At 71.8% G+C, this 115,343-nt stretch carries 95 protein-coding genes and 3 pseudogenes (2 of these 98 only partly in view); 60 read left to right on the top strand and 38 right to left on the bottom strand.

What is annotated here, in order from left to right; genetic code table 11:
* On the bottom strand, positions 1 to 722 hold the 5' portion of the coding sequence (locus NQZ70_RS14365; protein WP_237245303.1) for a sigma 54-interacting transcriptional regulator. Its footprint begins 724 nt before the window's first position; the window shows 722 of its 1,446 coding nt (coding positions 1-722); it begins with the start codon at positions 720 to 722; its stop codon lies beyond the left edge, outside the window.
* 10 nt (positions 723 to 732) lie between these two features.
* On the opposite strand from NQZ70_RS14365, the gene NQZ70_RS14360 reads away from it, so the two are divergent.
* The 13 genes and pseudogenes from NQZ70_RS14360 (at position 733) to NQZ70_RS14300 (ending at position 17,643) form a co-directional block, all read left to right on the top strand.
* Complete coding sequence (locus NQZ70_RS14360) at positions 733 to 987, top strand: hypothetical protein (RefSeq protein WP_207217846.1); 255 nt, start codon at positions 733 to 735, stop codon at positions 985 to 987.
* A 44-nt stretch (positions 988 to 1,031) separates the two neighbouring features.
* Positions 1,032 to 1,589, top strand: a complete 558-nt coding sequence (locus NQZ70_RS14355) for an RNA polymerase sigma factor (protein WP_237245302.1) — start codon at positions 1,032 to 1,034, stop codon at positions 1,587 to 1,589.
* A 276-nt stretch (positions 1,590 to 1,865) separates the two neighbouring features.
* Positions 1,866 to 2,486 carry a hypothetical protein gene (locus NQZ70_RS14350; RefSeq protein WP_272828362.1) on the top strand — a complete coding sequence of 207 codons (621 nt, stop codon included), beginning with the start codon at positions 1,866 to 1,868 and terminating at the stop codon, positions 2,484 to 2,486.
* Between the two features lie 375 nt (positions 2,487 to 2,861).
* Positions 2,862 to 4,379 carry a cellulose-binding protein gene (locus NQZ70_RS14345; protein ID WP_165373959.1) on the top strand — a complete coding sequence of 506 codons (1,518 nt, stop codon included), beginning with the start codon at positions 2,862 to 2,864 and terminating at the stop codon, positions 4,377 to 4,379.
* A 243-nt stretch (positions 4,380 to 4,622) separates the two neighbouring features.
* Positions 4,623 to 5,558, top strand: a complete 936-nt coding sequence (gene rarD, locus NQZ70_RS14340) for an EamA family transporter RarD (RefSeq protein ID WP_129574705.1) — start codon at positions 4,623 to 4,625, stop codon at positions 5,556 to 5,558.
* 6 nt (positions 5,559 to 5,564) lie between these two features.
* Entirely contained in the window at positions 5,565 to 6,665 is a 1,101-nt protein-coding gene (locus NQZ70_RS14335; RefSeq protein ID WP_207217845.1) for a TauD/TfdA family dioxygenase, read from the top strand.
* 284 nt (positions 6,666 to 6,949) lie between these two features.
* Complete coding sequence (locus NQZ70_RS14330) at positions 6,950 to 8,017, top strand: lysylphosphatidylglycerol synthase domain-containing protein (protein WP_237245301.1); 1,068 nt, start codon at positions 6,950 to 6,952, stop codon at positions 8,015 to 8,017.
* An 864-nt stretch (positions 8,018 to 8,881) separates the two neighbouring features.
* Positions 8,882 to 11,494 (top strand): aminopeptidase N, encoded by a 2,613-nt coding sequence (gene pepN, locus NQZ70_RS14325; protein ID WP_129574704.1) that lies wholly within the window; start codon positions 8,882 to 8,884, stop codon positions 11,492 to 11,494.
* Between the two features lie 33 nt (positions 11,495 to 11,527).
* On the top strand, positions 11,528 to 12,199 hold the full coding sequence (locus tag NQZ70_RS14320) for a class I SAM-dependent methyltransferase (protein WP_129574703.1): 672 nt from the start codon (positions 11,528 to 11,530) through the stop codon (positions 12,197 to 12,199).
* A 698-nt stretch (positions 12,200 to 12,897) separates the two neighbouring features.
* A pseudogene (locus NQZ70_RS53350) lies at positions 12,898 to 13,671 on the top strand (serine/threonine-protein kinase); the annotation flags it as partial.
* 887 nt (positions 13,672 to 14,558) lie between these two features.
* The gene (locus NQZ70_RS14310) at positions 14,559 to 15,506 is read left to right on the top strand and encodes a hypothetical protein (protein ID WP_129574701.1); all 948 of its coding nucleotides are present in this window, start codon (positions 14,559 to 14,561) and stop codon (positions 15,504 to 15,506) included.
* Complete coding sequence (locus tag NQZ70_RS14305; RefSeq protein WP_129574700.1) at positions 15,503 to 16,138, top strand: hypothetical protein; 636 nt, start codon at positions 15,503 to 15,505, stop codon at positions 16,136 to 16,138. Before NQZ70_RS14310 ends, NQZ70_RS14305 begins: the two co-directional genes overlap by 4 nt.
* A 395-nt stretch (positions 16,139 to 16,533) precedes the next feature.
* Positions 16,534 to 17,643, top strand: a complete 1,110-nt coding sequence (locus NQZ70_RS14300) for a trypsin-like serine protease (protein WP_129574699.1) — start codon at positions 16,534 to 16,536, stop codon at positions 17,641 to 17,643.
* A gap of 168 nt (positions 17,644 to 17,811) precedes the next feature.
* On the opposite strand, the gene NQZ70_RS14295 is transcribed toward NQZ70_RS14300, so the two are convergent.
* The gene (locus NQZ70_RS14295) at positions 17,812 to 20,082 is read right to left on the bottom strand and encodes a molybdopterin oxidoreductase family protein (RefSeq protein WP_129574698.1); all 2,271 of its coding nucleotides are present in this window, start codon (positions 20,080 to 20,082) and stop codon (positions 17,812 to 17,814) included.
* 344 nt (positions 20,083 to 20,426) lie between these two features.
* On the opposite strand from NQZ70_RS14295, the gene aroE reads away from it, so the two are divergent.
* On the top strand, positions 20,427 to 21,251 hold the full coding sequence (gene aroE, locus NQZ70_RS14290; RefSeq protein ID WP_129574697.1) for a shikimate dehydrogenase: 825 nt from the start codon (positions 20,427 to 20,429) through the stop codon (positions 21,249 to 21,251).
* A 545-nt stretch (positions 21,252 to 21,796) separates the two neighbouring features.
* Positions 21,797 to 22,975, top strand: coding sequence for a vWA domain-containing protein (locus NQZ70_RS14285; protein ID WP_129574696.1), 1,179 nt, complete (start codon positions 21,797 to 21,799; stop codon positions 22,973 to 22,975).
* A gap of 72 nt (positions 22,976 to 23,047) precedes the next feature.
* Here the strand turns inward: NQZ70_RS14285 and NQZ70_RS14280 are convergent, their stop codons facing one another.
* Together NQZ70_RS14280 and NQZ70_RS14275 are read right to left on the bottom strand one after the other, a co-directional pair.
* Positions 23,048 to 23,536, bottom strand: coding sequence for a GNAT family N-acetyltransferase (locus tag NQZ70_RS14280; RefSeq protein WP_129574695.1), 489 nt, complete (start codon positions 23,534 to 23,536; stop codon positions 23,048 to 23,050).
* Positions 23,537 to 23,605: 69 nt separating this feature from the next.
* A complete protein-coding gene (locus NQZ70_RS14275) occupies positions 23,606 to 24,592 on the bottom strand; it encodes a hypothetical protein (protein WP_129574694.1) in 987 nt (328 codons plus the stop codon).
* Positions 24,593 to 24,788: 196 nt separating this feature from the next.
* Between NQZ70_RS14275 and NQZ70_RS14270 the strand changes: the two genes are divergently transcribed.
* The 3 genes from NQZ70_RS14270 to NQZ70_RS14260 all read left to right on the top strand — a co-directional run bounded on the left by NQZ70_RS14270 (position 24,789) and on the right by NQZ70_RS14260 (position 27,966).
* Complete coding sequence (locus tag NQZ70_RS14270) at positions 24,789 to 26,906, top strand: hypothetical protein (RefSeq protein WP_129574693.1); 2,118 nt, start codon at positions 24,789 to 24,791, stop codon at positions 26,904 to 26,906.
* Positions 26,903 to 27,508: a hypothetical protein gene (locus tag NQZ70_RS14265; protein ID WP_129574692.1), complete on the top strand. Its 606-nt coding sequence runs from the start codon at positions 26,903 to 26,905 to the stop codon at positions 27,506 to 27,508. The genes NQZ70_RS14270 and NQZ70_RS14265 overlap by 4 nt, the downstream gene beginning before the upstream one ends.
* A gap of 77 nt (positions 27,509 to 27,585) precedes the next feature.
* Complete coding sequence (locus tag NQZ70_RS14260) at positions 27,586 to 27,966, top strand: hypothetical protein (RefSeq protein ID WP_129574691.1); 381 nt, start codon at positions 27,586 to 27,588, stop codon at positions 27,964 to 27,966.
* 119 nt (positions 27,967 to 28,085) lie between these two features.
* Here NQZ70_RS14260 and NQZ70_RS14255 read toward each other — a convergent pair whose 3' ends face one another.
* A complete protein-coding gene (locus NQZ70_RS14255) occupies positions 28,086 to 28,523 on the bottom strand; it encodes a CBS domain-containing protein (protein ID WP_129574690.1) in 438 nt (145 codons plus the stop codon).
* A gap of 210 nt (positions 28,524 to 28,733) precedes the next feature.
* On the opposite strand from NQZ70_RS14255, the gene NQZ70_RS14250 reads away from it, so the two are divergent.
* Positions 28,734 to 29,270: a GNAT family N-acetyltransferase gene (locus NQZ70_RS14250; RefSeq protein WP_129574689.1), complete on the top strand. Its 537-nt coding sequence runs from the start codon at positions 28,734 to 28,736 to the stop codon at positions 29,268 to 29,270.
* Positions 29,271 to 29,352: 82 nt separating this feature from the next.
* On the opposite strand, the gene NQZ70_RS14245 is transcribed toward NQZ70_RS14250, so the two are convergent.
* Entirely contained in the window at positions 29,353 to 29,772 is a 420-nt protein-coding gene (locus NQZ70_RS14245) for a hypothetical protein (protein WP_129574688.1), read from the bottom strand.
* Positions 29,773 to 30,171: 399 nt separating this feature from the next.
* On the opposite strand from NQZ70_RS14245, the gene NQZ70_RS14240 reads away from it, so the two are divergent.
* On the top strand, positions 30,172 to 34,218 hold the full coding sequence (locus NQZ70_RS14240; protein WP_129574687.1) for a serine/threonine-protein kinase PknK: 4,047 nt from the start codon (positions 30,172 to 30,174) through the stop codon (positions 34,216 to 34,218).
* A 9-nt stretch (positions 34,219 to 34,227) separates the two neighbouring features.
* Here NQZ70_RS14240 and NQZ70_RS14235 read toward each other — a convergent pair whose 3' ends face one another.
* A complete protein-coding gene (locus NQZ70_RS14235; RefSeq protein WP_237245300.1) occupies positions 34,228 to 37,551 on the bottom strand; it encodes a PQQ-dependent sugar dehydrogenase in 3,324 nt (1,107 codons plus the stop codon).
* 317 nt (positions 37,552 to 37,868) lie between these two features.
* Between NQZ70_RS14235 and NQZ70_RS14230 the strand changes: the two genes are divergently transcribed.
* The 4 genes from NQZ70_RS14230 (at position 37,869) to NQZ70_RS14215 (ending at position 43,145) form a co-directional block, all read left to right on the top strand.
* On the top strand, positions 37,869 to 38,393 hold the full coding sequence (locus NQZ70_RS14230; RefSeq protein ID WP_129574686.1) for a hypothetical protein: 525 nt from the start codon (positions 37,869 to 37,871) through the stop codon (positions 38,391 to 38,393).
* A complete protein-coding gene (locus NQZ70_RS14225; RefSeq protein WP_129574685.1) occupies positions 38,374 to 38,751 on the top strand; it encodes a hypothetical protein in 378 nt (125 codons plus the stop codon). Before NQZ70_RS14230 ends, NQZ70_RS14225 begins: the two co-directional genes overlap by 20 nt.
* A gap of 17 nt (positions 38,752 to 38,768) precedes the next feature.
* On the top strand, positions 38,769 to 41,243 hold the full coding sequence (locus NQZ70_RS14220) for a SpoIIE family protein phosphatase (RefSeq protein WP_129581346.1): 2,475 nt from the start codon (positions 38,769 to 38,771) through the stop codon (positions 41,241 to 41,243).
* A 336-nt stretch (positions 41,244 to 41,579) separates the two neighbouring features.
* The gene (locus NQZ70_RS14215) at positions 41,580 to 43,145 is read left to right on the top strand and encodes a 4-hydroxyphenylacetate 3-hydroxylase N-terminal domain-containing protein (protein WP_129574684.1); all 1,566 of its coding nucleotides are present in this window, start codon (positions 41,580 to 41,582) and stop codon (positions 43,143 to 43,145) included.
* Here NQZ70_RS14215 and NQZ70_RS14210 read toward each other — a convergent pair whose 3' ends face one another.
* Both NQZ70_RS14210 and NQZ70_RS14205 read right to left on the bottom strand, forming a co-directional pair.
* Positions 43,146 to 43,793, bottom strand: a complete 648-nt coding sequence (locus NQZ70_RS14210) for a hypothetical protein (protein WP_129574683.1) — start codon at positions 43,791 to 43,793, stop codon at positions 43,146 to 43,148. It lies immediately after the preceding gene.
* A 30-nt stretch (positions 43,794 to 43,823) separates the two neighbouring features.
* On the bottom strand, positions 43,824 to 46,022 hold the full coding sequence (locus tag NQZ70_RS14205) for a protein kinase domain-containing protein (protein ID WP_165373958.1): 2,199 nt from the start codon (positions 46,020 to 46,022) through the stop codon (positions 43,824 to 43,826).
* Between the two features lie 146 nt (positions 46,023 to 46,168).
* On the opposite strand from NQZ70_RS14205, the gene NQZ70_RS14200 reads away from it, so the two are divergent.
* The 4 genes and pseudogenes from NQZ70_RS14200 to NQZ70_RS14185 form a co-directional block, all read left to right on the top strand.
* Complete coding sequence (locus NQZ70_RS14200; protein ID WP_129574681.1) at positions 46,169 to 47,104, top strand: SIMPL domain-containing protein; 936 nt, start codon at positions 46,169 to 46,171, stop codon at positions 47,102 to 47,104.
* Between the two features lie 369 nt (positions 47,105 to 47,473).
* A complete protein-coding gene (locus NQZ70_RS14195; protein WP_237245299.1) occupies positions 47,474 to 48,028 on the top strand; it encodes a hypothetical protein in 555 nt (184 codons plus the stop codon).
* Between the two features lie 58 nt (positions 48,029 to 48,086).
* Entirely contained in the window at positions 48,087 to 48,992 is a 906-nt protein-coding gene (locus tag NQZ70_RS14190; protein WP_237245298.1) for a tRNA1(Val) (adenine(37)-N6)-methyltransferase, read from the top strand.
* Between the two features lie 83 nt (positions 48,993 to 49,075).
* Positions 49,076 to 49,351: pseudogene (locus NQZ70_RS14185) on the top strand (PhzF family phenazine biosynthesis protein); the annotation flags it as partial.
* Positions 49,352 to 49,367: 16 nt separating this feature from the next.
* Here the strand turns inward: NQZ70_RS14185 and NQZ70_RS14180 are convergent.
* Positions 49,368 to 50,051 carry a hypothetical protein gene (locus NQZ70_RS14180; protein ID WP_129574678.1) on the bottom strand — a complete coding sequence of 228 codons (684 nt, stop codon included), beginning with the start codon at positions 50,049 to 50,051 and terminating at the stop codon, positions 49,368 to 49,370.
* A 242-nt stretch (positions 50,052 to 50,293) separates the two neighbouring features.
* Between NQZ70_RS14180 and NQZ70_RS14175 the strand changes: the two genes are divergently transcribed.
* Positions 50,294 to 50,731 carry an NUDIX hydrolase gene (locus tag NQZ70_RS14175; protein WP_129574677.1) on the top strand — a complete coding sequence of 146 codons (438 nt, stop codon included), beginning with the start codon at positions 50,294 to 50,296 and terminating at the stop codon, positions 50,729 to 50,731.
* 329 nt (positions 50,732 to 51,060) lie between these two features.
* Here NQZ70_RS14175 and NQZ70_RS14170 read toward each other — a convergent pair whose 3' ends face one another.
* From NQZ70_RS14170 to NQZ70_RS14130, 9 genes are all read right to left on the bottom strand, one after another.
* Positions 51,061 to 51,336 carry a type VI immunity family protein gene (locus tag NQZ70_RS14170; RefSeq protein WP_020734672.1) on the bottom strand — a complete coding sequence of 92 codons (276 nt, stop codon included), beginning with the start codon at positions 51,334 to 51,336 and terminating at the stop codon, positions 51,061 to 51,063.
* Position 51,337: 1 nt separating this feature from the next.
* A complete protein-coding gene (locus NQZ70_RS14165) occupies positions 51,338 to 52,114 on the bottom strand; it encodes a PP2C family serine/threonine-protein phosphatase (protein WP_129574676.1) in 777 nt (258 codons plus the stop codon).
* 150 nt (positions 52,115 to 52,264) lie between these two features.
* On the bottom strand, positions 52,265 to 52,546 hold the full coding sequence (locus NQZ70_RS14160; protein ID WP_129574675.1) for a hypothetical protein: 282 nt from the start codon (positions 52,544 to 52,546) through the stop codon (positions 52,265 to 52,267).
* A 4-nt stretch (positions 52,547 to 52,550) separates the two neighbouring features.
* Positions 52,551 to 54,170, bottom strand: coding sequence for a hypothetical protein (locus NQZ70_RS14155; RefSeq protein WP_257792776.1), 1,620 nt, complete (start codon positions 54,168 to 54,170; stop codon positions 52,551 to 52,553).
* A 32-nt stretch (positions 54,171 to 54,202) separates the two neighbouring features.
* Entirely contained in the window at positions 54,203 to 55,351 is a 1,149-nt protein-coding gene (locus tag NQZ70_RS14150) for a PEGA domain-containing protein (RefSeq protein ID WP_129574674.1), read from the bottom strand.
* A gap of 1 nt (position 55,352) precedes the next feature.
* Complete coding sequence (locus NQZ70_RS14145) at positions 55,353 to 56,165, bottom strand: hypothetical protein (RefSeq protein WP_129574673.1); 813 nt, start codon at positions 56,163 to 56,165, stop codon at positions 55,353 to 55,355.
* 19 nt (positions 56,166 to 56,184) lie between these two features.
* Positions 56,185 to 56,883: a sigma-70 family RNA polymerase sigma factor gene (locus tag NQZ70_RS14140; RefSeq protein WP_129574672.1), complete on the bottom strand. Its 699-nt coding sequence runs from the start codon at positions 56,881 to 56,883 to the stop codon at positions 56,185 to 56,187.
* Complete coding sequence (locus NQZ70_RS14135; RefSeq protein ID WP_061621355.1) at positions 56,880 to 57,167, bottom strand: hypothetical protein; 288 nt, start codon at positions 57,165 to 57,167, stop codon at positions 56,880 to 56,882. The genes NQZ70_RS14140 and NQZ70_RS14135 overlap by 4 nt, the downstream gene beginning before the upstream one ends.
* Before the next feature lie 171 nt (positions 57,168 to 57,338).
* Positions 57,339 to 59,300 (bottom strand): serine/threonine-protein kinase, encoded by a 1,962-nt coding sequence (locus NQZ70_RS14130; protein WP_165373957.1) that lies wholly within the window; start codon positions 59,298 to 59,300, stop codon positions 57,339 to 57,341.
* Positions 59,301 to 60,054: 754 nt separating this feature from the next.
* Here NQZ70_RS14130 and NQZ70_RS14125 point away from each other — a divergent pair.
* The 7 genes from NQZ70_RS14125 (at position 60,055) to NQZ70_RS14095 (ending at position 69,850) form a co-directional block, all read left to right on the top strand.
* The gene (locus NQZ70_RS14125) at positions 60,055 to 60,954 is read left to right on the top strand and encodes a hypothetical protein (protein ID WP_129574669.1); all 900 of its coding nucleotides are present in this window, start codon (positions 60,055 to 60,057) and stop codon (positions 60,952 to 60,954) included.
* 153 nt (positions 60,955 to 61,107) lie between these two features.
* Entirely contained in the window at positions 61,108 to 63,189 is a 2,082-nt protein-coding gene (locus NQZ70_RS14120; protein ID WP_207217844.1) for a DUF6531 domain-containing protein, read from the top strand.
* Positions 63,180 to 64,871 carry an RHS repeat domain-containing protein gene (locus NQZ70_RS14115; protein ID WP_129574667.1) on the top strand — a complete coding sequence of 564 codons (1,692 nt, stop codon included), beginning with the start codon at positions 63,180 to 63,182 and terminating at the stop codon, positions 64,869 to 64,871. Before NQZ70_RS14120 ends, NQZ70_RS14115 begins: the two co-directional genes overlap by 10 nt.
* Positions 64,872 to 64,886: 15 nt before the next feature.
* Positions 64,887 to 65,294: a hypothetical protein gene (locus NQZ70_RS14110; protein ID WP_129574666.1), complete on the top strand. Its 408-nt coding sequence runs from the start codon at positions 64,887 to 64,889 to the stop codon at positions 65,292 to 65,294.
* A 449-nt stretch (positions 65,295 to 65,743) separates the two neighbouring features.
* Complete coding sequence (locus NQZ70_RS14105) at positions 65,744 to 66,571, top strand: metal-dependent hydrolase (protein ID WP_129574665.1); 828 nt, start codon at positions 65,744 to 65,746, stop codon at positions 66,569 to 66,571.
* A 416-nt stretch (positions 66,572 to 66,987) separates the two neighbouring features.
* A complete protein-coding gene (locus tag NQZ70_RS14100; RefSeq protein ID WP_165373956.1) occupies positions 66,988 to 68,490 on the top strand; it encodes a serine/threonine-protein kinase in 1,503 nt (500 codons plus the stop codon).
* 118 nt (positions 68,491 to 68,608) lie between these two features.
* The gene (locus tag NQZ70_RS14095; RefSeq protein WP_129574663.1) at positions 68,609 to 69,850 is read left to right on the top strand and encodes a hybrid sensor histidine kinase/response regulator; all 1,242 of its coding nucleotides are present in this window, start codon (positions 68,609 to 68,611) and stop codon (positions 69,848 to 69,850) included.
* Positions 69,851 to 70,007: 157 nt separating this feature from the next.
* Here NQZ70_RS14095 and NQZ70_RS14090 read toward each other — a convergent pair whose 3' ends face one another.
* Positions 70,008 to 71,609 carry a glycoside hydrolase family 43 protein gene (locus tag NQZ70_RS14090; protein ID WP_129574662.1) on the bottom strand — a complete coding sequence of 534 codons (1,602 nt, stop codon included), beginning with the start codon at positions 71,607 to 71,609 and terminating at the stop codon, positions 70,008 to 70,010.
* Between the two features lie 730 nt (positions 71,610 to 72,339).
* Here NQZ70_RS14090 and NQZ70_RS14085 point away from each other — a divergent pair.
* Entirely contained in the window at positions 72,340 to 73,542 is a 1,203-nt protein-coding gene (locus NQZ70_RS14085) for a C1 family peptidase (RefSeq protein ID WP_129574661.1), read from the top strand.
* A 324-nt stretch (positions 73,543 to 73,866) separates the two neighbouring features.
* Here the strand turns inward: NQZ70_RS14085 and NQZ70_RS14080 are convergent, their stop codons facing one another.
* A complete protein-coding gene (locus tag NQZ70_RS14080; protein WP_129574660.1) occupies positions 73,867 to 74,442 on the bottom strand; it encodes a hypothetical protein in 576 nt (191 codons plus the stop codon).
* Positions 74,443 to 75,024: 582 nt separating this feature from the next.
* Here NQZ70_RS14080 and NQZ70_RS14075 point away from each other — a divergent pair.
* The gene (locus NQZ70_RS14075; RefSeq protein ID WP_237245297.1) at positions 75,025 to 78,369 is read left to right on the top strand and encodes a beta-propeller domain-containing protein; all 3,345 of its coding nucleotides are present in this window, start codon (positions 75,025 to 75,027) and stop codon (positions 78,367 to 78,369) included.
* A gap of 45 nt (positions 78,370 to 78,414) precedes the next feature.
* On the opposite strand, the gene NQZ70_RS14070 is transcribed toward NQZ70_RS14075, so the two are convergent.
* Together NQZ70_RS14070 and NQZ70_RS14065 are read right to left on the bottom strand one after the other, a co-directional pair.
* Positions 78,415 to 79,338 (bottom strand): hypothetical protein, encoded by a 924-nt coding sequence (locus NQZ70_RS14070; protein WP_129574659.1) that lies wholly within the window; start codon positions 79,336 to 79,338, stop codon positions 78,415 to 78,417.
* Positions 79,338 to 80,129 (bottom strand): hypothetical protein, encoded by a 792-nt coding sequence (locus NQZ70_RS14065; protein ID WP_129574658.1) that lies wholly within the window; start codon positions 80,127 to 80,129, stop codon positions 79,338 to 79,340. Before NQZ70_RS14065 ends, NQZ70_RS14070 begins: the two co-directional genes overlap by 1 nt.
* A gap of 1,073 nt (positions 80,130 to 81,202) precedes the next feature.
* Between NQZ70_RS14065 and NQZ70_RS14060 the strand changes: the two genes are divergently transcribed.
* From NQZ70_RS14060 to NQZ70_RS14035, 6 genes are all read left to right on the top strand, one after another.
* Positions 81,203 to 81,637: a hypothetical protein gene (locus NQZ70_RS14060; protein ID WP_237245296.1), complete on the top strand. Its 435-nt coding sequence runs from the start codon at positions 81,203 to 81,205 to the stop codon at positions 81,635 to 81,637.
* A 436-nt stretch (positions 81,638 to 82,073) separates the two neighbouring features.
* Positions 82,074 to 82,292 carry a hypothetical protein gene (locus NQZ70_RS14055; RefSeq protein ID WP_207218060.1) on the top strand — a complete coding sequence of 73 codons (219 nt, stop codon included), beginning with the start codon at positions 82,074 to 82,076 and terminating at the stop codon, positions 82,290 to 82,292.
* Between the two features lie 157 nt (positions 82,293 to 82,449).
* Positions 82,450 to 82,998, top strand: coding sequence for a TetR/AcrR family transcriptional regulator (locus tag NQZ70_RS14050; protein ID WP_020742022.1), 549 nt, complete (start codon positions 82,450 to 82,452; stop codon positions 82,996 to 82,998).
* An 84-nt stretch (positions 82,999 to 83,082) separates the two neighbouring features.
* Positions 83,083 to 84,102 carry an NAD-dependent epimerase/dehydratase family protein gene (locus NQZ70_RS14045; protein WP_129574656.1) on the top strand — a complete coding sequence of 340 codons (1,020 nt, stop codon included), beginning with the start codon at positions 83,083 to 83,085 and terminating at the stop codon, positions 84,100 to 84,102.
* A gap of 223 nt (positions 84,103 to 84,325) precedes the next feature.
* Positions 84,326 to 84,928, top strand: coding sequence for a hypothetical protein (locus NQZ70_RS14040; RefSeq protein ID WP_020742020.1), 603 nt, complete (start codon positions 84,326 to 84,328; stop codon positions 84,926 to 84,928).
* Between the two features lie 34 nt (positions 84,929 to 84,962).
* A complete protein-coding gene (locus tag NQZ70_RS14035; RefSeq protein WP_237245295.1) occupies positions 84,963 to 85,874 on the top strand; it encodes an MBL fold metallo-hydrolase in 912 nt (303 codons plus the stop codon).
* Between the two features lie 138 nt (positions 85,875 to 86,012).
* Here NQZ70_RS14035 and NQZ70_RS14030 read toward each other — a convergent pair whose 3' ends face one another.
* The 3 genes from NQZ70_RS14030 to NQZ70_RS53345 all read right to left on the bottom strand — a co-directional run bounded on the left by NQZ70_RS14030 (position 86,013) and on the right by NQZ70_RS53345 (position 88,124).
* Complete coding sequence (locus NQZ70_RS14030) at positions 86,013 to 86,582, bottom strand: transposase (RefSeq protein ID WP_207217842.1); 570 nt, start codon at positions 86,580 to 86,582, stop codon at positions 86,013 to 86,015.
* A gap of 196 nt (positions 86,583 to 86,778) precedes the next feature.
* A complete protein-coding gene (locus NQZ70_RS14025) occupies positions 86,779 to 87,198 on the bottom strand; it encodes a PQQ-binding-like beta-propeller repeat protein (RefSeq protein ID WP_129574653.1) in 420 nt (139 codons plus the stop codon).
* Between the two features lie 290 nt (positions 87,199 to 87,488).
* A complete protein-coding gene (locus tag NQZ70_RS53345) occupies positions 87,489 to 88,124 on the bottom strand; it encodes a DUF5906 domain-containing protein (protein WP_408022429.1) in 636 nt (211 codons plus the stop codon).
* 373 nt (positions 88,125 to 88,497) lie between these two features.
* Here NQZ70_RS53345 and NQZ70_RS14020 point away from each other — a divergent pair, with 373 nt between their 5' ends.
* Positions 88,498 to 89,247, top strand: a complete 750-nt coding sequence (locus NQZ70_RS14020) for an SDR family NAD(P)-dependent oxidoreductase (RefSeq protein ID WP_207217840.1) — start codon at positions 88,498 to 88,500, stop codon at positions 89,245 to 89,247.
* Here the strand turns inward: NQZ70_RS14020 and NQZ70_RS14015 are convergent.
* From NQZ70_RS14015 to NQZ70_RS14005, 3 genes are all read right to left on the bottom strand, one after another.
* A complete protein-coding gene (locus NQZ70_RS14015) occupies positions 89,232 to 89,630 on the bottom strand; it encodes a nuclear transport factor 2 family protein (RefSeq protein WP_129574650.1) in 399 nt (132 codons plus the stop codon). The genes NQZ70_RS14020 and NQZ70_RS14015 overlap by 16 nt on opposite strands.
* 641 nt (positions 89,631 to 90,271) lie before the next feature.
* Positions 90,272 to 91,468 carry an IS110 family transposase gene (locus NQZ70_RS14010; RefSeq protein ID WP_129572584.1) on the bottom strand — a complete coding sequence of 399 codons (1,197 nt, stop codon included), beginning with the start codon at positions 91,466 to 91,468 and terminating at the stop codon, positions 90,272 to 90,274.
* Between the two features lie 718 nt (positions 91,469 to 92,186).
* Positions 92,187 to 93,355 (bottom strand): IS3 family transposase gene (locus NQZ70_RS14005; RefSeq protein ID WP_129572590.1). Its coding sequence is split into 2 segments (ribosomal slippage): positions 92,187 to 93,103 and positions 93,103 to 93,355, totalling 1,170 coding nucleotides; the frame shifts between segments, so codons are not numbered across the junction.
* A 112-nt stretch (positions 93,356 to 93,467) separates the two neighbouring features.
* Here NQZ70_RS14005 and NQZ70_RS14000 point away from each other — a divergent pair.
* On the top strand, positions 93,468 to 94,289 hold the full coding sequence (locus NQZ70_RS14000; protein ID WP_165373953.1) for a transposase: 822 nt from the start codon (positions 93,468 to 93,470) through the stop codon (positions 94,287 to 94,289).
* Here NQZ70_RS14000 and NQZ70_RS13995 read toward each other — a convergent pair.
* Entirely contained in the window at positions 94,209 to 96,296 is a 2,088-nt protein-coding gene (locus NQZ70_RS13995) for a recombinase family protein (RefSeq protein WP_129574647.1), read from the bottom strand. The two genes, NQZ70_RS14000 and NQZ70_RS13995, sit on opposite strands and share 81 nt — an antisense overlap.
* Entirely contained in the window at positions 96,283 to 96,459 is a 177-nt protein-coding gene (locus NQZ70_RS13990; RefSeq protein WP_165373952.1) for a hypothetical protein, read from the bottom strand. The genes NQZ70_RS13995 and NQZ70_RS13990 overlap by 14 nt, the downstream gene beginning before the upstream one ends.
* A gap of 345 nt (positions 96,460 to 96,804) precedes the next feature.
* Between NQZ70_RS13990 and NQZ70_RS13985 the strand changes: the two genes are divergently transcribed.
* Together NQZ70_RS13985 and NQZ70_RS13980 are read left to right on the top strand one after the other, a co-directional pair.
* Positions 96,805 to 97,026 (top strand): transposase domain-containing protein, encoded by a 222-nt coding sequence (locus NQZ70_RS13985; RefSeq protein WP_237245294.1) that lies wholly within the window; start codon positions 96,805 to 96,807, stop codon positions 97,024 to 97,026.
* A gap of 330 nt (positions 97,027 to 97,356) precedes the next feature.
* On the top strand, positions 97,357 to 98,361 hold the full coding sequence (locus tag NQZ70_RS13980; RefSeq protein WP_165373951.1) for an SGNH/GDSL hydrolase family protein: 1,005 nt from the start codon (positions 97,357 to 97,359) through the stop codon (positions 98,359 to 98,361).
* A gap of 324 nt (positions 98,362 to 98,685) precedes the next feature.
* On the opposite strand, the gene NQZ70_RS13975 is transcribed toward NQZ70_RS13980, so the two are convergent.
* Positions 98,686 to 98,838 (bottom strand): transposase domain-containing protein, encoded by a 153-nt coding sequence (locus tag NQZ70_RS13975; protein WP_237245293.1) that lies wholly within the window; start codon positions 98,836 to 98,838, stop codon positions 98,686 to 98,688.
* Positions 98,839 to 99,011: 173 nt separating this feature from the next.
* On the opposite strand from NQZ70_RS13975, the gene NQZ70_RS13970 reads away from it, so the two are divergent.
* Positions 99,012 to 99,248, top strand: a complete 237-nt coding sequence (locus NQZ70_RS13970) for a hypothetical protein (protein ID WP_129574645.1) — start codon at positions 99,012 to 99,014, stop codon at positions 99,246 to 99,248.
* A 71-nt stretch (positions 99,249 to 99,319) separates the two neighbouring features.
* Entirely contained in the window at positions 99,320 to 99,637 is a 318-nt protein-coding gene (locus NQZ70_RS13965) for a hypothetical protein (RefSeq protein ID WP_129574644.1), read from the top strand.
* Positions 99,638 to 99,647: 10 nt separating this feature from the next.
* Here the strand turns inward: NQZ70_RS13965 and NQZ70_RS13960 are convergent, their stop codons facing one another.
* The 3 genes from NQZ70_RS13960 to NQZ70_RS13950 form a co-directional block, all read right to left on the bottom strand.
* Positions 99,648 to 100,523, bottom strand: a complete 876-nt coding sequence (locus NQZ70_RS13960; protein ID WP_129574643.1) for a hypothetical protein — start codon at positions 100,521 to 100,523, stop codon at positions 99,648 to 99,650.
* 160 nt (positions 100,524 to 100,683) lie between these two features.
* The gene (locus NQZ70_RS13955) at positions 100,684 to 101,064 is read right to left on the bottom strand and encodes a hypothetical protein (RefSeq protein WP_165373701.1); all 381 of its coding nucleotides are present in this window, start codon (positions 101,062 to 101,064) and stop codon (positions 100,684 to 100,686) included.
* Positions 100,986 to 101,177 carry a transposase zinc-binding domain-containing protein gene (locus tag NQZ70_RS13950; protein WP_408022418.1) on the bottom strand — a complete coding sequence of 64 codons (192 nt, stop codon included), beginning with the start codon at positions 101,175 to 101,177 and terminating at the stop codon, positions 100,986 to 100,988. Before NQZ70_RS13950 ends, NQZ70_RS13955 begins: the two co-directional genes overlap by 79 nt.
* Before the next feature lie 446 nt (positions 101,178 to 101,623).
* Here NQZ70_RS13950 and NQZ70_RS53340 point away from each other — a divergent pair.
* A pseudogene (locus NQZ70_RS53340) lies at positions 101,624 to 101,926 on the top strand (hypothetical protein); the annotation flags it as partial.
* Between the two features lie 98 nt (positions 101,927 to 102,024).
* Here the strand turns inward: NQZ70_RS53340 and NQZ70_RS13945 are convergent.
* Positions 102,025 to 103,566 carry a substrate-binding domain-containing protein gene (locus NQZ70_RS13945; RefSeq protein ID WP_237245292.1) on the bottom strand — a complete coding sequence of 514 codons (1,542 nt, stop codon included), beginning with the start codon at positions 103,564 to 103,566 and terminating at the stop codon, positions 102,025 to 102,027.
* Positions 103,567 to 104,105: 539 nt separating this feature from the next.
* The gene (locus NQZ70_RS13940) at positions 104,106 to 104,333 is read right to left on the bottom strand and encodes a hypothetical protein (RefSeq protein WP_129574639.1); all 228 of its coding nucleotides are present in this window, start codon (positions 104,331 to 104,333) and stop codon (positions 104,106 to 104,108) included.
* Positions 104,334 to 104,613: 280 nt separating this feature from the next.
* On the opposite strand from NQZ70_RS13940, the gene NQZ70_RS13935 reads away from it, so the two are divergent.
* From NQZ70_RS13935 to NQZ70_RS13920, 4 genes are all read left to right on the top strand, one after another.
* Positions 104,614 to 104,766: a hypothetical protein gene (locus tag NQZ70_RS13935; RefSeq protein ID WP_207217839.1), complete on the top strand. Its 153-nt coding sequence runs from the start codon at positions 104,614 to 104,616 to the stop codon at positions 104,764 to 104,766.
* A 42-nt stretch (positions 104,767 to 104,808) separates the two neighbouring features.
* A complete protein-coding gene (locus tag NQZ70_RS13930) occupies positions 104,809 to 105,168 on the top strand; it encodes a hypothetical protein (RefSeq protein WP_207217838.1) in 360 nt (119 codons plus the stop codon).
* A 144-nt stretch (positions 105,169 to 105,312) separates the two neighbouring features.
* A complete protein-coding gene (locus NQZ70_RS13925; RefSeq protein ID WP_129574638.1) occupies positions 105,313 to 105,738 on the top strand; it encodes an STAS/SEC14 domain-containing protein in 426 nt (141 codons plus the stop codon).
* An 85-nt stretch (positions 105,739 to 105,823) separates the two neighbouring features.
* Entirely contained in the window at positions 105,824 to 106,249 is a 426-nt protein-coding gene (locus NQZ70_RS13920) for an STAS/SEC14 domain-containing protein (protein WP_129574637.1), read from the top strand.
* A gap of 1,050 nt (positions 106,250 to 107,299) precedes the next feature.
* On the opposite strand, the gene NQZ70_RS13915 is transcribed toward NQZ70_RS13920, so the two are convergent.
* Complete coding sequence (locus NQZ70_RS13915; RefSeq protein ID WP_165373950.1) at positions 107,300 to 107,449, bottom strand: hypothetical protein; 150 nt, start codon at positions 107,447 to 107,449, stop codon at positions 107,300 to 107,302.
* Between the two features lie 2,297 nt (positions 107,450 to 109,746).
* On the opposite strand from NQZ70_RS13915, the gene NQZ70_RS13910 reads away from it, so the two are divergent.
* The 5 genes from NQZ70_RS13910 to NQZ70_RS13890 form a co-directional block, all read left to right on the top strand.
* A complete protein-coding gene (locus tag NQZ70_RS13910) occupies positions 109,747 to 110,409 on the top strand; it encodes a fused MFS/spermidine synthase (protein ID WP_129574636.1) in 663 nt (220 codons plus the stop codon).
* Positions 110,406 to 111,947 (top strand): methyltransferase domain-containing protein, encoded by a 1,542-nt coding sequence (locus tag NQZ70_RS13905; protein WP_129574635.1) that lies wholly within the window; start codon positions 110,406 to 110,408, stop codon positions 111,945 to 111,947. Before NQZ70_RS13910 ends, NQZ70_RS13905 begins: the two co-directional genes overlap by 4 nt.
* 100 nt (positions 111,948 to 112,047) lie before the next feature.
* Complete coding sequence (locus tag NQZ70_RS13900; protein WP_129572542.1) at positions 112,048 to 113,637, top strand: IS1182 family transposase; 1,590 nt, start codon at positions 112,048 to 112,050, stop codon at positions 113,635 to 113,637.
* 26 nt (positions 113,638 to 113,663) lie between these two features.
* Positions 113,664 to 113,819 carry a hypothetical protein gene (locus NQZ70_RS13895; protein ID WP_165373949.1) on the top strand — a complete coding sequence of 52 codons (156 nt, stop codon included), beginning with the start codon at positions 113,664 to 113,666 and terminating at the stop codon, positions 113,817 to 113,819.
* A gap of 136 nt (positions 113,820 to 113,955) precedes the next feature.
* Positions 113,956 to 115,343 carry the 5' portion of a sorbosone dehydrogenase family protein gene (locus NQZ70_RS13890; RefSeq protein ID WP_129581341.1) on the top strand. It continues 40 nt past the right edge of the window, so 1,388 of the gene's 1,428 nt are visible here — the first part of the coding sequence; its start codon is at positions 113,956 to 113,958; the stop codon falls past the right edge of the window.

Here is a 115,343-nt window from a genome sequence, read left to right as displayed (position 1 = left end):
TCGAGCAGGAGCGTGCCCTGGTGGGCCGCGCGGAGGATGCCCACCCGGTCGCGGTCGGCGCCCGAGAAGGCGCCGCGCTGGTGTCCGAAGAGCTCCCCCTCGATGAGCGCGGCGGGGATCGCCGCGCAGTTGACGGCCTGGAGCGGCCCGCGCCTGCCGCTCCAGTCGTGGAGCTGCTCGGCGAAGATCTCCTTTCCGGTCCCGCTCTCGCCGAGGATCAGCACCGACAGCTCGCTGCGCGCGATCTCGCGCAGGCTCCCGGCGAGGCGCTGGCTCTGGTAGCCGCCGACGATCCGGCTCGTCGAGGTGCGCGGCCGGGCCCCCGCCGGCGCGTCCGGATCGTCGAAGTAGGCGCCGTCGATGCGGTAGTGCGCGTAGCTCTCGGCGTCGCTCTCGACGAACTTGAAGATGGCGTCGCCGATCCGGAGCTCGTCGAGGTGCGCGAGGACGGCCTCCGTGACGAACTCGCCGTTGTGCAGCGTGCCGTTGCGGCCGCCGAGATCGAAGAGCCGCCACACGCCCCCGCGCCGCTCGATGCGGGCGTGGTGGCGCGACGCGGTTCGCGTCGGTATGTAGATGTCCGCGCTCGGGTCGCGGCCGAGGACCGAGCCCGACTCGGGCAGGGCGTACGCGGGGCGAAACTGCTCGTAATTGGGCGCATAGAGCAGCACGATGCCCGCCCCCGAGCTCACGCGCCCGGCGGTCGGCGCGCCAAGTCGCATCGACGCCGTTGTGCTCAAGGTCGTCGTCGATGCGCTTCTGTCGCCGGACATTGTGTGGGCGATGCTACCAAACCTCCTCCGCGCGGCGCGTGATTTGTTCTGGGCACACCCGCTCTCGTCGCGTCGGATCCGTGCGTTCCGCGCGACACCGCTCGTGCGGGACACTTTTTACCACATCGACGCACAGAGCCAGGGCCGCCAGGTCTTCCGGGCGGCCCCGCTGGCGGGGGCGGCCGACGTCGTTCTCGGCATTCACTTTCCTTGATAAAGGCTCGCCCCCCGGGCCATCCAGGAGGGCCGTGGGCGTCCATGCCTCGGCCCCTCCGGATGACCCTCCAGCAGATTTTCGAAGAGAACGCGGCCTACGTCTGGCGCGTGCTGCGAAGGCTCGGCGTTCGCGACGCCGACGTCGAGGACGTCTGCCAAGAGGTGTTCCTCGTGGTCCACCGGAAGCTCGCCACCTTCGATGGCAGCTCGACGCTGCGCACATGGCTCTACGGCATCTGCCTGCGGCTCGCGTCGGAGTACCGGCGGCGGCCGCACCGGAGGCGCGAGGAGGTGGCGGGCACCGTCCCCGAGCAGATCATGGCGGCGCCGCAGGACGAGACGCTCGACCGCCGCCGCGCGCTCGATCGGCTCGACGCGGCGCTCGATCAGCTCGACGACGACAAGCGCGCGGTGTTCGTCCTGTACGAGATCGAGCAGCTGCCGATGGCGGAGATCGCGCAGGCGGCGGGGTGTCCGCTGCAGACGGCGTACTCGCGGCTGCGCGCGGCGCGGGCGCAGATCGAGGCGGCGATGCGCCGGCAGGAGCTCGTCGCGGCGCCGGCCGGGGCCGCGCGGATGACCGCGAGGAGCAGCGCATGAGCGACGAGCTTCCCAGGTTGATCGACGCGGACGACAGCCCGGACGCGCTCCGGATCGGCCTCGAGGCCGCGCGGCGCGACGGGCCGGACGACGCCCGGCTGGCGCGGCTCGCGGCGCGGCTCCCGCTCGGGGGCCAGGCCCGTCGGGCGGCTCGGCCGCGCCCGCCGGCGGCTCGGCCGCGCCGCCGGCGGCTCGGCCGCGCCCGCGGGCGGCTCGGCCGCGCCCGCGGGCGCGCCGTCGGGCGGCTCGGCCGCGCCCGCGGGCCTCGCTCCAACCGTGGCCGCCGCGCCGCCGACGGCCCTCTCCGGCCTGGCGATCGGCGCGGCCGTCGGCGCCGTGCTCGTCGGGGCCGTGTGGCTCATGCCGTCGCGCTCGCAGCCGCCGCCCGGGCCGCCCCGCGCCGCGGCGGTCGCGACCGCGCCGAAAGCGGCGCCCACCGCCGCCCCCGTCGCGGAAGCGCCGGCGGTCCCCGCGGGCGCCCCCCCTGCGGCGGCGCCGGCGCGCGAGCCGGATCCGGCCCCGCCGCGCCCTCCGGCGAACGCGCCGGCGCCCACGCGCGCGCCCGCCCCGGCGACCGACGCGAAGGTGGCGGTGGATCCGGCGCAGGCGGCGCTCCCCGACGCCGAGACGGAGACCGGCCTGTTGCAGCGCGCGCAGGACGCGCTCGGCGCGCGCCCCGCCGAGGCGCTCGCGCTCACCGACGTCCACCGCGCGCGCTTCCCGCGCGGCGCGCTCTCCCAGGAGCGCGAGGTGATCGCGATCGGCGCCCTGAAGGCGCTCGGCCGCGGCGGCGAGGCGCGCGCCCGCGCGGATCGCTTCGTCGCGGAGCACCCGAGCTCGGCCTACCGCCGCCGGATCGAGGTCCTCGTGCCGGAGCTGAGGAGCGACCCGCGATGACGGGAAGGCATGGGAGCGAGACAGACGGCGTGATTCACCCCCCATCGACCTCCGAAGATCGGTTGATCCGTCCCCCTCCCTCGCTCCATGCAAGCCGCCTTCCGCGCATGCGCTGGCTGGCGTTCATCGCACCGGCGGCCCCCCCCGCTCGTCGCTGAACGGCGCTCTGACTACCTCCATCGCACTGTAAAGACGCAGCGCCAGCAAACTCCCTCGCTATTGCGCTCTCCCGGAATTCTTTCGCCCGTCAAATCAATTCCGCCGCGGGTGGGAATGGTCATCGGCGCGAGTCGACGCGCTGCCCGGGTCATCTGCGCCGAGCCGACAGAGCCTTACGTCGAATTTATTTCACGCAACATAAAGGTGAGAACGCACATGACACTCCAGCGAGTCCTCTTGACTTCAACCCTCGTGCCAGCATGCGTCGCGCTCGCGGCGTGCAGCGTCGACCTCTCAGACGGCCCCGGCGTAGATAACGGCGGATCGACGAGCACGAGCGGAGCGGCCACCAGCGGAAGCGCCAGCGGAGGAACCAGCACCGTCAGCTCGACCACAGGAACCGGCGTTGGCGTCACGAGCGGCACGGGCGGCGGGGGCGCGGGCGCCGGCGGCGATGGAGTCGGGGGCACGGGCGCCGGCAACGGCGGGGGGGCCACGACGGGCACCGGCGGCGAGGGCGGCTCCGGCACGGGCGCCGGCGGCGAGGGCGGCTCCGGCGGCGAGGGCGGCTCCGGCACGGTCTTCGCGGAGGATGAAGGGACCGACTGCGTGGTTCCCAGCCTGCCGGACTCAGGCGCTCTCCCCACCGTCGCCAAGCTGCCAGACCCCTTCATGAAGCTCGACGGATCGCGCATGTCGACCAAGGCCGAATGGCGCTGCCGGAGGCAAGAGATCAAGAAGCAGGCCGAGAAGTACATTTACGGCACGAAGCCGCCGAAGCCTGACAGCGTCTCCGGGACCGTCACCAACACTCGCATCACGGTCAACGTATCTCACGGCGGCAAGAGCACCAGCTTCAATGTCAGCGTCGAGCTGCCCACCGGCGGCACAGGGCCTTACCCGGCGATCATCGGCCTCGGGGGAGGCTTCCTTGGATTCCCGTTGAACGCCAGCCTCGTCAAGGGCGAGGGCGTCGCCGTCATCACCTACGATCCCTACGCGGTCGGGGCCGAGTCCGGGGCGTCGCGCACCAACAAGCGAGGGGCGTTCTACGACATCTACGGCTCGAACAGCACCACGGGCCTCCTGGCCGCGTGGTCCTGGGGCGTCAGCCGGATCATCGACGTCATCGAGGCGTCGGGCGGCGAGATCCTCGCGGCGGACGCCATCGGGGTCTCGGGGTGCTCTCGCTTCGGCAAGGGCGCGTTCACGATCGGCGCCTTCGATCAGCGCGTCGCGCTGACCCTGCCGATCGAGTCTGGCAGCGGCGGCGTCCCGATCTGGCGCGGGATCCCCGGAGAAGGTGCCCAGAGCCCGAGCAGCGCCTATGGCGAGACCTACTGGCTCGGCGACGCGTTCAGCGCGTTCACCAGCAGGGTGACGTCGCTGCCCGTGGACACGCACGAAGTGGTGGCCATGGTCGCGCCGCGCGGGCTCTTCATCATGGACAACCCGCACATCGCGAACCTCGGCCCCAAGTCCGCGCACGTGGCCGTCTTGGCCGGCGCAGAGGTGTACAGCGCGCTCGGCGCGGGGAGCAACATCTCCTACGTCTCCGCCGTGGCGGACGGCAACCACTGCGCGCAGCGCTCCGAGTGGAACGAGCCCTTGCGGAAGAGCATTCGCAAGTTCCTGACGAAGACCGAGGACAGCCCCCGCGTCATCTCGGCGGCGAGCCAGGCGACCGGCAACCTGTCGGAGTGGAGGGATTGGGCCACTCCGACCCTGGATTGAGCTCCATCGGGCGAAAGCGACCAGCGCGAGCACCAAACGCTCCCAGACGCTCTCTCTATCAGAACACGCTTCCGGTTGTGCGCCTTCGCGCGACGGCACGCATTGGCCACCTTCGCGTCGCTCTCACATGACGCTTGAAATTCAGGAGCCGCGCCGGCATGTTGCCACGCCGGTCGAGCGCGGGCCGTCGTCTTGCGTCGGTTCACGTCGAACCGCGACCCCCCCCGCGATCCCTGGCCGCCGATGCCCACGCCCGACAACCCCCGCGACAGCCGCCGAGAGGCCGCCCTCGGCGTCGTCTACGGCGTCGCGGCGTACAGCGCCTGGGGCGTCGTCCCCGTCTTCTGGAAGCAGCTCCGCCACGTCGGCGCGGTCGAGATCCTGGCCCACCGCACCGTCTGGAGCCTGCTCGCGTTCGCGGCGCTCACGCTGGTCACGGGGCAGCTCCGCGCGCTCGGCGCGGCGCTCCGCGACCGGCGCGTCGTCGGGGCCATGGCGGCCACCGGCGCGCTCGTCTCCGCGAACTGGGTCCTCTTCATCTACGCCGTCTCGGTGGGGCGCGTGCTCGACGCGAGCCTCGGCTACTTCATCAACCCGCTGCTCAGCGTGCTGCTCGGCATGGTGTTCCTGCGCGAGCGGCTGCGCCCGGCGCAGTGGATCGCGCTCGGCCTCGCCGCCGCGGGCGTCGTGCACCTCGCCGTGCGCGCGGGCGCGGTCCCCTGGATCGCGCTGGCCCTGGCCGGGACGTTCGGCGTCTATGGTCTCCTGCGGAAGGTCGTCGCCGTCAACTCGCTCCCTGGCTCCACCCTCGAGACGCTGTTCATCGCCCCGCTCGGCGCGGCCTACCTGGCCAGCCTCCACGCCCGGGGCGCCGGCGCCATGGGCCGCGTCGACCTCCGCACCGATCTCCTCCTCGCCGCGACAGGCATCGTCACCGCGCTGCCGCTCGTCTGGTTCACGAACGCGGCGCGACGGCTGTCGCTGACCACCCTCGGCTTTCTCCAGTACCTCGCGCCGAGCGGCCAGTTCCTGCTGGCCGTCCTCGTCTACGGCGAGCCGTTCACGGCCACGCAGGCCGTGAGCTTCGCCTGCATCTGGACCGGGCTCGCCGTGTTCAGCGCCGACGCCGCGCTGCGCGCGCGGGCCTCCTCCGTCGCGCGCACCTCGCTCGGCATGTAGAGACCCATGAGCTTCGAACCGACCGCACCGCTCGCCGACCTCTCGCAGATCCCGGCGCACATCGCCGGCCCCGCGGCCTGGCACGGCCCCGAGATGGCGCGGGACGACGGCTGGATCGAGCACCTCACGCCCGCGGAGATCGAGGAGGTCGAGGCCGCCGTCCGCCGCTTCGGCGAGACGGGCGCCGATCCGGCGCGGATCCGCGGCGAGGACTTCCCGCTGCCGACGCTCGCCGCGCGCCTCCGCCGCGTGCTCGCCGAGGTGCTCGACGGCCGCGGCTTCGCCCTGCTCCGCGGGCTGCGCGGCGGCTGGCTCGACCGCGGCGGCCGCGGCGACCTCCGCGCGGCCGCGATCGCGTTCCTCGGGATCGGCAGCCACCTCGGGAGCGCGCGCTCGCAGAACGCGCGCGGGCACGTCCTCGGTCACGTGAAGGACCTCGGCCTGTCGAGCCAGGACCCGAGCGTGCGCGTCTACCAGACGCGCGAGCGGCAGACGTTCCACACCGACTCGTGCGACGTCGTGGCGCTGCTCTGCCTCCGGACCGCGCGGGCGGGCGGGCTCTCGGCGCTGGTCAGCTCGGTCACGCTGTACAACGAGATGCGGCGCGCGCGCCTGGACCTCGCGGAGGCGCTGTTCGCGCCGATCGAGACCGACCGCCGCGGCGAGGTGCCGGCGGGCGAGAGGCCGTATTTCCGCATCCCCGTGCTCAACTGGCACGCTGGGCTCCTGTCCGCGATCTACCAGCGCCAGTACATCGAGTCGGCGCGCCGCTTTCCCGACGTCCCGCCGCTCACGGCGCGTCAGGTCGAGGCGCTCGACCTGTTCGACGCGCTCGCCAACGACCCTGCGCTCCACATGACCATGGAGCTCCGCCCGGGCGACATCCAGCTCGTGCACAACCACACGCTGCTGCACGATCGCACGGCGTTCGAGGACTGGCCGGAGCCGGATCGCAAGCGGCACCTGCTCCGCCTCTGGCTCGCTCCGCCCGGGGCGCGGCCGCTGCCGCCCGTGTTCCGCGAGCGCTTCGGCTCGCTCACCCCCGGCGACCGCGGGGGCATCGTCGTGCCGGGCGCGCGCCTCCACGCCCCGCTCGATCCGGCGTGAGCGCCGGGGTGACGGGCGCGGGCGCCAGCGAGCCCTCACGGCGGCCTGTCCGGATCGGGAGCTGCTGACGCGCCTCGCCTCTCGGCTCGCCGGCGCTCGGCGGGGCGTCCCGCCGCCGCGAGCGCGCGCTGCTCGCTCAGGGCGCCTGCGCCCCGCAAGACAGCTCACGCCGCGTGCGCGCGTTGCCTGCTCAGGGCGCCTGCGCTCCGCAAGGCAGCTCACCGCCGCGTGCGCACGCCGCGCCCACATGGCGCCGGCATGCGCCTCGCAGCCCCCCCTTCCCCATGGCTCCCTTGCCTCCGGCCCGAGCGGCAGAGGAATGCTCCGGCGGCGATCCCGGGCCCGCGCCGGTCGGCGGGGCGCTCGTCCCGGCCGCTCCGCCCGCCGCCCTGAACGCGCCCGCCGCCCGCCGCGCGCGGTGGAGGGCCCTGCTCCACGCGGGGCTCGCGGCGTTCGGCCTGGCCGCCCTGGCCGCGCTCATCCGCCACGTCGGCGCGGCGGAGATGCTCGCTGCGGTGGTCCGCGCCGCGCCGTTTTTGCCGTTCCTGGTCGCCTTGGAAGCGGCGCGCGTCGGCTGCGAGACGCTCGCGACCGGCCTGCTCTGCGCCCCGCGGCGTGTCCGGGTCGCCGAGCTCGTTCGCATCCACGCGGTCACCTACCCGGTCATGGCGCTGATGCCGGCCGGCCGCGCCGCGGGCGAGGCGGTCAAGGCCGCGCTGCTGTCCCCGTACGTCGGCGCCCCGCACGCGGCGGCGATCGCCACCGCGAACCAGTCGCTCGCGCTCCTCTGCGCGGCCCCGCTGTCGCTCCTCGCGGCCGCGGCGCTCTTCCGGATCGGCGGCGGCGCTTCCCCGTTCGCCCTCGGCGTGCTCGCGCACGCCGCCCTCCTGGTCGCGAGCGGCCTCGGCGTCGCCTTCGCGGCGCGGCAGCGCGCCGCCTCGGCGTGGATCACCCGGCGGTTCGCCCGCGCCGGCCAGCTCACCGCCGCCTTCCAGGAGGCGGTCCGCGAGCGCCCGCCCGTCCCGGGGTGGCCGTTCGCCGCCGGCGTCGCGGGCCGCGCGCTCCAGGCGGCGCAGTACGCCGTGCTCCTCGCCGCCGTCGGCGCCGAGAGCGGCCCCCTCCGCGCGCTCGCCGCGTACGGCGTGGGCGCGGCGGGCACGGCGGCCGGCGACCTCATCCCGGGTCAGATCGGCGCCACCGACGGCGCCTTCACGCTCGCCGCCCCGCTGCTCGGGCTCACCGCGAGCTCCGCCATCGCGGTGTCGTTGCTCGTGCACCTGCTCCAGGCGGCCTTCGCGCTCGCCGGGATCGCCGCCGCGCTGGCGTGGCGGCGCAGCCCTCCGGCGCGGTGAGCCGGGCTCGGGTGGCGGTACCCCAACCTGGGTCGGTAACCCAGCGCTCCTCCGCTCCGCCCGGGAGGGATCCCGCCAACCTGGGTCGGTACCCCAGCGCTCCTCCGCTCCGCCCGGGAGGGATCCCGCCCCCCAGCCCGCGCTCTGCACTGCGTCCCGGGGGGCGTCCGGCACCCCCGCCAGCGCTCTGCATTGCGGTCCGGAGGGGTCCGGACCCCCCTTCTGGCACAAAGAGAAGGGGGTACGCGGGGTCGTTGGCACAGAATTTCATCGAAGAACGCGTTTTCTGGCACAATCTTGCCCTGAAAATCGCTCCGCCGAGCGTTCTCGAGGGGTCCGGACCCCGGTGTGTCGCAATGCATTGCGTTTGTGCCGGTGCCGGACCCCCCTCCCTGGCACAGAACAACGCCGCTCTGGCACAGAACCAGGGCGCGCTGCTCCCTCGGAGGCCGCCCGCGGCGTCGGTACCCCAACCCGGGTCGGTTCCCCAACCTGGGTCGGTTCCGGTACCCCAACCTGGGTCGGTTACCCCAACCTGGGTCGGCTCCCTCGTCCCCCAACCTGGGTCGGTTACCCCAACCTGGGTCGGCTCCCTCGTCCCCCACCTCGGTACCCCAACCTGGGTCGGTACCCCAACCTGGGTCGGCCCCCCAACCCGGGTCGGCTCCCCAACCCGGGTCGGCTCCCCAACCCGGGACGGTCCCCCCAACCCGGGTCGGCTCCCTCGCCCCGCCGTCCGCTCCCCCATCCCTCCACCGGCCGCCCGGCAGCCGCTTCCCTCCTGCGCCTCGCGGCGGGGCGGCGCTCGCGACCGCGCCAGATCGCTGGCCACCCTCCGGGGGTTCGTCCTAGGGTGTGCACGTCATGACGGAAAAGACCGGCGGCCCTGGACGGGACGTGCTCACCCAGAAGGAGGCCGAGGAGCGCGCCGCGCGCATCGGCAGCGCGCGCTACGAGCTCTCGCTCGACCTGTCGCGCGGCGACGACGGCTACCGCGGCGAGGCGATCGCCTACTTCGACGTCCGCGGCCGCGGCGACACCTTCATCGACTTCCGCGGCCGGCGCATCGAGCGGCTCGAGATCAACGGCGTCCCCGTCGAGCCCGAGTGGTCCGACTGCCGCATCCGCCTCCCGGGGCGGCTGCTCGACCCGGAGACGCGCGTGCGCGTCGTCTACGAGAACGACTACGACCACACCGGCGACGGCTTCCACCACTTCCGCGACCCGGAGGACGGCGAGGACTACCTCTACTCGGACCTCGAGCCGTTCAGCGCCCACCGCCTGTTCCCCTGCTTCGACCAGCCGGACATCAAGGCGAGCTACCGCCTCTCCGTCACCGCGCCCGAGGACTGGGAGGTCATCGGCAACGCCCGCATCCGCCGCACCTTCGACGCCGGCCCGGGGCGCTCGACGCGCGTGTTCGAGGAGACGACCCGGTTCAGCACCTACATCTTCGCGCTGATCGCCGGCCCCTACAGCGGCGTCCGCGACGAGCACCGCGGCATCCCGCTCGGGCTCTACTGCCGCAGATCGCTCGCGAAGCACCTCGACCCGGACGAGCTCTTCACGATCACCAAGCAGGGCTTCGACTTCTACCCCGAGTTCTTCGACTACCCGTACCCCTTCACCAAGTACGATCAGGTCTTCGTCCCGGAGTTCAACGCCGGCGCCATGGAGAACGCCGGCGCCGTGACCCACAGCGAGCGGATGATCTTCCGGGACCCGCCGACCGACCACCAGCGCCTCACGCGCGCGGAGGTGTTCCTCCACGAGATGGCTCACATGTGGTTCGGCAACCTCGTGACCATGCGGTGGTGGAACGATCTCTGGCTCAACGAGAGCTTCGCCACGTACATGGCCTTCCTCGCCATGGAGCAGGCGACCCGGTTCCAGCCGACCGTGTGGAAGGCGTTCAACGTCATGAAGAGCTGGGCCTACCGGCAAGACCAGCTCGTGACGACGCACCCCATCGCCGGGGAGCTCGCGGACACCGAGCACACGTTCCTCAACTTCGACGGCATCACCTACGGCAAGGGCGCGGCCGCGATGAAGCAGCTCGTCGCCGCGATCGGCCTGCCCTCGTTCCGCGACGGGATGCGCCGGTACTTCAAGCGCTACCAGTACGGCAACGCGACCCTGCGCGAGTTCCTGTCCGCGCTCGAGGAGGGCTCCGGCCGCGACCTCGGCGCCTGGTCGCGCGTCTGGCTGGAGCAGGCGTCGCTCAACACGCTGACCGCCGAGTGGGAGCCCGACGGCGACCGCATCGGCCGGCTCCGCGTGCTGCAGACGGCCCCCGAGGACTACCCGACCCTCCGGCCGCACCGCATCGACGTGGCGCTCGCGCGCGAGGAGGGCGGCGCGCTCGTGGTCGACGCGGTGCCCGCCGAGATCGACGGCGCGGCCACCGACGTCGCCGCGGCGCGGGGGCAGCGCGCGCCGCTCTTCGTGTTCCCGAACCACAACGACCTCACGTTCGCGAAGATCGCGCTCGACGCGGGCTCGCTCGCGTTCGTGCGCGAGCACATGGGCCGCGTCGAGGATCCGCTCCTACGCCAGCTGCTCTGGTCGTCGCTCTGGAGCATGGTGCGCGACCAGAAGCTCGCCTCCCCCGCGTACCTCGCGCTGGTCAGGGACAAGCTGCCCGCCGAGCCGGACCTCTCGCTCGTCGAGCCCGTGCTCTCGAACGCGGTGATGGCCCTCGCGCGCTACGTGCCCGACCCGACGCGCGAGGCCGAGGCGAGCGCGTTCACCGGCCTCGCCCTCGCGGCGCTCCGGGCGGCCCCGCGCGGCGACGCGCAGATCGTGTGGGCGCGGGCGCTCCTCAACGCGGCCTACGCCGCGCCGGATCTCGCCCTGGCCGCGCGCCTCGTGGACGGCGAGATCGAGGTGGAGGGGCTCGAGATCGACCAGGAGATGCGCTGGACGGTCGCCGTGAAGTGGATCGCGCGCGGCATGGCCGGCGCGGACGCGCGGCTCGCGGCCGAGCGCGAGCGCGACCCGTCCGATCGCGGCCAGCGCGCGGCGCTGCGCGCCGAGACGGCGCGCCCGGATCCGGCGGCGAAGGCCGCGGCGTGGGAGCGATTCCACGAGGGCGGCTACGGCTCGCTGCACCTGACGAGCGCGGCCATGTCGGGCTTCAACTGGTCGTTCCAGCGCGCGTTGCTCGAGCCGTACGTGCAGGGGTTCTTCGAGCGGGTGCAGCAGGTCTTCGAGACGCGGACGCACGAGCTCGCGTCCGCGTATTTCACCCACCTGTTCCCGTCGTACCGCGTCGATCGGGAGCTCCTCGCCGCCGCCGAGGCGCGGCTCGCCGCGCTCCAGCAGGCCCCGGACGGCGCGGCGCCGCGGCTGCCGATGCTGGTGCGGATGCTGCGCGAGGCGATCGACGACCTCACGCGGGCGATCGGCTGCCGGGAGCTCGCGGCGGCGAGCGCCCCCCAGGGCGCCCTCGCGGGGAGCGGCGGCGCCCCGCGCTGAGCGGGCGGCCGGGAGGGCGGCCTCGAGGCGACGATGATCGTGCAGCTCGGCAAGGCGTCCGTCACGTGGACGTGCGCGGACCTCGAGGCGAAGCTCGCCGGCCACGCGCGCGTGCTCATCGACGTCGGCACGGGGGACGGGCGGTTCGTGTACCGGTCGGCCGGCGCCCACCCGGACACGTACTGCATCGGCGTGGACCCCGCGGGCGAGCGGATGCGCGAGGTGTCGTGGCGCGCCAGCCGCAAGCCCGCCCGCGGCGGCCGGCCGAACGCGCTCTTCGTGGTCGCGTCGGTGCAGGCGCTGCCCGAGGAGCTCGCCGGGCTCGCCCACACCCTGACCCTGAACTTCCCCTGGGCGTCGCTGCTCTCGGCCCTGGTGCTCCCGGAGGCGCCCGTGCTCGAGGCGCTGCGCCGGCTCGTCCGGCCGGGCGGGGAGCTCATCGCGCTGCTCAACCAGAGCGTCTTCGACGACCGGCCCTACGCGGCGCGGCTCGGCCTCCCCGAGCTCTCGGACGCGTGGATCGACGACGCGCTGCGCCCCGCCTACCGCGCCGCGGGGTTCGAGATCCGGGCGAGCGAGATCGTGGACGGGGAGGTCCCGCACCAGACGAGCTGGGGGCAGCACCTCACGCTCGCGTCGGGCCGGCGGACGCGGCTGCTCACGGCCGAGGCGATCGGCGGATCGGCCAGCGCTGCACCAGGCTAGGGCCGCGCGTCGGAGATCCCGCCAGAGAAACCAGTTGATGACGAGCGCCTCTCTGCGCGGCTGGCCGGCTTCGGCTCGGCAACGGCGGCGCCCGACGTCGTCAGTGCAGGTGATAGGCATCCGTTCGCCGCACTGTGCCACGACATTGCACGTTCACTCCTGGAACGACCATTGTACCCCGGACGGGGGCAACGGGAATCGAGGTACGACCAGCTCTGCGCATCGCCGGAATTGACACATAACAAGGATAGATGATCCATGAAAGCGGTAATAGCATCCACGTGAGGGCCTTCCGGGGAATCAGGATCCTCAACCCGCTCCTCGTCGACGACACCACGTTTCGTTGATGATGCGGCACTGGTCGATCAGCGGCCGGCGCTCGATATGGAGACGTATGTCGGTGAGCCTCGCGTTCCGCGTCCGATCGGTGAAGACCGCGGCCGCGTGACCGCCGGCGTCCACCGTTCACCGCCGGCACCTACACCGATCTGGGCCGCTCTCGCCTTCGCGGCGTAGACATCACAACCCCGGAGCCGCCACGGCGTCGGCCCCGGGGAGCGGAGAGCCGAGCGCGGCTTCGCGAGCCGGACGAGCGGCCGTCGTCGCGCTTGACGTTCCCAGCATCGCAGTCCATCCAGACTCCCGCACGCGAGGGGGCGCGGCGCCGAGCGCTACGCGCGCGGGCGAGATCTCTTTCCATGCTCACGTTCGAGAGCGGGCAGATCATCCGGGGGAAATACCGGCTCGAGCGTGTCCTCGGCACAGGCGGCATGGGCGTCGTCATCGCCGCCCGGCACCTTCGCCTCGAAGAGCCCGTCGCGATCAAGCTCCTTCACTCGTGGCTGGCCCAGCGCCCCGACGCGATCGAGCGTTTTCTTCGCGAGGCGCGCGCCGCCTCGAGGCTCACGAGCGATCACGTCGTCCGCGTCTTCGACGTGGATCTCCTCGAGTCCGGCGCTCCGTTCATCGTGATGGAGTACCTGGAAGGCATGGATCTGCGCGCGCTCCTGGGCGAACGTGGTCCGCTCCCGATCGGCGAGGCGGTCAGCTACGTACTCGATACGTGCGAGGCGATCAGCGAGGCGCACGCGCTCGGGATCGTCCACCGCGATCTCAAGCCCCAGAACCTCTTCGTGGCGCGCCGGCGCGACGGCTCCGTGCGCCTCAAGGTGCTTGATTTCGGCATCTCCAAGATCGTCCCTACGCCGGGGGCGACCGGCGACGGCTTCATCACCAGCACGGATGTCATGCTCGGCTCGCCGCTGTACATGGCGCCGGAGCAGCTCGGCTCGCCTCGGGCGGTCGACGCGCGCGTCGACATCTGGGCGCTCGGCGTCGTGCTGTATCAGCTGCTCACCGCGAGGATGCCTTTCGAGGGAGGGAGCTTCTTCGAGACCGCCTCGGCGATCGTGCACGGGGAGCCGGTCCCGCCGAGAGCGCTCCGCGACGACATCCCGGAAGATCTCGAGGCGACGATCCTCCGCTGCCTCGAGAAGGAACCGGAGCGGCGGCTCGGCACGGTCGCCGCGCTGGCCGGGGCGATCGCGCCCCATGCGGTCCGGTGGAGCGCCGGCTCCTCGCCCGGGGTCCCGCCGCGCACACCGACGGCGCCGGAGCCGAGCGGGACGACGGTGCCGCTCGGCGGGCCGGAGGCGGCCCCGACGCTGTCGGAGACCGGTTCGACCCGCCCACCGAGCCCCGCGCCGCTCGACGTCACCCGCATCTGCCCGAAGGAGCTTCCTCCTCGCGAGCCGCAGGAGGTTCGTCCTCTGGGCCCTGGCGCTGTCGAGGCGGTGCGCTCCCGGGGCCGGCGGTCGCAGGCGCGCGTGCTCCTCGCCGTGCTGGCCGTGGCCGGCGTCCTGCTCACCGCGGCCCTGGTCCGGCGCCGCTCCGCGCGCCCGCCGGCCCTGGAGCCACCGTCCTCGGAGCCTCCAGCGCACGCCGTTCCCGTCCCTGAGGCGCCCCCGCCCCCCTCGCCGCCGCCCGTGCCCGCGGAGCCGGCCGCGACCGCCGCGCCGGAGGTCGAGCAGGCGAGCCCCGCCGAGCGCGCGCGCCAGCGCCCCGCCGAGCGCGCGCGCCAGCGCCCCGCCGAGCGCGCGCGCCAGCGCCCGCCGAGCGCGCGCGCCAGCGCCCCGCCGAGCGCGCGCGCCAGCGCCCCGCCGAGCGCGCCGTCCGAAAGCCCCCGCCCGTTGCCCCCGCGCAGGCCGCGCCGGACGGCGTGGGGGCGGCGCCGCCGGACGCGGATCGCCGCCCCGAGGACGGCGGAGCGAGCTCGCCAGCGCGCGATCCCTTCGGCGGCAGGCGTCATTGATGCATCCCGCCGGGCCGGGGGGGGCGGGTGGTACGGCAAGGACCAGCGATGTTCGCCGCGGGTGTGCTGCTCGCCTTCGCGCAGCCGGCCCAGGCCGGGCCGACCAGCGAGCTGGACGAGGCGGCGGCGCAGGCGCTCTTCGATGAGGCGATGTCGCTCATGGAGGCGGGCCGCTTCTCCGCGGCCTGCCCGAAGCTCAAGGACAGCCTGGCCCTCGACCCGGCGATCGGCACCCGATTCTACTTCGCGACGTGCCTGGAGCGGACCGGGCGCCTCGCGAGCGCGTGGACGAACTACGTGGCGGCCGCGGACGAAGCGAGCACGCTGAATCGCCGGGACCAGGAGCGCGAGGCGCGATGGCGCGCCGAGGCGCTCCGCCCGAGGCTCCCCTGGCTCACGGTCGTCGTCCCGGAAGCGGTCCGTGGCGCCGCGGGGCTCCAGATCCGGCGCGACGGGCACGCCATGCGCGAGGCGCAGTGGGGCGCGGCCATCCCCGTGGATCCGGGGGTGGTCTCGATCGAGGCGAGCGCTCCGGGCCGGATGCCCTGGCGGATGCGCTGGGTGGCCCGCGAGGGCGAGCGAGCGACCATCGCGGTCCCGCCGCTCGCCGCGAAGCCACGGTCTGCGTCGGCTCCGCCGCCCGCTCGCCCCGGGGTGTCTCCGGCGCGGTGGGCGGGCTACGCGACGGGCGCCGCCGGCGTCGCGGCGCTGGGCGTCGGGGCCGCGTTCGGCGTCCACGCCGCCGTGATGAAGGGCCGGGCGTCCTGCGACGCGCAGGGCCGCTGCGCGACGTCCTCGGACGCGGCGCGCCTCGATCAGGCCATCTCATCCGCGAGGATCTCGACCGCCACCAGCGTGATCGGGGGCGCCCTGGTTGCCGGGGGCGTCGTCCTGGCGCTCACCGCGCCGAGCACGGACGCGGGGCGGCCCGTGGGCGTCTCCTCGCAGCTGACGGTCGGGCTCTCTGGGATCGCCGTGCGCTGGGTGGTGCGATGAGGCCGCGCGGGGGGCTCCTCGTGCTCGCGGCGCTCGCGAGCGCCGGCGCGCTCGCCTGCGATCAGGTCCTCGACCTCCCGGAACGGAGCCAGGGGCCGGACGGCGGGGCCGCCAGGGGCGGGCGCGAGCCGGCGAGGGACGGCGGCGGCAGGCCGGTCGACGAGGCGCGCTACAGCTTCGAGGTGGACGAACAAGGGTGGGAGTTCTGCGGGGAGATGGCCGCCGGCATCGCCCCGTCGAGCGTGAATGCCTACGCGGGGGAGCGCGCCCTCGCCGTGACCTTGCAGGCCGGCGCCGGCGGGTTGCGGTGCCAGGGCGCGCAGGATCCGGCAAGGATGCAGCTCGTCTTCGTCCGCTCGCCGGACGTCTCCCCGGGGAAGAACGTCACGTTTCACGTCTGGCTCCCTGCCTCGAGCCGCATCGTCTCCGTGCAGCCGTATCTCTTGATGAAGGACGGGCTCTGGGAAGGCGACTATCGGTTCATGAGCAACCTCGACGGCGACGCGTGGAACGAGTTCACCGTCCGCTACCGCTCGGGCTCGCCTCCCATCGAGCAGCTGGGGGTCGAGTTCGTGATCGACCCGAGCGCCGCCTGGTCGGGCGTCTGTTACATCGACTCGGTGGGCTGGTGAGCTGAAGCGCTGCAAGAGCTGCGTGCCCGCCAGCGCCGCAGCGGGCGACGCGGCGCTCGGGGCGGGCGCGGAGCTGCCGGAGTGCGCGGAGCGCCGTGAGCAAGAGATCCTCCGCGAGGCGCTCCGGATTGCCGTCGAGCAGTCCGTTGCTCGACCACGCAAGGGTTGGCTCGAACGCTCGGCCGCCGGGGAAATACGAGGCGAGATATCCGCGGACGGCTCGAGGAGACGATTGGCACGACGAGTGCTCATTGCGCGGGCACGCCATCGCGGCGCAAACCATCTTCTCGAAAAGGAATCCAGTTTTCATGCCTACCATCTCGAGACTTCGTCTCGGCCTTCTTCTCGCTGGACTCCCAGCCTCGAGCCTCCTGCCTGCTTGCAGCGCAGCGCCGGTGGAGGGCGGCGACGAGAGCACCGACGTCGATTCCGAGGCGATCATCGGCGGCGTCGACGCCAAGAGCGACGCCCTCAGCGCCATCGGCAGCCTCGGCGTCGCCGTCGAGGCGGGGAACGAGGAGACCGGCGCCCTCGACGTGCAATACCGCCCCTTTTGCTCCGGCACCCTGATCGGCAAGTCGACCGTCCTCACCGCGAAACATTGCGTCGATGCCGTGCGCAAGATGGCCGCGGGAGGCCGCGTGTATTTCGGCGTGGGCTTCGACGGAACCCACCCCGACCGTACGGTCGATATCGTAGAGCTCGGCCGGGCGCCCGGGCATGAAGGGGGCTTCGTGGGCTTCGGTCGGGACGTGGGCGTCGTCCACCTCGACGAGGAGATCACCGACATCGCGCCGGCCGCGATGGCTGCTCTCTCGGACGCCGACATCGACACGCGCTTCGCGGCCATCGGTTATGGCGTGCAGGACAACGAAAACACATTGGGCACGCGCAAGGCGGGCAGCGTGACCCTGCGCGCGCGGGAAGGCAAGGTCCTCGAGCTGATGTTCGGCAGCTTCGAGGCATTCGTGCAATGGGCCACGACGGGCGACCGCAGCGGGCACCTCGCGCGTTCTTTGGCCGAAACCGAGGAGGAGGGCAACGAAGGCGAGGCGGCGTGCGATATCGATTGCTTGCTCCGCAAGCACTACGACGAGGCGGTCCTGCTCGCCGGGTACGAGGCTCTCGTGGGCGCCGGCGAAGGCGACGCGCAGCCTTGTTATGGCGACTCGGGCAGCCCGCTCGTGCGTACCGAGGGCGGTAGGCTGCGCGTCTACGGCGTGGCCTCCGGCGTGATTCGGACGAACCAGCTCGCCTGCGATTACGGGACCGTTTACGCGACGCTCGGCCCCGACGTGCTCGCGTTCGCGAAGAAGGCGAGCACCTGGTCCGATCCCTGCGGCGATACCGGGATCGGCGGCGTTTGCGAGGGTTTTACCGCCAAGCGCTGCACGGCGCTCGACGAGGGGCCGCGCCGGGTGACGAAGACCGACTGCGGTCTGCTCGGCCAAACCTGCGGGCAAGACGGGACCGGCGCAGTCGCTTGCGTGGATCCGGGCAACTGAGCGGGCTCCGGCGGCGGGGAGTGGCAAGAACGTCGTCTGTTCCAGCTCGATGCAGCAACGCCCTCCCCCCACCGGCCCGCTGGGTACCCGCTCGGTGAAACCCGCCTGGGGACGGCCGCTCGGGTCTGCTCGGCGATGCGTCCCGCCAGGGATCGCTGACGCGCGGAGCTAGGCCGGCGCCGCCCCGGCCGGCTCGACGCGGACCGGGACGCCGTTCAGCGCGGCGGTGCCCGAGAGCGCGTCGATCGCGAGGTCGTCCGTCAGATCGTTGACGCTCTCGCCGGCGTGCCGCCGCGCCGTCTCGAGCCGGACGCCGTCGCGGCCGTGGCCCCAGCCGTGCGGGGCGCTGACGACGCCGGGCATCACCTCGTCGGTCAGCTCGACCTCGAGGTCGATGCTCCCGACCCGCGAGCACACCCGGATCCGCTGCCCGGCGGCGATGCCGCGATGGGCGGCGTCCTCCGGGTGCATGAGCAGCGTGCACCGGTTCCTGCCCTTCACCAGGCGACGGCTGTTGTGCAGCCACGAGTTGTTGCTCCGGAGCTGGCGCCTGCCGATGAGCTGGAGGTCGTACCCCGCCTCGCCCCGCTGCCCCGGCTCGCCCGCCTCCCCCGCCCCGCCCGCGGCCCGGCCGAGCGCCCCGCGCTCCTCCTGGCCGAGCGCCCCGCGCTCCTCGCGGCCGAGCGCCCCGCGCGCCCGCTCGAGATCGGCGACGAGGGCCTCCGGCGCGAGCTCGATGCGCCCGGACCGCGTGAACAGCCGCTGCGGCAGGCACGGCACGAGCGGCCCGAGATCCACGCCGTGCGGCTCGCGCTCGAGCCTGCGCAGCGAGAGGCCGCCCGACAGCGGGCTCACGCCGGCGCCGTAGGGCCCGAAGCGGAGCGCGGCGTCGAGCAGCCGCGTGGGCGGGAGCGCCCGCGACAGGAGGCGCGCCGCGCGGCCGGCGAGCGGCGCCGCGGGCCCGGGCGCCGCGAGGCGCGCCCCGAGCTCGACGAGGATCTGCCAGTCGTGGCGCGCGCCGTCCGCCGGGGCGAACAGCGCGGGCGCGTACTTGGCGGTGTTCCGCACCGCGAACGCGTGGAACGCGAGGTCGTAGTGATCGCGCTCCAGGGGGCCGGTCGGCGGCAGGATCACGTGGGCGTGCCGGGTCGTCTCGTTGATGTAGAAGTCGATGCTGGCCATGAAATCGAGGCCGGCCAGCGCGCGATCCAGCGCCCGGCCGTTCGGCGTCGACAGCACCGGGTTGCCCGCCATCGTGAGGAGCGCGCGGATCTGCCCCAGGCCCTCCGTGAGGATCTCCTCGGCGAGCGCGGCGGCGGGGTACTCCCCGGCGAACGCGGGCAGCTGGCGCACGCGGCTGCGGCTCCGGCCGAAATCGCCGCGCTGGCCGAGCAGGTCCTGGATCGCGACGACGTCGACGGCCGGCCGGGCGAACATCGCCCCGCCGGGGCGATCTAGGTTGCCGGTGACCAGGCTGAGCACCGCGATGAGCCACGTGGTGAGCGCGCCGAACTCCTGGAGGCAGGCGCCGATCCGGCCGTAGCAGACGGCCGGGCGCGCCGCGGCGAAGGCGCGCGCGAGCTCGCGGATCTGCGCCGCCGGGATGCCGACCCTCGCGGCGACGCGCTCGGGGGTGAAGTCGCGGACGAGCCGCTCGATGTCGGCGAGCCCGTTCATGAAATCGCCGAGCCGGCCCGGCGCGACGAGCCGCTCGGCGAAGAGGGTCGAGAGCAGGCCGAGCATCAGGAAGACGTCGGTCCCGGGGCGGATGAAGTGGTGGCGATCGGCGATCTCCGCGGTCTCGGTGCGCCGCGGGTCGACGACCACGATCGTGCCGCCGCGCGCGCGGATCGCCTTGAGCCGCCGCGGCATGCCGGGCGCCGACATGAGGCTGCCGTTCGAGACGACCGGGTTGGCCCCGACGATGAGCAGGAACGAGGTGCGGTCGATGTCGGGCACCGGGACGAGCAGCTGGTGCCCGAAGAGGAGGGTCGAGACGAGGTGGTGCGGCAGCTGATCGACCGAGTTCGAGGAGAAGCAGCTCCGCGTCCGCAACGCCTCCAGGAACGGGTTGAGGTAGAGGAGCGACGCGTAGTTGTGCGCCCTGGGATTGCCCATGTAGACGGCGACGGCGTCCCTGCCGTGGCGCCGCTGGGTGTCGCGGAGCCGCCCGGCGACCTCGTCGAGGGCGTCGTCCCACGAGATGCGCTGGAACCCGGAGGCGGTGCGCCGGACCGGGGTCCGGAGGCGATCCTCGTCCTCGTGGAGGTCCTGGAGCGCGAGCGCCTTCGGGCAGATGTACCCTCGGCTGAACGGGTCGCGCTCGTCGCCGCGGATCGAGGTGATCCGGTCGCCGTCGACCTCGATGTCGATCCCGCACATCGCCTCGCAGATATTGCAGGTGCGGTGGTGCGTGCGCGTGGTCCCGTGGCTCGGCATGGCGCGCGAGGCTAGCAGCGCCCGGCGCGGCCCGCGAGCGCCAGCGCTCGACCGCGAGCGCCAGCGCTCGACCTGCGCGGGCGCTGCGGCGCGAGGCGGGACGATGCTCACGTCGGCGCGCGCTCGCGCGACGGCACCTGCTCGCGGCGTCAACCTCGGGTTGACGCTGTGTACAGGCGGGCGCGACGGCGGCGCGCGGGACGGAGAAGGGCGCGCCGACGGACGAGGGGGATCGCCGTGCGCGCTTGGCGAGAGGCTCGGCGCTGTCGTAGATCTGCGGCGCGCGCTGGCGAGGTTGCGTGTGGCCCGCGCGTTGCTCGCGTCGCTGAGGCGTGGAGACGACCATGACCGACCGCTATGCCATCATCGGTAACCCCATCGCCCAGGCCAAGTCGCCGGCGCTGCAGACGGCCTTCGCCGAGCAGTGCGGGCAGGACATGGAGTACGGCGCGATCCTCGGCGAGCTGGACGGCTTCGCCGCCGCCGTGCGCGAGTTCCAGAGGAGCGGCGGCAAGGGCATGAACATCACCATGCCGTTCAAGCTCGAGGCCTTTGCGCTGGCCGACGAGCTGACGCCGCGCGGCCGCGCGGCGGGGGCGATCAACATGTTCACCTTCCGCGCCGACGGCACCATCCTCGGCGACAACACCGACGGCGTCGGCATCCTGCGCGACATCACCTGCAACCTCGGCCGCGAGCTCATGGGCGCGCGCGTGCTGCTCCTCGGCGCGGGCGGCGCGGTGCGCGGCGTGTTGCTGCCGCTCTTCGAGGAGCGGCCGGCCGAGGTCTTCATCGCCAACCGCACCGCCAGCAAGGCCGTGGACCTTAGCGCCGAGTTTGGCGCGCAGGCGGGCGCCGCCCGGCTCGCCGCCGGCGGCTTCGCCGATATCGTCGGGCGGTTCGACGTGGTCATCAACGGCTCCGCCTCGTCGATGACCAACGAGGTGCCGCCCCTGCCCGACGGCGTGTGGGACGAGAGCTCGCTGGCCTATGACATGGCCTACAAGAAGGAGCCGACCGCCTTCGTGCGGGCCGCGCGCGCGGCCGGAGTGAGGCAGACCGCCGACGGCCTCGGCATGGTGGTCGAGCAGGGCGCCGAGTGCTTCACCCTGTGGCGCGGCGTGCGGCCCGACACCGCGCCGGTGATCGCCGCGCTGCGGGGGACCTGAGAGGAGCCGTCTTCCGGGGGGGAGCTCCGCCGTGCGCGACCTGGGTCGGGTTGCCCGACCTCAACCTGGGTCGGGTTGCCCAACCTCAACCTGGGTCGGGTTGCCCGACCTCAACCTGGGTCGGGTTGCCCGACCTCAACCTGGGTCGGGTTGCCCGACCTCAACCTGGGTCGGGTTGCCCAACCTCAACCTGGGTCGGGTTGCCCAACCTCAACCTGGGTCGGGTTGCCCAACCTCAACCTGGGTCGGGTTGCCCAACCTCAACCTGGGTCGGGTTGCCCAACCTCAACCTGGGTCGGGTTGCCCAACCTCAACCTGGGTCGGGTTGCCCAACCTCAACCTGGGTCGGGTTGCCCAACCTCAACCTGGGTCGGGTTGCCCACGGGTCGGGGTTGCCGCTGGCGCGTCCTGGCACAGAACGCTCACCGGACAGCCGTGTAAGTGCCTGAAATCGCACGATTCTAGCTCGGTACGCTGCATGCATCGTGGCGCGCCCGGCCGCGTCCGACATGGGCACGTGAGGTCCCGGCGGCCAAGGAGACTCCATGCGCAACCGTTTCCGCTTCGCTTTCATGGTGGGAAGCCTTCTGGCTCTGGCGGCGTGCTCGGGCGGCGTGAGCTCGGACGACGGCAACGACGGCGAGATCCCGGGCAGCGGCGCCGGCGCTGACGTCGGCGGCGCCTCCGGCTCGGCCGCTGCGGGCGGTGTGTCGGATGGGGGCGACTTCTCCAGCGGCGAAGGCGTCGGCGTCGGCGCCGGCGGCGGCACCGGCGTCGGCACCGGCACCGGCGGTGGTGCCGGCGGCGGTGGTGCTGGCGGCGGCAACGTCGAGCCTGGCACGCTCACCGCGGGCGTCTGGGACGACAACCGCAACTTCGACTTCTTCCTCTCGTACCGGAGCACGCTCTACGCGCAGCAGCTCCCGGGCTTCTTGCCCTTCACCGAGGCCGACCACCAGGCCGCCCACAGCCTCTTCGCGGCGCCTCCGGGACCGAAGGAGACGCTCGACGTCTCGCTCATCATCGACACGACCGGCAGCATGGGCGACGAGATAACGTATCTCCAGACGGAGTTCATCGCCCTCTCGGAATCCATCTTCGCCAAGTACCCGAACGCCGCGCAGCGCTGGTCGCTCGTCGTTTACAAAGACACCGAGGACGACTACATCGTCCGGTGGTTCGACTTCCGCGCCGATCCCGACGAGTTCCAGCAGAAGCTCGCCGAGCAGGCGGCCGGCGGCGGCGGCGATTTCCCCGAGGCGCCCGACGTGGCGCTCTCCAAGGCGGCCGACCTCGCCTGGCGCACCGGCAACGACACCGCGCGCCTCGCCTTCTGGGTCGCGGACGCGCCCCACCACGACAGCAACGCGGGCGCCATGGCAGAGGGGATACGAGCCCTCAAGGACCTCGGCGTGCATGTCTATCCCGTCGCGTCGAGCGGCGTGGATGAGCTCACCGAGATCACCATGCGCTCAGCCGCGCAATTGACGGGCGGCCGATACCTCTTCCTGACCGACGACTCCGGGGTCGGCGGTGCCCACAAGGAGCCGACGATCCCCTGCTACTACGTGACCAAGCTCGATCGCGCGATCCTGCGCATGGTCGACATCGAGCTCTCCGGCGTCTACCGCGAGCCGGAGCCGTCCGAGATCCTCCGCACGGGCGGCGATCCCGAGGACGGCGCGTGCGAGCTCTCGTCCGGCAGCGAGGTGCTCGCGTACTGAGCCCGAGGCCGCTCGCCGCTCGCACGCATCATCACGCCGCCGCCGCGCCGCCGGCCGCGGCGCGGCGGCGCCCTACGGCGACGATGCGCCGGCGAGCGGCAGCTCCATGACCACCTCCGGCCCGTCCATGCGGCCGTTGGGTCGGAAGCCCAGGCTGCGGTAGAACCCCTCGGGGCTGCCGGGGCCCGGCACGTAGGACAGCAGCAGCGACGAGAAGCGCCCCAGGCGCCGCACGTGCTCGATCACCTGCAGCATCGCCGCCCGGCCAATGCCGCGCCGCTGGAAGCGCTGGTCGATCATGAAGCGCCACACGCCTACCTCGGGCCGCTCCGGCGGCGGGGAGACCATCGACTGGTCCTCCAGCATGACGAAGCCCGCGGGCTCGTCGCCATAGTAGATGGCGCGGTACCAGGCCTCCGGCGCGAAATGCGCCTGGGCGAGCGAGACCGCGTTGGTCGCGACGAAGCCCTTCTGGCTCTCGGCCACGGAGAGCTCGAGGATGGCGCCGAGGTTATCGCGGGTGATCTCGCGCAAAGTAACGGGCGGCGTGGCGTCAGGCATGGCGTCTTCCGGCAGAAGCAAGGCGCTGGCTCGGCGCAGCGCTCGTCGCGCGGCAGGGTACCACGGAGCTCACGACGGGCGGATCGGCTCCGCGAGCCAGCGAACCAGCGCCTCGGCCTCGAGATCGAGCAAGGCGTCCTCGACCTCTCCCGGACCGATCGCGCGGGCTCGCTCGACGATCGAGCGCTCTTCCTCGGCCGTCGGTCGTCGCCCGATCCGCCGCGCGAAGAGGCGGCCGAGCAGCGCGGCGATCGCCTTCTCCTCGCCACGCTCCTCCCCGCGCTCCTCTCCTCGCCGCTGCCCGCGCTCCTCTCCTCGTCGCTCCCCGCGCTCCTCTCCTCGTCGCTCGGCCTCGATGATCATCTCCCCGATGATCGGCGTGCGACGGAGCAGCCCCTCTTCCTCGTCCTCGACCATCATGATGAGCTCCTTCAGCAGATTATGCCGCCAGGGATCGATCGTCGCCATCACCAGGAGCGCCGTGTACAGCTCGGCCCGCTCCTCCGCGGTCCTCGCGCCCGCGTGGATCTCCGCGACGACCTCCCGCAGCGCCGCCGCGGTCGCATCACGTGCAAGCGGGGCGAACACCAGCCAGAGCACGCTGCCGCGCGCCCGCAGCTCGGAGACCGTGCGCTGGTAGACGGCGTCGATCCGGAAGCGCGCGCCGCTGAACGGCCGCCCCGGCCAGGCGATGCGGCGCTCCCCGGCCTTCGGCAGGCGCCGCCTGCGCCCCGAGAGCACCACGGCGACGCTCTCGATCGGCGGCACCGGCTCACCGGGGGCTTCGAGGCGGAGCGCGGCGAAGAGGAAGCCGAGGTACTCGAAGATGCGGTCCGGAACGTCGCCCCGGAGCGCGAAGCAGAACTCGACATGCAACACCCGCGGCTCGCCGCCGACCCGAAGGCGAAGGGCCTTGTCGAGGCGGCGCTCGAGGTTCGTGACCTGGCTGTCGAGCCACCCGAGGACCTCGATGGGGCCCTCGGGGACCAGGGCGCGCACCAGGTCCTCGGGGCGCCGTCGGGCGAGGTGGCGCAAGGCGATGTCGGCGTCTCCCATGCGCGGCGCCCATGGCAGAGGCCGTACCAGGGGCTCAGACGGCTGAAACCAGGGGCTTCCGGGGTCAGGCGCGATGCCGGCGGGGTGGCGGCGCCATGGCGGGTGGCGGCCTGTCCAATGGCGCCGCGAGGAGCGCCCCAGACCCGGCAACTCCTGGAATACCGCCACCGCGCGGTGTCGTTGTTGCGGGCGCCCGATGAACCCGCGAACACCGACTCTCGTTCTGGCCGCCGCCCTCCTCGCCGCGGCCTGCTCACCCCCCTCCAGGCAACCCGCGCCGGACGAGCGGAATGCCGGAGCCGAGGAGACCGCGACGCCGCCGCCGTCTCCACCCCAAGCGCCGTCCACGACGCCGCCGTCCCCGAAGCTCCGCGCGGCCCTGCGCGCCGGCGGCGCCCTCGTGCGCGCGCCGCGGGGCGACGCGCTCTACCTGGCCGACGAGGACCACCGCGTCGTCCGCCGCATCCCGCTGCCCGTCGACGTGAGCACACCGCCCGTCGCGATCTCCATGCCAGGGCGCCCCGCGCAGGTCCTCGCGCTCGACGACCGCGTGCTCGTCACGATCCGAGACCCCGGGCTGCTGCTCGTCATGCGGCCGGATCCGACCGCAGGCCTCCTGGAAATCGCGCGCGTGTCGCTGCCGGCCGACACCTGGGGGCTGGCCATCACGCCGGACGAGCGCACCGCCATCGTCACCAGCGCCTGGACCGCCAAGGTCTCCGCCGTGGATCTCGCGTCCGCCACGAGGTCGTGGTCGATCGACGTCCCCCGCGAGCCCCGCGGCGTCGTGGTCCGCGAGGACGGCGCGGCCGCGTACGTCACGCACCTCACGTCCGCGGCCCTCACCCGGATCGAGCTGCGCTCTCCTCCCAAGGCGCGGTCGATCGCGCTGCCGCCGTCGCCGTACCGCGCCCCGCCGGACGAGCCGCGCGCCGCTTCCCTCGGATACGCGGCCGCGCTCTCCCCGGACGGCCGCCGCCTGTTCGTCGCGCGCCACGCGCTCGGCGCGATCGGCGAGCTCTCGTGGTTCGGCGCCGCCACCGTCGACGCCCTGCAGACAGGCAACGACGAGCCCCTCGCGCCCCGCCGCCGCGAGGGCGCCCCAAGCCGGGTCGCGCGGGACTTCGAGCTCGACATCGCCGGCGACCCGGAGCTCGAGGCGCCGAAGACCGACCTCGCCCCGTTCGTCCAGCCGCGCGCCCTCGTGGTCCGCGAGAGCACCCGCACGCTGCTCGTCGCCAGCGAGGGCACCGACGCCCTGGTGGAGCTCGACGCGCTCTCGATCGATCCGGCGCTCCGGCCCCTCGCCACCTACCGGCTCAGCAGCTCGCCGGCGACCGTCGCCGCGGCGCCAGGGTCCCTCGACGCCCTCTCGCGCGACGTCGGCGTCGCGACCCTGTGCGGCGCGCCGAGCGGCGTGGCCCTCTCCGGGGACGAATCCATGGCGTGGGTCTACTGCCGCTCGACCGACACGCTCGCCATCGTCCGCCTCGACGAGCACAGGGCGGGCGCTCCCTACGAGCCGGGGCCCGTGCCGTTCATCCGGCTGGCCGAGCCTCCGCTCCTCGAGCAGGCCGCCGTCGGCCGGAGGCTCTTCTACAACGCGACCGACTGGCACACGAGCGGCGGGCTCGGGTGCGCCGGGTGCCACCCCGACGGGCGCGACGACGGTCACGTGTGGCACGAGGTCAGCGGCGGCGACTTCGCCAATTTCTTCGGATCCGCCGACAACCGGCCGATGGAAGGGCTCGCCGGCGGCGTGGCGCGACAGACACCCATGCTCGCAGGGCGCGTCTCGGCCGTGGGCCCTTATGGCTGGAACGCCCAGAGCGAGAGCCTGGCCGCGCGCATCCTGGAGGGCTTCGGCCTGCATCGATGGGGGATGGGCGGCGCCAAGGACGGCGCGCTCGGGCTGCGCGCGACCTACCTCGCCAGCTTCCTGCGCGAGGGCCTCGCGCCCCCGCCGCGGGAGGATCGGCCGCTCACGCCGCAGGAGAAGCACGGATTCGCGCTCTTCACGAGCGAGGCGGCGCAGTGCTCCCGCTGCCATGTGCCCGAGACCGAATACACCGACCGGATGGGCTACCCGATGCCGCGCTTCGTCGCCCAGCCAGGGTTTTACAGGGAGAAGAAGGACCAGGCGTTCAAGACGCCATCGCTGCGCTTCGTCGCCGGGACGGCGCCCTATTACCACGACGGCTCCGCGAGGACGCTCGAAGAGCTCGTCGAGAACAACGAGGATCGCATGGGCCGCACCAGCCACATGTCGAAGAAGGACAAGGCGGCGCTCGTCGCCTTCTTGAGGACGTTATGAAGAAGCTCCTTTGGATCGGGACAGCCCTGCTCGGCGCGCTCGCGCCGGCGCTAGCCGCGGAGCCGCAGATCGCCCCGCCCGCCGCGCCGGACGGCGCCGCGGCAGGACCTCGGGCGGAGACGGGGGCAGCCCTCCCGGACGGGGGAGACGGCGCGGCGGGCGGTGGAGAGGGCGCGGCGGCGCCCGCGGTGCGCGCGCTGGAAGCGGCGCCGCCCGCGCCCGAGCGGACGCCGCGGCCCGCGATGGCGGAGTGGGACGACGCCGAGCCGGTGCGGCTCGCGAGGGACAAGAGCGGCGCCGCGTGCAAGGCGCGGATGCGGCGCGAGTGGCTCCGCATCGACTGCACCGCGCAGTCGCTGGCCGCCGTGAGGACGCTCGGAGCCAGCGCCGGCGAGGAGTGGTTCCGGCTGGACCAGAAGAACGGCGAGGAGCTCGCGAGCGGCGTCTCCGTGGTCTTCCCGGTCCGCCGCGGCGACCGGAGGGTGATCGAGATCCTCACGGGCATGTGGGCGTATCGCGGCGAGCTCGGGATCTCGACCAGCTTCGTGATCTCCGAGCAATGGCTCGACGGCGACGCCGGGCCGCTCGTCAGCGTGCTGTGAGCCCGACGCGGGCCGCGGAGGGCGCGCGCGCTCGGACAGGCTTGCCCGGGCGCGCGCGGCGTGCCTTGATCGGGCGCGTGACGACGGGGTTCTTCGAGGCGCGTGGGTTGCGTTTCCGGCTCGATCGCCAGGGGGCCGAGGTGAGCGGGGGGCCGGCGCGCCCGGTCCAGGCCAGGATCGAGCCCGACGAGGCAGGCCTCGACGGCGACGCGCCGCTGGCCGAGCTCCTCGGCCGCCGGCTGTCGGCGCTGCTTGGCGCGCCGGTGAGCGACGAGGAGGGGATCTTCGACCTGGCGGTCGAGCGCGATGGCGCCGTGGTCGCGGCCGTGCAGCTCTCGTGCGGCGACGACGACGAGGACGACGAGGACGTGCTCGAGCTGCTCGGCGAGCGGGCGCCCTCGCTGCCGGTGCGCGCGCTCGTCGAGGCCCTGGTCGAAGCGCTGCGCGGCCCGGGGTGACGCGCGCGGCGTCCTGCTCACCGGGCGCCGGCGGAGGCTTTCATCGCCGGGCGGCACGGGGGCTCGGGTTCAGCGCATGCCCCTCATCGAGCTCGCGGACCACGACCGCGGCGCCGCGGCTACGCCCCCGCGCCGTGCGCCGCCTCCCGCTCGGTCACCCGGCGGACGGTCTGCGCCGTGTTCTTGTCGTCCTCGCGCTGCGCGATGTCCGACAGGCTGATGATGCCGACCAGCCGGCCGTCCGCGTCGGTGCACAGGACGCGCGACTTGTGGTGCTGCCCCATCAGCTGCTCCGCGCGCTGCACCTCGTCGTCGGGCCGGCACGCGACCACCGCGCGGGTCATGACGTCGCCCGCCTTCGTGCTCAGCGGGCGGCTGTCGGCCAGCACCCGGATGGCGAGATCGCGGTCCGTGAGCGTGCCGAGCACCTTCCCCTCGTCGTCGCAGACAGGCAGGAAGCCGACGTTCGCGTCGCGCATCTTGCGCGCGGCCGTCTGGATCGTGTCCCCGGTCATGACGCACTGGATCTCCCTCTTCATGATCTCCTTGCACAGCATGGTTTCCTCCTTCGGCTCCGTTTGCAGCGCTCGGTTGCGTCACCGCGCACACCCGGACCTTAGGAGACCGGCGCCGGCAAGGGATGGAGCAGCGGGATGAATGCGGCGTCGGGCGCCGCTTGACGGAGCGCCCGGCCCGGCGAGCGCTCCGAGCCACACGGCGGCAGCGCCGCGCGCCGCGGCGAGAGGCATACTGGGACGCGAGGCACCATGTCGGAGCGGATCACGAGGGCGGTCATCCGCCGGGCGCAGCCCGCAGACGCAGCGACCATCGCGCGCGTCGAGGTCGACTCCTGGAGGGCGGCTTACCTCGGCCTCGTTCCGGCGGCCGACCTCAACGCCCTCTCCGTGCGGGCGCGGGAGGCGAGCTGGCAGCGGATCCTGCTCCACGGCGCCGCGACCGGCACGCGGGCCTGGGTGCTCTGCGCCGACGACGCCGCGCTCGGCTTCGCGAGCGCCGGACCGACGCGCGACGACGACGACGATCCCCGCGCGGTGGGCGAGCTCTACACGATCTACCTCCTCCCCACCGCGTGGGGCCGCGGCCTCGGCGCCTCGCTGCTCGACACCGCGCAGGCCGACCTCGCGCGGCGCCGCCACAGGACCATGACGATCTGGGTCCTCGAGGGGAACACCCGCGCGCGCCGCTTCTACGAGCTCTCCGGCTTCACCCGCGACGGCGCGCGACGGAGCGCGCGCGTCGGCGCGGGCAGCCTGCCGGAGGTCCGCTACCGGCGCGCGCTGTGACGCCGCCTACCCGCGAACGCCGCGGCGCCCGCGCCCGCCGGAGCGCCCCGGCCCCGTCCGGCGCGCAGCCCGGTCCCGAGCGCTAGGCGAAGCGCACGACGATGCTGCTGTAGCCGCCCCGCGGGTCGTGCTCGGAGGTGATCTTGCCCCACGGATACTCGTACGGCGGCGCGCCGAGGATCGATTCGAGCCACGCGTCGTGGCTCGCCTTGCGCTCGGCCTCCTCCTTCTCGGACCAGTCGTTCCAGAAGGCCTTCGACTCCGCGCCCACCTCGAAGAGCTCGACCGACGCGAGCTTGCCGCTGCAGAAGTGCAGCGTGATCCGGAAGGTGCGGAAGCCGATGCGCTGGCGCGCCGTCCGGTAACCGCTCCACGGCTGCGCCTGGCTCAGGGCGTTGGCCGTCCGCGCGAGCGGCGACGACAAAAACTGCGCTTCCGAGTACGAGGGGCCGATGCGGAGCCCGGACGCGAGCTCGATCTCGCCTGTCTGCCGATGGATCATCCAACCCTCCGACCGCTCGGGGCAGCATACACCACAGCTCCCGGCCCCGTGTGGCCCGGCCACGCCACCCCGGCGACCGGACTCGGCCGTTCCTCGAGCGCGAGCGACTCCGCCTCTCCTCAGGTGGGTGCTCGCCGGAGACTCGCCCCCTGCCGGATCCACCGCCGCTTTGCGGGAGATCGCGAGGACCGCCGCGCATTTCGCGCACTGCGACCGTCGCCGCACCTGTCCCCCTGTGTCGACACGACGCCCACGCTGTCGCTGCGACCCGCGACGTGCGCTTTTACCAGGGGCGTAAAGCTGCGCAGGCAACGCGGCTTTTCCCACTTGTGATGAGCGGAGACCCGGTAATATCGGCCACGGTTCGCGCCGCCCCATCCGAGGTCATTCGAGGTCTTCTTGCCGCGCTGCCCATCCTGCCATCGCCGACTTGCAGCCCTCGCCCCCTGCCCAGCGGACGGCGCCCTGGCGCCGCTCCGCGCCCCGCCCGTCGAGCTCGGCGCCGAGACGCCGCCGTCGCTCGCGGGCTTCGTCATCGGCCAGCCGCTCGCCGCGGGCGCGTTCTCGATCGTCTGGGACGCGACCCGGCTGGAGGACGGCGCGCCCGCCGTGCTCAAGGTCAGCAGGGCCCACTCGCTCCTCGCGCGCGAGCGCTTCCGCAGCGAGGCGTGGGCGCTCGAGCAGCTCGGCCCCCCGGCCTCGCCGCGCCTGCTCCAGAACGGCGTGCTCGAGGACGGCCGCGCGTACATCGCCATGGAGCGGCTCGAGGGCGAGACGCTGGCCGCCCGCCTCGAGGGCCTGCCCGCCGCGCTCGACCTGCGCTCCGCCCTCGACGTCGCGCTCGCCGTGCTGAGCTGCCTCCAGGTCGTGCACGAGCGCGGCCTGGTCCACCTGGACCTCGCGCCCGAGAACGTCTTCCTCGAGCCCGGCGGCGGCGTGCGGCTCCTCGACTTCGGCCTCGCGCAGCGCGATCGCGGCGTCGTCTGCCACCCGGCGGACAGCGCGCTCACCACGCTGGGCGCCATGCTCGGGACGCCCGAGTACGCGTCGCCCGAGCGGCTCAGGGCCGAGCCGATCGACGGGCGCGCGGACCTCTACGCGTTCGGCGCGCTCCTCTTCGAGCTGCTCACGCTCCGCCCGCCGTTCGCCGGCGATCGCGAGGACGTCGCGCAGGGGCACCTCGGCCGGCGGCCCCCGCGGCCGAGCGAGCTCACCACGGCCGCCGCCCCTGTCCCCCCGGCCATCGAGGCGCTCGTCCTCGCCTGCCTCGCCAAGGAGCGGGCGCTCCGCACCCGCGACGCCGCCGGCCTGCGGGCCGCGCTCGCGTCGGCGGGCGCCGCCGGCGCCGCGGAGGTCGCGGGGGACGACGCCGCGATCTCCGCGGACCGGCACGACACCGTGGTGCTCGCCCTGGAGGCCCGCGGCGCCGAGGCCGAGGTCCGCGCCGCCGTGGCCCGGCACGAGGGGCACCTCGCGCGGCAGCGCGGCTACCGCTTCGTCGCGATCTTCCCGGGGCCGAAGGAGGCCGCGGCCGAGCGCGCGCTGCTCGCGGGGCGGGAGATCGTCGCGTCGGTCGGCGCGCCGCTCGCGATCCACGTCGCGCCGCTGAAGCTCCGGCGCGAGGCCGACGGGGGCATGGCCGCCACCGGGCTCGCCGTGGAGCGGCCCGAGGCGTGGCTCCCCGCGGATCCGTGGCGCGGGATCGCGCTCAGCGCCGAGCTCGTCACCGCGCACCCCGGCTTCGACGTCGCCGCGGCGAGCGAGGACGGCCGCTACTTCTTCGCGCAGGAGTCGCCCCTGTCCCCGGGCGATCGCGACGCCGCGCGCGCCGCGCCGCCGCTCGTCGGCCGCGGCGACCCCCTGAGCGCGCTCGAGGGGAGCCGCGAGCGCGCGCTCGCGGGCCTCGGGCCCGGCCTCTGCGCCCTCGTCGGCGAGCGCGGCCTCGGCAAGTCGCGGCTCGCCGAGGAGATCGCCGCGAGCAGCCGGCGCGCGCACCCCGGCGCGCTCGTGATCGCGCTGCGCGCCGAGCCGGAGCACCCCGGGCGCGCCGCCGGGGGCCGGCCCGGCCAGGCCGCGGCCGCCCTGCTCGCCGCGGTGCTCGGCGCCGAGGGCGGCGCGATCGCCGCGCCCCGCGACCCGCGCGCGCTCTGCGTCGAGCGGCTCGGCGAGCCGCTCGGCGGCGACGTGTGGCCCGCCGTGGCCGCCTCCCTGGGCTGGCTCGACGGCGCGCCCGACCTGCCGCCGCCGGCGCGCCGCGGCAGCGTGCTCCGCGCGATCGCCGAGGGGCTGCGCCGCCGGGCGGCGGAGCGCCCCGTCGTCGTGATCGTCGACGACGCGCACCTCGCCGACGGCGCCGCGCTCGACGCGCTCGACCTCGCGACGCGGCGCGAGGCGGATCTCCCGCTGTGGGTGCTCCTCGCCGGCGCGCCGGAGCTCGCGGCGCGGCGCCACGCGCTGAGCGCCCGCGACCACGCGCGCGACCGGGTCGCGCTCTCGCCGCTCGACGACGCCGCGGGGCTCCTCCTCTGCGCCGAGCTGCTCCGGCCCGCGGAGCACCCGCCCAGCGCCGCCCTCCGCCGCATCTGCGCGTGGGCCGGCTACAACCCCCGCTGCCTCGTGGAGCTCACCCGGGCGATCAAGCGCGCGGGCCTCGTGCGGCTGCGGGCGCGGTCGAGCAGCTACCAGCTCGCGACCGCGGAGCTCGACAAGCTCCCGCCGTCGCCCGCGTGGCAGTGGTTCGCGGCGCGGCAGCTCGAGGCGCTCCCGCCGGAGCTCGGCGCGTGCGCGAGGCTCTGCGCCGTGCTCGGCTTCGAGCTCTCGGAGGACGTGGCCGCGGGCGTGCAGCGCGCGCGCGAGCTCGATGGCGAGGGCGCGGCAGCCGCTCGCGGCGACGGCGTCGACGTCCCGAGCGGCCTGCGCGCGCTCGCCGCGCGGGGGATCCTCGTCCCCCGCGGCGCGCACGACGCCGCGCGCGAGGGCACCCCGTGCGGGGGCGCCCGCTACGCCTTCCGGAGCGCGCTCTTGCAGGAGGCCATCTACGCGCTGCTCACCGAGGAGCAGCGCGCGGGGATGCACCGGCACGCGCTCGCCGTCTGGGAGCGCCTGGCCGAGGCCCAGCCGAGGGCGCCGGACCTGCTCGAGCCGATCGCGCGGCACGCCGCGGCCGCCGGGGCGCGCGCCCGCGCGGCGCACGCGTACCTGCTCCTCGGCGACATGCACCGCGACCGGCACAACAACGCCGTGGCGGAGGGCCACTACTCGTCCGCGCTCCTCTGGGCCGACGGCGACGATCAGCGCCAGCGGTACCTCGCGCTCCTCGGCCGCGCGCGCGTGCGCTACCGCGTCCTGCGCACCGGCGAGGCGCTCGACGATCTGCGCTCGGCGGGCGCGCTCGCCCGCACCATGAAGGACCCGCGGATGATCGCGGAGGCGCTGCTCGAGGAGGCGACGGCGCTCGACTGGGCCGGCGCCTGGGAGGAGTCGGCGGCGCGGGTCGAGGAGGTGATCCCGCTGCTCGACGTCCGCGAGGATCACGCCGACGCCAGGCTCGCCGCGCGCTTCGAGGTCGCGGCCGGCCGCTCGTCGTTCCGCAAGGGCAACCTGGAGGACGCCCTGGAGCGGCTGACGCCCGGCGTGGAGCGGGTGCGCGAGGCCGATCACGACACGCACGTCATCGGGCTGACGCTCCTCGCGTGCGTGCTCGTGCGGTGCGGCCACCTCGACGAGGCGGAGCAGCGCTTCGACGAGGCCGTGCGCGCCTGCGAGGAGCGGGGCGACCGGGTCCACCTCGGCGCGGCGCTCGTCCGGCGCGCGGAGCTCTGGCCGGCGCTCGACGCGCCGGATCGCGGGATCGCCGACCTCAAGCGCGCGGTCCAGCTCGCCCGTGAGGAGGCCAACGCCTGGGCGGAGCGCGAGGCGACGATCAAGCTCGCGGAGCAGCTCTACCTCTGGGGGCGCGAGGACGAGGCGCTGCCCCTCGTGCGGCAGGTGCGCTCGCTGGACGAGCAGTTCAAGGACCGGCCGGTCTACAGCAGCGCGCTCCTGCTCGCGCGGATCCACGCGATGCGCGACGAGCACGCGGACGCGAGCCGGCAGCTCCGGTGGCTCCGGGCGCAGGGCGCGGTCGCGGACCTGCCGCCCTACGCCCAGGCGCTGCTCGGCGTGATGCAGCTCGCCGTGAAGGACCCGAGGAACAGCATGGAGAGCGCGCGCACGCGGGCGGCGTTCCGCGAGGAGGGCGAGCCCTCGGGCGAGCTCGGCGGCGGTCTGAGCGCCGACCAGCGGGTCGAGCTGCTCTACTGGCGCGCGCGGGCCCTGCTCGACGCCGGCCGGCCCGAGGACGTGGCGCTGCTGCTCGCGCGCATCGCGCCGCTGCTCGCCGAGAGCCGGGCCTGGCGCCCGCGCTTCGCGAAGCTCCGCGCGGGGTACGGGCAGCTCGCGGGGTAGCTCGCGGGCTCACCTCGGATCGATGCGGAACACCTCCCCGGTGATCATCACCACGTACAGCTCGCCGGCGGCGTCCTCGCCGAACGAGGCCGCCGGCAGGCTCGACGCGAGGTCGCCCGTGATCTCCACGTGATCCCGCACGGCGCTGCCGTCCCACCGCAGCGTCCAGAAGCGGTGAGTCCCATAGTCGCCGTAAACGTACCTCCCCTGGAGGCACGGGATCGCCGAGCCGCGGTAGACGTAGCCGCCCGTGATCGAGCCGCCCTCCCCGCTCGAGTGGCTGTGCTCCACGGCGGGCGCCACGCCGACGCGGGAGCACCCGGAAGAGACGCAGTGATCGCCCTCCATCGTCGGCCAGCCGTAGTTGCGCCGCCCGGTGCGGGCGGGCTCGATGTTGAGCTCCTCCCAGGCGTTCTGCCCCACGTCGGCGATGTAGAGGTCTCCCGTGCGCCGGTCGAAGCTGAAGCGCCACGGATTGCGCAGGCCGTAATCCCACACGAGCGGGTTCACGCCTGCGCCGGTGAGATTGCCGGACGGCCCGAGCCCGGTATTCACGTCGATCCGCAGGATCTTGCCGAGGGGCGACGAGAGGTCCTTGGCCGGAGAGGTCGAGTACGGCGTCACGGCCGAATCGCCGACCGACGCGTAGAGATGGCCGTCGGGCCCGAACGCGAGCGTGCCGCCCGCGTGGTTCCAGCCGCCGTGCTTCGTGTCGAGGAGCGTCCGGACAGGCACGCTCCCGGCCGAGGTGTCGGCGACATCGGGGTTCGCGGCGGAGCGGCGGAACTCGGCGATCGTGACGTTGCCCCTGGGAGCCGCGGTGTAGAAGAGCCAGAACCTGCCGTTCGTCGCGTAGCTCGGGTGGAACGCCATCCCGAGCAGCCCGCCTTCGGCGGTCGGGCTGGGCGTGCACACGAGCGGATGTGCGCTCGCCGGGCGCGACGGCGGGCACGAGGTCCCGCCCCGGATGTCGAGGAACGGCGCGGCCAGGAGGACACCGTTCTTGATGAGGCGCACGACACCATCCTTTTCGAGGACGAACATCCTCGAGGTGTCGCCCGGCGGGCTCGTGAGGAAGAGCGGCGCTTCCAGGCCCGACGCGACCTGCGTGAGCTTCAGCCGCGGCACCCCTGCGCACGCGGCGCCGGAGCCGCCGCTGCCGCTGCTCGCGCCGGTGCTCCCGCCCGCGCCGGTGCCGGCGCTCCCGCCGCCCGCGCCGGAGGTCGCGCCGCCGGCGCTCGCGCTGCCGTTGGCCGCGCTGCTGGCGCTCGCGCTGCTGGCGCTCGCGCTGCTGCCGCTCGCGCTGCTGCCGCTCGCGCTGCTGGCGCTCGCGCTGCTGCCGCTCGCGCTGCTGGCGCTCGCGCTGCTGCCGCTCGCGCTGCTGGCGCTCGCGCTGCTGCCGCTCGCGCTGCTGGCGCTCGCGCTGCTGCCGCTCGCGCTGCTGCCGCCGCTCGCCGTCGCGGCCGGCGGCCGCACGTCCTCGATCCAGGCGCGGACCGCCGCGAGGCCCGCCGCGTCGGCGACCTCCGAGCCGATCGGCGGCATCTGCGCCCTGGAGCCGCGGTGCGCCATCCGGCGCACCACCGCGCTCGACTCGGGGTCTCCCGCCGTGATCCGGTGGACCACGCCGGTCTCCCAGAAGCTGGGCCTCACGCCCACGCCCGTCGTGTACGTGTCGGTGCGCTCCACCGTGGTGTCCGCCGCGAGCAGGCGAGTCCGCAGGGTCGCGACGCCGGTGTCGTTGTGGCAATTGCCGCAGTTCGCGTGGAGATAGCCGAGCGCCGCGGCCGCCGTGGCGTCGCCCGGCGGGCGGAACCCGCCCGGCATCGGGACGGTGAGCCACCCGGCGTTGCTCAGCGACCGGATCGTCTCGCCCGGCCCCGCATGGCTCAGCTGCAGCGCGCTGAAGCCGAGGACGCGCTCCGGGAGCTTGCCGTGGCACTCCCAGCAGTCCGCGGTCCGCGGGATATCGTGCTTGGTCCCGCGCGCGTCCTCGACGCCGTCCTCGACCAGGAACGCGTCGCTCCCCGACGGATCCCACGCATAGGCGGCGAACACCCAGTCGTCGATCCCCGGCCCGAACCGGTGGATGAGCCGCGTCTCCACGGCCACGCCCTCGGCGCGGAACTCCTTCCAGAACCGCGTCCCCACCGGCAGCGACCAGTGATCCATGTCGCTCGTGTCGATCGTCGAGCAGCGCGGCAGGTACACGAAGCGCCGCTTGGCCGCCCCGTCCGACCAGAGCTCGTACGCAGGGCGGAACTCGAGCGTGTTCGCGGCGCGCGACCGGGTCGCGATGTCGGCGTAGAGCCCCGTCTCGGAGAGCCGATCGGGCGGCACCGGATCCGGCGGGAGCGCGGCCGGGTCCGCGCAGGGATCGCCCGCCGAGCTCGACGCGCCGGTCGAGCTCGACGTCGCGGCGCTCGACGCGGCGGTGCTCGCGGCGCCCGTCGTCGCGCCCGTGCAGGGCGCGCAGTGCGGCCCGCCGCAGTCGATGCCCGCCTCGAGGCCGTTCATCACGCCGTCCGCGCAGGTCACGTAACAGACGTCGAGCCGGGGGCGCTCCTCCGCGCGGTCGATCTCGCTGCTCCTCAGGTTGGTGGAGCGCCCCGGCGCCTCGTCGAGGAGCACGCCGTGGTTCGGCGCGGTCCCGAGCACCCACGCCTGGACGAGCGACGACACGTCCGCCGCGCGGGCGCCCACGCCCGCCTCGGCCGCGATCGTCGCCGCGCTCTCCCGCTCGAAGCCGCCGTCGCCGAGGCTCCGCCACGCGACGGTGCGCTCCTCCCACGGGATCATGACGCGATGTACGCCGATCGCGCTGCTATCGACCTTGTACGTCTGATGAACGATCATCGAGGCAGAGACGACCGTCGCGCCCGTGGGCACGGGAGAGAGGTCGAACTGCACGACGGACCGGCGGCGGCCGGCGCTCCCGGCGGATCCTGTCGAGAGGTTCGGAGAGGCCGAGTCGCTCCACGCCGGAGCGTTTTGCCACAGTGTCGCATCTCTCACCGTGCCTGGCCTTCCACGCTGGTCCGGCCTTCCACGCTGGATCGACACGCACACCCTGGCTTCGCTCGAGAGCGCCGCGCGCGCCGCCCCGAGCGCGGGCGGATCGCCGAGATCGCCCTCCCCCACGTCGTCGACGCCGCCGGTTCCATGCGCGATGTCGCGCTCCGCGCCGGGCCCGGTGCTACAATTGACGGTCGCGGCGGCGGCGCCGGCGAGGGCGCCGCGCATCACGAGAGAGCAGACGCGCGATCTCGCCGCCCCGCGGCGAGATCGGCAGTCGGATCGCCCGGGCAGCCCGGGCGCGAGGGGTCGTTTCATACAGCAAGAACCTCCTTGTGGGGTTGCCCGACGGGATCTCTCCCGCAGGTGACGGCGGTTGTGCGCGAGGCTCGGTGGCCCGACCGGATCCACGGACACACCTCACCATCGGTGGGCGCCGAGATCGAATCAACGAGCGTGCCACTCGGCTCGGCTCGGCTCGGCTCGGCTCGTCTTGGCCAGGCGCCGCGCAGCGCCGCGCCGCGCAGCGCACCGCATCGCACCCCGTGGGGCGCGGTGCTCGCCGGCCTGCGAGGCACATCACACCCCGCGGACGCGGTTGGATTCCGCGCGAGGGCCGCGTAGAATTACAGATTGTGTCATCCTCCGAACCAACGCAGAGCGCTTCGCTATTCCTCTGCATCACCTTCTTTCCGAGCGAGCGCCTGGCGACGGCGGTGCTGCGGCTGGTGTCCAGCTTCTGCGGCGCGGTGCTGGACGACGCGAACGTGAGCTCGCGGTTCTACATGGCCGCGCACGAGCTCGCCGAGAACATCACCAAATATTCCACCGGCCCTCGCGTCAGCCTCGAGCTCGCGCTGGAGGAGGACGAACGATCGCACATCATGAAGATCCGCGCGCGCAACGAGGCTTCCCCGGAGCGCCTGCGGGAGGTCGAGAAGCGCCTGCTCGACCTGAAGACCGCCAGCGACCCGCTGAAGCACTACGACGAGCTCATCACGGAGACAGCGATGGTCGAGGGCGTCTCCGGCCTGGGCCTCGCGCGCGTCCGCGCCGAGGGGGGGCTCGACGTCGACTACAAGATCGAGGGCAACGAGCTCACGATCATCGCGCACGCGCCGCTCGAGCGGTGGAGGCCCCATGAGCAGCTTAAGGGTTGAGCCCGTCGTCACCGAGAGCTTCGGCATCGAGCCGACGCTCGCCGGCGATCGGCTCAGCATCAAGCTCATGGGGACGGGCGACATGGCGGCGGCCGGGCCGCTCGCCAGCTATTGCAGCGAGGTCCACCACGAGGTGAAGCGCCTCTCGCTGACCACCGTCGAGTTCGACATACGCGCCTTGTACTTCCTGAACTCGAGCTGCCTGAAGGCGTTCATCGCGTTCATCTGCGGCATCTCCGCCCAGGGGCTCGGGTGCGAGATCAAGTTCCTCACGGACGCGAGGCTCGGGTGGCAGCGGCGCAGCCTGGCGGCCCTCCAGCGCATGTCCCCGAGCCTCGTGTCCATCGACGAGAAGTGAGCCGGGAGCGACACCGGATGCCGGCGAAGCGGCCCACGATCGCCCTCCTGACCGACTATCTCTGCGGCGAGTACCAGTCGGAGGCGCGCTTCGGGGTCGAGCGCGCCGCCGAGGCGCACGACGTCAACCTCGTCATCGCCTTCGAGGAGACGCGCGCCCGCCGGGGCTACTCCCTCCTGGACGCCCGGGGCAGCATCTACTCGTTCGTCGGCGCGGCGACCGTCGACGGGGCGGTGATCATGTCGTCGGCGCTCACGAACCCCCTCGGCGCCGACGGTATGCACGAGTTCTGCCGATCGTACGCGCCCCTGCCCGTCTGCAGTGTCGGGGTCGCGCTGGAGGGCATCCCGAGCGTCGTCGTCGACAACGCGCTCGGGGGAGAGGTGGCGGTCGCGCACGTGGTCGACGACCACGCGCGCCAGCGCGTCGCGTACATCAGCGGGCCGCCCGGCAACGCGGAGGCGATGCTGCGCGCCCGGGCGTACCGGAGGGCCCTCGAGGCGCGCGCGCTCCCCTACGACGAGCGCCTCCTCGTGGTCGGCGATTTCCTGATCGACGGCGGTCGCCGCGCGATGCGCGAGCTCCTCGCGCGCGGGGTCCGCTTCGACGCGGTCATCGCCGGCAACGACAACATGGCCCTCGGCGCGATGGACACGCTGAAGGCGCACGGCATCGGCGTCCCCGGCGACGTCCTCGTGTGCGGGTTCGACGACGTCGCCGTGTCGCGCGTCGCGCGGCCGTCCCTGACGACCATCCGCCAGCCGATCAAGGAGCTCGGGGCGCTCGCGGTCGAGACGGTCCTGCGCCAGCTCGCCGGCGAGCGGGTGCCGGAGTGCAGCCTCCTCCCGGTCGAGCTCACGCGGCGCGAGTCGTGCGGCTGCGGCTACTACGCCGCCCTCCCGCGCGCGTCCGCCGAGGCGCCCTCGCGCCGCGCGCCGCGCTCCATCGCCGAGCAGCGGGAGGACCTCACGCGCGCGCTCGAGCGGGCGGTGACCGCCTCGGCCCCGTCGCTCAGGGACTGGCCCCGCGAGCTGCTCTCGGCGCTCGAGGAGGAGCTCGCCGGGCAGGAGGGCCGCTTCCTGCGGGCGCTCCAGGACCTCCTCGACGCAGCGGGGCGCGAGGGCGTCGCGCTCGATCAGCTCCAGGGCGCGATCACGCTGCTCCGCGCGCGGGTCCGCCGGGCGCCCGCCGGCGTCGCCGAGGAGGACCTCGAGCGGCTCTGGCACACCGCGCGCGTCCTGATCGGCCACGCCTCCGTGCGCGCCGAGGGCGAAAAGCGGCTGCGCCTGGAGCGAGCCTCGATCGACCTGAGCTGGACCGGCATGAGCTTCTCGACCAGCCTGAGCATGCCCACGCTCCGCCGCACGCTCGCCGCGGAGCTGCCCAGGCTCGACCTCAGGCACGTCGCCGTCTCGCTCTACGACGACCCGCAGCGCGCCACCTTGCGGTCGCTCTTCCTGATGGAGAACAGCCGCGAGGTGGAGCCGCCGCCCGCGAGCTTCGCGTCCTCGAGCCTCGCGCCGCCCGGGTTCCTGAGCTCCGCCGAGCGATGGAGCGTCATCGCGATGCCGATCACGTTCGGCGAGGCGGAGCACTTCGGCATCGCGCTCGTCAACAGCGGCGCGAACGAGATCGTCTACGACGCCGTGCGCCTCCAGATCGGCTCGGCGATGAAGGCGGTCATGATGCACCGCGAGATCGTCCGGCAGGTGGAGATCCGCGAGCGGCTGGAGCAGGAGCGGGTCCGCCAGGAGGGCGTCGTCGCGGAGCACATCCAGACCACGCTCGTCCCACCGCGGCTGCACGTCGAGGGGCTCGAGCTCTGCGCGGCGATGAGGCCGGCCGCCGAGGTCGGCGGCGACTACTACGACGTGATCGCGACGCCGGAGGGCGGGTGGCTCGGCATCGGCGACGTCGCGGGGCACGGGCTCGCGGCGGGCCTCATCATGCTGATGATCCAGAGCATGGTCGCGTGCATGGCGCGCAAGGACCCGACCGCCAGCCCGGGCGAGCTCATCTCCGCGCTCAACCGGGCGATCCACGAGAACATCCGGGATCGCTTGAAGCGCGACGAGCACGCGACCCTGCTCCTGCTCCGCTACGAGCGCGGCGGGCGGGTGACGTTCGCCGGCGCGCACGACGACATCGTCGTGTGCCGCGCGGGCACGCGGCGCTGCGAGTGCGTCGCGAGCTCCGGCGTGTGGATCGGCGTCCTGCCGTCGATCGACGCGATGACCCGGGACGCCGAGCTCCTCCTCGAGGACGGCGACCTCCTCGTGCTCTACAGCGACGGGGTGACGGAGGCGCGGAACGCGCAGCAGGAGCAGTTCGGCCTGGAGCGGCTCTGCGCCGCCGTCGAGGCCTCCCAGGACGCGCCCGTCGACGTCATCCGCGACCGCCTCCTGAGGGACGTCGAGAGCTGGTGCGCGAGCCCGGACGACGACATCACGCTCCTCGTGGCGCGGCACCGCGCGCCCCCGGGCGCCGCCTAGGGCACCGAACAGGCAGAAAGCCAGCTAAATTCAACAGGTTCCGGCACCCGCCGGCTCCGCCGAGGAGCACGCTGGAAGAGCACGGCACGCGCGAGCGGAGAGACCGCAAGGGCGCAAGGGACGCAATGAGATAGAATTGTATTCTTCTCTTCCCCTTGCATCCCTTGCGTCCCTTGCGGTCCTCTTCGAGTCGACGGCCGCCGCCGGATGTGGTGGAATTCGCCGTATTCCCTTGAGCAGCCCGCGCCGGTGCCGGGCGCCGGGCCGCCGCGGTGGACCGCGCTCGGCGCGGCGAGACGGCGACGGGGCGGCCCAACCACCGAAAGAGGTACCCTCATGAGCCGCGCTTCCTTCGCGAAGCCCCGGATGCCGATGACCGGGGAGGAGTTCCTGGCGAGCCTGCGCGACGAGCGCGAGGTCTGGGTCTACGGTGAGCGCGTCCGCGACGTCACCGCGCACCCGGCGTTTCGCAACGTCGCGCGCATGCTGGCCCGGCTCTATGACGCCTTGCACGACCCGGACACACAACCGGTCCTGACGGCGCCGACGGACACCGGTTCAGGCGGGTGTACGCACAAGTTCTTCCGCTCGCCGAGGAGCGTGGAAGATCTGCGGGGAGCGCGGGACGCCATCGCCACGTGGGCACGCATGTCCTATGGATGGCTCGGACGTAGCCCAGACTACAAATCGAGCTTCCTCGCCACGCTCGACTCCAACGCCGAGTTCTATGCTCCCTACGAGGCGAACGCGCGGCGCTGGTACCGGGAAGCCCAGGAGCAGGTCCTCTTCTTCAACCATGCCATCGTGAACCCGCCCATCAACCGCGGGCTGCCCCCCCACGAGTCGCGCGACGTCTTCGTCCACGTCCAGAAGGAGACCGATCGCGGGATCGTCGTGAGCGGCGCCAAGGTGGTGGCGACGGGCTCCGCCCTCACCAACTACACGTTCATCAGCCAGTACGCGACGCTGCCCATCCAGGACGAGGCGCTCGCCCTGGCCTTCATCGTGCCGACGGGCGCCCGCGGGGTGAAGCTGCTCTGTCGGCCCTCGTACGCGATGACGGCCGGCGTCATGGGGAGCCCGTTCGATTACCCGCTCTCCAGCCGCTTCGACGAGAACGACGCGATCCTGGTGCTCGAGGACGTCCTCGTGCCCTGGGAGGACGTCCTCATCTACCGCGACATCGAGCGGGCGCAGCAGTTCCTGCCGCGCTCGGGCTTCGCCCCGCGCGCCTTCTTCCATGGGTGCGTCCGCCTCTCGGTGAAGCTGGAGTTCATCGCCGGGCTCCTGCTCCGGGGCGTCGAGGTCATGGGCAACAAGGACTTTCGCGGCGTCCAGGCGGAGGTGGGCGAGGTCATGGCCTGGCGCAACGTTTTCTCGGGCCTGGCCGACGCCATGGTCCACGCCCCGACGCCGTGGAAGGACGGCACGGTGCTGCCCAACGCGGAGTACGCGATGACCTACCGGGCCCTCGCTCCCTCGATCTACCCGCGGATCAAGGGGATCCTCGAGAAGGTCCTGGCCAGCTCCCTCGTGTACGTGCCGTCGCACGCGATCGACTTCGAGGTCCCCGAGCTCCGCCGGCACCTCGACCGGATCGCCCGCGGCTCGGACGGCAGCTCCGCGCTGGAGCGCGCCAAGCTGATGAAGCTGACGTGGGACGCCGTGGGCACCGAGTTCGGCGGGCGGCACGAGCTCTACGAGCGGAGCTACGGCGGCAACGAGGAGAACTGCCTGGTGGAGCTGCTGCACACCGCCGCCGCCGCCGGCGCCGCGGAGCGGTGCAAGGAGCTCGTGGCCCGGTGCATGGCCGACTACGACGAGAAGGGGTGGACCGCGCCGGACCTGATCGACGCGAAGGACATCAGCCTCTTCGGCGGCCGCGCCGGAGCGCCGCGGTGATCACCGGGGCGCGGGGCCCGGCCGCGCGGCCGCCCGCGCCTCCGAGAGGGCGCGGTGCACCGCGGCGACGAACGCCGGCGGGAAGAGCTCGGGGTCGGTGAACCACGACGCCACGCTGGCGACCGCGCTCCGGGCGCCGGAGCGCTCGTCCGCGACCGCCCCGGCGAGCAGCCACCCGGTGCCGAGCGCGAGCCGCGTCGGCGGCAGCCCCGCCTCGCGCGCGAACGACCGGGAGACGGCGCGGCAGACCTCGTCGGGCAGGTGCGCGCGCCGGACCTCGCGCAGCAGCTCGGCCGCCTCCAGGAGGCGCTCGTAGGACGCGGCGCGCCGGGGGATCGCGCGGCAGAGCGTGCGGTGGAGGACCCGGAGGTGCCGCTCCAGGAGCACGCTCGGCATGCCGCGGTTGGAGAGCAGGCCCGCGAGCCAGCGGATCTGGCGCTCCACGACCGGGCGCGTGTGGGTCGCGAGCGTGACGAGGAACGCGCTGTCGCTCCCGGTGAAGCGCCGCCCCCGCTCGCCGTAGCGAAACCCGTAGTACGGCGAATCGCCGAGGGAGAGCTCGCCCGCGCGCAGCGCCGCGGCGACCTCGCGCGGGTCGTCGGGGACCGGGGTCGAGCCTGCCTCGGGGTTGAGCGGGTGGCCTGGCATCGGAGCGGAGCGCGGCGCGCGGGCGGGTCGTCAGCCGGTGACGCGCCCCTCGATGATACCGCCGTCCGCCGTGATGGCGACGACCACCTCCGAGTCGACGAACAGCGACACCACCGGGCCGACCCAGGCGTCGTTCTCCCAGACGCACTCCCACGTCCCCGCCATCGGCGGGATGCCGCCGCGCCGCACCCAGATGCGGCCCGCGCTGCCCGCCCAGGCGCGGCCCTCCGCGTCGATCGTCGCGGCCGACAGGGCGCGGCGCGGCTCGATGTGCTCCGTGAAGACGCTCTGCCCGTACCGCCAGACGACGCTCCCGTCCGCGCCGACCGCGATGCCCACGCCGAGATCGGGCCGCCCGGCGCAGGCGACGAACGCCCGCGCCGGCGGCGCGGGGATGCGCTCCATGTGCCAGTCGAGCGGCGCGTAGAGCGCGACCAGCCCCTCGCCCGCGGTCGACCGGCCGACGAGCAGCCACCGCTCGTCCTCGACGCGCGCGACCGCGGCGAGGAGCGCGACCCCCTCGGCCGGCATCGGCCGCAGCCAGCGCTTGGCGATGAAGGCGTGCAGGAGCGGCCGCGGATCGTTCGGCGTCGTCGAGACGAGGATGCCCATGTCCTCGAGGTCGCCGCTCAGCGCGACGTGGCTCTGCGGCTCGCCCGGCAGCTGGAAGACGCCCGTGACGCCGCCCGTCGTGTACACCGCCAGCGTCGAGCCGTCGCCACCGAGCAGCCAGCGGCCGGGGCCGATCCGGTGCACGAAGCGCACGCCCTGCGGGCTCGGGAGCCCGCCGGACGACGCCTCGCTCCAGCTCGTGCCGTTCCAGAAGAGCAGCCCGCCCGTCGCCGCCGCGAGGCACCGGCCGTAGCCGTCCCAGGCCACGCTCCGGATGACCGACTCGAGGCTCGGGTGGTGGAGCACGCTCCACGTCCAGCGCTCGATGATGATCGACGGCCGAGGCGGCGGCGCCTCCCGGCTGAGGCGCGGCGGCGCGCTGATGAGCTCGGCCTCGATCGCGCGATCCGGGCTCGGGCGATCGACGGCGCGATCGGCGGCGGGCGCGGCGGCGGCCTTCGGCTGGCGCGGCGAGAGCAGCGTCTGGCCGAGCTCCCCCTTGAGCTGCACCGGCGCCTTCACGTGCGTCGACGGGATGGTCATGGGCGCCATCTCGTCGTGGGCGCGCGTGCGCTGCTCGCCCGCGCTCGCCACGATGCGCTGCTCGAGCGCGGAGACCGGCGAGGCGGGGCGGAGGTACGGCGAGAGCATCGCGGCCACGGCCACGGCCTCCTGGAGGCGCTCCTGCGCCTCGCCGGCGGAGGCCCAGCGGAGCGCGAAGTCGATCGACTTGCACGCCTGGTCGTTGCCGCGCAGCGCGGGGTGGAGCCACCGCGTCTCGAGGATGCTCCGGCGCGTGCGCGCCATGGCGGCCATGAGCGCCTGCGCCTGCGACTCCGCGACGATGTACTGCTCGCCCGTGAGCAGGAAGAAGATGACGGACGCGAGGTTGAAGATGTCGGTCCACGGGCCGATCGTGCTCGGATCGGCGGACAGCATCTCCGGCGGCGCGACCCCGGTGTTGCTGACGACGCCGGCCATGATCGTCTCGCGGATGCCGCGCGGCCGCGCCATGCCGAAGTCGCTGATCTTGAACAGCTCCTCGTCGCCGGAGCCGCAGCACAGGATGCTCTCCGGCGTGAGCTGCCGGTGGACGACGCCCACGTCGTGCACCGCCGACAGCCCGCTCGCGATGCACTCGATCGCGCGCGTCGCGCGCGCCGGATCGAACGCGTGGCCCGTGGCCTGGATGGTCCCCTGCACCCGCTGGCGGAGCGTCACGCCCTGAATGCCGCCGTGCACGTACTCGATCGTGATCCAGGGCAGGTCGAGCGTCTTCGTGCCGCGGCGGACCGCGAAGGTGCCGGTGTCGATGAGCCGGACCACGAAGGGGGTCGGGGGGACCTGCTCGTTGAGGCGGCCGAGGGACACCGCCTCCTTCTTCACGATGACGGCGGCCGACGGCCCCATCTGCCTGAACAGCGACGGCCTCAGGATCTTGACGACGACGGGGGTCTCGCCCTCGGGCGCGATGCGGACCGCGTAGTACGAGACGAACATCGTCCCGGCCCCGGCGCGCGACACGATCCGGTAGCCGATGCTTGGCGAGAGGTCGCTGGGGATCGTGGCCCCCTGCAGTCCTCCGAGGGCCTCTTCATCGCTGGGTATTGTGAGCACGTGAACGACCATAGCGCACCCGGCGCGCCGTGGAGCAACTTGACGAAGGGGGGCAATGCGGCCCGCTCCGACGTCGCCCGCGCGTCGCCCGCGCGGCCTGCCGCCGCCCCCTGTAAGGCCGCGTGGGGCTCGCGCGTTGCACGGCCATGAAGAACCAGAGCTCTCTGTCGCGCCGGCTGTGCCTCGCCGGGTTCCTGCTGTCGACCGCGCCCCTGCTCGCCGCTTGCGCGGCGCAGGCGACGCCGCCTCAGGCCGTCCATCCGGAGTCCCACACCATCACGGTCGTCGGCCAGGGCGACGTCCACGCGAAGCCCGACGTCGCCCGCGCCCAGCTGGGCATCGAGGTCCTGGCGCCCACGGTGCACGAGGCGACGAAGATGGCCGCCGCGCGCATGACCGAGATCCTCGCGGCGCTCAGGAAGCTCGGCCTCGCGGACAAGGACATCCAGACCAGTAACTACTCCATCCAGCTCATGCGGCAGGCCGACGTGCCGCCCTGGATGCTCCCCCCGCAGCCCCTCGCGGCGCCTGCAGCGGCCGCGGCGCCCGCGCCCGCCGCGGCCCCAGCGGCGCCCGCGGGGCGCGGGCCGAAGCCGACGCCGCCTCCCGCCCCGAAGCCGCCCGCGCCGCCCGATCTGGCGCCGGCCCAGCCGGCGCCTCCGGCGTACTACTATCAGGTGAGCAACACGGTGATGGTCGTCATCCGCAACCTCGATCAGGTCGGGGCGGTGCTCGACGCCGCCGTGGCCACAGGCGCGAACAACGTGTGGGGCGTCACGTTCGGCATCGACAAGACCGAGCCGCTCGAGGCGCAGGCGAGGGAGAAGGCGATCGCGGACGCGCGGGCTCGCGCCGAGGCGCTCGCCCGGCTCCAGGGCGTCTCGCTCGGCCCCGTCGTCGCGATCAGCGAGATCCTCGATTCCGGCCCGCGCGGCCCGATGCCGATGTACGCCCCCCGCGCCGCCTCCGGCGGGTTCGCGGCGGACATCGGCACCCCCGTCGCGCCCGGCGAGGTTCAGCTCGGCACGCAGGTGAAGGTCATCTACGCCCTGGAGAACGCGCCGGCGAGCCCGCGCAAGTGATCGCCCGACCCGGGCCTCCGCTCCTCGCCGGCCATCGCGCGCGCTCACCCGGCGGGCCGAGCCGCGGCGTCCGCCGCTGAGCGGCCTGCGCTTCGCCCGCCGGCAGGCCGGCGCGGCCGCGGCTCGCCGCAGCGGTCGGATTACAGCGATACCCAACCCGCGCGTCGCCGCAGCGGATAGAGTTCCAGCGTCCAGCTTCGGACCCTACACCGCTCCACCCTCACCAGCGCCACCATGACCGCTCCGCCCTGCCCTTCCATGCTCCGCGCTGCCGTCCGTGCGGCGCGCCCACGCTTCGCTCGCTTTGCTACCGCGCTCGCGCGCTCGCTCGGGGCCGCGGCGCTCGCCGCGTCGGCGACAGGCTGCCTCGTGATCTCGCCGCCGGAGTACGATCACGCCGAGAGGACGCCGCCGGTGCTCACGGCGGTCTTCCCTCCCCCGCACAGGCCCGTGCACATCGACCAGATGGACAAAATCCAGGATTTCAGCGCGACGGTGCTGTCCGAGGACAACGGCGACCCCGTGGAGGTGTACATGTACATCGATTATGGGAAGCTCACCTCGGACAAATACCCGTACCGGAGGCGCGTCCAGCAGGATTCGGTCTCGGCGGGGACCATCGCCGGCGGACAGCGCCCCCTCAGGGCCAGGTTGGACCTCAACATCGATTCTCTCCCGGACGACGCAACGACGCCGGAGCGGGAGTGTCATACGATCACCGTGATGGCGTCGCACGCCTTCAACACGAAGAAGTGCAGTTGCCCGGACGACCCGGACGATATGAGCTGGATCACCTGGCAGATCATCAACTGCGACCCGAACGAGCCGACCTGCCCCACGTCGTGTCCTGCGCTGAATTGCGAGGCCACTCAGTGCCTCTTCTGCGATGACCCCTCGATCGAGACCAAGTGCGCGAACCCCTGACCCCCCGCGGGAGGACGGCGCCAGCCCCCGACGCCGCCCGGCGTGGTACATGGGGCCGATGAACGCTCCCCCTGACGTCCTGCCCTCCCTCGCGCCGACCGGCGGGGTCGTGCGGCCCGCGCGCCGGCCGCCCGGGTGGGTCGCCCCTGGGCCGCGTCCGGTGACGCCGGAGCGGCCGGAGGTCTGGCCCGGCCCCGGCGAGGACCTCTGCTACCTCTCCGGCGATTTCCGCATCCTCCAGCGGCTCGACGGCCACCGCTGGTCGGCCGACGATTTCATGACCGCCTGTTTCGCGGCCGAGCAGGTGGCGCACGCGCCCCCGCGCCGCGCCGTGGATCTCGGGTGCGGCATCGGCACGGTGCTCCTGTTCACCGCGTGGCGCTTCCCGGACGCGCGCTGCGCGGGCGTGGAGGCGCAGGAGGTGAGCATGGCGATGGCGCGGCGATCGGTGGCGTGGAACGGCATCGACGACCGCTGCGAGGTCCGTTGGGGGGACCTGCGCGATCCCGCGGCGCTCGACGGCCTCGGGCCCGCGGACCTCGTGACGGGGACGCCGCCCTACTTGCCGGTCGGCACAGGCATCGAGTCCGATCGGGTCCAGTGCGGGCCGTGCCGCTTCGAGCACCGGGGCGGCGTGGAGGACTATTGCCTCGCGGCGGCGCGGCTGCTCGCGCCCGGCGCGCCGTTCGTGGCCTGCGCGGCGGCGCGGCAGCGGGGCCGCGTCGAGGCGGCGGCATCGGCCGCCGGGCTCGCGCTCGAGGCGTGGCGCGACGTCGTCCCGAAGGAGGGCAAGGCCGCCCTCTTCTCGATCTACGCCCTGCGCCGCGCCGGGACCGCGGCGCCGTGCCGCGACGAGCCGCCGCTCCTGCTGCGCGGCCGGAACGGGCGCTTCACGGAGGAGTTCGACGCGCTCCGCCGGACGATGGGAATCCCGGTGGTGAGACGTGACGACGTGACGACGTGACCACGTGACGGCGGGTCCGCGCACTACGGATCTCGAAGTTCTCCAGCATACGAGTCCGGGATCGGCCGCTTCGGCGTGGACTGCTCTCGCGGTTCTTCGCCCCTGCCGCGGGCGTCAACGAGGATCCGGTCACCGGCTCCGCGCACTGCTGCCTGACGCCGTTCTGGGCGGCGCGCATCGGCAAGGCGGAGATGCTGGCCTATCAGGCCTCGGCGCGCGGCGGCGTGGTGCGCGTGCGCCTGCGCGGCGATCGCGTCGAGCTCGGCGGCCAGGCCGTCACCGTCCTGGAGGGCGAGCTGCGCGCCGAGCCGAACATCCGGGGCGAGGGCTCTCCCTCGGACACCCCTCCTCCGCGCTGATCCTCTCGCGCGATCGTCAGCTCGGCTGCGACACGAGCGGCAGGGGCACGGTCTGCGCCCGGAACAGCGGCCGTCCGTCGCGGCCGAGGAGCGCGTCCTTGGCCGGCTGGCCCTGCGCCGGCCGCTGCTTCGCCGGGCGCGCCGGCTTGTCTCCGGGCCCCGCCGCCGGGGCGGCGGGCGCCATCTCGACCGGGGCTTCCCATGCGTTCCGGGTCCCGCCCGCCTCGTTGGCCTGGAAGAACACGGCGCGGAGCGCCCTCCCCTCGACGTCCGTCTCGACGGCCATCATCCAGAACCACGGGCCGTCCGGCTCGGTCTCTTGCCCCATGAACGAGAAGGCCATCTGTCGCGGCTCGCCCCGCCGGCCGTGCTCGCTGCGCGCCGCCTCGAGGTGCCTCTGCGAGGGCTTGTCGGCCGGACCGCGGTACACGCGCACCGCGATCCCCTCGATATGGGGCATCAGGTACAGGCCGTCCCGGTGGACGGTCAGCCACGGGTGCTTCCCGCTGTCTGCCAGCTTGCAGAGGGCGTGACCGAACCGCTCGTGCGCCTTGCAGCCGATGCCCCAGCTCGTATCGCCCTCTTCGCGGTTCGCCTCGCTGAACGCCTTGTTTCGGACATCGACCGCCGTCTGCGCCAGGAGGACGAGCCGGCTCTCGTGCAGGGCGGGGTTCAGCTCCCAGGGAAGGGCGACATCCATCGGAGCTGGCACGGTACGCGCGTTCACTGAAAAGTCAACCGGTCCCGGCGGTCGTACCGTACGCCCGCGAGGTGGCTCCGCGCGCCGCGGGCGGCGCGGCGGTCGGTCTGCCGGGCGGCGCGCGTTCTAGCACGGCGCACGGCGCACGGCGCATGGCGCCGCTGCGCCGCTGCGCCGCTGCGCCGTGGCGCCGTGCTAGAGCGCGCTCCGCGCGCGCCTGCGTCGCGTGCGAGGAGGTGTCCTTGGGAGAGGCGATCGTCGGAGGGAGCGCCGCGGAGCGGCCGCTGGTGGGCGTGGGCGTCATGCTGGTGCGCGACGGGCGCGTGCTGCTCGCGCGGCGGCGCGGCAGCCACGGCGACGGCAGCTACTCGTGGTGCGGCGGCCACCTCGAGCTCGGCGAGTCGTTCGAGTCCTGCGCCATCCGCGAGGTGCGCGAGGAGAGCGGCCTCGTGGTCAAGAAGCTCTCGTTCCTGTGCCTGAGCAACATCCTCGCCTACGGGAAGCATTACGTGGACATCCAGCTCCTTGCGGAGGAGTTCGAGGGCGAGCCCGAGGACCGCGAGCCCCACAAGATCGCCGGCTGGGGCTGGTACTCGCTCGACGCGCTGCCCGAGCCGTTGTTCCGCCCGGTGGAGCTCGCCATCGCGAGCTACCGCAGCGGCCGCCGCTACAACCCCTGATCCCGCCTGTCGCGCCCGCGCCTGTCCCAATCTTGGAGAGGCGAGTATCCCGAGAATCCGTCTCGCAAGGATCCGGCGGCTCCTCCCCGCCGGGGCCGTGCGGGCGTACTTCCTCGCCGCCGCACGACCGGACCGAGAGAATGCAGCAGAAAAGAACGATGCCCACCCCCCGTCGGTGCTCGGCGCTTCGCGCCTGCGCGCCGCCGGCCCCTCCCATAGCCCGCGCTCCGCGCGGGCTGGGAGGGGTGCGTCCGTCACCAGCCTCTCGCGTCGTGCTCATGCGGGTTGACCGCTTGGCCGTGGTCCTCATCTCGATCTCTCCTTCCTACTCACCGTTCATCGAAGCGGCGAAGCCACGCCTGGCTGCGCTCCAGATCGAACCGGAGCCCCGGACCGGCGTATTGAAAGGGCCGGTGCTTCGTGATGCGGATCGGCTTCAGGTACTTCGACAGCTTGACGTACAGCTCCGGCCAGACGTTGCGTTCCGCGTCGCCGAGCTGCGGACGCGAGCCCGCCTGGATCAGGATCCCGCGGCAAAAACGGCGAACAACGAACCTGCTATTCAACGCACCCACCTCGCCGCCGCGCATGTCGCCGCCGCGCACGTCACCCGCCTCCCAGCCGCGCCAGCACGCATGTCACGTTGTCCGGCCCGCCGTGCTCGTTCGCGAGGTCGACCAGCAAGCTCGCCGCAAGGCTCAGCTCCCCGTGCGCCCGGAGCACGCCCGCGATCCGCTCTTCCGGCACTGGCCCCCACAGCCCGTCCGAGCACACGAGGAACACATCCCCCGGCGCCGTCGCCTCCACCCGCGACTCGATCGCCACGCTCTCATCGCATCCCAGCGCCCGCGTCACCGCGTTCGCCCGGTCGCTCAGCGCCTCGAGCGCCTCCAGCGCGCCGTCGCCGTCCCGCAAGAGCTCCTCCAGCAGCGTGTGGTCGCGCGTCAGCCGCTCCAGCTTCCCCTCGCGCATCCGGTAGACCCGCGAGTCGCCCACGTGCGCGATGTACGCCATGCCCGGTCCCAGCAGCACGCCCGCGAAGGTCGTCGCCATCCCGCGCATCTCGTCCTGCTGCTGGCTCGCCTCGTAGATCGCCCGGTTGGCCCGCCGCACGCTCAGCACGAGCCGCACCTCGTCCTGATGGCGCGGCCTCGCCGCGCCGTAGGGCCACGTGTCCTCGAGATCCTCCCCCTCCTCGAAGCAGCTCTTGACCACCTCGATCGCCATCCGCGACGCCACCTCGCCCGCCGCGTTGCCCCCGAGCCCATCGGCCACCATGAACAGCCCCAGGTACGGCAGCGCCGCGAAGCTGTCCTCGTTGCGGCTCCGGCGCCGCCCCACGTCCGACTGCGCCGCCGCCTCGATGGCGAGCTGTGGATACACGATCGTCCTCCTCGCGTGCTCGTCGATGAGACGAGCCGAGCCAAAGGCGCGCCGCGCGGCGCTGCGCGGCGCGCGTTTCCCTGATTGGTGAGGCCGCGCCGCGCGCGGCCCTCTCGTTACGTCACGTCACTGCGTCGCTGCTTCGCCACGTCACCGCAGGCGCAGGGCCACCAGCGCCACGCCGCACAGGATGATCAGCACCAAGACCGCCGTGCCGAGCGACGCCACGAGCGACCTGTGCTTGTCGGCCACACACGCCGCCGGCACCGCCCTCACCCACGCCTCATCGTCCTCCGCCTCGGCCTCTGGCTCGGCGGCGGCCAGCTGCTCCGCCCAGCCTCTCATCTGGACGAGCGCTCTCTGGACGTCGGCGTCGTCCGCCAACATCGACAGCAGGACCTCGTGCGGCGTCATCGTCTTGGAAGCCCTCATCGCTTCAGCCTCCACACGGCGACCGCTTCGCGAAATCCCAGCAGCTCCTTTCGCTCCCCGGCGCTCCGGCGTTTTCCATCGCGCCTCCAGGGCCGGCGTTGCCACCGAGGCCGGGTGTACCCGCGGCGAATTGCACCGCAGGCGCTTCGCTGGGCGTCACCGCATACGCAAGGCCTACGGCATAGCCGCCCCGGCCGCCACCACCCGCGCCACCTGGGCCGCCTGCGCCACCCTTTCCGCCATCGCACCCGGCTTTGCTGGGTGCCGTCCCTGAAGCCGTCCCGCCCGCGGCCCCATTGCCGCCAGCGGCGCCGCTTTGCCCCGCCGCCCCGGCGCCTCCGTTGCCGCCCTTGCCCACCGCGACCGTCACCCCGGTCAGCTTCAGCCGGTTGCCCAGGCTCACGATCCCCACGCTCGAGCCGCCCGCCTGCCCGCCGCCGCCTCCCTTCCCGCCGCAGCCCCCGGCTCCGCCGCCTCCGCCGCTGGCTCCCACGCCGTCGATGGTGTCCGGTCCGAGCTTGCAGAACAGCCCCGCCTTCGCCCCGCCGCCCCCGCCTCCGCCTTGGCCCCGGCCGCCGGTTTTGCCCGGGTCGCCGTCGCCACCGCTCAGGCCCGTCAGCGCCAGCGTCGCGCCCGTCCCGCCGACGCCGGCAGGGCCAGCGGTGCCGTCTCGCCCGTTATTTCCTTGTCTGCATCGCCCGTTGGGATCCGACAGATCGGTCTGTCCTACGCCGCCGAGCCCATCGCCCAACGGATTCTCCTCCGGCACCGGCCCGCCGTCCTCCCCCGCCTGCCCGTTGCCCTCGTCCGTCTCTCCGCTCCCCCCCAGCCCTCCGCGCCCGCCGGCCGTCTCGCCGTCCTCGCAGCTCGTCACGCCCGCGGCCCCGCCCAGCACCGCGTTCTCCGCCACGCACGCGTTCGACGCGCCACCGGCCTCCGCGCTCGCCCCGGCCACCGGCGCCTCTTCCGGCGTCGTCCCTCTCGCCCCGTCCTTGCCGTTGCCCGCGGTCACATCCACCTCCGCGAGCTCCGCCTCCACGTCGGCCACCACCACCCCGATCGACGACCCGCCGTCCTGCTTCGCGTCCGCCGCCCGGATCGCGAACCCTTCCACCCGCGCCCCCTCCGCCCCTTCCCCGAGCGTCAGCGCCACCTTGTCCGCCGGCCCCGCGAGCGCGCTCTTCCTCCCCGCCTCCAGCGTCCACCCCGCGCAATCGAAGCTCCCGATCACCTCGAGCCCCGCCTCGACCTTCACGCTCTCCTCGAACGCTGCCTCCCCCTCCGTGCACGCGTACACCCGCTTGCCCTCTGCCGCCGCCTTCTCGATCGCCTCCTGCAGCGACCCATACGGCCTCTGCCGCGTCCCCGCTCCTCCTTCCTCAGCCCCCGCCCGCGCGAACACCCCGCACGCCTCGCTCACCACGCTCGGGTCCTCCCGCGGATCCGCCTCGCAAGGATCCGGCGGCTCCTCCCCGCCGCTGCCGCCCGTACCGCCGCCGCACACCCCGCCCGGGTACTCCGCGCAGTCGTTGTAATCCACGCCGAACACGCACCCCGTGCCGGGCACCATCGCCGCCCCGAAGGCCACCGCCGTGATGCCCATCAGCCCGCGCCAGTGACGCATGCGTCGCTCCTCCTCACGCCCCGCTTCGCCCCTCACCACGTCCCCCGGATCAAGAGCGCGCCGCCGCCGGCGGTCACGACCGGCGCCGCCGTCACGGCGCGCGCCGTCGCCACGCCCTGGCGCGGCGCCCCGCCGCCCCAGAGCGCGTACGCCCCGGTCGCGAGCCCGACGGCCCCGGCGCCCACGAAGGTCCACAGGGCGGCATTCTTCAGGTCCGCCGCGCCCTCCAGCGCGTCGCGCAGCGCCGCGCACTTCGGCGAGTCCACCGCGCACGCCGCCGGGCCGCCCTCGCGCACCAGCGCGTCCCGCTGTTCGTCCGCGTCGCCGTCCCGCCCGACCGCGAGCGCCGTCAGGATCACCCCCGCGATCACGCCCGCGCCGGCGACCGCCCCGCCCGCGATCAGCACCTCCGGCCGCGGCCCGACCGTGTCCGCCCCCGCGCGCGGCGCGGGCACCGGGGCCTCGGCGCCCGGCGGCGGCGGCGCCGGCGGCGCGGGCCGCTCCGCCGCCCGCGGCGGCAACAGGATGAGATCCGCCGTGTTCACCTCGCCGGCGGGGATCTCCAGCGTGACGCGCGCCGGCTCGTGCCCCGCGAGCCGCGCCTCCACCGCGACCGTCCCCGGCTTCACGAACACCTCGTGCCGGAACGGCGTGCGCCCCACCGCGGTCCCGTTGAACGACACCTCGGCGCCGTCCAGGTTCGCCTTGACGACGATCGACCCCACCTCCTTTCGCACGGCGCGGAACTGCGCACGGACCTGCTCGTGCTGCGCCGCATTGCCCGTCGCCGGGAAGCTCCGCAGGCAGAACGCGAGGTGCTCCGCCGCCTCCACCTTCATCCCGCGCTGGAGCTCCGCGTTGGCGAGGTTCGCCGCGATGTCGTAGCTCTGCTTCAGCGACCACGCCGTCCGGTACTGCTCGTACGCCGCGTCGAGCTTCCCGAGCCGGTACAGCTCCTTGCCCCGCGCGAACGCCGCGTCCGCGTCGCGCGACGCCTGCGCCGCCTCGGCGCTCGCGGGCCCTGCCTGCGCGCCCGCCGGCGCTGCCTGCGCGCTCGCCGGCGCTGCCTGCGCGCTCCCCGCCGCCCCCTGCGCGCGCGCCGCCGGCGGCGCCGCGGCCACCGCGCCTGCCACCAGCACCAGCCAGCCCGCCGCACGGGCCCTCCTCGCTCTCGCCTTCATCTCAGAACACCTCCGGTGGCAGGGAACCCGGACCCGCGCTGCTGTCCGCCGGCGGCGCCCCTGCGGGCGCGGAGCTTACTCCGGCGGGCGTGGCATTGGGCAGGGCGACGTGGCCCGGCGGACGAGGCGCAGGCGCGTCCGCCGTTCGCCTCGGAGGCACCGGCGCGCTCGCCGCCGGCGCGCTCGCCGCCGGCGCGCTCGCCGCCGCCGGCGCGCCGCTGCTCGCGACGCGCCCTCCGCCTTCGCTGCCCGCCGCCAGCGCGCTCGATCGGCCAGACCCCCCGTCGCTCGCGCCTCGCTCGGCGCCCTCGCGCCCCGCTGCCGCGGGCGCAGCCCCCGCCCCCGCGCCCATCGGCTCGAGCACGGACGCGACGGCGCTCGGCGCGCCGCCCGCCGCCGCCTGCCGCGGCACCGGCCGCGCGCCGGCCGCCGCGCCCGCGGACGGATCGCGCCCCGCCGCCGCCGCGGGCGCCGGCTCGCCGCCGCGCGGCGCGCGCGCCGCCGGCCACAGCGCGACCGCGCCGCCGATCGCCGCGAGGACCGCGAGCACGACCGCCACGACGCGCAGCCGCCCGCGCGGCCGGCCCGCGGGCGCGCGCCCCGCCGCCGCGGCGGCGCCGGGCCCTTTCTCGCCGCCCGCCGCGCCGGCCGCGGGCTTGGCCGCCTTGCGCGCGGCCCTGCCAAACCAGCGCCGCGCGACCGGATAGAACGGATCGCCGCCCTGCCCATCGTGCCGCAGGTCCTCGATCAGCCTGTCGAGCCTGGGATCGTCGCCGGGCTTCACCACCGGCCGCTTCGGGTCGTCCGTACGCATCGCTTCCCTCGTTCCTCGCTCACTCGCGCGGCGGCATCTCCGTCACGCCGCCCTCGAGGAGCGCCGCGGCCAGGTGATCGAGCAGCGCGTCGTGGCGGCGCCGCGCCGTGGACAGCGACACGCCGAGCCCCGCCGCCACCGCATGCATCGCCAGCCCCTCCACGTACCGCAGCGCGTACAGCCGGCGATCCTCCTCGCCCAGCGCGTCGTACACCCCGCGGACGATCTCGATCGCCCGGCGCCGGTCCTCCGCGTCCACCGCCGCGTCGTCGAGGGTGTCCCCGGCCTCGACCACCCCGAGGACCATCGACGCGACGACGTGCCTCGCGTACTTCGCGAGCCGGTCGCTGTTCGTCGCGTCGTCGTCCCAGACCACGTCGAACCGATCGGAGGTCTCCGCGACGAACGAGCGCGCCGCCCAGCTCGCCGCGCGGTACAGCCGGCGCTGCTGCCGCTCGCGGTGGAGGCAGTCGCGGATCTCGCCGTCGATGAACCCGTAAGCGTAGCTCGTGAAGCGGATCCCGAACGCCGGTTCGAAGCGCGACGCCGCCACCACCGCCCCGTAGTGCCCCCACGCGAGGAGCTCTTCCTTCTGCTCGGGCCGCGCGTGGGGCGCGAGGAACGCCACCCTGGCCCGGACGATGCCGATCGCCTCCTTCACCAGGGCCTGCTGCTCGGGGCTGAGCGGCTCCGGAGGCATCGCGCGGAGCCGGCTCATCCCTGGCTCCCGCCACGGCGCCGCCCCTTGCCCCGGGCGTCACCGCGCTCGGCTCCCTCGGCGTGCGCGGCGACGCCCCGCGCGAGCTCGTGGCTCTCGTCGGGCGGCGGCCGGCGCTGGAGCGACTGGAGCAGCGCGACCGGATAGGGGTGCGCCGACATGAGCGCCAGCGCCTCCTCGCGCATGTGCTCGATGAGCTCCGGCGACAGCTTGCCCCGGTACGGCGCGAGCGCGCGCTCCACCGCCTCCACCAGCACGGGATCGAATTCGCGCGTCGTCTTCATCGTGGGCCTCTCTCGGGACCGTCCAGGGTGTCGGCCGTCTCTGCGCCGAACGCGCCATCCCGGACCTCTCCTGCAGTTATCCGGCGATCCTCTCGGGATCGCTCATGAAGGCCGGACCGGCGCGCCTCGTTCCCGGCGTTTCCCGGCCGGCCTTGGCGCTCGGCCGGGTCGCTACTCCAGGAATTCGTCATAGAAATGGGGGTCTCGAACGATCCGCCGCCTCGGCTTCGGCTTGGCCCCCGCCGGCGTCGCGGTCGGCTCGACGGCCGGCGCAGCCGTCGAGGTGGCGGATGCCGGGGTCGCGGCGGCTGGCTCCGGTGTCGTGGCCATCCCGCCTTCGCCCCGCCGAGTTCCGGCGGCACCTGCCGCCGCCGGCTCCTCGGCGCCCGCGCTCGCGCTCAAGGACGGGTCCGCAGCGGGATGGGCGGCCCCCGCCGTCTCCACGGATCCGATGGGCGCGGACGGCTCCGGCGCCGCGGCGCCGTTGGACGGCCGTTCCGGCGGACTCGCCAAGGTGGGCGCGTCGACCGCCCTCGCCTGCGTTGGCTCCGCCGGCGGGGCGCCCTGCAGCCGGAGGATGACGTCGAGGAGGAGCAGGCTCACCGCCGTCCCTAGCGCGAGCCCGATCGTTACCGTGCGCGCCGTGACCCGCGCCCGCGGCGGCGCTCCGGCCGCGCCGCGCGCGCTCGCCGCCTCAGCTCGCGCCGCGACCGGACCCGCCGCGGCGGTCCGCCCCGCGCCCGCGCGCGAGCCGCCGGCAGGCGGCGCTGCGCCCAGGCGAAAGGTCCCGGCGCCCGCCGCCGCGCGCGGCAGCGGAACGGTGTTCTCCACCGGGACCCACGCCGCCCGGGCCTGCTCCGGCGGCGGGTCCGGCGCGCGCTGCGCGAGCGCGGCGACGCAGCTGGGGTCGCGCAAGCGCTCCGGCAAGCGCTCGGTCATGACCCACCCGGCGCCCGCCTGGCCCGGATCGGCATCGCCGCCGACAGGATGGCGGCCGGCCCGAGCGTCGCCCGGCGCCGCATGCGCCCCCGCTCCGCCCGGCCGCATCGCCGGCGCGGCCGCCGGAACGGCGCCCGCCTCGACACGCCCCCGAGGCGGCCGCTCCGGCGCTGCGGGCCCCGTGGTCGTGGCCGCCTTCTCGTTGCCCCACCGCAGGACCTCGGACATCTCCGGCTCGCCGGGGTTGGTGTCGCGCGATCCCAGCGCGTCGCGCGTGAGGAGAAAGGCGTCCCAGAGCGCCTCGGCGAACGCCAGCCCGTCCCGGTGCCGCTCGCGCGGGACCTTGGCGACGGCCCGCGCGATCACGTCCGAGATCGGCTCCGGCACGCCGATCCGCGACAGCGGCGGCGGCACGTCGTTGAGGTGCCTGGCGAACAGGGCGTCCATCCGGCCGGCGGCGCCGGCATCGCCGAACGGGTGGAACCCGGCGATGGCTTCGTAGGCGATGAGGCCGAGCGCGTACACGTCGGTCGCCGGCGTCGGCACGTCGTCCCGGATCTGCTCGGGCGCCATGAAGAGCGGAGAGCCGTGGGTCTGCGCGTCGAGCGTGTCCGGGGTGCCGCTGAGCCGCGCGAGCCCGAAGTCGAGGAGCTTCACGTCGCGCGGCTCGCGCAGGATGAAGAGGTTCTCCGGCTTGATGTCGCGGTGGACGCCGCCGAACGAGTGCAGGTGCCCGGCGCCGAGCGCCGCGGCGCGCAGGGTGGCGCACGCGAGCGGCAGCGAGAGCGCCCTCCGCCGGCGGAGCTCCTCGCGGAGCGTCACGCCGTCGAGCAGCTCCATCCGGTACCAGGCGGTGAGGTCGTCGGCGAGGCCGACCTCGTGGACCTGGACCACGTTCGGGTGCCGCATCCGCGCGAGCACCTCCCCCTCCCGCAGCAGCCGGCGGCGCTGGCCCGGGTCGTCGAGGAACTCGGATCGCACGATCTTGAGCGCCCACAGCTGCCCCTTGTCCGTGACGGCGTACACCGCCCCCATGCCGCCCTGGCCGAGGAGTCGCTCGACGCGGAAGCGCCGCTGGAACCAGGTGCCCGGCTGGAGGAGCGGGGGACGGCTCCGCCCTGCCGCCGCCGGGGGCGCCTCGCCGCCGTGCGCCTCGGCGACCTCGTCGTCGTCGTCCCGTGACCTCCGCTTCACCGTGTACCTCCGCGCCCTGCGCCGGACGCCGCCAGGACTGCCCGGCGCCGCGAGCCATGCCCTCCCACGGTCCCGCGTCGCTTCCATGCTGGTTATCCGGAAACGGTCCGCGAGGTGCTCACGTCGCGGAAGCCCGCGCGAGGCTCCAGGGCGGCGCTCCAGCACATCCAGGCCTCGGGTCGCGCCGGCGCGGCGTGGGACGCCATGGGTTCCGGGAAGCAGCCGGCTGCCTCCGGCACGTCGTTCCCGAGCCCGGCAGGGCAGCCGGCTGCCTCCGGCACATCGTTCCCGAGCCCGGCAGGGCAGCCGGCTGCCTCCGGCACATCGTTCCCGAGCCCGGCAGGGCAGCTGGCTGCCTCCGGCACATCGTTCCCGAGCCCGGCAGGGCAGCTGGCTGCCTCCGGCACATCGTTCCCGAGCCCGGCAGGGCAGCTGGCTGCCTCCGGCACATCGTTCCCGAGCCCGGCAGGGCAGCTGGCTGCCTCCGGCACATCGTTCCCGAGCCCGGGGAGGCGGCTGGCTGCCTCCGGCACATCGCTCCCGAGCCCGGGAAGGCAGCCGGCGCGGCCAGAATACCGCGCTACCCGATGCAGAAGAGCAAATCAGCGACGTTGACGGCCTGACCGAGGTGATTATCCCAGGCGGACCGCCCGGCGCGCGCCGGACGGTCGTAGCGAATCCAGCGCGGGGGACAAAGAGCACGACAGGGCTCTTCGCCTCTCCGCGCCCGACATCAACGAGAGGTGCTCCCCTCATGACCAAGCCTTCTGCTCCGCTCAAGAAAAAGCCAGCTCCCAGGAAGCCCGCGGCGCCGCCCCAGGCGGCGGCGGCGTTCGACAAGGCCGCGCCCGAGATCGACGCGCTGGAGCGGGACGCGCTCATCCCCATCAACATCGATATCCCGCGCGCGGTCTCTCAGGTGCTCGGGGTGCTCCCGGGCCTGCTGGCGCTGCGGCCCCTCATCGCCGAGCGATTGCCGACGCACGATGTCGGGCTGGTCGACCGGCTGGAGACCTACGCGCTCGCCGCTTGGTATGCGCACCTCGCGTGGCTGTCCAGCGGAGGACCGCAGAACGGGCTGAAGCCGCTCCTCGAGGAGGCGGTGCCGCTGCGCGCGAATCTCCTCGGCGACGCAGAGGCCCTGGCCCGCCGCGGCCTGGTCGACGCGGAGACGGTCGCGGACATCCGGGCGGGGAACGGTCACATGGACACGGCGAGCGACCTCGTCGCGCTCTCGGCGCTGTTCAGCGGCAGCTGGTCCGAGATCGCGGGGAAGACCGCCGCGACCGAGGACGAGGTGAGGCGCGCCGGCGAGCTCGGGCCGGAGCTCCTCGCCGCCCTCGGCGTGAGGGAGCACGGCGCCGCCCCGGGCCCGAGCGACGCCGCGGACAAGAGGGCGCGCGCGTTCACGCTGTTCGTGAATGCGTACGACCAGACCCGCCGCGCCGTCGCCTACCTCCGCTGGAACGAAGGAGACGTCGAGGCGATCGCGCCGTCCCTCTACAAGGGCCGCGGCGGTCGCGGGGCGTCGTCGCGCGACACGGGCGACGCGCCGCAAGAAAACCCACCGGCGCAGCCGGACGCCGCGCCGGCGTCGCCCGACACGGCGGCGCCTGCAGCGGCCGGCGCGCCGGCCGCTGTGCCGCCCGGCTGAACCGCCGCCGCTGCGCGCCCCCGTCGCCCCCGCACCCCCGGCAGACGGGCCTCGGCCAGCGCTCCATGGCGCGGACCATCCCTCCGGGTTTCGCCGGCGCTCGGATGTGACCGGTGATTGAAGCGCCGTGGAGGGACAGGTACTGCTCCTCCCATGGCCCGGACTGCGCCCGTGCCGAACATCCCCGCGATCCCGGGGATGAACCCCGGCGCCTTCATCCTGGGAGGGGGCGGCGGAGGCGGCGGCGGCACCGGACCGGGCGGCGGTGGGGGCGGCGGGGGCCACGGGGCAGGTGGCGGCAGCGGCGGCAGCAGCGCGGGCGGTGGGGGCAAGAGCGCACCGGATCCGAACCGGTATCCGGAGTGCGGGACGGTCTCGCACCCCATCGATGTCGTCACGGGCCGCGTCTTCACGCACGCGGTCCCGATCTGCGATCTGCCGGGGCCGCTGCCGCTCGCGTGGGAGCGCTCGTACAGCGCCGCAATGGCCGATCGCGACGCCGGGCTCGGTCACGGTTGGGGGCACAGCCTCGGCTGGGAGATCGAGGTGCGGAGCCGTCGAGTCGTGGTGTGGACCGGGCTGGGCACGGCGGTGGATCTCCCGAAGCCCGCCGAGGGCGAGGCGGTGCTCGGCAAGTGGGGCTACGGGTTGCGGCGCGAGGCGGACGGATGGCTCCTGGACGCAGGCGACGGCGTGAAGCGGCGTTTCGCCTGCGTGCAGGACGGCGGCCGGCGCGTGCGGCTCACGGCCGTGGAGGACCGCAACGGCAACCGCATCGCGCTGGTCTACGACGAGAAGGATGGCCGGCTGGTCGAGGTGACCGACAGCGCGGGCCGGCGGGTACGGCTCCGCGACAGGACGTCGGGCGAGCAGCGGGTGACCACGATCGAGGTGCAGCTCGACCCGGAGCGCGGCGACTGGCTCGCGTTCGGCACGCTGACGCGCGACGGCCGCGGCGATCTGGTGGCCGCGAGCGACGCGGACGGCCACGGCTGGCGCTATGCTTATGACGAGCGGCACCAGCTCGTCGAGGACGCCGACCGCAATGGGCTGACGTGGCACTTCGTTTATGACGGCCAGCGCCGCGGCATCGAGGCGTGGGGCGACTACCCTGGCAAGGTCGACCCGAGCCTGGCCGGCGAGCCGCCGGAGGTCCTTCACGACGGGGAGACGCGGTGGAAGCGGATCCACCACTGCAAGGTCGACTATTGGGACATCGGCTTCACCGAGGTCGTCGACTTCAGCCAGACGCGGCGCTTCCACGGCAACGAGCACGGCACGCTCGACAAGCAGGTGATCGGCGGCGCGGTCGTGACGGCGACCTACCGCGACGACGGCTGGATGACGTCGCGCACGAGCGAGCGCAACGGGGTCGAGCTCTTCGAGCGCAACGCGCGCGGGAGCGTCATCCGGTATACCGATCCGCTCGGACACGCGACGACGATCGAGCGCGACGCGAACGACCTGCCCGTCGAGATCGTCGACGCGAAGGGCGGCGTGCACCGGTTCGAGCGCGACGCGCGGGGGAACGTGACGCGCTATGTCGACCCCACGGGCGCGGCGACGTTCCGCCGGTACGACGCGCGCGGGCTCGTGGTCGAGGAAATCTCGCCGAGCGGCGAGCGCACGGCGTTGTCGTACGACGCGCACGGCAACTGCGCCGAGGTGACGCTCGCCGGCGGCGCCACGTGGCGCTTCCGGCACGACGCGCTCGGGCGGCGCGTCGCCGTCATCGACCCGTTCGGCGCCGAGACGCGGTACCGGTGGTCGGCGCGCGGCGACCTGACGGCGGTCACCGACCCGACCGGCGCGACCACGCGCTACGCCTACGACGGCGAGCAGCACCTGACCGAGATCGCCGACGCGAACGGCGGGGTCACGTCGTTCGTGTGGGGCGGCTACCACAAGCTGTGCGTGCGCCGCGACCCGAACGGCCACGAGGTGCGGCTCGGGTACAACCCCGAGGGCGAGCTCGTCGAGGTGCGCAACGAGCAGGGCGAGGTGCACGCGCTCCGGCGCGACGGCAGCGGCAAGGTGCTCGAAGAGGTCACGTTCGACGGGCGGGTGCTCCGCTACGGCTACGACGCGGCGGGCGACCTGATCCGGCGGTCGCACGGCGAGCGGGACCTGGTGCGGCTCGCGTACGACCCGGCCGGCCGGCTGATCCGCCGCGAGCACTGGGACGACTCGGCCGAGGAGCTGGAGTACGAGCTCTGGGCGACCTTGTGGGCGTGACGTGGCCGGGCGGAGAGATCCGGCTCGACCGCGACGCCGCTGGACGCGTGGTGCGGGAGCGCCAGATCGTCGCTGGCGTGGAGCACCGGGTCGAGAGCATCTATGACCGGGAAGGCGAGCGCGTTCTGCGCAAGACCTCGCTCGGGCACACCGAGGCGATCGAGCGGGGGCCATCCGGCGAGCGGCGCCGGACGGTGCTGGACGGGCGCGTCGTCGTCGACCACGCGAGCGATCTCCTCGGGCGGGAGGTGGCGCGTGCGCTGCCGGGCGGGGGGCGGATCGAGAGCGCGTACGACGTCTTCGGTCGCGTCGAGCGGCGGCGCACGGTGGGCCCGGCCCGCGAGGTGCGCGTGGGGCCGGGCGAGCCGGCGTGGGTCGGGCCGCGGCCGGCGAACGTCACCCTGGACATGGCGTATCGGTACGATCCTGTGGGCGAGCTGAGCGCCGCGTGGGATCAGGGGCGGGGGTGGACTTCGTATCGATATGATCCCGTGGGACAGCTCCTCGCGCGCGCGCCGGAGCAGGCCCGGGCCGAGGTGTTCCGCTACGACCCGGCGGGGAACAGCTACGAGGCCGGCCCGGGTGCGGTGCCGAGGGAGCACGGGCGCGGCAACCGACTCGTCCGCAAGGGGAACACCCGGTACCTGTGGGATGCCGAGGGGCGGCTCGCCGAGAAATGGGAGGAGGATCCGGCGACCGGCGCGCGGCGGGCCTGGAAGTACACGTGGGACCTCGCCGGGCTCCTGGAGAGCGTGACCACGCCGGAGGGCGAGCGGATCGAGTTCCGATACGACCCCTTCGCCCGGCGGGTGGAGAAGCGCGTGGGCGAGGCGCCGGCGAGCTCTCTGAATGCCTTCAGGCCGCGCTCGGTGACGCGGTTCGTGTGGGACGGCGACGTGCTCGTGCACGAGATCTCCCAGATGGCGCAGCCGGACGGGAAGCTCTCGGCGGTCGAGGTCAAGACCTACTGCTTCGAGGACGGCGGGTTCGCGCCGGTCGCGCACAGCGATGGCGGCGGGTGGTTCCATTACGTGAACGACCCGATCGGGACGCCGGAGCGGCTCGTCGACGACCGCGGCGAGGTCGCCTGCGAGCTGCGGCGCGAGGCGTGGGGTCGCACGGAGACGGCGCCGGGGGCGAGGACCTCGACGGCGATCAGGTTCCCGGGGCAGTACGAGGATCCGGAGACGGGGCTCTGTTACAACAGGTTCCGCTACTACGTTCCGGACGCGAGGCGGTTCATCAGCAGCGATCCGATTGGGTTGCTCGGCGGTATCAATACCTATGCCTACGTTCGGAACCCGCTGCGCTGGCTCGATCCCCTCGGCCTCGCCGACCCCGGCCTTCCCGAGCTGGTAGCGGCGTTCGAAAAGACGTATCCAGGTAGACCATACAGCTCCGGGCATTTGCGAAAGCATTCTGACGGACGAGACCTGGAGATCGATTTCGAGACCGACAATGCGATCATTGAGGTAAAGGGCGGCGCAGGCAAAGGGCTGGGGCGTCAGGTCAAGGATCGGCGCGACTGCAAGATAAACCCGCAAGGCAAGCCAGTCATCGGATACTCTGCATCCAGCCTCGGCAAGCACTCTCGCTCGGAGATCGAAAAGCAAGGCGGCATCGCGGCGGACAGAAGAGATCTCGACGTGCTCATGGCAGCGATCGCGCCGGATCCCAAATGAACAAAGGAGAGCAACATGAGATCTTTCTATGTATTCACCCAGGCACCAGACGAGGCACTCTCCACATGGCTTGACTCGACAGCGCAACGCACGGCTGGCACCTGGCAATGGATCTATCCGAACGCAGCCAGGAAAGTCCTCTACATCGAGCTCGCGGAAGATCTCTATGACGAGCTGGAGCCCGAGACCGCGCAAGCACTGCTCGATCGTTTCGGGGGAGAGCGCCCCCGAAGCATCTGCGTCGACGTATCACGTAATCACTCAGCAGAGCACGACGTCAAGGCGTTCGCGACAGCCATGCTCCGTCAGTTTGGCGGGGTCGCCATGGATGACGAGAGCGATCACTGTTGGACGGCCGAGGCCATCGAAGCCGGCGACACTCACCATGGCCATCGCTTCTTCGGCATGCCCGGAGCGGCGTGAGCCACGCCATGTTCACAACGGTGCGCTGCATGGCCGAATCGTCGGTGTAGGCCGCTCCCGGCTCGGCGTTCCGTCATGGCATGCCCTGTCACCCCCGGTCCGAACAGCGGCCGGCAAGAAGCCCCGCGTCCTCGCTCAGGGCGCAGGTTTCCTCGCAACCCGGATCCCCTCCGATCCGCCCGGCGGTGCTGGAGAGCGCCCCGCGCCCCCGGTGGCGCTCACCATCGCGCGCGACCGCACCGGCCGCCAGACCCCCGCTCGGCGCCTGCCGCCCGGCGCCCCACCGCGCGGCGCCGAGCCTCGCCCGCGGCACTATTGACTACAGTTCAATAGCTGCTATGAACACGGACCGGCACCCGTGCCCTGAGCGCGCTGCTCCGCGCCCGGCGCGGGCTCCACCGGCGCCGCGACCGGCGCTGCTGGGAGCAATGGCGAGGAAGGAGAGCTCGATGATCACCGCAGAGGCGCCCCTCAAGCCGCGTAAGCCGCCCGTGTCGTTCGAGCAGGGCCTCACCCGCCACTGGCTCGGCGGCCACGTGGTGCCGACCCACGTGGCCAACGCCGTCAACCTGCTGTTCCCCGCGGGCGAGCGCTTCTTCATCCGCAGCGTCGCGCGCTACGCCGACCGCGTCGAGGACCCGGCGCTGCGCGCCCAGGTGAAGGCGTTCTTCGGGCAGGAGGGGCACCACGCCAAGGCGCACGAGCGGTTCTTCGACCTGCTCCGCGGGCAGGGCTACGAGATCGACCGCTTCCTCCGCGCCTACGAGCGGGTCGCCTACGACGGCATCGAGCGCGCCTGCTCGCCCGAGCTGCGGCTCTCGGTCACCGCGGCCCTCGAGCACTACACCGCGATCATGGCGGAGGACGCGCTCCAGGCCGGGACGCTCGACCTCGCCCACCCGACCGCGAGGGAGCTCCTGCTCTGGCACGCCGCCGAGGAGATCGAGCACAAGACCGTCGCGTTCGACGTGCTGAAGCTCGTCAACCCGAGCTACGCCCTCCGCCTCCTCGGCTTCGCGCTCGCCACGGTCACGCTGTCGATGTTCTGGCTCTCCGCCCTGCTCGTGCTGCTCGCCCAGGAGCTCCCCCGCCGCGACGAGCGCGACGCGCGCGCGGCGTCGACGACAGCGCGCCTCCCGCCCCTCCGGCACAGGTCCGTCCTGAGGGGCGTGTTCCTCCGCGGTATCCGCGAGTACGTGCGCCGCGACTTCCACCCTTCCCACAACGACAACATCCACCTCGCGAGGGCTTACCTCGCCGGGATCGGGGCCGCCTGAGCGCCGCGCGGACGTCATGAGCGGTCGCGACCAGCGCGCCTGTGCCGATCGCTCCGGGCTCCGCGAGCACATCGCGTCCCGCCTCCGCGCCCCGTTCTCCAGGACCCTTTCCAGGTGCTCCGCTCAGTCCGCGTCAGCGAGCGCCGCTGCCGAGGCTGCCCCGCCTGGCGCCGCTCCTCCCGCGGGGCGCCCAGCCACGCTGGCGCGCGCCGCTCGGCGCGAGGGGCCAGCCGCGCTGAGCAGCGTGGCATTCCGACACACTCTCGACATCGCGCTTGACGCCGCGCGGGCGCATGCACAGCCATGGCGGCGGACGTGACGCGCCTGCGACGCGTCCACAGTCAGCCGCGTGCACGCCGCTTCGCAGCTGCAGCACGTGTCGCTCTTCGTTGATAGGCATGAGAAGGGCACGTATCATGCGCTCCATGGCAGATGCGGCGGGCGGCCCGCCTGGCTTCAGTTCCGGAAGCGAGAACGGCGGCGATCCCCCGGCGCCCCTCGTGCCCGACGTCGCGGATACGCTGCCGGGCGTCGACACCGTCGTGCGCGACCGGTCCCCCGTGCGGGTCGAGCCGCCGGTCGAGCGCCACGGCGACAGCTCGACGCTGAGCGACGAGGACCTCGCGCTGGCCGCCACCCGCTCGAGCATGCACGAGGGCGGAGGCCACGTTCAGGTGCCTCCCGATGGCACTTTACTGGGAGGCGTCTATCGCATCCTCGGTCGGCTCGGCGAAGGGGCGATGGGCGTCATCCTCCTGGCGCGCGACGAGCAGCTCCAGCGCGACGTCGCCATCAAGCTGCTCCGGCCGGAGCAGCTCGACAACGCGCAGATGCAGGCCCGGCTCCTCGCGGAGGCGCGGGCGATGGCGCGCGTCCACCACCCCAACGTCGTCGAGATCTACGCCTTCGGGGAGTACGTCAACGCACCGTACTTCGTGATGCAGTACGTGCCCGGGGTCACGCTCGACACCTACGTCCACAGCAAGGGCGGCCGGCTCGGGCTCGACGAGGCGCTGAGCATCCTCGACCAGGCCTGCCTCGGCGTGTCGGCGATCCACGCCTCGGGCATCGCCCACCGCGACGTCAAGCCGAGCAACATCCTCGTCGGCCAGGCCCTCCGTGTCGTGGTCGCCGATCTCGGCCTCGCGAAGCGCATCCCCCGCGGCGACCGGGTCGAGCTCGCCTTCTCGGGCACCCCGGCGTACCTGGCGCCCGAGGTGGCGCTGGGCCGGCAGCTCGACCCTGCGCTGCTGCCGCGGATCGACGTTTACGCGCTCGGGGTGGTCGCCTACTACCTGCTCGCCGGCCGCCTGCCGTTCCAGAGCACGAGCACCGTCGATCTGGTGATGCAGCACGCTTATCAGCCGCCGATCCCGCCGAGCGAGCTCTGCCTGGACCTGCCCGCGTCGTTCGACGCGCCGGTGCTCGCGGCGCTGGCCAAGGAGCCCGACCAGCGCATGGCGAGCGCGGACGCCCTGCGCGAGGCGCTCCTCGACGCCCGCAGCGCCATGCCGACGTACGCCCGGACGACGCGCGTCATGGTGGCCGACGACAGCCCGTCGTTCCGCACCTTCCTCGTCAGCGTCCTCGCGCAGGCGCTGCCCGGCGCCGTCATCGAGACCGCGCCCGACGGCACGGCGGCGCTCGCCGCCATCGAGGCGAACCCCCCGTCGCTCGGCGTGTTCGATCTGGACATGCCCGGCCTGGACGGCATCGCCCTCACCGCGGCGGTGCGGAAGCTGCCGCGGGGGGACTTCCCGATCATCGTGGCGACCGGGACCGGGGGCGCGGCGGACTGGCAGTGCCTGTCGCGCCTCGGCGCCTCGGCGTTCCTCGTCAAGCCGTTCGACGCGGGGCAGCTCATCACCCTGGCGCGCGCGCTCGTCGGCGTCGCGGACGAGCAGAAGCGCAAGCAATGAATTTCAGAACGGGGACCATGCCCACGGCGCCGGGGCTTTCGGCGCGGGCGGCATGGCGCGTCGCGTGCCGGCGCCAGCTCGCCGGTGTACCGGCGGGTCGGCGACGTCGAGGCTCCTGATGAACGACAGCGAGATCAAGGTCCTGGTGGTCGATGACGACGAGGTCGATCACCTCGTCACGCGCAGGCTCCTCCGCGAGGTGTCCCGGACCCGCTACGACGTCACCTGGCTGAGCACCTCGGACGAGGCGATCGAGGCGCTGCTCGCCGGCGGTTACGACGTCTGCCTCCTCGATTACCGGCTCGACGCCCGCACCGGCCTCGACGTCGTGCACGAGGCGAACCATTTCGGCTGCGCGATCCCCATCATCATGCTGACCGGGGTCGGCGACGAGGAGATCGACATGGCCGCGATGAGCGCGGGCGCGGCGGATTACCTCGTGAAGGGGCGGTTCGACGCGCAGATCCTCGAGCGCACGATCCGTTATGCCATCGAGCACAAGCGGAGCCAGCTCAAGCTCAAGCAGTACGCCGACACGCTGGAGGAGAGCAACCGGCAGCTCCTCCAGATGCACGAGGAGCTCGCGGCAAAGAACGCCGAGCTCGTCCGGCTGAACGAGGAGAAGAACCGCTTCGTCGGCATGGCGGCCCACGACCTCCGGAACCCGCTCGGCGTCATCCTGGGCTACAGCGACTTCATGCTGATGACCCACCGCCGCGGGGAGCAAGCGTCGCTGCTGCGGGAGGACGGGGTCGAGATCATCCAGATGATCCGGAGCTCGAGCAAGTTCATGCTCTCGCTCATCAACGACCTGCTCGACGTGTCGATGATCGAGCTCGGCAAGCTGAACCTCGACCGGAAGAGCACGGATATCGTCCAGCTCGTCGAGTCGAACGTGGCGCTCAACATGGTGCTGGCCGGGCAGAAGAGCATGAAGCTCGTCGTCGAGAGCGACGAGGGCGTCCCGCGGGTCGACGTGGACGTCCACAAGCTGGAGCAGGTGCTCAACAACCTGATCAGCAACGCGATCCACTACTCCCCGCCGGGCACGACCATCCTCGTCCGGGTCGAGAGCGCCCCCCCCGCCGCCGAGGGCGCGGCCGAGGTGCTCCTGTCGGTCCAGGACGAGGGGCCCGGGATCGCGCCGGAGGACATCGGCAAGCTGTTCCGCCCGTTCGGCCGGGCGAGGACGGTCAGCACCGGGGGAGAGCGCTCGACGGGCCTCGGGCTCGCCATCGCGCAGCGCATCGTCGAGGGGCACGGGGGGCGCATCTGGGTCGAGAGCGTGGTCTCGAAGGGGGCGACGTTCTTCGTGGCCCTGCCGGTGACGTCGGCGCCCGACGCCGAGGCGGCCGCCTAGAGCGGCGGTCACCCGCTTCGGATACGGGCCCATCTCGACGTTTTCGGTGCTCAGCGCACCGGAGTGCGCTTCCGCGCCGAAAACGCCGAGCTGGACCCGTCTCCTGTGCGGGTGAACGCCGCTCTGTAACGCAGGGCGAAGAACGCTCTGGAGGGGATCAGGGCTCCTGCGGGAGCTCCGCGTAGTCGAGGTAGTCGAAATCGGCGGGGAGGCCGCTGCCGGTGAGGTCGTGGGCGCACAGCGCCGCGAAGGCGCCGGTGAAGCCCAGGCCGCGCGAGGTGCGCTCGTCGGACAGGAGCGACGCGTCCAGCGCCGGCCCGAGCGGGTCGAAGCGCTCTCCGTCGCTCGACGACGAGAACTGGAGCGCCTTGCCGGAGAGCTCGAAGCGGAGGTGGACGCGCGGGGCGGAGCAGGCGACGGGGCGCGCGAGCCAGGTCAGCCGCCCGTGCTCGCTGCCGAGGAGCGCGATCGAGCGCCCGGCGCGCTCGTCGTGGCTGAGCAGCGCGTAGAAGAAGTTCTCGTCGTCGTACAGGCACATGAGCCCCGCCATCTGCTGGAACGAGGCGGGCTCGAGCTCGAGGCAGGTCTCGACGCGGCAGCGGAGCGACTGGATGCGGCGGCCGACGACGCTCTGCCGGTGCAGCGACTGCGGCGACTCGCGGCCGCGGACGCGCAGGTAGCCGGGGCGCTCGCGCAGCGACACCCAGCTCTCGTCGGGCACGTCGCGCAGCGCCTGGTACGCGACGCCCAGCGCCGCCCGGTCGAAGTGGTCGCGCGCCGGGGGCTCCTCGAAGGGGTGGTCCGGCAGGCGGGGCGCCGGTACGCGGACGGCGGGCGCGGGCGGGCGCGGCGCCTCGAGCGCGAGCCAGCCGTCGTCGGTCCAGCGCACCCGCTGGATCGCCGTCTCGCGGCCGAGGATGCAGCGGCGCTCGCCCGGGAGCGGCCGCCCGACCAGGTGGGCGAGGTACCACTCGCCCGTGGTGGTCTCGACCAGGCAGCCGTGCCCGGCCTTCTGCAGCTCGACGGCCGGGTCGTGGACGGAGGTCAGGAGCGGGGCGCTCGGGTCGACCTCGTACGGGCCCTCGATGCGGCGGGAGCGCGCCACGACGGCGGCGTGCTCGTAGCTGGTGCCGCCCTCGGCGACGAGGAGGTAGTAGTGGTCCCCGCGCCGGTAGAGGTGCGGCCCCTCGGTGCAGCCGCGGCCGCTGCCGGTGAAGATGAAGCGGCGCTCGCCGACGAGGCGGCGCTGCTCGAGGTCGAGCTCTTGCAGCACGATGCCGGGGAACGGGTTGTTGCCGGGGCGGTGGTCCCACACCATGTTGACGAGCCACGCCCGGCCGTCCTCGTCGTGGAACAGCGACGGGTCGAAGCCGCCGCGGTTCAGCGCGACGGGCTCGGACCACGGCCCCTCGATGCGGCTCGCGGTGACGTAGTAGTTGTGCGCGTCGACGAAGCCGCGGCCCCAGGACTTCACGTCGGTGTAGACGAGGTAGAACACGCCGCCGGCGTGGGTGAGGCAAGGCGCCCAGACGCCGCCCGAGCGGGGGTTGCCGAGCAGGTCGAGCTGCGAGCGGCGGTCCAGGGCATAGCCGATGGGGTTCCAGTGGCGGAGATCGCGGCTGTGGTGGAGCCGCACGCCGGGGAACCACTCGAAGGTCGAGGTGGCCAGGTAGTAGTCCTCGCCCACCCGGACGATGGAGGGATCGGGGTGAAAGCCCCGGAGCACGGGGTTCTCGATGAAGGTCGGTTCGCTGGTCATCGCGGGGCTAGGGTCCGAAGGAGGGAAGTCGGGCGCGGTTCGACGACCGCGCTCGGGGCGCGCGGGGTCGTGCGCGGGCATCTTGCAGCGGGGCGGCTGGGCGGCGCAATGGGAACACGGCGGGGCGACTCTACCCGCGTTGGCAGGGTGCCCGGGCGCCGGGAGAGGCTGCGCGGGCTCCGTCGGGCACCGCCCTTGACGCCCCCTGCGCGCCCGCGGCGGCTGCGTCGCGCGGCGCTGAACGGACGGCGGCCGCCGTGCGCGTTTGACCGCCGTGCCACTGCGGACGCTCATCCAAGCTGAGCGAAAGTTGCCTCTAGGCCGCGTCCATCCTGGTCGGCGACAGCCTGTCAGCCTTCGTCCACCGCTGCCCAGCGGCGTGTCTCGGACGAGAACGCGACGGGCTCGCGCGCCCGAGACGAAGGACCTCGACCAGGGCTCCCCGTCGACTCGACCCCACGGCAACGACGCGAGCAGCCTTCCATACACTTCTGCACACTTGGCGCTTGGCGCAGCCCTCGCAGACAGCCCAGCGGAATCGACGTAACGGCGCAGGGGACACTGGCCCGAGCCCATCCTTCGTCAGGGCTTCACGCCTCAGCTCCACCAGGCATCCGGCGATCGCGCCCCGAGGAGCGCGCTCGAATCACACCGAGGCAGCTCGAGCCCGTCTCGACCCATCACCAAAGAACGTCGACATCGCACGAGCCAATCACACCGGAGAACCGCCATGAAGCAGAGCAGCCGCAGATCACTGATATCGCAGTTGATATTCATGACGCTAGCGTCCTCTGGAGAGGCCTTGGCGGACGACGCGCGGGGATACGTCGACCCACACGAGGTGTCAGACATGCGGGTAGCGCGCGCGACCTATCTTCGTTACGCGCAGCGATACGCTACAGCCGCCGAAGACTACGGCAGCATGGCGATAGGCTACGGCGGCCAGGCGTTCGGACCGGGCTGGCCGTTCTCAGCGTCACCGCTGGCGCCGCAGCCGTCGACGCAAGATCTGCTGATGTACATGCCCTACATAGGGGCAGAGCGCGACCAGGGCAGCTGCGGGAACTGTTACGTATGGGCGATGACGGGAGCCATGGAGATAGCCAGAGCGATCCATGACAACGCCAGCCCGAACAGCCGCCTATCCATCCAGTACTACAACTCATGCCATGTACCAACGGATCCGCTCGATCCGGTCCTCCCCTGCTGCGGCGGGAACCCCGACGAGTTCGCAGACTGGTACAACGACCTCTCGGGAAGCCAAAAAGTCGCGATCCCATGGGATAACGCCAGGTGGGCCGACAAAGATCTGATCTGCGAGAGCCTCCGTCGCACCAACATAGAATGCGACACCCTGGACACCATGTCGGTTCGATATCCCATCAGCACCATCAGCGTTCGGCGAATCGAGACCGGGCTCCTGGATCCGGCGGTGGACCGAGGTGTGGCGATCGCAAGAATAAAGAACGCCATCGACAACAACCAACCGGTAATAACCACGATCCAGTTCAGCACCCGCGATCGGTATCGCAAATTCGTGTACTGGTGGAACTACAAGAGCGAGTCGGACGTCTTGGACCTGGACGTAGAGGACCCCTGCGAAGTGGCGGAGACCGAGGTCCCCTTCGGGCACACGATGCTGATCGTCGGGTACGGCCACGATTCTCGCGGCGGCTACTGGAACGTGCTGAACAGCTTCGGCACGACGCCCGATCGGCCGAACGGCACGCTGCGGCTGAGGATGAACATGGATTATCAATGCAAGATGCTCAACAGGGGCGGCCGGGAGTTCATGACGTTGGACGTCCAGTTCGGCGACCGTCCTCCCAGCAAGAATTTCCTGATGTCGCTGCCGACAGACATCGGCGCGAGCCGGCGGCTCGAGCCTGAGCACGTCAACCGTGAGCCCGGCCGTCTAGCCCTGTTGCATTGAGGCTCGCTCGTCATGCAGGTTCGGCGCTCTCGTCGTCGACGCCCGGCGGGCTCCGACCCGCCGGGCCTGCGGCTCGCGGCGCGCTGGAGATGACGTGGCCGATGGGCTCACGCGCGGGCTGGCTGTGGGGGGACGTGTTCGCTCCAGATGGACGCGAGCACGTCCCGATGGGGCGCTCGCATCAGGGCGCGCCGCGCAGACGCCGGCCGCAGCGCGTCTGCGCGGCGCTCGGCGGCTCCTGCACGGCCGTCACGAGGCGGCTGTCCGCCGCGGCTCGAGTCGCTGTCCACCGCCCCCTACGGCAGAGGCGACGTCCATGGCTCATCAGTGCTGGATGGTACAGGCGGACTCGAGAAAGCGCTTGTAGTGCTCCCCATACTTCTCACGCAGATCGGGGCACTTTTCGATGACATACTGTTCGAACCGATCTCGACATGCCTGCGCCGCGATGACGTCGCACATCGTAGGAAAAGCCGGCCGCTCCCCGAACCCGGCACCACAAAACATCTTCGCAGCGACGGCACCCGCGTCCTGGCCGCTCCGCGTGCACTCGCCCACCGCCGCGAATTCGGCGTCCTCGGCTCCGCCGCCGACACACTGGTTCCGGACCTTGTCGAGCGTCTCGAAGATCGCGTCGCGCGTGCCCCTGGCCTCGCAGGGATCCTGGATGCTCAGGTGCGCCGCCATGTCGTGCATGCTCTCAGAAAAATCCTCGTATCCGCGACAACCGTACGCCGTCTTGAAGAGATCCTCCAAGTACCGCAGCTGCTTATTCTTCGCAGCTTCGTAGTTCCGCCTTCCAGCACCGACGTCGCAGCTCGTCGGCTGCGCGAGCGCCGCGCCCGTCGCGAGCGCCAGCGCTGCGCCGAGGCCTGCCATAGCGATCTTGGCACCTTTCATGATTCCCCCTCCATGCTGAAGAAGAGGCCAGCGCCCTGCCGCCCCTCCTGCAACACGCGGATCGCATAGGACGCATCCGAGCGGGGTGCCAGCCTGCGGATGCGCGTCGGACGGATCTTCGGTGATCGATGCGGCGCACCGCAGCGCTTCCAGCGAAGCGCCGCGCCACGCGAGCCTCGACCGTCCCGCCTGAGCCCGCCCCCATGTGAGCGCGGGGTCCCTCATGTGAGACGCCCGGCGCTCCGCTCCGCCCAGATCCACACGAACGTACGTCCCGACGCCGTCCTGCGTCACGGGGAGATCCGCTTTCGCCTCCGTCGTGTCACCGCATTCCGCGTTGAGGATGTCATCCAGAACGTGGATAATCCGCGCAATGCAACTTCACGGCTCATGGTAGCGCGCGGCCGCGGACGCCAGGGGGATCGCAGGCCGCGCCGTGCCGGACGCGCCTCGATCGCTCGCCTGGAAACCGAGGGTCCGTCGACCTCGGACCGGGACGTTCAGACCTCGGCTCAGCCGTGGAGGACACATCGATGTGCGCAGGCTCCGTACCTCGCGCGAGGTACTAGGGAGGAGTAGGCAGTGGCGAAGAGAGCTCGATTCAGAGGCATGCTGTCGGCGCAGGCCAGGGTGATGGCCGCGCTCCTCTTGCTGTACGGACAGGGATGCGGGGGCGACGAGAACAAGCCCGATCCGCAGGAGCAGATTCCGCCGGACGGAGAAGAGAACGAGAACCCGCCGCCCGAGGAGGAGGAACCCGAGGAGGAGCAGCCCGAAGAGGAGGAGCCCGAAGAGGAAGAGCCCGAGGAGGAGGAGCCCGAGACCCCACAGGGGCCCACCGAGTTCGTCTCGGCCGACGATCCCTTCACCGAAGGCTTCCTCGGCGAGGAAGAGGAAGAAGAGGAGGAGGAAGAGGAAGAAGAGGAGGAGGAGGAAGAGACCCGCGAGATCGAGGAGGGCGACATCTACCGCGTCCTCGGCGGCGGGCAGCTCCTCAACCTCAACCCCTACCGCGGCCTGCAGGTCATCAACATCCAGGACCCGTCGAACCCGAAGTTCCTCGGCCAGCTCCAGGTCGCCGGCACCCCGGTCGAGATGTACGTCGTCGGCGATCGCGCGGCCGTGCTCCTCAACGACTGGGCCGGCTATCAGCTCAAGGCCGATGGCCTGACCGTGGAGCGGCGGACCGGCGGGACGGTCCTGTTCATCGACATCGCCGACCGCACCGCGCCCAAGATCCTGTCGCAGTACCCGGTCGCGGGCCGCATCATGACGAGCCGCCTCGCGCGCGGCACGAGCAAGACCTCGCTCTACATCGCCTCGAACGGCTCGGAGCTCGAGGAGGTCGCCCCAGGCCAGTTCCGGTGGGTCAACAAGACCCTGGTCAGGAGCTTCGATGTCGGCACCGACGCGCTCACCGAGCGCCCCGGGCTCGAGCTCGGCGACGCCGTGACCGCCATCCACGCCGAGGCGGACGTGCTCCTCGTCGCGCGCAACAGCTTCAGCTGGTCGGACGAGCCCAGCACGATCTCGGTCATCGACATCTCGAACACCGACGGCTCCATGGAGCTGCGCGGCAGCGTCACCGCGGCGAGCTACGTGCGCTCGCAGTTCCACATGGACTTCCGCGACGACATGCTGCGCGTCTTCTCCGGCCCGCGGTGGGCGAGCGGGGCGCCCAGCTACCTCGAGACGTGGAACGCGGCCGACCGCGACGACATCACGCCGATCGACAGCGAGGACTTCGGCGCCGAGCAGTCGCTCTACGGCGCCGTCTTCATGGACGACAGGGCGTTCGCGGTCACCTACCAGCGCCAGGATCCGTTCCACGCCTTCTCCATCGATCCGGCCGGGAACGTCACCGAGGAGAGCGAGTTCATCGTGTCCGGGTGGAACAACTTCTTCCGCCCCGTCCTCGGCGGGACGCGCCTGATCGGCATCGGCGTGAACGACACGAACGGCCGCCGCCTCGCCGCCAGCCTCTACGACATCACCGACCTGACCAGCGCGGACCCCCTCGTGGCGCGCGCCGAGGTCGACAGCGCTCCCGACGGCTGGAGCTGGTCGGAGGCCGACTGGGATCACCGCGCGTTCACCGTGCTCGACAACGCCGTCGAGGCCGTGGCGCCGACCGGGGAGCCCGAGACGGGCCTCGTGCTGCTCCCGTTCTCCGCGAGCAGGGTCGTGGACAACTACCGGCGCCCGTTCTCGGGGGTGCAGATCTTCACCTTCTCGGACACGACGCTGACCCGCCGCGGCCTGATGGAGCACGGCACCCCCGTGCGCCGCACGTTCCGCGCCCAGGACATCGCCACGGCGAACGTGTCCGACGAGCACCTCTCCCTCTACGCGCAGGGCGATCTCGACGTCCCGACCAGGCTCGGGCAGCTCGAGCTCGCGCCGGACTACCAGAAGGTCTTCGCGTTCGGCAGCCACCGCGTGCGCGTGAAGCTGCCGTACGACACCTACTGGATGCCGTACGAGAACCGGAAGCTGAAGGCGGAGGTCGTCCCGATCGACGGGGTGACGCAGCTCGAGCAGCCGGTGGCCACCTTCGATCTGCCGCTCGACGCGCAGCTCCACCAGGTGGGCAATCTGCTCGTGTCGCTGACCACCACGTTCGAGAACTGGGTGGGCAAGGTCGTCCATCTCCAGGTGATCGACCTGTCCGATCCGACCGCGCCGCGTCTGGCGGGCACGCTCGACACGAGCGACCTCCCCGCGATCGGCGGCTACTACGGCGGGGGGAGCTCGTTCCCGACCGTGCACGCGGGCCGCGACGCCCTCGCCTTCCTGCGCGTCATCGGCCACATCGAGGATCTCGGGGTCGGCTGGACGTGCCGGACGAACGCCATCCAGACCCCGAACTGCTTCGGGCAGGAGGGCTGCACGTACATGGCCGGCGATCGGCAGTGCCGCAGGATCGGCAACGACGAGTACTGCAACGGCGGGTTCGCCGAGTGCACGGACCACGTCGGCGCCGACACGACCTGCACGCCCGTCGAGGTCGACCGGAACGACATTCCGGGGGTCACCTCGACCTACTGCTACGAATACGTGCCGCGCCGCAGCTGGGCTCAGATCGAGATCAGCGTGGTCGACCTGTCCGATCCGGACAGCCCGACCGTGAGGCCCGCCGTCACGCTGCCGGACGACAGCGAGACCGTGAACGTCCTCAACGACGACGGGGAGCTCTACTTCAACATCAAGCGCTCGATCGGCGCGCCGGACGATCCGCGCCCGCACACGCAGTACTTCCTCACGCACCTCGACCTGTCCAACCCGGCGCAGCCCGCGCTCGATCCGGGGATCAACGTGCCCGGCGAGATCATCTCGATCCAGGGCACGTCGATCTACGCGCGGGACAGGGTGTGGGGCCAGCAGTTCATCGAGACGGCGCTCGCGCGGCTCAGGCTGCACGAGGGGCTCGCGTATCTCCAGGAGTACCAGCAGTTCCCGAACCGCCGGGTCAACGCGATCTCCATCGACGGCCGCGGGCTGCCGGTGCTGAGCCACAGCCTGATCTGGCAGCCGGTCTACGGGATTTACTACGGCTGGGATCCCAACCAGAAGCTGACCACGCTGTCGCCCCTCGCCCCGGGGGAGGAGCCGCCTCCGCCGCCGGAGGACGAGAACGAGAACCCGACGGTCCCCGAGTTCGACCAGCTCTCCACGGTCCGCCTCGCGTCGTGGGCGTCGCTGCGCCACACCACCGACATGCGCGCGCTGTTCGAGGTGCCCGGCGGCGTGCTGGTCATCTCCCTCGAGCAGCCCGAGGCGCCGAAGGCGCAGGCGTTCTTCCAGACCTGGGGCTGGCCCGAGAGGTTCGTGGCGAGCGGTGAGGAGGTCCTCTTCGCCGCCGGCCGGTTCGGGATTCACCAGCTCGACCGCGAGACCGTCAACCTCGTCCCCTACCTCGGCGAGTAGCCGAGCGCAGACCAAGCCGGCCCGTGCGATCCCGCCGGGCCGGCTTCAGAACCCGACCATCAAGAGGTGCGCGCGCACCTCGGCGCCGAGGCGGAGATCGGCGATCTCGGCGGCGAGCGGATCGCCGCCGTCGCCCGCGCCGAGCCGGGCGAGCACGCGCGCCTCGGCGCCCATCCCGTACCAGCCGTCGAAGAGGTGCACCCCCGCGCCGACGTGGGCCCCGAGCAGGGCATCGGGCGTCCTCGCGAGCTTCGTGATCGGCGCCCAGACATCGAGCCCCGCGCGCGCGAAGCCGTGAGAGCCCGTGAGGCTGCCCTTGCCCGATACGAACGAGTAGGTCGCCGCGGGGTGAACGCCGAGGGTCGCGAAGTCGAGGGCGCCGTGGGCCATCCGCAGGATCGAGGGATCGAGCGCGAGCCCCCACTGCCGGCCGAGCCGCACGCGCACGTTCGGACAGTAACCGAGGTGCGCCGGCCTCCCCCGGCCGGTCCACACGCCGACGCATGCGCCGAGAACGCCGAGCTCGACGCGGGGGAACGTGACCGGCCTTGGCGCGACCCACCGGGTCACGGGAGAGGGGGTCGGAAGATAGGGATCGGGCTTTGCGCGCTCCTCGGCGAGGAAGCTCGCCTCGAGCTGCGCGCGCGCCCGGGCCTCGGCTTCGAGGCGAAGGCGCGCCTCCCAGCGGTAATACGCCTCCCACTCGAGGCGCGCCTGCGCCTCGAGGCGGGCGCGGGCCTCGGCCTCGGCGCGGGCCTGGGCCTCCAGATCCACGGCGGGCGGCTGCACCCGCACGGGGGGCGGCTCGATCCGCACGGTGCCGCCGATGCACCAGGGCGGGACGCAGGGATTCGACTGGGCCGCGGCCGCCTGCGTCCAGGCGAGGGCGCAGAGGGCGAGCGCGAGCGCGACGAAGCGGCCCATCGCGCGGCGGAGGTGGAGGCGGAGGAGAGGGCTGCGCCGGCGCATCAGAACCCCACGCTCGGGCCGAACAGGAGCTCCACGCCGGCGTGCGGCCCTCTCATGGCGGCGATCGCGCCGCCGAGGCCGCCGCGGACGAGCCCGCGCCCTTCCAGGAACCACCCCACGAACCCGCCGCGCCCGATGCGCGCGGCGCGGAACTGAAACCCGAGGCCGACGTGCCCGCCGAGGATCACCTCCGGCGGCCGCGCGCCGTCATCGAACGGGAGCGTCACCTCGAGCCCGGAGCGCAGGTAGAGGTCGATGCGGTCGCGCCGACCCCAGAGGAAGACCGCCGAGGGCTCGAGCGTCACGGCGCCGACGCGGGCGACCCCGGCGGGATCGACGGAGGCGTACGCGGCCGCGATCTCGACCGCGAGCGGCTCGCCCGGGCGCAGGCGCGCGCCCAGGCCGACCCCCTCCTGCGCATACGCGTCCTCGCCGAACGTGGCGAGCATCCGCCCGGCGGCGGACACCTCGATCAGGGGCAGCCGGATCCGGACGGGGTTGGGCTCTCGCTCCACACCGCGCTCGATCCAGGCGCGACGGCGCTCGTCGTCGACCTGCTGCGCCGCGGTCGCGCGCGCCTGCGGCTCGAGCCGCGCGCGCGCTTCGGCTTCGAGCCGAGCGCGCGTCGCGAGCTCGACCTCCGGCGTGAGCGGCGGGGGTCGCGGGGGCGCAGCCGGCGCGGGCGGCGGGCACGTTCCTGGAAAGCAGGGGAGCTGCGCGAGCAGGGCGCGCGGCGCGAGCAGGACCGACGCGAGCGCGAGCGAGGCAAGTGGACGGGGGACCATGGGCACGCGAGATCGACGCCTCGACCGGGCAGACGTCGAAGGTGGCTCACGCCGGTCCGTGGGCACGGGGAGGAGCACGCATGTTGGACGATCGACGCGCGGGGATTCAAGCGCGCGCGGAGGGGCGAGCATCAACGCGACGATCGCCGGGCGCGCGGAGGGGCGGGGCGAGGGCGCCCTGCCGCGCGAGGGAGGCGGTGGGATCCGGTTTCGCGGAGCGCCGGACAACGCTATGGAGGAGCCCCATGGTCGAGCAAAACACAGCGGAAAGCGGGGACGGGCAGCCGGAACGCGCGGAGCCCGTCGCGGAGCGCGCCCCGGACCAGGAGGCCCGCGAGGCCGCCGGAAGGGCGGCGGAGGGCGGCGGGGAGGCCTCTCCCGACGGCGCAGCGGCATCCGCGACGACGGTCGCAGCCGCAGCAGCGGTGGCCGCGGAGACGGCGCCCGCCGCTGCGGAGGGCGCTGCTGCAGAGTCCGCCGCCGCAGAGTCCGCCGGCATGGCGCCCGCCGCCGCAGAGTCCGCCGGCATGGCGCCCGCCGCCGCAGCGCCCGCTCGCACGCGTCCGCCGCGGGTCATCGACATGCGCCGGCCGCGCACACCGGCGCCCGCGCAGGAGCCGCCGCCGCGGCGCCCGGCACGCGCGGGGGAACGCGGACCGGACGAGCATGGGGCCCGCGAGCGCCGGCCGGGTGAGCGCGGCGCGCGCGACGGCGGCGCGGCAGAGCGCGGCTCGCCGGACAGGACCAAGGCGCCGCGCGAGGGGGCGCCCCACCGCGGACGGCCAGGCGCCGACCGCGCCGGCGGCGCTGCCCAGACGCGCGCGCCAGCGCCCGGCGCCGCGCCGGGCGCGGCCAGGCGAGAGCGCCGCGCGGCCGCCGCAGCGGAGCCTGCGCCGAGCGGCGCTGGCAAGGCGGAGCCCGCCGCGGCGAAGCGCGCGGCTGCCGGCGAGGGGCCCGACGCTCCCCGCAAGGCGGCCCGGCAGCCTCAGCAACGCGCCGAGACTCACAAGGCGGCCGCGGCTCCGCCGCCGGCACCGGAAACGGCGGCGCCCTCCGAGCCGCGCCGGGAGCCCGCGTGGGTGCCTCCTCCTCCCAGCCCCGCGTTCCCGCGGAAGAAGAAGCCGGCGATCACCGCGAAGGAGGCGATGAAGGCCAAGGTGCAGGCGCGGGCCGGCAAGAAGGCGGCGAAACCCACGCCGAACCAGGCGGCGGAGCGCGCGACGGACCAGGCCGCGGAGGCCGCCCGCGAGGAGCCGAGGGCATCCGCCGCGGCGAAGCCCCGCGACAACGGCGCCGCGAAGACCCGCGACAACGGCGCAGCAAAGCCCCGCGACAACGGCGCCGCGAAGACCCGCGACAACGGCGCAGCAAAGCCCCGCGACAGCGCGGACGCGAAGCCCCGCGACGCGGCGCCCAAGTCGGTACGCCGCGACCAGGCGGCGACGCCGGAAGCGCCGGCCAAGAAGCCCGGGCTGCTCCGGCGGCTGCTCAACCTGTTCCGGAGATCCGGCTAGCTCTGGCCGTCAGAAATCCCGCCAGAGAAACCGGTCGATAGCGACTGGTCGCTGGAAACAGCAGCGATTTTCGTAGTTTCCGCCTGCTTCACCGCCGAGGGCGGCTCCGGTGTGGCCCAACGCGGCGCCCTCTTCCGCCGCATCGCCCGCGGTGAAGGGCCCGCGGCATCACCGATCGGGGTCGGCGACTGGCCTGGCGACGCAGCGCCGAGGGATTCTCCTTCGCTCGCCGCCCTGCTGCCCGGCCCTTCGATGCGCTGCCGCGTGCTTCGGGATCGTGCCTGCGTCCCCGCACTCCGCGCCGAGCTCTTGCGCCGCACATGTGCGATCGATGTCCTCGAGTGCCCAGCTTGCAAGGGGCGGATAAAGCTCGTCGCCCTGGTGACCGAGCCAAGGAACATCGCCCGCTTTCTCTCCGCGCACGGCGAGCCGACCGATGTTCCAGCACGCTCTCCCAGCGCCGACGCGGCGGCCGCCGTACTGGGGGCTCGGGGCGCACGGCTACGCGCCGATTCCCTACACGCTCGACTGGGGCAACGAGGTCAAGCTGCTGGGCGATTGCCCCGCACTTCTCTCTTACATGGAGCGAATGTACGCTCGCCCCAACGCGCCGCCGCGCATCGCCCAGGCCCTGGCGAGCATCGCGGCCAAGTAGGTCGCCCTCATCGCCCAGGGTCAATCCACGTAGACGCCGTCGCATAGCGCACATCGACGGCCGAGAGCGTCGCCCGCGCGGTCTCGTTCAGCGCGCCGTCGGGCTGCCTCCGGGTCGCGAGGAGCTGCCAGAGGCTAGCTGTGTTAGCCTGACGGCGATGGCCGACGTCAAGGACAAGTTGCTCGCCGTAGCGTACCGGGTGCTCGAGAGCGAAGGCCCAGCGGCGCTCACGACGCGGCGGGTGTGCGAGGAGGCCGGCGTGACGATGCCGACCCTCTACCACCACTTCGGCAACCGGGACGGGCTCGTGGCTGCGGTCCACGCCGTCGCGCTCGAGAAGTTCATGGCGAAGAAACGGGCGCTCACGCCGACAGACGACCCCGTCGCGGATCTCCGCAAGGGCTGCGAGCACGTGCTCGAATTCGTGCAGGCCCACCCCTCCGTCACGGCCGCGTTGATGGCGCGCGGCATCGAGCAGCCGTCGATATTCGAGCCGAGCTACGCCCTGATGCGGCACCGCCTCGAGCGTTGCGCCAGGGCGGGCGCCCTGCGCGTGCCGATCGAGCGCGCTGCCGAGCACGTCTGGGCCGTCGTCCAGGGCCTCGCGCTCAGCATCGTCGCGAGCCCTTCCGGCGCACCACCGAGCCGCGCCACCTCGGCGGGGGCGCTCGACGCGGTGTTCCAAGCGATCGCGGACCAATTGTAGCGCCGCTATAGACAAATCGTATAGCGACGCTATAGATGGTCCTGGAGGGCGCGCCGGAGCTGGCCCGAACAGGAGAGATTCGTCATGGCAGAGACCGTGTTCGTCACCGGAGGCAGCGGCTTCGTGGGCCGCGCCATCGTCTGTGCGCTCATCGCGCGTGAGTACCGCGTCCGTGCCCTCGCGCGAAGCGCCGCCAGCGCAGCCAAGCTCGCCGCTCTCGGCGCCGAGCCCGTCCGCGGCGACCTCCACGACGCCGCCGCGCTCACCGAGGGCTGCACGGGCGCCGCGGTCGTGGTGCACGCGGCCGCGTCCCTCACCTCGGCCCTGCGCTGGGGCGAGCACGCCCGCACCAACGTCGAGGGCACCGGCGGCTTGCTCGCAGCGGCGCGCGCGGCCGGCGTCCGCCGCTTCATCTATCTCGGGGCTGCGTCGGTTGTCATCGAGGGCTCTCGGCCGAGCGAAGGGGACGAGGACGCCCTGCCGCCCAGGGTCGACCGCTCCTTGCCGTACAGCGCGACGAAAGCTCTCGCCGAGGCGATGGTGCTCGAGGCAGACAGCCCCGCGATGCGCACCGTGAGCCTCCGCCCACCGATGATCTGGGGCCCGGACGCGCAGACCCTTGACATCATCGCGGAGGCCTTCCGCGCCGGGCGCTTCGCCTACGTCGGCGGGGGCAAACACCTCTACAGCGTCGCCCACGTCGACAATGTCGCCGAAGCGGTGAGCTGCGCAGTGCGCAGTGACGTCGGCGGGCGCGCGTATTTCGTGACCGACGACGAGGTCACGCCGATGCGCACCTTCTTGACGGAGCTCATGGCGACGCGCGGCGTAAACGCGAAGGCCTGGTCCGTACCCCTCCCCTTGGCGGTGCTGTTCGGGTGGCTCCTCACCAACCTCTTCGGGTGGTTCGCGCCGCGACGGCGCCCACCGCTCACCCTCGAGGACGTGCGGCTCCTCGGGCAAACGCTTCACCTCTCGTCTGCTCGGGCGAAGAAGGAGATTGGCTACCGCGCCGTGCGGAGCCGCGCGGAAGGCCTCGCCGCGCTCCGGGCCCATGGCAGCGCCGTTCGGCGGAGCGGCGAGAGCCCCGCGCTCGCGCATTGAGGCGCGGTCGATGGCTGTACTGGTTCTCCGTGAGGGTGACAGCGGCTGGCAGAGAACAAGAGAGAAGATGGAGAAGGCAAGAGGGCGCACGGTGGCGAGAGCGAGCTGCCATCGCGCCGAGGAGAATGCCACCGCGCTCGCTTCGGGCAACGTCGCGCCCTCGCCATCCTCGCGGTGCTCGGCAAGCGCCTGCGCGCGGCTGCGGGCGGCTGCGGGCGCTCGGTTGCCCTGCATTGCGCGCGGCGGCCCCGCGACAGCGCTCCGGCGCTCGCTCGCCGGCGCCGCGCTGGCAGGCGCGCTCGCCTGGGGCTCCCCCGCCCGCGCCGCGGAGACGCAGAGCCTCGCCGAGGCGGGGATAAGCCCCGACCTCGCCTGGGCCGCGTCGCAGCTCATTCCGAGCCCCACCTGGCACCTCTACGCCGACGACACGCGCTTCGGCCTGCGCTGGCAGCTCACCCCCCTGCTCTACTCCTTCGGCAGAAATCGAAGGCTGTCCCCCTGGCGCAGCCTCCTCGCCGAGCCGCTCGCGCGGCATGCCGGAGCGCTCGAGATCCATGTCACGCCCGAATACCTCTTCTCCGGCGCCGGCATCGAAGATCACGTGCAGCTGACTGGCGGTGTGCGCGCCTACTTCCCCCTGCTCCACCGCGGAGAGTACCTCTCCTGTTCGCTCGGCGGCTCCGCCTTCACGCTCGGCGGCGAGGTCGCGGCGGCGTACGAGGCCGGCCTCTACACCCTCTTCGGTGTCATCGGCGTGCAGGTCGCCTACTCTCCGACGCGCGCGCTGCGCGGGACCACGTTGACGCTCAACCTCAGGTACTTCTGACCCCATGCTCCGCGCGGCAAGCTCCACCGCTCTCATGGCGCTCCTCGCCGCCTCGGCGCTGTCCTGCAACAGCATGCCGGGGCGCGTCCTGTCAGGCAACACGGGCGCGCTGTTCGGCGGCCCGGCGCCCGTCGCCAACAAGGTGCGAGAGCCCTACCGCAAAGACGCGCGCCTGGCCGTCCTCTGGGTCGGCCACGCGACGGCGCTCGTCCAGATCGACGACAAGCAGATCCTCACGGATCCGGTCTTCACCTCGACCGTGGGCCTCCTCGCCGCGCGGCTCGTCGAGCCGGGCCTGGACCCGGAGCACGTGCCGCCCCTCTCGGCGGTGCTGGTCTCGCACACGCACTTCGATCACCTGTCGCTCGGCTCGCTCGAGATGATCGAGGAGAAGACACCGGTGCTCTTTGTCCCCCGCGGCGCCCTCCCCTACGTGCCCGATTTCGCGTTCGACACGATCGAGCTCTCCACGTGGCAGCGCTGGGAGCACGACGGGCTGCGGATCACCGCCGTCCCGGTGAAGCACGGGGGAGGCCGCTACGGAGTCGACATCGCCCTCGGCTGGGGTGGATTCACGGGGTACGTCGTGGAATATCATGGGATCACCGTCTACTTCGGCGGGGACACCGCTTACGATCGCAAGGTGTTCACGGAGACGCGGGCGCGGTTCCCCGCGATCGATCTCGCGCTGATGCCGATCGCGCCGATCGGGCCGCGCGATTTCATGCACTCGCGCCACGTGGACCCGGCAGAGGCGCTAGAGGCCTGCGAAGATATGGGCGCGAAATGGGTGGTGCCGATCCATTTCGACACGTTCATCAACTCCTCGGACGAGCCCGGCCAGGCGGTCTCCGAGCTCAAGCGCGTGATGGCGGCCCGGCGGATCCCGCCTGGGAAGGTCCACATCCTCGCGCCGGGAGAGCAACGGATCCTGCTCGGCCGCTAGGATCGAGCGCCGGAGGGAGGTCGCTCCTACGCGCTCGCGAACGGGCGGCGCCGCGCGCGCTACGGGGCGCACCGGCGTGCCGTGGGCACACGTGTCCGTCCGGGCGTTGGTCTGGCCCGGGAAGCGCGTCGCGAGACGCTATATGGTGCGCACCGGCGCGCGTCGCTGCGTGCAAGGTGAAGCCATCGAGCGCAGCGCACAGCGGCTTGTCGTAGGCGAGCGCGCTCGGAGAAGACGGCGAGAGCCCGCGGAGCCATTGCGGGGCGACGACGTGTGGCGCGGCTCTCGTCCCGAGACGGCGGAGGCACAGAGCACGGCCTCGGGCTCGTCGTCCTCCTCGACGTCGTGCTCGATCTCGAGATGCCCTTGCCGCCTGAGGGTTCGGAGCATCCGCCCGACGGCGTGCTCTAGGACCTGACCGACCTCGCCCGTTCGCAGGTCACCGAGTTCGTTCCACACGAGCTCGGTGCCGTCTTCGTGATAAGCCCCGTCGAGGAAGACCACGTGCAGATGCGGATTGAGCCGCATGTCGCCGGACGTGCGTTGCACGACGGTCACCGCGCCGCTCTCCACCGCGCCGCACGCGCCTCGGCGCGCGGCGCGCGTTTCGTAGAACCGCTCCACGCTCTCGACGAAGATGCGGGTCAGCACGCCGAACGACGCCCCATCCTGGGCGAGCCTGCGCCGCCACGAAAACGGAAACGTCAACACCCAATGTCAGAACGCCACCTCGTGCAGGACGTCCGCGATCAGGTTCGCCGCCGTGGCAACATGCGTCGGCCCAGACACGACGGGCAGAAACCGCCGCTGCCGCTGTTCCTGCGGCTCGGCGCGGCGGTGCAGGCGCGCGTGCACGCGTACCGGATCGACTGGGAGGCGCGGGCGGCGTAGCGCCGGGGGGGCGTCAGTCCTTGTCGTCCGGCTGCGCCACATTGTCCGGCACGCCCAGGGCGACCGGGCCCATCCCCTTGCTCTTGAACTGGTTGTGCCAGAGGCTCTTGCCGGTGAGCGAGAAACACTCCACCTCGCCCTGCTTGGCGACGAAGAGCCGGTCTCCCTCCAGGAGGAGCGTGGCGCGGCCCTGCGTGGCGGCCTTCACCTCCCAGAGCAGCTCGCCCGTAGGGTAATGCAGACAGGCGACGCGGCTGAAGCTCGCCGCGTAGATCGCCGCAGGCGTGATCAGGAGCGCTGTGGAAGAGAAACCGCCCCCGGCCTGCTTGTACTCCCAGAGCACGCGCCCGGTGCCCGGATCGACGCCGAAGATCTGATCCCGGAACGCCGCCACCAGCACCGGCGCCGCCGCGATTGTTCGGTATTCGCTCATACGTCCCCTCGCTTCCTGATTGCGTCCAGCGAGCTATCAGCCGGGGGGGCGGCGCGGCAAGCTGCGAGCACGTGCGGGGTCGCGAGCCGCGCGCACGGCGAAGGTGCGAGCTCGCATGGGCTCCTGGCGGAAAGGTGATGCGGGGAGCGAGCTCATCTCAAGCGGCTCCTCGCTGCGCTCCTCCGGCGCAATGGTAGTCTATCGGAACACCTCGGAGAGCGCGGGGGTGGCTCCGCTCGCGGAGGGCTCGGGGCCGCTCGCGGAAGATCGACAGGTCGCCCGCGTTCGCTCTACTCTCCTCCGCCTCCCGGGCTTCGATGAAAGACACTGCACCGACGCAAGATCAGGTCATGTGCTTCTATCGAGCCGCGCTCCCGGCGGCGCAGCTGATCGACCGGGCCGCCGAGCCCTGCGCTCCGGCAGGGCAGCGTGTTCCCTGGCGGCTCGATAAAAGCCATGCCGGTCATCTGGTTGCTCGCGATATGACGCATCCTTGGCTCAGGACATGGTCGGTCTCGGACTTCGGCCAGCGAATCTACCTCGTACGCGCGAACCACGCGCCCGATGATCCCTCCAGGGCACACCTGGAGCGCGTCCCGCCCCTGTTTGCATCGTCCGCGATCGATGCCCGGCGGAGCGAGGATCTCCACGTCCTTCAGGAGATCTACTGCGAGCTCACCCTCACGGTGCTTTCTCTCCGCCATCACCGGATCGCCGGTCACCACCGCCTTGAACGCTCCACCCTCGAGGCGCTCTCCGCTGGGCGTCTTCGACACGAATTTAGCCAGTTTCCCTTCTGGCGCAGACAGCGCAAATCGCTCCGTCCACCGTTGCGGCGGAAGGCTCGCGAGTGCTTCCGGCGGAAACATCGCCCTCACGAGGTTGATCCCCGCGCTCTTGCCGTTCCCGCCCTCGCCAAATAGAATCGAGCAGTGCTGACATCTGACGGCGTCGCCAGCGTAATGTAGACAATATTACACATCCAAGTAAACTCGTTGGATCTGTTGGTATTTATGCGCGGATCAGTGGATCGTATTTCTTGTACGTTATGCCAACTGCCGGTCGTTGGCGGAAAATTCTTGACAGGACGGAATGGTTTCGCGCGGGCTATCCTCGGTGGCACGCCAGCGCGAACGCTTGGACGGCCTCGACCTCGTCAAGGCGAGCCCGCGGCGCCGCGAACGTCGCGACGAGCACCGGCGGTCCCTCGGGCCGCTCCTTTTCGCCGTCGTCCCGTCAGCTGGAGACAGCCAGTCTTTCGATCCATTCCAATACTTATTACACGGAGTTGATATTGCCATGCTCAGCAATAAAGTCGTTTTGATCACCGGGGCCACATCGGGAATCGGGGCCGCGACAGCGATCGCGGCGGCGCGGGCCGGCGCCAAGGTGGTGCTGGCCGCGCGACGCCAGGAGATGGGCGACGCGCTCGTGGCCCGCATCAAGGTGGAGGGTGGAAACGCGCTGTTCGTCCGCACCGACGTCACCGTGGAGGCGGACATCCAGGCTCTGATCGAGCGCACCGTGGAGGCCCATGGGCGGCTGGACAGCGTCTTCAACAACGCCGGTATCGCCACCGCGCTCGGGCCGCTCGCGGACGTGCCGGTCGCCGATTACCTCGCTCTCATGCAGGTCAACCTGCACAGCATCTATCTGTGCATGAGGTATCAAGTGCCTGTCATGAAGAAGGGCGGCGGCGGCTCGATCGTCAACTGCGGCTCGATCGCCTCCACGGTCTCTGCGCCCGGGTTCGGCGTCTATGCCGCGACCAAGCACGCGATCGTCGGCCTCACCAAGTCTGCGGCCATCGACTACGCGGCGGACAAGATTCGCGTCAACGCCATCCTGCCCGGCCCGGTGGAGACCGAGATCTGGGATCATATGCAAAGCGGCGAGCAGGTGCTCGACGCCTTCGGCGCGGCCACGCTGATGAAGCGGTACGCGCACGCTGACGAGATCGCTCGGCCGGCGGTCTTCCTGCTGTCCGACTGGTCGTCGTACATGACCGGCACGCAGCTGACCGTGGACGGCGGCTACACCGCAGTGTGACCCGGGGCAGCGCGCCTCGGAAGATCCAGGCGCGCTGCCGGCACCTCGCCGCGACGTCGTTCCCGAGGAGCGCATGCTCGCGCAGATCGTGAGCTGGCCCCTGAGACGGTTCGTTCGATGCTGCCGAACATCAGCCGGTAGAAGCGCTCGTTGGCGGCGCGCCCGGAGACCCAGGTTGGCGCCGGCGGCATGGTGGTGCGCATGTCTTCGTGGAACAACGCGACCAGGGCATCCAGGTTCGCCTCCTCGAAGGCGCGCACGTACTGTTCGAGCAGACGCGGATCCACTTGCGTGGTCCTCGCGATGTCGACCGGCTCCGCCCCGCCGATCTTGCTGCCGGTCGCGGAGCGGGCGCGGAACAACGCGCTGTTCGCGGCCTCCACGCTCGTAGCGAGCGCTTGCGCCGCGGACTCACCCCTCTGGTGCGACCGGCAACCCGAGCAGCCGACCGAGCGCCTCGTGAACGACCCGGGCCGCCACGTCGTCCCCGAGGGCGACGGCGCGGCTCAGGATGCTGGCGAGCGAGGCCAGCAGGACCGCTCGAGGCGGCGGATCGGTCGCGACGCGCTCCCGAGGCCCCGGGCTTGACGCTTGGGCCCGGGTTGGGCCCACGCCTTCCGACGATGAGGCAGCCCTGAGGTCAAGGGCTTGAGCGCTCTCTTTGCGCGGCTGGCCGGCTTCGGCTCGGCAGCGGCGGCGCTCGGCGTCGTCAGTGCAGGTCGTTTCGGCATGGACATCTCCCTTCGCCCTGGTCGGGCGTCGTTCCGCTTGTGCTTGAGCGCCTCGTCGCGTCCGCAGGAGCGAGCTGTGGCTCGATCGACGATCCGCATTCACAGGCCGGCGGTCGCCCTGGTGGCCTGGATGCACACTGGGGTCCGAAACGGGACCGTGGAGGCGCATTCTAGGGGACGGCATGTTCGACCCACAGGCCGGTCACCCGGAAGGCTTCCGCGCTCATCCACGTGGCCCTCTTTCACGCTCCCAGCGTGACGCGCTCGTGGCGCACGTTCCCGTAGGGGGAAAGTCAGTGCATCGAGGCCCTCCTTGAGGTCGAGACCGGCCTCGACCGAGCCGTTGCCCGAGCGACGCCGAGTCCCTTGTCGATCGAGCGCTGCCGGCGGCGCGCCTTGGCCGCGGCCTCCTTCATGCTTTGCGCCTGCTGCTCGATCGACTGTGCTTGCAGCCGCAGGCCCTTGGCCGAAGCGACCGCTGCGCTCTGCGCATCGTAGACCATGCCGTCGCGCCACATGGCCCACAGCACCCCCGACAACCGCCGCGCCAGCGCCACGACCGCGACGTGGCGACCCCGGCGCTCATCGATGGCCTTTGCCCATCGGCGCAGCGGGTCGTCGCCGCTCTTGTGCCGCAGGATCGTGTGCGCGGCCTGCGTCAGCAGCGCGCGCAGATAGCCGTTGCCTTGCTTGGTGATCGAGCCCAGCCGCTGCTTGCCGCGCCCCCCGGAGGTGTCCTCCAGGGGGACCAGGCCGAGATAGGAGGCGAGCTGGTGGGCGTGGTGAAAGCGCTTGGCTTCGTCCACCACCGAGACGAACGCGGCAGCGACGACCAGCCCCACGCCGGGAGCCGTGGTCAGCCGCACGATCACCGGCTCGTGGGTGCACAGCTGCTCGAGCGCGGCATCGGCCAGCGCGATCTGAGGGGTGAGCATCTCCAGCGCTGTCACCAGAGGTCCAACGAGCTGGCGAGTCTCGGCCGGCAAGGCTGCCGCGCTCAGCACCGTGAGGAATCCCTCGGTGGTGCACCTCGCGAGCTTGTGTCCGCAAGCGCGCAGGATGCCGCGCACGGTAGTGACGTACTGGGCCCGCGTCTCAACCAACGCGCGCCGGACGGCCAGCTGGTGGCGAATGGCCCGCCGGTGAGGCGACAGCACGTGTGCGAGTGGAATGCCCCCGCGCTCGACGGCGCGCGCTAACGCCTCGGCATCAAGGCGGTCATTCTTGCGGCCGTGCTGGCCGATGCCGAGCTGACGAGCTCGCGTGGTGTCGACGACCAGCACGTCGTGACCCCAGTCGCGCAGCTTGTCGTGCACCGCCCAGGCCTCGCGGCAGGCCTCGATCGCCACCCGGGCCGGCGAGGACGACGGGCCGAGGAGATCCTGCAGCGAATCCAGCGAGCGAACCGTGCGCCGTAGCACCACGGCCCCGCCCGCCACCTCGCAGAATGAGATCTCATGGACCCCCAGATCCAGCGCTACACTTCGCATGGCTGACCTCTCCTGGGCCCCCGTCTTCTGCGTCCTCGAACGCGTGGGGGTGCCCGCAGGCAACCCTGCAGGCGAGAGGTCAGCCACATTGCTCGCTGCTCCGAGCGGCTCTTTCTTGCTCGCTCCTCTCCGGAGCCTGGAGCCCCCGCCGGAGGCCTCCGTCCGCCCATCGCCCGCAGCTTTGTCCGGCTGGAGCGCGCAGGGGGAGTCAAGGGCGGCGGAGCCGGCGAGCTCCGCTCGCGAACCCTTGACGCCTCCGAGCACTCCAGCACCCTCGGCTGCCGATGGGCCGACCTCCACGGTGCGGCGGGCTGTCTTCGCAGGCCCCGCCGCGCGAACGCGTCGAGCAGAGGCTTGGGTCGGTACGGTCGGCATCATGGGTCCAGGCGCGCCGTGGGCTGCCTCATTCCATCTAGGGGCTGCGATCCGTCGTCACGCCCTCCCAAAATCCCGGGGCATCCGACGTATCGCGACGGTTCGTCCCCGCGGAATCACCCCGCCAGGATTTCTGAGACGTCGGGGCGGAGGATGGGATCACTTCCACCTAAACGGCCGCCCCTGCCGTTCAGCTCGGGGTTCGCCTCGTCCAGAGGAGCGAAGTCCCCCAAGCCGAGCTCAGCAACCTTGCGCGCCGCGCGCTTGTAGTGGTGGATCTGACGGCTCGACTTATGCCCGGTCCGATCGGAGTGGTCCTCCCCCGGTTCCGCGGACAGTCTCACTATGCCGCGCGCGCGGTCACGTAGGTCTTCAATTCGAACTCGATCGGGCTCATGTAGGCGAGCCGTGAGTGCCGTCGTTTCAGGTTGTAGAAGTTCTCGATGTAGTCTCCGATCGATGCGATGGCGGCCGCTCGCGTCGGGTAGCGCTCGTGCTCGACCAGCTCCGCCTTCAGCGTCGCGAAGAAGCTCTCGGCCACGGCGTTGTCCCAGCAGTCGCCGGCGCGGCTCATGCTCGGGATGAGCCCGTGGGTCCCGAGCACGAGCCGGTAGTCGTCGCTGGCGTAGGGGCTGCCACGATCCGAGTGGTGCACCAGCCCAGGCGCCGGCCGCCGCGTTCCCAAGGCGAACGCGAGCGCGGTGAGCGCCAGGGCGCGATCGTTGAACGCGCTCGCGGCCCAGCCGACCACGCGGCGCGAGAACAGGTCCAGGATCACGGCCAAGTACAGCCAGCCCTCGCCGGTGGGAATGTACGTCACGTCCGTCACCCAGACCTGGTTGGGCGCTCGAGCATCGAATTGCCGCTCGATCACATTCGGGGCGATCGGGCCGTTGTGCCGCGAGTTGGTGGTGCGGCGGAAGCGCCGCTTCCTCCGAGCCGCGAGTCGTTGAGCTCGCATCAGCCGCTCGACCCGTTTCTTGCCGACACGCATGCCGCGAGCACGAAGTTCCGCGTGGATGCGCGGACTGCCGTAGCGGCCACGGCTCTTGTGGTGCACGGCCCTGATCTGTGCGCTCAGTTGAGCGTCGGACTTGGCCCGCGCGGACTCCGAGCGCTTGGCCCACCCGTAGTAGCCGCTGCGCGAGACGAGCAGCACCGCGCACAGTACCAGCACCGGGTAGTGCGCCTTCTCCGCGTCGATGAACTCGAACCTCACTCGTTTTCCTTCGCGAAGAAGGCCGCCGCTTTTTTTAAGATCTCGCGCTCCATCTCCAGCCGCTTCACGTCGCGGCGCAGCCGCTGCAGTTCCTCACGCTCCGGCGTCGTCAGCGCCCCCGGCGGGCCGTGGCCCGCGTCGGTGTCCGCGCGCTTGATCCAGTCGCGCAGCGCCGTCTCGGTCAGGTCGAGGTCCTTCGCCACCTGGCCGATGCTCCGGTCGCTCGCCTTCGCCAGCCGTACCGCCTCCGCCTTGAACTCGGGCGTGAACGCCCTCCTCTTTCTCCGTCCCATCCCTGCCTCCTGGTGCCGTCGGGGGTGTCGACGGAAGCGGGGGAGGACCAGAGATCCACGTTTCCGTGCGGCTGTTCGCGAGCTTGATCGTGATGAAGGTCGCGCGGGTGGCGTGCCTCTGTCGCCGTCGACACTGGGAGACTGGCCCGCCTTCGCGCTCGATGTGCTCGCTCCGGTGGCCGAGAGGCTTGAGGAGCGGGTGCTGGGCTCGTCCTACCTGCGCGCCGATGACACGGGGATGCGGGGGCTGGATCGAGATCATCCGGCGGGCGTGAAGCGAGGCCACATCTGGGCCTTCGTCGGGGCGGATCTCGTGGCGTTCCTGTACGCACCGGACTGGACGGCGAAGCATCCAGCCGCGCTGCTGCAGGGCTTCACCGGCTACTTGCAGGGCCATGGGTACGCGGGCTATGGCGCGATGCTCCGCGGAGGCGAAGGCGGCGAGATGATCGTGCCCGAGGAGCGTCGACTTGGCTGCGGGATGCACATCCGCGCCAGGTTCGAGAAGGCGGCCAAGGGCGGCGACACGCGGGCCGCGGTGGCGCTCTCGTACTTCAAGGCCATCTACCGAATTGAGGCAGCCTGCAAGGAGGAGGCGCTGTCCACGGACGAGCGCCTGGCGCGCCGGCAGGAGCGGTCGCTTCCCGCTGTGGACGAGCTGTATCAGTGGATTCACGAGTTGCACCTTCGGCTCGTACCAGGCACGCCGCTCTGCCTCGCTACCCAGTACGCCATCAATCAGGAGGCTGCGTGGCGGCGCAGCCTCACGGATGGACGCTTCGAGATAGATAACGGCGAGGTCGAGCGGCAGTTAAGACGTGTAGCGATGGGGGGGTCATTGTGCGTCACTCCTTCAAGTGGTCGTAATCGTTCGCCTTTTGCCACCGCGCACTTCTCGACACGGGCGCCGGTAGAGCACGCGACGGCGGCTTAACGCTTCCAGAACTGCGGGCGAGCGTAGGTCGTCGAACATGATCTGCCAGGGCGCATCTTTGACAACTTGGTGTGCCGGGAGAGTTCCCTGTCGGATCAGCTTGCGGATGACATGGTCGGTCACCTTGAGCACGCGGGCCGCCTCATGCATCGTAAGGCATCGACCGTCCTTGTGCGCCGATTGGTAGGCGGCGATGCCCGCCGTCCTTCGGTAGGATTGGACGTTACGGGCATTCCAGAAATTGTTCTGGCCCGTCCGCAGGCCCATCCGGTTGAGGGTTGCGGCGATGTGCTCGTCGGACCAGCGGGTGGCCATGGAGCGGATCACTTGATCGGCTTGCTCGGGAGCACGTCGGTTGTGCTCTCCTGACGCTGGCTTGCGGACGCGCAGTTCCGAGTGCTGCCCACCGCGCCAGTGAATGAGCAGCACGACCTCGCGCGTAGCTTCATCGACATCGGCGACGATCTCCTCGATCAGCGCGTGCACGAGTCGCTGCTTCATGGCCATCGTCGTCGTTGGCGCGTTCCACGCCGCCGTCAGGTCGCCAGCGAGTCGAAGCAGCGTCGCACGATCAGGCACCGCGCCTGGCTCGGTCACGTCCGCGGCCAAGCGGGCATCACAGTCGTGCAGGTGCGCAAGAGCAGTATTCCACCGCGCCTCAAGCTCCGCGGCAACAAGCCGATTGTCCGGATCGACCGCCTCGTAGCGGCGAGCGGCCAAGCGCACCTCATACGCGGCTTGTTGTCGTTCCAGCTCCAACGCACGCCTCCGCTCGCTCATGCCCTGCCTCGCTCGCTGCTCTGCCTGGATGGCAGCATCGATCGCCAGGGGTTCTACCGCGGCCAAGAGCTCGCGACCAACGGCAAGATCAGGCCTCGGAGCACCAAAGGTGATGCATGGTTGGAGGCCATGCATCGTATGACCGACGCGACAGGCGTACCGCGCCACGCCGGGGCTGCGGCCTACATAGGTTACTCCCAGCATGCGGCCGCACCGGCGGCACCGTAAGAGCCTCGAGAGCAAGGCGCGGCCACCGCGGCCTGATTTGGCGCCCCCAGCGGCCTTGCGAAAGGCGTTTCTGGCGAGGCACTGCTGATTTTGCTCGAATCTGGCCCACGTGATGTAGCCGCGATGGTGTTCCCGCAGCAGCACGGTCCATTTGTCCATGGGGCGCTCGTGGCCGTAGGTCGTATGCAGTCTTCCATCGACCAGGCGGGTTCGATGCTCGGACTTGCCATAGACGTAAGCACCGGCGTAGAACGGGCTTTGTAATATGGCGATGATGTTGCGGTATGCCGGCGCCCTCCACTCCACGCGGCCCGGTCGCTTGGGGTCCTCGGGGCGCGGAAAGAGTATATGATCACGGCACATCGCGAGTAGCACCTGCCTCGCACTGCCCAACCGAGAAAAGAAGCGGAATACCGTCCGGACAGCCTCCTGGACGCGGCGGTCCGGATCCAGGTCCAGTCCCGTCTCCTTCGACCAGACGTACCCGACCGGCACCGCGACGCGGAGCTCGCCTCGACGTGCCTTCGAAACAGCTCCTTCGACCAAGCGCTGGCGCATCACCGTGAGCTCGAACTCGCTCATGGTGCCCTTGAGCCCAAGCAGCAGTCGATCGTCGGGATGGCTCGGATCGTACACGCCCTCGGCGTCGATCACCCGGGACCCCACAAGGCCGCAAAGCTCGAGAAGATGGTGCCAGTCGCGCCCATTGCGAGCCAGGCGGGACGCTTCCAGGCAGAAGATAGCTCCAACGCCTCCTTCGCATACCTGGGCCACCAGTGCCTGAAATCCAGGCCGTTCGGTCGTACCGCTGGCGGAGCGACCGAGGTCCGTATCAATAGTGACTACATCGCGAAACCCGTACGAACGGGCCAGCTCAGCGAGATCGTACTGCCGACGCAGGCTCTCTTGGTTGTCGTGCACCTGCACGCCGGTCGACTGCCGCACGTAGACGACGGCTCGGCGCTCTACCACGCTCTGCGGAAGGTCACTTGGCTTCATCGCTTACCTCCTGCGCCTTGCGGCGCATGCTGCCGGCCGCGCTGAGGAGGATTTCTGCGAGAATTTCGACGCTCTCGGCGGAAGCCTCGGGCGGCAGGCATGGTCGCTGGCTCGGCGGCGGCGTCGTTGTCGATGGCGGCAGCGGCGCTTGGATCGGCTTCATGGTTCCCCTCCTGGTCATCGGTCGAACCATGGTCGGGTGCTGGGGGAGCGCAGCGGAAACGGAGGTCGTCGAGCAGGCCGCGGAGGTCTATCAACGCTTGGACATTGGGCCGAGCGGCGCCGATGCTCATCCGCGCGCATGCGACGCGGTCGAGCATCCAAGCAGGCAGGACTTCCCGCGTACCGTCACCCATCTCGCAGACGGCGACGAGCTCGCCTTGGCGGTGCTCACGGTAGGACACCTGAACCCGCTCGCCATACGCCGGGTGCCAACGGTAGTGCACCACGCAGCGCAGGTCGACATGGGCAGAATGATCGGGTCTTCGCACTCGGAAGAAAGAACTACTTGTTCGCAGGCTCCGACAAGGGCGCTCAGCGCCTGGCCATCGGCTACACGATCTTCGGCTCGTGCCGGATGCACGGAGTCAACCCGCTCGCCTGGGCGACGGACGTCATCGGCAAGTTGCAGGCGGGCTGGCCGCGCGGACGGCTAGACGAACTGCTGCCCGACGCCTGGGCGAACTCGTTGCTCTCTGCTCCGAGCGCCGGCGACGCCGACGCGACCTGAACCACGCGCGCTTTGGTCGGCGACACAGGTGGAGGCCACCTCACCGGGCCCTCTTTCAGGACCGCCTGTGCCCGCGCCGAGTCGTGGGCCGACGCCGCCCCGCGCCCAACATCGTGGACCCCGGCGAGAGCCGCAAGGGGCCGTGCCCATGGCGATGGTCGGGTGGTTACGGTGTAACCGCCGTTCGCGCTCGGGCGCCGCGTGGCCGCGAAGAGCGCCGCCGTCCAGACGCACTTCCCCTCGCGATGAAATCGTTCAACGATGACGGAAACTTCGACAAGCTGCGCCTCACAATCGCGGTGGAGCACGCGATCGTGCTATGCGTAGCACATGCTCGTACACCGACTAAAATTCTCTTCTTCCGCCGTCCTCGCGTGTGTGGTGCTGCTCGTCGCAGCGTGCAGTGACGACGCCGACTCGCCGGGCACGACGACGGGCGGAACCGCGAGCACGACCAGCTCCGGGACCACGAGCGGCAGCGGGACAGCGGCGGGTGGCGGCGACTCGCCCGGCAGCTCCGCGTCGAGCGCGACCAGCGGGGGCGCCGGCGGAGCGGGCTCGGGTGGCATGGGCGGCGGATCCGACGGTGTCGGAGGTACCGCGGGCGACGGAGGTGCCGCGGGCGACGGAGGTGCCGCAGGGGGCAGCGCTGGCGAGGGCGGCGGCCCGGCATTCCAGCCCTGCCCGGCGAGCGGCCCCTGTAAGATCATGCCCTTCGGCGATTCAATCACGCAGGGTTTCAACGTCGCCGGCGGCTACCGCGCCCCGCTGTTCCACCTCGCGCTCGAAGCGGACCGCGACATCACCTTCGTCGGTTCCGCCAATGATTACAGCGTGCCCATGGTGGACGGCGTGACGTTCCCGAGGAACCACGAGGGTCACGGCGGCTGGACGATCGAAGGCAACAACGGCATCGCGAAGCTCGTGGGCACCAGCATTCCAAATTACGCGCCCAACATCATTACGTTGATGATCGGAACGAACGACATCAACGGTAACATCAACATTGCGGACGCACCGAATCGCCTGGGCAAGCTGCTCGACTCGATTTTCATGCGTGATCCGAACATCCTCGTGGTGCTCGCGCAGATCGTGCCGTCGAGAACGGACGGCACGAACAACGCCATCAAGGCCTACAACGCGGCCATGCCCGACCTGGTTTCGACGCGCGTCAGCAAGGGGCAGCACATCGTGCTGGTGGACATGTACACAGCGTTCACCGACGACACGAACTACAAGCAGTCCCTCCTCGCCGACAATCTCCACCCGAACCAGGCAGGGTATAACCGCATGGCCGATGTTTGGTTCCAGGCGTTGAGCCCGTACCTCCGCTGAAATCGAAAGGCGAACGCCACCAACGCTCGATCAGATTCGCGGCGCACGCCGTTCGAGCCGAAATTGAGGAGCTCGCGGCGTAACCCCGGCGATTGGTTCGCCCCGGCGCAATCACCTCGCCTGGTATCGAAAACGAATGGCACCACGACGCGGCGTAAGCGCCCGGCCATCGCCATGGGCACGGCCCCTTGCGGCGCTCGCCGGGGTCGACGATGCTGGGCGCGGGGCGGCGTCGGCCCACGACCCGGCGCGGGCGCGCGTGGACTTGCAAGGGAGCCCGGCGAGGCGGCATCCGCCCGCGTCGCCGGCCGAAGCTCGCGTTGTTCAGGTCGCGTCGGCGTCGCCGGCGCTCGGAGCAGGACGCGACGATCTCGCCCATGCGTCGGGCAGCAACTCGTCCAGCCGGTCGCGCGGCCAGCCCGCCTGCAGCGTGCCGATGACGTCTGTCGCCCACGCGAGCGGGTTGACTCCGTGCATCCGACACGAGCCGAAGATCGTATAGCCCACGGCCAGGCGCTGAGCACCCTTATCAGAGCCCGCGAATAAATGATTTTTTTCTGCCGAGGGCTACACGTCTTAGCTGCCGCACGACCTCGCCGTTATCTAGCGCGCCGGCAGCGAACAGCGGGTGCACGGTCAGCGTCGACGAGTTGCCCTCCCAGAGGCGCCTCACCATCGACCTGAATGGCCCCGGATACTTTGGGCCGTGCTGCTTCTGGGTCGATGGGCGCGAGCTCCACGCCACGAAAGACATCCGGGGTGAGCGCGACGACGAGAAGTTCAAGGAAGAAGTCCGAGCGGACGTGGCCAAGCTCGGCGGATTTGTGAAGATCGTCGATCGGACCTGGAGGATCAAATCGCGCGACGCCGGAGGCATCATGTACTGATGTCAACGCCGTCCCAGTACGGTGGCCCCCGGTTGGGAGAGCGGCACGACCGACGAGAACAGCTCGGGGGAGTGGCTCAGAAGCGCGGCGCGGCCGCGGGCGTGCAGCGTGGGGACGCGACCGGCGGCAGCGGCTTCGTGACCGTCAGCGCCAGCGGCGGCTTCATCGCCGAGGACGTCGAGATCAGGCACAAGAAGATGAAGCTCCGCTTCAAGTGCCCGGGCGCGGCCCGCCGCCCGAACGCGGCCCAGCTCGCGCTCGCCGAGGCGAGCCTCGAGGCGCAGTTCCCCGGCGACGAAGGCATCTTCCTCGGCCAGCTCCTCGGGCAGGCGGTGTCCGTGGTGCTCCGGGTGACGTGGGCGATGAAAACCTCGGTGGAACCTCGGTAGAGGACCAGCGTCATTGGATGCAGCCTGAGCCGACAACGCCGGGGTCCGCCACGGCGCCGGTGACCGCGTCTACATGTATTTGGACGTAGCGTTGATCTTCGCATTCGTCACCCCAGCCGACGCCGACTACGTATGCTAGCGTCTCGTTGGCAATACCGAACATCGGCTGGCTCCGGGACGTCGCGTCGTCCGGCGCGCCGTGCAGGCACCGCGCCGCGAGCAGCCCGACGCGCTTCGCGTCCTCACTGGACATCGTCGTCGTCACCTTGGAGAGGTCGAAGAACGGCCCGACCGAGATCTGCGCGCGCAGGCCCTCGGGCTCGTTGCCACGCTCCATCTCGTACGCTTGCAATGCGCCGTCGAGGTCGCTCTTGTAGTAGACGAGCTGTGTCCCGCGGTAGGATCGGGAGACGTGGATGGTCAGGCGGTCCGGCTGCTGCCGCAGAACGGGCGGCGCGTCAGGCGTCAGCCCGAGCGCGGTGAGCACGCTGGCGATGTCGCTCTCGGCGCGCGAGCCGTCGAGGGGCGTGAAGTGACGCTTGCTCCACCAGCGCAAGAGCAGGAAGCTCCCGTTTTCGTCGTTGTAGCGCTCGACGCGCCCCTCGCCCGTGTCCCAGCGCGTGACCGGACGCCCCGTGAAGTCGGCCGCCGCGCGCGGCCCCTGGGTCACGGGGTCACCCGCGGCCTTCGCGAGGGCCCGCGCGAGCGCGTCGGGCGAGCCCGCGAGCATGCCGACCAGGGGCGCGTTGCGCGAGAGGCGCGCGGCGGCGAGCGCCTGGCAAGTTGTGAGCGCGGACGCCGCCGGCGGAGCGCAGCCGGCGAGGAGCAGGGCAAGCAGAAGTGTGGCACCAATGGGATGAGAACGACTGGTGGCGACAGCCAACATGATGTCGAAATCTACCTGTCCCGGGTAGGAAGCGAAAGTCTGACCGGCTGAGCTCCGCGCCCCCGTGGCGCTCGCGCGCGAGGCCAGCCTGCGCCCGGCCGCCGCCGATCCCCCACCTCACCAGCAGATCCAACGAGTTCACTCGGCTGTACAATATTGTCTACACCACGCTGGTAAGGTAGTGCTCTTCACGAAGAGAGTCGTCCATTCGACGCCGCCCGACGAGCACCTGGACGTCTGAGCGATGATTCATCAAGACCTCGCGACGGCGCGGCGGTCGCAGCGTGAACGTCGGCGGTGTCATCGCGCATGCTCGTCGCATGCCCACCGTGATGCACGGCATCTGCTCGGTGAACCCGGAGCTCCGCGGCAGGAGCTGGTTGTCGATGGCGAACGTCAGCCGCGCCGAAGGCCCGTGCCACGCGAACGAGAGCGGGCGCGCGCTCCCCGCGGGGCCTAACGTCACCGAGGGGCCGACATCGTACCCGCCGGACGCGTCGAGGACCATGACCGACGGCGCCACGGAAGCGTCAACACCCACGGACGGTGCGCCACCTCGGGCAGGACGTCCTCGATCAGGTTCGCCGCGGTGGCACACATGCGTCGGCCCAGACACGACGGGCAGAAACCGCGTCCTTTACAGCTGAAGGCCACCAGCCGACTCTCTTCGCAGCGCTCGCACCGGAGCCGCGCGAACCCGCGGCAGAGCGGGCTCGACGTGCGGCCCAAGCTTGCTCACCCCTCCGGTGCCACCGGCAGCCCGAGCAGCCGACCGATGGCCTCGTGAACGATCCGGGCCGCCACCTCATCCTCGAGGGCGACGGCGCGGCATAGGGTGCTGGCGAGCGAGGCGACGACCGCAGCCCGACGCGACGGATCGGTTACGGCGAGCTCCCCAAGCCCGGGGCTTGGCCGCTGGGCCCGGGTTGGGTCCACGCCCACCGAACGGGTGCGATCAGTCGCCACGCTCTCCCGAGATCCCCGCGGAAGCGACGGATCGCGACGGTTCGCCCCCGCGAAAGAGTCCCGCCAGAGAAACGGTCGATGACGACTTGTCGGCCGTTTTGTGCCTGAAGGCGCCTTGGTGAAGCCGCTGACGGATGCGCCGAGCGGTGAGTTCGACGGCCTCGCCCCTCAGAGCGGGTGCTCGGCGTGCGCCATTCGCGCGGACCGCAGCTACCAGTGTTGGGGTGACAACAGCTCGGGCCAGTTCGCGGCGCGGTAAGTTCGTTGCGGTTGCGGCCGGCGGGACTCACACCTGCGGGCTGCGCCCGAACGGCGACATCGATTGCTTCGGCTCGGACTACTGGCAAACGGCCGCACACAGCCCCGCCACGTTCAAGGCTGTGGCGGCCGGCGTCCACCACAGCTGCGGGCTGCTCTTGAACGGCGAGCTGCGTTGCTGGGGCTTCTACCTGGACGAAGAAGCACCGCCGCTCACCGGTTCTTACGACGCGCTCTACATGGGCGAAGCGGCGCTGTGCGCGCGGCGCAGCGCCGATCACGGCATCGAGTGCGCCGCCACGAGATCAACCACGAAGATCGTCCCGCGCGCACGGTCGGCGTCACTCGCCGAAAATTTCCCGCAGGTGCGAGTTGAGCAGCTTCCCCTGCGGCGCGTAGGTAAAAGAAGCCGGATTGCAGCGCGAGGAAGCGTAGCGCAGCAAACCGAAATGGTGGGACCGCGAGCGTCGTGATGGGTCGGTCCTGGGACGCCCGCCGGAACATCGAACGTGTACTCGGCAGGCTCGCTCGAGCCCACGACCTTCGCATGGCGTGGACGGGCCCGTCGCTCGTGGACGACGGCTGGTCGTGCACGAGCGTGAAGCCCGACGGGGGGAGTCACGTCCGGAGGATCGGCGACGACCTCGAGCGCGGCGAGGAGCAGATCCTCCTCGAGCTGCGCGCCGCTACTGCTCTGCGCCGACCTCGTAGAGGAACTCGTTGTAAGCGTCGACCTTCTCCCACGGGACCACGTCGACGCCGAGGTCGAACTGGCTGCCTTCGACGAGCTGCGGCGCGAGGATCTCCTTGATCGCGTCGAGGCCGATGCTCTTGATGCCGTAGACGATGTAGGGCCCGAGGTACCCTCGTAGTACTGCCGCTGGACGTGCGTGGCCTTGATGCGACCCTGGCGCATATAACCGGCGGTCTCCGGCGCGAAGTCGAAGGTGACGATGGGGAGGTCCGGCGCGTCCGCGGCGTCCGCGGCCAGCACGCATCGATACGAGTCGATGAACATTCCGATCAGGCCCACGACGGGCGGGTCGGCGTCCTCGATCTCGCCTCTCATCAACTCGACGTCCCTGGCTTGGTCATGATAGATGGACTGATGTACCAGAACGTGGTAACCGGCTGCCTCGAACACGTCCCTGGCGCCCTGAGTTCGATTGACACCGTCGACCCAGATCGGGTCGGCCCAGCCGTGGATGAGCACCGTGCCCGGCCCCTCGGGCAGCATCTTGAGCAGGGTGTTCCCTGCCAGGGCCCCGGCATACTCGTTGAGTATCCCGACGTAGATCTGGCGCTTCGAGCTCACCAGGTCGGCGTCGAGCGTCACCACGGGGATCCCCTTCGCGATGGCCTCGTCGAGCGCGGCCGCGTTGCCTTCGCCGACGGGCGTGATGACTATCCCCTCGGCGCCGTCCGCCACCGACTGCTCGATGTGTTGAGTCTGGAATTTCGTCAATTCCTCCAGCTCTGTCTCAGTACTGTAAGGCGCGAGCACGTTCCCCGTGGCCCTCCCAGAGGCCCCGAGCTCACCCATGGCTCGGCTCGCGCCCGTGGCGATCGGCGCAAAGAAGCCGTCGAGGGACTTCAGCAACACCGCGATCTGCATCGGTTCGATCGAGCTCTTGTTGATCTCGGCGACGAGCTCGTCGATGGTCGCCTCGATCTCGAGCGGGATGAACTCGCTCCGAGGAAGCGGCGTTCGCTGGATGGGCGCGGCTGTCTGCGCCGCGTCCGGATCGCTCGAGCCGCATGCCGCCGTCGTCAGCATGAGCCCGATGGCCACTGCCCAGTTTCGCCCAATCATCGTCATGAGGCCCCCCTGCTACGTTGTCGCTCGTTCGTACGTGTTCGTGCGGTCGCGCGCGGCACCGTTGCGCGCAGATCAGACCTGATGCGCGCCCGGCGTCCGGAGGCGGCCCACTCGATCACGACGATCGAGTCGGCAGCGGGACAAGCGGCCAGCGCATCACGTGCCTGTTCCCCCCGAAGCGATGCGACGCGACAGGTCACATCGAGTCCTTGCGCGACCTGATGGACATCGCATCACAGCGAGGAGCCGCATGTCAAGTGGCGTCCAGGGCGAAAGTTTCCAATCTAGATGGCGGGATCACGCCAAGCTGCTGTGGAAACCTCTGGGACCAGGATCCATCCTCGGAGATCGCGTTCCTTGTACGTGGTTGGCGGCTCCTCAGCCGCGAGGTGAGCACGAGGACGCCGAGGCGGATCCGCGCCGACCTCGTTCATGGGCGCGAGATGTGGTGTTCGTCGAGCTGCAGTCCTCCTCGACCCGGAGGATCTCGGCAGCATCCACCGCGCGGTGGTGGGCGCGCCTTCAGGCGACCCGCTGGCCTACACGGCGACGTGCGCGACCACGTCGAAGCGGTTCTCCCGCGAGCGCTTCCACGAGTCTCCCGCGAGCGCTTCCACGAGCGCCATGATCGGGAGTCGGTGCTGGCCCGGCCAGAGCGACCCGTGGTACAGCGAGCTCGTCCTGCCCAGCGGCGCGCCGCACGGGGCCGCCGCGCGATCGACCGCCCCGAGCGCGTCGACCGCGCCCTCTCCGCAAAGCGGGCCCATGCGGCGGCCGCTGCGCTAAGCTCCGCGCCCTGTGCCCGTCCTCACCGCTCACGATCTCCACAAATCCAGTACGGTGGCCGCCGCGTGGACGCTGGGAGAGCGTGCTGGAACATCGGTCGGCTCGCCGAGCGCGGAGAGAAGCGGACGATGTTCCGGGGCTCGGTGACCATGGCGACGAGCTTCATCCGCCCCTTGCAAGCTGGGCACTCGAGGACATCGATCGCAAATGTGCGGCGCAAGAGCTCGGCGCGGTCTGTCGACCGCTCGATAGCCGCCACGCATGCGTTCGGAGCGGCGTCAGGGTTCGGAGCATCCGCCCGACGGCGTGCTCTATGACCTGACCGACCTCGCGCGTTCGCAGGTGAGCGTCTCCCCCGCCGGACGCGCGACCATGACGGCCGCGCTCGCGGCGCCCGCGGACGATTCGGTGTAGCTCTCCGGCCTCGCGCTGCTGCTCGCACCACGGCGCGGCCGTGTGTACGGCGAGGTGGTGCGCGCCGGCGACGTCGCCTCCGGCGCGGCGCTGGTCGACATGGCGGGCGCCGATGACCTCGCCGTGATCGTGGTGAACGGCCTGCAAGAAGGCGACTCGCGCAAGCCGACGCTGTGCATCGGCACGCCGGACGAGATCGCCGCGTGCCGGGCCGCCGCGGAGGGCGCCAGCGGAGGCCGAGGCGCCGGAGGCAAGGCGCCCGCCGAGGGCACAGGGGGCGGCGTCGACGACGGCGGGTGCGGCTGCCGCGTCGCGGCGCCGGCGGCCGCGGCCGCGAGCTCCGCCGCGTCCTTCGGCTGCGCGCTGGGCGCCTCGCTGGCCGCGCGCCGGCGCCGGCGCTGAGCGGGGGCTCACGCGCCGGGCGACGCGCTCGGCGGCAGCGCGCGGAGCGGCGCTCGGTGAGGCGCGTCACCCGGCGAGCGCTCTCCCGCGCCGGCCCCACGAGCGCTCGTCGTGCCGTGAGCCCGATGCGCTAGCCTGCTGGAGATGAGCGAGCCCCATTCCGAGGACGCATGCCCTTTCCTCCGCGAGGACGCCGACGGCATTCTTTGTTTCGCCATCGAGGGGGATATCTCGGACGAGATCGCACGCTCTCTCTGCGCCGTGTTCCGGCGCGTGTGGGAGAGCGGTCGCGAGGTCTTCGTGCTCGCCGACGCCCGCCGCGTCGGGACCCTGACGGCGGCGGCGCGCAGCGCGCTGGCGGAAGAGCTGCGCGGCGTGCGCTTCGGCGGGGTCGCGAGCTTCGGGGCGAGCTTCTCCGTGCGCGTCGTGACGACGCTCGCCTCGAGGAGCGTGCAATTCTTCACGGGCGAGGTCTATCCGCTGGCGTTCTTCGACACGGAGGACGAGGCGCGCGCGTGGCTGCTCGCCCAGCGAGACGCGCTCCGGGCCACGCGGCGGCAGGGCGCATGACGCCCGCCGCCCGCCGAGGCGCGCGCCATCGGCGCAGCGCCGGCGCGCAGGACGCGCGTCGCGGGGATGGGCTACCATGCCTGGCATGAGCGCTCCCCGTCCGGCGGGCGCGAGCTTCGAGCTCCGCGAGGAGCCCGACGGCCTCCTGGTCATCGCGACCGACGGCGATGTCCTGGAGGACAACGCGCGCGCGCTCGTGGACGCCTTCCAGCGCCTGACGGACAGCGGCCGCGAGGTGCTGGTGCTCGCCGACGCGCGTCGCTGCGGGGCGGTCACGCCGGCGGCGCGCAAGGTGTACCTGGACGGGCTGCGCACGGCGCGCCTCGACAGGATCGCGGTCTTCGGAGCGGGCTTCCATATCCGCGTCATGGCGACGCTCATCGTGAAGAGCATCAACCTCCTCACGAAGCGGTTCCCCTTGCTCGTGTTCTTCGAGACGGAAGCCGAAGCGCGCGCGTGGCTCCTCAAGCAGCGGGGAGCGCTCCGGGCCGGGCAGCGGATCCAGGCGTGACGTCACCCTCCGCGGCGCGCCTGCGGGGGCGGATGTGCGCCTTCTTCGCGTCTTCCATGCTCGAAGTTCCATGCGCCGCCGCGGCGCTCCAGCGCCCCCGCTGACGGGCGCGCGCGCCGTGACGGACGCGCTCACGCGGCGCGCCGACGACCCGGCGCATGCGCAGCCCCGAGCCGCGACCCACGCGCTCGATCGGCCGCTTCGCCGGTCGATGGCGCCGTCGTCGATGGCCCCGTACAGCGTCTCCACGTTGTCGCGCACGATCTCGTAGAGCGTCGTCTTCTCGGGGCGACGGCGCTCGTAGACGACGCCCGTGGTGCGAGCCGCGCTGGCCACACGGCGCCGACACCGCACGCCGCACGCCACGCGGTGAGGGCGCGTTGTCGCCGCGAATTTCGACAACCCGCCGGGCTATCGCCCATGGCGGCGCCATCGCGGAGCGGAGGGCCGGGGGGCGGCGGGCCGCGACGCGCGCTGCCGCGGCGGCGGAGGCGCTCGCCGAGCCCCCGGCTCGCGCTCGATATGTCGCCGCGCGAGAACGCAGAGCGCGAGCGCGCAGCGTTGCAGGCGGAGATCATCCGGGTGCAGCAGAGCCGGCTAGCGGAGCTGTCCACGCCGATGCTCCCGATCACCGAGCAGGTGATGATCATGCCTCTCATTGGGACCATGGATGAGCAGCGTGCCAGGCACGTGCTTGCATCTGCGCTCTCTGGCGCCGAGGCGCATGGTGCGCGTGCCGCCTCAGTGCCAGCATGCAGGAGCCGCTTCGCCACTCGTTTCCCCACCGCTCCCCGTGGCGTCCGCAGTTCCGCCATGGCGTCGCCATGCAGCATCGCGGCGAGAGGGTCGTCGCCTGCGCACGCCGCCACGCTTGCCTCCCGGCACAGGCCTGGTGCTTGCCGGCATCACTTTCCGGATGCCTCCGGGGCGCTTCGGCACGCAACCGCCGCGCGCGGGCGATCCCAGTAGAGCCTGCGGGCACTGGCGAGCGGCAAGGCTCCGGCAGCGAGTCGACGCGAGCGGCGGGCTCGACGTTCGGCCCAAGCTTGCTCACCCCTCCGGTGCCACCGGCAGCCCGAGCAGCCGACCGATCGCCTCGTGAACGACCCGGGCCCCCACCTCGTCCCCGAGGGCGACGGCGCGGCTCAGGGAGCTGGCGAGCGAGGCGACAACGGCCGCCCGAGGCGACGGATCGACCATCGCGAACTCCCCGGGCCCGAGGTCCGGCGGTCGGGCCCGGGTTGGGCCCACGCCTCCCGAGGGGGTGCGATCCGCCGTCACACTCTCCCCAAATCCCGGAGGATCCAACGGATCGCGACGGTTCGCCCCCGCGGAAGAGTCCCGCCAGAAAAAACGGCCGATGACGAGCGGTCGCTGGAAACAATAGCAATTTTGATAGCTTCCGCCCGTCTCGCCGCCGAGGGCGGCCCCGGTGTGGCCCAACGGAGCGCCCTCCGCCGCCGCGTCGCCCGCGGTGAAGGGCCGGCGGCATCACCGATCGGGGTCGGCGCCTGGCCCGGCGGCAGAGCGGCGAGCGAATCTCCTTCGCTCGCCGCCCGTTGCCGGGCCGTTCGATGCGCTGCCGCCTGTGTCGGGATCGCGCCTGCGTCCCGCGCTCTGCCGGCCAAACAACTCGGCTCAGCTGCCCGGCCCGGCTTTGCGGGCCGGGTCAGCTGCAGCCGAGGGTTCGGCTGCCTGCTCGTCCTTCCCTCGAGCCAAGATGAGAGCGGCACAAAGCGTACAGCGTAGGTGCGGCGAGCTTCGGCCAATACGACAACGGTCCCCGACTGAGTCCGAAGTCCACCACGAAGCCGCCTTGGGAGATGCTCACATCGGCCTGCTGTGGTGCCAAGATGATCGTGGCCATCTTCCGCACCTCGGGAACGTCCACTGCATGGACGGCACCGCGTAGCACTGCGCGCGATCGTTCAGACGAGCGCGCCCGAGTCCCCCACGCTGGCCCCCCAGAACTCGCCTTGGCTCACCTGGACGATGACGAGGGTCGTCTCGCCGCATCTCGGCTCCGCTTCCAGCTCACCGTCAAGGCGGGAGGTCTCTGTTTCGCCGATATCCTACGCGCGGCACGGCGCGCGATGGAAGGGCTTCGATGTTCTGGATGCGCCCAATCACCCATAGGTAACCCGAAGGCACCGCAGATGAAGTACCACTGGAATCCACCGCGCACGTTTCACGGGCGTGTCATGCGAACGTCATCGTCGACTGGCAGGATGCGCTCATTCCGTATGAGCAAGATGACGCTGTATACGAGCGACGACGAAACGCACCAGCCCGAGGGCGAGCTCTGCTGGACGGCGCTCGTCGAATACGATCCTCGAGATCGGGACAGCGTGCGCAGGGCGCGAGAAGCGGTGAGGGACCATTTTTCGCTCACATACCTGCCGGTCCTGTGCAGCGAGCCAGAGCCGAGCTGGCTGGAGAGCCTGCTCGGAGCCATCCAATCAAGATTCCCCGCGCGGCGACGAAGGCGCGTACCGTCGCGTGCTTGGTGACGCCCAGATCCTTCGTTTCGATGGAGAGCTCGCCGCGCCCCTCTTCAACAGATAAAACCTCCACCCCACGCGGGGGTCTCGGCGACAGCGAGGGTTTCGTCCGTGGTCGCCGCCGCCGTGTCCCTCGGGCATCCGGATCGGGATCGTCGAGGTGACCACGATGCACGTCGTCGGGGCTGCGATATAGCGCACTCTCCAGGTCCGCGGCCGAGGCGCGCGCGGTCGCGGCCTTCAATGAAGTGATGGGCCAGGAACCCGGCATCGCCCCGCTGCCCGACCATGCAATTTTCCCCGGTCGTGTCGGTCAGCGGGTTGTCGGGGGTCGGTATCGACGTCGCCCATTGCCACCACTGGGCGCTCAGGTCGCGGCAGGGTCTGGGGCCGGCGGGCCCCGTTCCGGTCGGAGCCATGACCCCGAAGCCGAGCACGATCATCGCCACGAGGTTCCTCGCGCTGTTCTTCATGGCGCTCTCCTTCTCAACGAGGGACGGAGCCATGCTCTGTCCTAAACGTGGACACGCTTGAAGACGTCAAACGAAGGAATGTCTCCCAGCGGCAACGATACCCACAGCGTAGCCATGTGCAATCGGGTAAACCTGTCACCCGAACACGATGACAGAGAGACAGAAGGAACCCCGATGTCTCTCCTCTGTCCCCGTCATCGAGCGAAGCCTCTCCGGACGGAGGACACCATCGCTCTCCTGATGCCGTCGTCCTTCAGGAAGCCACGGCAGGTCACGGCGGTGACTTCGCTCACAGCAAGGTCAGCCAACATCTTGAGTTCTTTCGATCATCGAGCAGTCCGGCGCGGGCCTCACGCGCGCCGGCACCTCCGTCTCCTTCGCCCGCGACCAAGACGTCGACGATGACGTGCTGGTCCTCGGGCGAGGCGAGGCCGCGGGCGGTGCTCCGGACACCGAAGAATGCGCTTGCCAAGCCGCTCTACGAGGGCATCATGGCCCCGGCCCCCCCACAAGGGCCGCAAGCATGCCCTCGCAGACCCTCGCGACCAAGCTCGCCCCGCCGGACGCTGAGCAGCAGAAGGCGCAAGCCATGGAGCACTGGCTCTTCCCGGTGTTCTTCCTCTCGGGCTCGGCAGCGCTGGTGTATCAGGTCGTCTGGCAGCGCGCGCTCTACGCGATCTACGGTGTCGACTTCCTGTCGGTCACGATCGTCGTCACCGCGTTCATGCTGGGTCTCGGCCTCGGGAGCCTCGCGGGTGGGGTGCTCTCGCGCCGGCACCCGCGAGCCGCGGTGACGCTGTTCGCGGTCGCCGAGCTCGGGATCGGCCTCTACGGCGCGTTCAGCCTCCCCCTCTTCGCCCTGATTGCGGGCGTCACGCGCGGCGTTGGCCATGTCGCCACCGGTGGGGTGGCCTTCCTGCTCGTGGTGCCCCCGGTCATGCTGATGGGGGCCACACTTCCCCTCCTGGTCGGGCACGCCACGTCGCGGTCGCAGAACGTCGGTCGCTCGCTAGGCAGCCTCTACTTCACCAACACGCTGGGTGCGGCGTTCGGCGCCTTCCTGGCGGCGCGCTACCTGCTAGGCGGGCTGGGCCTCCGGGCCACCACGGAGGTCGCCGCGACGCTCAACGTCCTCCTCGGTGTGCTCGTGATGGTTCTGCGCCGGCGGCGTCGCGGCGAGCCATGAGGCTCCTCGTCGCCGTCATCGTCGCCACGCTCGGCGGCTATCTGGCGCTCTCGCACGAGGTCCTCTGGGTCCGGGTCTACAGCTTTGCGACCGAAGGCGAGCCGGAGGCCTTCGGCCTTCTGCTCGCGGCCTACCTCGCCGGTCTGGCCGGCGGCTCGCTCCTCGCCGGTCGCTACTGCCGGAGCGCCGCGGCGGAGCGCTCCGGGCAGCTCTACCGCGTGGGCGGGGTGCTCGTCGCCGGGGCGCTCGCGGCCTTCCTCGTGGCCCCCGCCGTCGCGCACCTCGTCGGCCGCGGCGTGGATCCGGCCTCGACGCTGCCTGTCTTCGCGCTCGCCAGCGCCTGCCTCGGCGCGGGGTTTCCGCTCCTGTGCCACTTCGGGATCCCCGCGGACGAGCTGGCCGGCGCGCGGCTGTCCTACGTCTACGTCGGCAACATCGCGGGCTCGACGCTGGGCAGCCTGGTCACCGGCCTCGTGCTGCTGGATGTCTCGCCCCTGCGCGAGCTCAACGTGGCGCTCGCGATCGCGGGCGCCGCGCTCGGCGCGATGCTCATGCTCTCCGCCTCGAGGACGGCGCGCTCGCGCGTGTTCTGCGGCGCGCTCCTGGCCGCCGCCATCGCGTTCTTCGTGGGGTCGGCGCCGACGCTCTACGGCGACCTCTACGAGAAGCTCCTTTACGGGCCGGAATACCGCGAGCACGGTCGCTTCGCCGACGTCATCGAGCGTCGCGAAGGCGTCGTCACGGTCTCCCGGTCGGGCACCGTGTACGGCGGCGGATCCTACGAGGGCATCGCCAACGTCAGCCCGCTGCCGGACAAGGACGAGAACCGGGTGCTGCGGGCCTACCTGGTGTCCGCGTTCCACCCCCAGCCGCGCGACATCCTCATGATCGGCCTCGGATCCGGCTCCTGGCTCCAGGTGCTGGCGAACGACCCCGACGTCGAGCACCTCACCGTCATCGAGATCAACCCCGGCTTCGTCGAGGCGGCGCGGCGTGCGCCCGTCGTCGCGAGCGCGCTGGACAACCCCAAGGTGGAGCTCCTCATCGACGATGGCCGGCGCTACCTGGGGCGGACCTCGCGGCGCTTCGACGTCATCGTCGAGAACACCATCGTGCACTGGCGCTCGTATGCCTCGATGTTGCTCTCCCGAGAGATGATGGAGCTGTCCCGCCGGCACCTGAAGCTTGGCGGCGCGCTCTACTACAACACCACCATGTCCACCGCGGCTCAGAAGACCGGGGCGACCGTGTTCCTCTACGCCGTCCGCTACCAGAACATGCTGATCGCGAGCGACGGTCCGATCGCCATCGACCGCGCGCGCTTCGAGAGAAAGCTCGACGCCTGGCATATCGACGGCCGTCCCGTGCTGCCCACCGGCAGCCGCGCCGCGCAGCTCGACCTGCTGAAAGAACAGGACTGGCGCGGCGGGCCCACGTGGGAAAGCCGGGAGTCGATCCTGCAGCGGACGCAGGGCGACCCGATCATCACCGACGACAACATGGCGACCGAATGGTGGGCGTTCGACACGTACCCCTAGAGCACCGATCAGGTTGATTTTGTGACAATCCCCGGCGCTTCGATGGAAGGCTCGACCGTCTCGCCGGGCCATGATCTCGTCCGCGGCCGGAGGTTCACGGATGGAACGATGGTCGCCGCCGGTGGAGCTGTCGCGGCAGGAGCAGTCGCTGATGAAGCGGCTGACACGCGTGAGAGCCCTGTTCGGCTTTCTCAGGCTGCACCGGCACGAGCTGTTTGATGAGACGTTCCAGGAGCAGCTGGAGGGCATGTACCGGATGACGGGGGCAGGCGAGCCGCCGCATCCGCCGGCGCTGATGTGCATGGTCACGCTGCTCCAGGGCTACGTCGGCGCATCCGATGCCGAGGCGGTGGAGCTGTCCGTCGTCGACCTGCGCTGGCAGATGGTGCTCGGCTGTCTGGGTGCGGCCACGCCTCCGTTCTCGCAGGGCGCGCTGCAGGCGTTCCGGGAGCGGATGGTAGCGCACGAGATGGACCGAGTGCTGCTGGAGCGGACCGTGGCGCTCGTTCGGTCCGGCGCGATGACGGAGGGCGAGAGGCGTGCGGTGTCCAAAGCGCTGCGCGTGGCCATCGACAGCCGCCCTTTAGCGGGGGCCGGGCGGGTTGAGGACACGATCAACCTGCTCGGCCATGCTGCGCGCAGCATCGTCGGCGTCGTGTCGAAGATCACCGGGCGTCCTGCCGAGGAGATCTGCCGCAAGGCGGGCATCCCGCTGCTTCTGGCGCCCAGCATCAAGGCCGGGCTCGACCTCGACTGGAGCGACCCGAAGCAGAAAGCGGCGGCGGTCCAGATCCTGGAGCGGCAGGTCTCGTCGCTGCAGCAGTGGGTGGACCGGCATCTGGACGACGTCGTCGAGCAGCCACTTCGCACCTATCTTGATGCGCTCACACAGGTTCGAAACCAGGACCTGGAAACAGCCGAGGATGGCACGATTCGCATCCGGCAAGGCGTTGCGCCCGACCGCCGTGTCTCCATTGAGGATGTCGAGATGCGCCACGGCCGCAAAAGCCGCTCGAAGCGGTTCGACGGCTACAAGGAACACATCGCACGCGACCTTGACCTTCCCGTCATCGTCGCCTGCGCCGTCACACCAGCGAATCGGCCTGAAGAAGAGGGCGCCGCGCCGCTCGCCGAGGACGTCCAGCATCAGGGGCTACGTCTGGTCGAGCTTCACATCGATCGCGCCTACGTGAACAGCCCGGTCGTTGACGACGTGCTCCGCGCGGGCGGCCAGGTGTTCTCGAAACCTTGGGGCCAGCGGGCTCGCAGCCCCGGTTTGTTCAGCAAGCGCGACTTCAAGATCGACCTGCGCGCCAAGACGATCACGTGTCCGGCAGGACAGGTCGAGGTATTCGAACCGGGCGACACGGTCGAGTTTGATCCTGAGGAGTGCGGCGCGTGCCCTCTGCGAGCTAAGTGCACCCAGGCCGCTTCCGGACGAGGTCGGACGGTATCGATCGCCAAGGACGAAGCCCTGCAGCGCAAGTTCCGGAAGCTGCAGCAGACCGGGCCGGGGCGCGAGGTGCTCCGGCAGCGGACAGCTGTGGAGCATGCGCTCGCCCACATCGCAGCGCGGAAAGGACACAGCGCGCGCTACATCGGCGCCAGGAGAAACCTGTTCGACCTCCGCCGCGCAGCGGCGATCCAAAACCTCGAAGCGGCCCAGCGGCTGATGCAGGAGGCGGCGTAAACCATTGGAATTAGATGGTTTTCAACATGTTCGGCGCTCTAGCCGGCCTGAGCTGGCCGATGCTCGAGCGGCAGCTCGGGCCGGACGGCCGGCGCGACATCGAGCTCGCGACGGCGCGGGCGGTCCCCGTCGACCTCGCCAACGACGTGCGCCTGACGGCGGTCCGTCACCCGCGCCGCTGAGCGCGATCGCTGGCGCCAGGGAGAGCGGAAAAGAGCTCGGATTCCCCTCGACGACCGTCTTGAATGCGCCACGTTCGCTCCGCCGACCCCCGTAGGAGGGGGCCGGACGCGACGGGGGGACTCCATGCAGCCGCAGATGACGCGCGTCTCGACGGAGGCGCTGAAGGACCTGCCCACGCCCGCGCGCCGCCGCGTGGATGCGGCGGATGTCTGGGCCCCGGAGGGCTATGAGGTGGAGCCCGTCGTGGCGGGTCTCTCCTTCCCCTGCGCCCTCTGCTTCGACGCCGACGGCACGCTCTTCTTCGCCGAAGGCGGCAGCACCTGGCCAACCCGGCCTTACATGACACCGCGCATCTGGCGCATGGCCCCGGGACGCGCCCCGGAGGTCTTCGCGGTGGAGGACCTGGGCGGCCCCCGCGGCATGGCGGCCCGCGACGGCTATCTCTACGTCTCGCTCAAGGGCGGCTACAACATGCGGGTCACGCGCCACGACCTGCGGACCAGGGAGCGTGTCGTCCTCGTGGACGGGATCCCCTCGGGCGGCTGGCACGAGCCCGGGGGGCCGGTCTTCGGGCCGCACGACGGGAGGATGTATTTTGGCCAGGGCTCCGTGGGCCTGCAGGGCGTCGTCGTGCCCGAGGGCTTCACCGTGGACCTCGCCAAACACCCCCACGCGCACGACGTGCCGGGCCAGGACGTCACGCTCACCGGCAATACCGTATGGGCGCGCGACCCACGCCTGCCCTTCCCCTACTATGCCGAGACCGGCCCCTTCCAACCCTTCGGCACGCCCGTGACGAGGGGCCAGGTCGTCAAGGGCCAGCTCAAGTGCAATTCGGCCGTCTGGCGCTCCAGGCCCGACGGGAGCGAGCTCGAGCTCCTCGCCTGGGGTATCCGCAACCCCTTTGGGCTCGCCTTCGGGGAAGACGGCCACCTCTACGCCACCGACAACGACTTCGAGGAGAAGGGCGAGCGCGCCATCGGCGAGGACCCGGACCGCATCTGGCGGATCAGGAACGCTCGGGTCCCGCCCGGAGAGGTCAAAGAGCCCGAGTGGTTCGGCTATCCGGACCTCTGCGGCGACGGCCTCCCCGCCTGGCACGAGCTCCATCGGCCGAACCGGGGGAAAGCGGCCGAGCCCTTCCTCGAGGACGCGCCGCCTTGGGCCGGCCCCGCCGTCTTCCTCTTCCCGCCGCACACGGCGCTCGGGAAGCTCGCCTTCAGCCGCTCGGATGCGTTCGGCTTCCGCGGCCATGCCTTCGTCTGCCAGTTCGGCACCTATGCGCCGCTCAACACGAACCGCGAGGCCGCGCTGGGCCGGGGCTTCCAGGTCGTCCGCTGCGACATCGCGGCCGGCACCGGCGAGCCCTTCCTGCGAAACCGGGCTCCCGGTCCCGCGTCCGGCACCCCAGGCAGCGGTGGAATCGAGCGGCCCGTGGATTGCGCGTTCAGCCCGGACGGCAAGAGCCTCTATGTGCTCGACTTTGGCAACAACACGGCAACGCGCAGCTACGTGGTCGCCTA

This window comes from Sorangium sp. So ce836 (genome assembly GCF_028553905.1).
GTDB classification, from domain to species: domain Bacteria; phylum Myxococcota_A; class Polyangia; order Polyangiales; family Polyangiaceae; genus Sorangium; species Sorangium cellulosum_D.
The sequence above is the reverse complement of the archived record's forward strand: the minus strand, read 5'-3'. Positions and strand labels throughout refer to the sequence as shown.

Coding starts and splice junctions, on each gene's coding strand:
- NQZ70_RS14020 (WP_207217840.1), top strand. CDS start 88,498: ATGCTCAGCAATAAAGTCGTTTTGATCACCGGGGCCACATCGGGAATC.
- NQZ70_RS14045 (WP_129574656.1), top strand. CDS start 83,083: ATGGCAGAGACCGTGTTCGTCACCGGAGGCAGCGGCTTCGTGGGCCGC.
- NQZ70_RS14220 (WP_129581346.1), top strand. CDS start 38,769: ATGCCGGCGAAGCGGCCCACGATCGCCCTCCTGACCGACTATCTCTGC.
- NQZ70_RS13945 (WP_237245292.1), bottom strand. CDS start 103,566: ATGACGATGATTGGGCGAAACTGGGCAGTGGCCATCGGGCTCATGCTG.
- NQZ70_RS13905 (WP_129574635.1), top strand. CDS start 110,406: ATGAGGCTCCTCGTCGCCGTCATCGTCGCCACGCTCGGCGGCTATCTG.
- NQZ70_RS14235 (WP_237245300.1), bottom strand. CDS start 37,551: ATGAAACGACCCCTCGCGCCCGGGCTGCCCGGGCGATCCGACTGCCGA.
- NQZ70_RS13940 (WP_129574639.1), bottom strand. CDS start 104,333: ATGGGCCCGCTTTGCGGAGAGGGCGCGGTCGACGCGCTCGGGGCGGTC.
- NQZ70_RS13895 (WP_165373949.1), top strand. CDS start 113,664: ATGTTCGGCGCTCTAGCCGGCCTGAGCTGGCCGATGCTCGAGCGGCAG.
- NQZ70_RS14330 (WP_237245301.1), top strand. CDS start 6,950: ATGGCTCCCTTGCCTCCGGCCCGAGCGGCAGAGGAATGCTCCGGCGGC.
- NQZ70_RS14055 (WP_207218060.1), top strand. CDS start 82,074: ATGTTCCAGCACGCTCTCCCAGCGCCGACGCGGCGGCCGCCGTACTGG.
- NQZ70_RS14285 (WP_129574696.1), top strand. CDS start 21,797: ATGCGCAACCGTTTCCGCTTCGCTTTCATGGTGGGAAGCCTTCTGGCT.
- NQZ70_RS13900 (WP_129572542.1), top strand. CDS start 112,048: ATGGAACGATGGTCGCCGCCGGTGGAGCTGTCGCGGCAGGAGCAGTCG.
- NQZ70_RS14025 (WP_129574653.1), bottom strand. CDS start 87,198: ATGAGCGAATACCGAACAATCGCGGCGGCGCCGGTGCTGGTGGCGGCG.
- NQZ70_RS14010 (WP_129572584.1), bottom strand. CDS start 91,468: ATGCGAAGTGTAGCGCTGGATCTGGGGGTCCATGAGATCTCATTCTGC.
- NQZ70_RS14050 (WP_020742022.1), top strand. CDS start 82,450: ATGGCCGACGTCAAGGACAAGTTGCTCGCCGTAGCGTACCGGGTGCTC.
- NQZ70_RS13995 (WP_129574647.1), bottom strand. CDS start 96,296: ATGAAGCCAAGTGACCTTCCGCAGAGCGTGGTAGAGCGCCGAGCCGTC.
- NQZ70_RS14085 (WP_129574661.1), top strand. CDS start 72,340: ATGAAGCAGAGCAGCCGCAGATCACTGATATCGCAGTTGATATTCATG.
- NQZ70_RS13975 (WP_237245293.1), bottom strand. CDS start 98,838: ATGCACGGAGTCAACCCGCTCGCGTGGGCGACAGACGTCATCGGCACG.
- pepN (WP_129574704.1), top strand. CDS start 8,882: ATGACGGAAAAGACCGGCGGCCCTGGACGGGACGTGCTCACCCAGAAG.
- aroE (WP_129574697.1), top strand. CDS start 20,427: ATGACCGACCGCTATGCCATCATCGGTAACCCCATCGCCCAGGCCAAG.
- NQZ70_RS14180 (WP_129574678.1), bottom strand. CDS start 50,051: ATGGATGTCGCCCTTCCCTGGGAGCTGAACCCCGCCCTGCACGAGAGC.
- NQZ70_RS14210 (WP_129574683.1), bottom strand. CDS start 43,793: ATGCCAGGCCACCCGCTCAACCCCGAGGCAGGCTCGACCCCGGTCCCC.
- NQZ70_RS14135 (WP_061621355.1), bottom strand. CDS start 57,167: ATGAAGACGACGCGCGAATTCGATCCCGTGCTGGTGGAGGCGGTGGAG.
- NQZ70_RS13980 (WP_165373951.1), top strand. CDS start 97,357: ATGCTCGTACACCGACTAAAATTCTCTTCTTCCGCCGTCCTCGCGTGT.
- NQZ70_RS14295 (WP_129574698.1), bottom strand. CDS start 20,082: ATGCCGAGCCACGGGACCACGCGCACGCACCACCGCACCTGCAATATC.
- NQZ70_RS14095 (WP_129574663.1), top strand. CDS start 68,609: ATGAACGACAGCGAGATCAAGGTCCTGGTGGTCGATGACGACGAGGTC.
- NQZ70_RS14320 (WP_129574703.1), top strand. CDS start 11,528: ATGATCGTGCAGCTCGGCAAGGCGTCCGTCACGTGGACGTGCGCGGAC.
- NQZ70_RS14335 (WP_207217845.1), top strand. CDS start 5,565: ATGAGCTTCGAACCGACCGCACCGCTCGCCGACCTCTCGCAGATCCCG.
- NQZ70_RS14090 (WP_129574662.1), bottom strand. CDS start 71,609: ATGACCAGCGAACCGACCTTCATCGAGAACCCCGTGCTCCGGGGCTTT.
- NQZ70_RS14355 (WP_237245302.1), top strand. CDS start 1,032: ATGCCTCGGCCCCTCCGGATGACCCTCCAGCAGATTTTCGAAGAGAAC.
- NQZ70_RS14155 (WP_257792776.1), bottom strand. CDS start 54,170: ATGCGTCACTGGCGCGGGCTGATGGGCATCACGGCGGTGGCCTTCGGG.
- NQZ70_RS13915 (WP_165373950.1), bottom strand. CDS start 107,449: ATGGTCGATCCGTCGCCTCGGGCGGCCGTTGTCGCCTCGCTCGCCAGC.
- NQZ70_RS14250 (WP_129574689.1), top strand. CDS start 28,734: ATGTCGGAGCGGATCACGAGGGCGGTCATCCGCCGGGCGCAGCCCGCA.
- NQZ70_RS14200 (WP_129574681.1), top strand. CDS start 46,169: ATGAAGAACCAGAGCTCTCTGTCGCGCCGGCTGTGCCTCGCCGGGTTC.
- NQZ70_RS14080 (WP_129574660.1), bottom strand. CDS start 74,442: ATGAAAGGTGCCAAGATCGCTATGGCAGGCCTCGGCGCAGCGCTGGCG.
- NQZ70_RS14275 (WP_129574694.1), bottom strand. CDS start 24,592: ATGGGAGACGCCGACATCGCCTTGCGCCACCTCGCCCGACGGCGCCCC.
- NQZ70_RS13920 (WP_129574637.1), top strand. CDS start 105,824: ATGAGCGCTCCCCGTCCGGCGGGCGCGAGCTTCGAGCTCCGCGAGGAG.
- NQZ70_RS14265 (WP_129574692.1), top strand. CDS start 26,903: ATGAAGAAGCTCCTTTGGATCGGGACAGCCCTGCTCGGCGCGCTCGCG.
- NQZ70_RS14160 (WP_129574675.1), bottom strand. CDS start 52,546: ATGAGGGCTTCCAAGACGATGACGCCGCACGAGGTCCTGCTGTCGATG.
- NQZ70_RS14100 (WP_165373956.1), top strand. CDS start 66,988: ATGCGCTCCATGGCAGATGCGGCGGGCGGCCCGCCTGGCTTCAGTTCC.
- NQZ70_RS14145 (WP_129574673.1), bottom strand. CDS start 56,165: ATGCGTACGGACGACCCGAAGCGGCCGGTGGTGAAGCCCGGCGACGAT.
- NQZ70_RS14280 (WP_129574695.1), bottom strand. CDS start 23,536: ATGCCTGACGCCACGCCGCCCGTTACTTTGCGCGAGATCACCCGCGAT.
- NQZ70_RS14255 (WP_129574690.1), bottom strand. CDS start 28,523: ATGCTGTGCAAGGAGATCATGAAGAGGGAGATCCAGTGCGTCATGACC.
- NQZ70_RS14120 (WP_207217844.1), top strand. CDS start 61,108: ATGGCCCGGACTGCGCCCGTGCCGAACATCCCCGCGATCCCGGGGATG.
- NQZ70_RS14270 (WP_129574693.1), top strand. CDS start 24,789: ATGAACCCGCGAACACCGACTCTCGTTCTGGCCGCCGCCCTCCTCGCC.
- NQZ70_RS13960 (WP_129574643.1), bottom strand. CDS start 100,523: ATGTTGGCTGTCGCCACCAGTCGTTCTCATCCCATTGGTGCCACACTT.
- NQZ70_RS14310 (WP_129574701.1), top strand. CDS start 14,559: ATGTTCGCCGCGGGTGTGCTGCTCGCCTTCGCGCAGCCGGCCCAGGCC.
- NQZ70_RS14110 (WP_129574666.1), top strand. CDS start 64,887: ATGAGATCTTTCTATGTATTCACCCAGGCACCAGACGAGGCACTCTCC.
- NQZ70_RS14345 (WP_165373959.1), top strand. CDS start 2,862: ATGACACTCCAGCGAGTCCTCTTGACTTCAACCCTCGTGCCAGCATGC.
- NQZ70_RS13910 (WP_129574636.1), top strand. CDS start 109,747: ATGCCCTCGCAGACCCTCGCGACCAAGCTCGCCCCGCCGGACGCTGAG.
- NQZ70_RS14070 (WP_129574659.1), bottom strand. CDS start 79,338: ATGCGCCGGCGCAGCCCTCTCCTCCGCCTCCACCTCCGCCGCGCGATG.
- NQZ70_RS14245 (WP_129574688.1), bottom strand. CDS start 29,772: ATGATCCATCGGCAGACAGGCGAGATCGAGCTCGCGTCCGGGCTCCGC.
- NQZ70_RS14225 (WP_129574685.1), top strand. CDS start 38,374: ATGAGCAGCTTAAGGGTTGAGCCCGTCGTCACCGAGAGCTTCGGCATC.
- NQZ70_RS14150 (WP_129574674.1), bottom strand. CDS start 55,351: ATGAAGGCGAGAGCGAGGAGGGCCCGTGCGGCGGGCTGGCTGGTGCTG.
- NQZ70_RS14190 (WP_237245298.1), top strand. CDS start 48,087: ATGAACGCTCCCCCTGACGTCCTGCCCTCCCTCGCGCCGACCGGCGGG.
- NQZ70_RS13925 (WP_129574638.1), top strand. CDS start 105,313: ATGAGCGAGCCCCATTCCGAGGACGCATGCCCTTTCCTCCGCGAGGAC.
- NQZ70_RS14215 (WP_129574684.1), top strand. CDS start 41,580: ATGAGCCGCGCTTCCTTCGCGAAGCCCCGGATGCCGATGACCGGGGAG.
- rarD (WP_129574705.1), top strand. CDS start 4,623: ATGCCCACGCCCGACAACCCCCGCGACAGCCGCCGAGAGGCCGCCCTC.
- NQZ70_RS14140 (WP_129574672.1), bottom strand. CDS start 56,883: ATGAGCCGGCTCCGCGCGATGCCTCCGGAGCCGCTCAGCCCCGAGCAG.
- NQZ70_RS13990 (WP_165373952.1), bottom strand. CDS start 96,459: ATGAAGCCGATCCAAGCGCCGCTGCCGCCATCGACAACGACGCCGCCG.
- NQZ70_RS14105 (WP_129574665.1), top strand. CDS start 65,744: ATGATCACCGCAGAGGCGCCCCTCAAGCCGCGTAAGCCGCCCGTGTCG.
- NQZ70_RS13935 (WP_207217839.1), top strand. CDS start 104,614: ATGCGTTCGGAGCGGCGTCAGGGTTCGGAGCATCCGCCCGACGGCGTG.
- NQZ70_RS14305 (WP_129574700.1), top strand. CDS start 15,503: ATGAGGCCGCGCGGGGGGCTCCTCGTGCTCGCGGCGCTCGCGAGCGCC.
- NQZ70_RS14125 (WP_129574669.1), top strand. CDS start 60,055: ATGACCAAGCCTTCTGCTCCGCTCAAGAAAAAGCCAGCTCCCAGGAAG.
- NQZ70_RS14035 (WP_237245295.1), top strand. CDS start 84,963: ATGGCGCTCCTCGCCGCCTCGGCGCTGTCCTGCAACAGCATGCCGGGG.